The organism is Pectobacterium sp. 1950-15, assembly GCF_037136835.1.
Classification (GTDB): Bacteria; Pseudomonadota; Gammaproteobacteria; order Enterobacterales; family Enterobacteriaceae; genus Pectobacterium.
In genome coordinates, this window is sequence record NZ_JBBBQR010000005.1 from 173,014 (window position 1) to 268,785 (window position 95,772).

Annotated in this window: 76 protein-coding genes, 1 other RNA gene and 1 pseudogene (1 of these 78 only partly in view); 33 read left to right on the forward strand and 45 right to left on the reverse strand. The window is 51.8% G+C overall.

Features of this window, described 5'->3' with window-relative positions; genetic code table 11:
* Together ybbP and ybbA are read right to left on the reverse strand one after the other, a co-directional pair.
* Positions 1 to 1,561, reverse strand: the 5' portion of a protein-coding gene (ybbP, locus tag WCT94_RS08165; RefSeq protein ID WP_336869024.1) for a putative ABC transporter permease subunit YbbP. It extends 869 nt beyond the left edge of the window; the window shows 1,561 of its 2,430 coding nt (coding positions 1–1,561); the start codon lies at positions 1,559 to 1,561; its stop codon lies beyond the left edge, outside the window.
* Positions 1,558 to 2,289: a putative ABC transporter ATP-binding protein YbbA gene (ybbA, locus tag WCT94_RS08170; protein ID WP_336869025.1), complete on the reverse strand. Its 732-nt coding sequence runs from the start codon at positions 2,287 to 2,289 to the stop codon at positions 1,558 to 1,560. Before ybbA ends, ybbP begins: the two co-directional genes overlap by 4 nt.
* Here ybbA and tesA point away from each other — a divergent pair.
* From tesA to WCT94_RS08185, 3 genes are all read left to right on the forward strand, one after another.
* Positions 2,212 to 2,895 carry a multifunctional acyl-CoA thioesterase I/protease I/lysophospholipase L1 gene (gene tesA / locus WCT94_RS08175; protein ID WP_442955484.1) on the forward strand — a complete coding sequence of 228 codons (684 nt, stop codon included), beginning with the start codon at positions 2,212 to 2,214 and terminating at the stop codon, positions 2,893 to 2,895. The genes ybbA and tesA overlap by 78 nt on opposite strands.
* A gap of 28 nt (positions 2,896 to 2,923) precedes the next feature.
* Complete coding sequence (locus WCT94_RS08180; protein WP_336869027.1) at positions 2,924 to 3,694, forward strand: SDR family oxidoreductase; 771 nt, start codon at positions 2,924 to 2,926, stop codon at positions 3,692 to 3,694.
* 109 nt (positions 3,695 to 3,803) lie between these two features.
* Positions 3,804 to 4,664 carry a co-chaperone YbbN gene (locus tag WCT94_RS08185; protein ID WP_180742306.1) on the forward strand — a complete coding sequence of 287 codons (861 nt, stop codon included), beginning with the start codon at positions 3,804 to 3,806 and terminating at the stop codon, positions 4,662 to 4,664.
* 437 nt (positions 4,665 to 5,101) lie between these two features.
* On the opposite strand, the gene WCT94_RS08190 is transcribed toward WCT94_RS08185, so the two are convergent.
* On the reverse strand, positions 5,102 to 6,295 hold the full coding sequence (locus WCT94_RS08190) for a nicotinamide mononucleotide deamidase-related protein YfaY (RefSeq protein WP_336869028.1): 1,194 nt from the start codon (positions 6,293 to 6,295) through the stop codon (positions 5,102 to 5,104).
* Between the two features lie 220 nt (positions 6,296 to 6,515).
* On the opposite strand from WCT94_RS08190, the gene tyrP reads away from it, so the two are divergent.
* On the forward strand, positions 6,516 to 7,724 hold the full coding sequence (tyrP, locus tag WCT94_RS08195; protein ID WP_336869029.1) for a tyrosine transporter TyrP: 1,209 nt from the start codon (positions 6,516 to 6,518) through the stop codon (positions 7,722 to 7,724).
* Between the two features lie 204 nt (positions 7,725 to 7,928).
* On the opposite strand, the gene WCT94_RS08200 is transcribed toward tyrP, so the two are convergent.
* Positions 7,929 to 8,468 carry a YfaZ family outer membrane protein gene (locus WCT94_RS08200; protein WP_319846987.1) on the reverse strand — a complete coding sequence of 180 codons (540 nt, stop codon included), beginning with the start codon at positions 8,466 to 8,468 and terminating at the stop codon, positions 7,929 to 7,931.
* 249 nt (positions 8,469 to 8,717) lie between these two features.
* On the opposite strand from WCT94_RS08200, the gene WCT94_RS08205 reads away from it, so the two are divergent.
* Complete coding sequence (locus WCT94_RS08205) at positions 8,718 to 8,930, forward strand: catalase (protein WP_336869030.1); 213 nt, start codon at positions 8,718 to 8,720, stop codon at positions 8,928 to 8,930.
* A gap of 17 nt (positions 8,931 to 8,947) precedes the next feature.
* Here WCT94_RS08205 and menE read toward each other — a convergent pair whose 3' ends face one another.
* From menE to menF, 6 genes and pseudogenes are all read right to left on the reverse strand, one after another.
* On the reverse strand, positions 8,948 to 10,381 hold the full coding sequence (gene menE, locus WCT94_RS08210) for an o-succinylbenzoate--CoA ligase (RefSeq protein WP_336869031.1): 1,434 nt from the start codon (positions 10,379 to 10,381) through the stop codon (positions 8,948 to 8,950).
* Complete coding sequence (menC, locus tag WCT94_RS08215) at positions 10,369 to 11,340, reverse strand: o-succinylbenzoate synthase (RefSeq protein WP_336869032.1); 972 nt, start codon at positions 11,338 to 11,340, stop codon at positions 10,369 to 10,371. The genes menE and menC overlap by 13 nt, the downstream gene beginning before the upstream one ends.
* Positions 11,340 to 12,197 carry a 1,4-dihydroxy-2-naphthoyl-CoA synthase gene (gene menB, locus WCT94_RS08220; RefSeq protein WP_319846983.1) on the reverse strand — a complete coding sequence of 286 codons (858 nt, stop codon included), beginning with the start codon at positions 12,195 to 12,197 and terminating at the stop codon, positions 11,340 to 11,342. Before menB ends, menC begins: the two co-directional genes overlap by 1 nt.
* A 5-nt stretch (positions 12,198 to 12,202) precedes the next feature.
* Positions 12,203 to 12,965: pseudogene (gene menH / locus WCT94_RS08225) on the reverse strand (2-succinyl-6-hydroxy-2,4-cyclohexadiene-1-carboxylate synthase).
* Positions 12,966 to 13,021: 56 nt separating this feature from the next.
* Complete coding sequence (gene menD / locus WCT94_RS08230) at positions 13,022 to 14,704, reverse strand: 2-succinyl-5-enolpyruvyl-6-hydroxy-3-cyclohexene-1-carboxylic-acid synthase (protein WP_336869033.1); 1,683 nt, start codon at positions 14,702 to 14,704, stop codon at positions 13,022 to 13,024.
* Positions 14,705 to 14,924: 220 nt separating this feature from the next.
* On the reverse strand, positions 14,925 to 16,253 hold the full coding sequence (gene menF / locus WCT94_RS08235; protein ID WP_336869034.1) for an isochorismate synthase MenF: 1,329 nt from the start codon (positions 16,251 to 16,253) through the stop codon (positions 14,925 to 14,927).
* A 335-nt stretch (positions 16,254 to 16,588) separates the two neighbouring features.
* Here menF and WCT94_RS08240 point away from each other — a divergent pair, with 335 nt between their 5' ends.
* Genes WCT94_RS08240 through rcsB form a run of 3 tightly spaced genes read left to right on the forward strand, consistent with a single transcriptional unit; the run spans position 16,589 to position 21,115 of the window.
* Positions 16,589 to 17,758, forward strand: coding sequence for an MFS transporter (locus WCT94_RS08240; RefSeq protein WP_336869035.1), 1,170 nt, complete (start codon positions 16,589 to 16,591; stop codon positions 17,756 to 17,758).
* Positions 17,759 to 17,774: 16 nt separating this feature from the next.
* Complete coding sequence (rcsD, locus tag WCT94_RS08245) at positions 17,775 to 20,456, forward strand: phosphotransferase RcsD (protein ID WP_336869036.1); 2,682 nt, start codon at positions 17,775 to 17,777, stop codon at positions 20,454 to 20,456.
* 8 nt (positions 20,457 to 20,464) lie between these two features.
* Complete coding sequence (rcsB, locus tag WCT94_RS08250; RefSeq protein ID WP_015839395.1) at positions 20,465 to 21,115, forward strand: response regulator transcription factor RcsB; 651 nt, start codon at positions 20,465 to 20,467, stop codon at positions 21,113 to 21,115.
* A gap of 37 nt (positions 21,116 to 21,152) precedes the next feature.
* On the opposite strand, the gene rcsC is transcribed toward rcsB, so the two are convergent.
* Positions 21,153 to 24,008, reverse strand: a complete 2,856-nt coding sequence (rcsC, locus tag WCT94_RS08255; protein WP_336869037.1) for a two-component system sensor histidine kinase RcsC — start codon at positions 24,006 to 24,008, stop codon at positions 21,153 to 21,155.
* Positions 24,009 to 24,122: 114 nt separating this feature from the next.
* Entirely contained in the window at positions 24,123 to 26,762 is a 2,640-nt protein-coding gene (gyrA, locus tag WCT94_RS08260) for a DNA topoisomerase (ATP-hydrolyzing) subunit A (protein ID WP_015839393.1), read from the reverse strand.
* Positions 26,763 to 27,028: 266 nt separating this feature from the next.
* On the opposite strand from gyrA, the gene ubiG reads away from it, so the two are divergent.
* From ubiG to WCT94_RS08290, 6 genes are all read left to right on the forward strand, one after another.
* Positions 27,029 to 27,748 carry a bifunctional 2-polyprenyl-6-hydroxyphenol methylase/3-demethylubiquinol 3-O-methyltransferase UbiG gene (ubiG, locus tag WCT94_RS08265; RefSeq protein ID WP_336869038.1) on the forward strand — a complete coding sequence of 240 codons (720 nt, stop codon included), beginning with the start codon at positions 27,029 to 27,031 and terminating at the stop codon, positions 27,746 to 27,748.
* A 358-nt stretch (positions 27,749 to 28,106) separates the two neighbouring features.
* Positions 28,107 to 30,392 carry a class 1a ribonucleoside-diphosphate reductase subunit alpha gene (nrdA, locus tag WCT94_RS08270; protein ID WP_336869040.1) on the forward strand — a complete coding sequence of 762 codons (2,286 nt, stop codon included), beginning with the start codon at positions 28,107 to 28,109 and terminating at the stop codon, positions 30,390 to 30,392.
* 121 nt (positions 30,393 to 30,513) lie between these two features.
* Entirely contained in the window at positions 30,514 to 31,644 is a 1,131-nt protein-coding gene (gene nrdB, locus WCT94_RS08275) for a class Ia ribonucleoside-diphosphate reductase subunit beta (protein ID WP_336869041.1), read from the forward strand.
* Positions 31,645 to 31,647: 3 nt separating this feature from the next.
* On the forward strand, positions 31,648 to 31,908 hold the full coding sequence (gene yfaE, locus WCT94_RS08280) for a class I ribonucleotide reductase maintenance protein YfaE (protein ID WP_010284079.1): 261 nt from the start codon (positions 31,648 to 31,650) through the stop codon (positions 31,906 to 31,908).
* Positions 31,909 to 32,174: 266 nt separating this feature from the next.
* Positions 32,175 to 33,089, forward strand: coding sequence for an SPFH domain-containing protein (locus WCT94_RS08285; protein WP_015839389.1), 915 nt, complete (start codon positions 32,175 to 32,177; stop codon positions 33,087 to 33,089).
* Positions 33,089 to 33,544: an NfeD family protein gene (locus WCT94_RS08290; protein WP_336869042.1), complete on the forward strand. Its 456-nt coding sequence runs from the start codon at positions 33,089 to 33,091 to the stop codon at positions 33,542 to 33,544. Before WCT94_RS08285 ends, WCT94_RS08290 begins: the two co-directional genes overlap by 1 nt.
* Positions 33,545 to 33,598: 54 nt before the next feature.
* Here the strand turns inward: WCT94_RS08290 and cueR are convergent, their stop codons facing one another.
* Entirely contained in the window at positions 33,599 to 34,003 is a 405-nt protein-coding gene (gene cueR, locus WCT94_RS08295; protein ID WP_336869043.1) for a Cu(I)-responsive transcriptional regulator, read from the reverse strand.
* A gap of 116 nt (positions 34,004 to 34,119) precedes the next feature.
* On the opposite strand from cueR, the gene copA reads away from it, so the two are divergent.
* From copA to ybaK, 5 genes are all read left to right on the forward strand, one after another.
* Entirely contained in the window at positions 34,120 to 36,843 is a 2,724-nt protein-coding gene (gene copA / locus WCT94_RS08300) for a copper-exporting P-type ATPase CopA (RefSeq protein ID WP_336869044.1), read from the forward strand.
* Between the two features lie 331 nt (positions 36,844 to 37,174).
* Positions 37,175 to 37,735 carry a hypothetical protein gene (locus WCT94_RS08305; RefSeq protein WP_336869045.1) on the forward strand — a complete coding sequence of 187 codons (561 nt, stop codon included), beginning with the start codon at positions 37,175 to 37,177 and terminating at the stop codon, positions 37,733 to 37,735.
* Positions 37,736 to 37,757: 22 nt separating this feature from the next.
* Positions 37,758 to 38,213 (forward strand): hypothetical protein, encoded by a 456-nt coding sequence (locus tag WCT94_RS08310; RefSeq protein WP_336869046.1) that lies wholly within the window; start codon positions 37,758 to 37,760, stop codon positions 38,211 to 38,213.
* 384 nt (positions 38,214 to 38,597) lie between these two features.
* Positions 38,598 to 39,416, forward strand: coding sequence for a TraB/GumN family protein (locus WCT94_RS08315; protein WP_336869047.1), 819 nt, complete (start codon positions 38,598 to 38,600; stop codon positions 39,414 to 39,416).
* Positions 39,417 to 39,486: 70 nt separating this feature from the next.
* Positions 39,487 to 39,966, forward strand: coding sequence for a Cys-tRNA(Pro)/Cys-tRNA(Cys) deacylase YbaK (ybaK, locus tag WCT94_RS08320; protein WP_336869048.1), 480 nt, complete (start codon positions 39,487 to 39,489; stop codon positions 39,964 to 39,966).
* A 232-nt stretch (positions 39,967 to 40,198) separates the two neighbouring features.
* Here the strand turns inward: ybaK and WCT94_RS08325 are convergent, their stop codons facing one another.
* The 9 genes from WCT94_RS08325 to ushA all read right to left on the reverse strand — a co-directional run bounded on the left by WCT94_RS08325 (position 40,199) and on the right by ushA (position 56,079).
* Entirely contained in the window at positions 40,199 to 41,581 is a 1,383-nt protein-coding gene (locus tag WCT94_RS08325) for a glycoside hydrolase family 28 protein (RefSeq protein ID WP_336869050.1), read from the reverse strand.
* A 253-nt stretch (positions 41,582 to 41,834) separates the two neighbouring features.
* Positions 41,835 to 42,821 carry a GTPase gene (gene yjiA / locus WCT94_RS08330; protein WP_336869051.1) on the reverse strand — a complete coding sequence of 329 codons (987 nt, stop codon included), beginning with the start codon at positions 42,819 to 42,821 and terminating at the stop codon, positions 41,835 to 41,837.
* A gap of 16 nt (positions 42,822 to 42,837) precedes the next feature.
* A complete protein-coding gene (locus WCT94_RS08335) occupies positions 42,838 to 43,041 on the reverse strand; it encodes a YbdD/YjiX family protein (protein WP_039353071.1) in 204 nt (67 codons plus the stop codon).
* Positions 43,042 to 43,186: 145 nt separating this feature from the next.
* Entirely contained in the window at positions 43,187 to 45,340 is a 2,154-nt protein-coding gene (locus WCT94_RS08340; RefSeq protein ID WP_336869052.1) for a carbon starvation CstA family protein, read from the reverse strand.
* A 290-nt stretch (positions 45,341 to 45,630) separates the two neighbouring features.
* Positions 45,631 to 47,631: a discoidin domain-containing protein gene (locus WCT94_RS08345; RefSeq protein ID WP_336869053.1), complete on the reverse strand. Its 2,001-nt coding sequence runs from the start codon at positions 47,629 to 47,631 to the stop codon at positions 45,631 to 45,633.
* A 163-nt stretch (positions 47,632 to 47,794) separates the two neighbouring features.
* Complete coding sequence (locus WCT94_RS08350) at positions 47,795 to 49,792, reverse strand: discoidin domain-containing protein (RefSeq protein ID WP_336869054.1); 1,998 nt, start codon at positions 49,790 to 49,792, stop codon at positions 47,795 to 47,797.
* Between the two features lie 163 nt (positions 49,793 to 49,955).
* Entirely contained in the window at positions 49,956 to 51,995 is a 2,040-nt protein-coding gene (locus tag WCT94_RS08355) for a discoidin domain-containing protein (protein WP_336869055.1), read from the reverse strand.
* A 177-nt stretch (positions 51,996 to 52,172) separates the two neighbouring features.
* Positions 52,173 to 54,194, reverse strand: coding sequence for a discoidin domain-containing protein (locus tag WCT94_RS08360; RefSeq protein ID WP_336869056.1), 2,022 nt, complete (start codon positions 54,192 to 54,194; stop codon positions 52,173 to 52,175).
* Positions 54,195 to 54,429: 235 nt separating this feature from the next.
* Positions 54,430 to 56,079: a bifunctional UDP-sugar hydrolase/5'-nucleotidase UshA gene (ushA, locus tag WCT94_RS08365; RefSeq protein WP_336869057.1), complete on the reverse strand. Its 1,650-nt coding sequence runs from the start codon at positions 56,077 to 56,079 to the stop codon at positions 54,430 to 54,432.
* A gap of 668 nt (positions 56,080 to 56,747) precedes the next feature.
* On the opposite strand from ushA, the gene ybaL reads away from it, so the two are divergent.
* A complete protein-coding gene (ybaL, locus tag WCT94_RS08370; RefSeq protein WP_336869058.1) occupies positions 56,748 to 58,433 on the forward strand; it encodes a YbaL family putative K(+) efflux transporter in 1,686 nt (561 codons plus the stop codon).
* A 103-nt stretch (positions 58,434 to 58,536) separates the two neighbouring features.
* Here the strand turns inward: ybaL and hemH are convergent, their stop codons facing one another.
* From hemH to WCT94_RS08410, 8 genes are all read right to left on the reverse strand, one after another.
* Complete coding sequence (gene hemH, locus WCT94_RS08375) at positions 58,537 to 59,499, reverse strand: ferrochelatase (protein ID WP_336869059.1); 963 nt, start codon at positions 59,497 to 59,499, stop codon at positions 58,537 to 58,539.
* A 347-nt stretch (positions 59,500 to 59,846) separates the two neighbouring features.
* A complete protein-coding gene (adk, locus tag WCT94_RS08380) occupies positions 59,847 to 60,491 on the reverse strand; it encodes an adenylate kinase (protein WP_336869060.1) in 645 nt (214 codons plus the stop codon).
* 263 nt (positions 60,492 to 60,754) lie between these two features.
* Positions 60,755 to 62,638 (reverse strand): molecular chaperone HtpG, encoded by a 1,884-nt coding sequence (gene htpG, locus WCT94_RS08385; RefSeq protein ID WP_336869080.1) that lies wholly within the window; start codon positions 62,636 to 62,638, stop codon positions 60,755 to 60,757.
* 179 nt (positions 62,639 to 62,817) lie between these two features.
* Entirely contained in the window at positions 62,818 to 63,423 is a 606-nt protein-coding gene (gene recR / locus WCT94_RS08390) for a recombination mediator RecR (RefSeq protein ID WP_319846951.1), read from the reverse strand.
* Positions 63,423 to 63,752, reverse strand: coding sequence for a YbaB/EbfC family nucleoid-associated protein (locus tag WCT94_RS08395; RefSeq protein WP_010286242.1), 330 nt, complete (start codon positions 63,750 to 63,752; stop codon positions 63,423 to 63,425). Before WCT94_RS08395 ends, recR begins: the two co-directional genes overlap by 1 nt.
* Before the next feature lie 40 nt (positions 63,753 to 63,792).
* Complete coding sequence (dnaX, locus tag WCT94_RS08400; protein ID WP_336869061.1) at positions 63,793 to 65,850, reverse strand: DNA polymerase III subunit gamma/tau; 2,058 nt, start codon at positions 65,848 to 65,850, stop codon at positions 63,793 to 63,795.
* Positions 65,851 to 65,924: 74 nt separating this feature from the next.
* Positions 65,925 to 66,479, reverse strand: coding sequence for an adenine phosphoribosyltransferase (apt, locus tag WCT94_RS08405; protein ID WP_336869081.1), 555 nt, complete (start codon positions 66,477 to 66,479; stop codon positions 65,925 to 65,927).
* Between the two features lie 216 nt (positions 66,480 to 66,695).
* Positions 66,696 to 67,091: a DUF454 family protein gene (locus WCT94_RS08410; RefSeq protein ID WP_015839367.1), complete on the reverse strand. Its 396-nt coding sequence runs from the start codon at positions 67,089 to 67,091 to the stop codon at positions 66,696 to 66,698.
* A gap of 209 nt (positions 67,092 to 67,300) precedes the next feature.
* On the opposite strand from WCT94_RS08410, the gene priC reads away from it, so the two are divergent.
* Together priC and rsmS are read left to right on the forward strand one after the other, a co-directional pair.
* Positions 67,301 to 67,837 (forward strand): primosomal replication protein, encoded by a 537-nt coding sequence (gene priC / locus WCT94_RS08415; RefSeq protein ID WP_336869062.1) that lies wholly within the window; start codon positions 67,301 to 67,303, stop codon positions 67,835 to 67,837.
* 36 nt (positions 67,838 to 67,873) lie between these two features.
* Complete coding sequence (gene rsmS / locus WCT94_RS08420; RefSeq protein WP_336869063.1) at positions 67,874 to 68,062, forward strand: pleiotropic regulatory protein RsmS; 189 nt, start codon at positions 67,874 to 67,876, stop codon at positions 68,060 to 68,062.
* Between the two features lie 43 nt (positions 68,063 to 68,105).
* Here the strand turns inward: rsmS and acrR are convergent, their stop codons facing one another.
* Positions 68,106 to 68,747 carry a multidrug efflux transporter transcriptional repressor AcrR gene (gene acrR / locus WCT94_RS08425; RefSeq protein WP_336869064.1) on the reverse strand — a complete coding sequence of 214 codons (642 nt, stop codon included), beginning with the start codon at positions 68,745 to 68,747 and terminating at the stop codon, positions 68,106 to 68,108.
* Between the two features lie 165 nt (positions 68,748 to 68,912).
* Here acrR and WCT94_RS08430 point away from each other — a divergent pair, with 165 nt between their 5' ends.
* The 6 genes from WCT94_RS08430 to WCT94_RS08455 all read left to right on the forward strand — a co-directional run bounded on the left by WCT94_RS08430 (position 68,913) and on the right by WCT94_RS08455 (position 75,127).
* On the forward strand, positions 68,913 to 70,106 hold the full coding sequence (locus WCT94_RS08430) for an efflux RND transporter periplasmic adaptor subunit (protein ID WP_336869065.1): 1,194 nt from the start codon (positions 68,913 to 68,915) through the stop codon (positions 70,104 to 70,106).
* Positions 70,107 to 70,134: 28 nt separating this feature from the next.
* Entirely contained in the window at positions 70,135 to 73,263 is a 3,129-nt protein-coding gene (locus tag WCT94_RS08435) for an efflux RND transporter permease subunit (RefSeq protein ID WP_336869066.1), read from the forward strand.
* 232 nt (positions 73,264 to 73,495) lie between these two features.
* Complete coding sequence (locus WCT94_RS08440) at positions 73,496 to 73,744, forward strand: type B 50S ribosomal protein L31 (RefSeq protein WP_181830023.1); 249 nt, start codon at positions 73,496 to 73,498, stop codon at positions 73,742 to 73,744.
* 17 nt (positions 73,745 to 73,761) lie between these two features.
* Positions 73,762 to 73,905, forward strand: a complete 144-nt coding sequence (gene ykgO, locus WCT94_RS08445) for a type B 50S ribosomal protein L36 (RefSeq protein ID WP_005976091.1) — start codon at positions 73,762 to 73,764, stop codon at positions 73,903 to 73,905.
* Positions 73,906 to 74,501: 596 nt separating this feature from the next.
* Positions 74,502 to 74,870 carry an Hha toxicity modulator TomB gene (gene tomB / locus WCT94_RS08450; protein WP_005976089.1) on the forward strand — a complete coding sequence of 123 codons (369 nt, stop codon included), beginning with the start codon at positions 74,502 to 74,504 and terminating at the stop codon, positions 74,868 to 74,870.
* Positions 74,871 to 74,923: 53 nt separating this feature from the next.
* The gene (locus WCT94_RS08455; protein WP_005976087.1) at positions 74,924 to 75,127 is read left to right on the forward strand and encodes an HHA domain-containing protein; all 204 of its coding nucleotides are present in this window, start codon (positions 74,924 to 74,926) and stop codon (positions 75,125 to 75,127) included.
* 468 nt (positions 75,128 to 75,595) lie between these two features.
* On the opposite strand, the gene ffs is transcribed toward WCT94_RS08455, so the two are convergent.
* Positions 75,596 to 75,692: signal recognition particle sRNA small type (gene ffs, locus WCT94_RS08460), an RNA gene on the reverse strand.
* 182 nt (positions 75,693 to 75,874) lie between these two features.
* Between ffs and WCT94_RS08465 the strand changes: the two genes are divergently transcribed.
* A complete protein-coding gene (locus tag WCT94_RS08465; RefSeq protein WP_336869067.1) occupies positions 75,875 to 76,195 on the forward strand; it encodes an MGMT family protein in 321 nt (106 codons plus the stop codon).
* Positions 76,196 to 76,214: 19 nt separating this feature from the next.
* Here the strand turns inward: WCT94_RS08465 and WCT94_RS08470 are convergent, their stop codons facing one another.
* Positions 76,215 to 76,796, reverse strand: a complete 582-nt coding sequence (locus WCT94_RS08470) for a YbaY family lipoprotein (protein ID WP_336869068.1) — start codon at positions 76,794 to 76,796, stop codon at positions 76,215 to 76,217.
* Between the two features lie 212 nt (positions 76,797 to 77,008).
* Between WCT94_RS08470 and tesB the strand changes: the two genes are divergently transcribed.
* The gene (gene tesB / locus WCT94_RS08475; protein ID WP_336869069.1) at positions 77,009 to 77,869 is read left to right on the forward strand and encodes an acyl-CoA thioesterase II; all 861 of its coding nucleotides are present in this window, start codon (positions 77,009 to 77,011) and stop codon (positions 77,867 to 77,869) included.
* A gap of 139 nt (positions 77,870 to 78,008) precedes the next feature.
* Here the strand turns inward: tesB and amtB are convergent, their stop codons facing one another.
* The 5 genes from amtB to WCT94_RS08500 form a co-directional block, all read right to left on the reverse strand.
* Positions 78,009 to 79,295 carry an ammonium transporter AmtB gene (gene amtB / locus WCT94_RS08480; RefSeq protein ID WP_336869070.1) on the reverse strand — a complete coding sequence of 429 codons (1,287 nt, stop codon included), beginning with the start codon at positions 79,293 to 79,295 and terminating at the stop codon, positions 78,009 to 78,011.
* A gap of 37 nt (positions 79,296 to 79,332) precedes the next feature.
* Positions 79,333 to 79,671, reverse strand: coding sequence for a P-II family nitrogen regulator (gene glnK / locus WCT94_RS08485; protein ID WP_002208627.1), 339 nt, complete (start codon positions 79,669 to 79,671; stop codon positions 79,333 to 79,335).
* A 359-nt stretch (positions 79,672 to 80,030) separates the two neighbouring features.
* Positions 80,031 to 81,806: a SmdB family multidrug efflux ABC transporter permease/ATP-binding protein gene (locus tag WCT94_RS08490; protein ID WP_336869071.1), complete on the reverse strand. Its 1,776-nt coding sequence runs from the start codon at positions 81,804 to 81,806 to the stop codon at positions 80,031 to 80,033.
* Complete coding sequence (locus WCT94_RS08495; protein WP_336869072.1) at positions 81,803 to 83,569, reverse strand: SmdA family multidrug ABC transporter permease/ATP-binding protein; 1,767 nt, start codon at positions 83,567 to 83,569, stop codon at positions 81,803 to 81,805. The genes WCT94_RS08490 and WCT94_RS08495 overlap by 4 nt, the downstream gene beginning before the upstream one ends.
* A 78-nt stretch (positions 83,570 to 83,647) precedes the next feature.
* On the reverse strand, positions 83,648 to 84,109 hold the full coding sequence (locus tag WCT94_RS08500) for an Lrp/AsnC family transcriptional regulator (protein WP_048259143.1): 462 nt from the start codon (positions 84,107 to 84,109) through the stop codon (positions 83,648 to 83,650).
* A 266-nt stretch (positions 84,110 to 84,375) separates the two neighbouring features.
* Between WCT94_RS08500 and WCT94_RS08505 the strand changes: the two genes are divergently transcribed.
* The 3 genes from WCT94_RS08505 (at position 84,376) to queC (ending at position 86,909) form a co-directional block, all read left to right on the forward strand.
* Positions 84,376 to 84,822, forward strand: coding sequence for a hypothetical protein (locus WCT94_RS08505; protein ID WP_336869073.1), 447 nt, complete (start codon positions 84,376 to 84,378; stop codon positions 84,820 to 84,822).
* A gap of 155 nt (positions 84,823 to 84,977) precedes the next feature.
* Entirely contained in the window at positions 84,978 to 86,054 is a 1,077-nt protein-coding gene (locus WCT94_RS08510; protein ID WP_336869074.1) for a PLP-dependent cysteine synthase family protein, read from the forward strand.
* 159 nt (positions 86,055 to 86,213) lie between these two features.
* The gene (gene queC, locus WCT94_RS08515) at positions 86,214 to 86,909 is read left to right on the forward strand and encodes a 7-cyano-7-deazaguanine synthase QueC (protein WP_015839352.1); all 696 of its coding nucleotides are present in this window, start codon (positions 86,214 to 86,216) and stop codon (positions 86,907 to 86,909) included.
* Positions 86,910 to 86,986: 77 nt separating this feature from the next.
* Here the strand turns inward: queC and WCT94_RS08520 are convergent, their stop codons facing one another.
* The 7 genes from WCT94_RS08520 to clpP all read right to left on the reverse strand — a co-directional run bounded on the left by WCT94_RS08520 (position 86,987) and on the right by clpP (position 95,337).
* Entirely contained in the window at positions 86,987 to 87,385 is a 399-nt protein-coding gene (locus WCT94_RS08520; RefSeq protein ID WP_015839351.1) for an acyl-CoA thioesterase, read from the reverse strand.
* 105 nt (positions 87,386 to 87,490) lie between these two features.
* Positions 87,491 to 87,856, reverse strand: coding sequence for a helix-hairpin-helix domain-containing protein (locus WCT94_RS08525; protein ID WP_319846935.1), 366 nt, complete (start codon positions 87,854 to 87,856; stop codon positions 87,491 to 87,493).
* Positions 87,857 to 87,994: 138 nt separating this feature from the next.
* Positions 87,995 to 89,875, reverse strand: coding sequence for a peptidylprolyl isomerase (gene ppiD / locus WCT94_RS08530; RefSeq protein ID WP_336869075.1), 1,881 nt, complete (start codon positions 89,873 to 89,875; stop codon positions 87,995 to 87,997).
* A 356-nt stretch (positions 89,876 to 90,231) separates the two neighbouring features.
* A complete protein-coding gene (gene hupB, locus WCT94_RS08535; protein ID WP_005976031.1) occupies positions 90,232 to 90,504 on the reverse strand; it encodes a nucleoid-associated protein HU-beta in 273 nt (90 codons plus the stop codon).
* Positions 90,505 to 90,701: 197 nt separating this feature from the next.
* Complete coding sequence (gene lon / locus WCT94_RS08540) at positions 90,702 to 93,083, reverse strand: endopeptidase La (protein ID WP_319846933.1); 2,382 nt, start codon at positions 93,081 to 93,083, stop codon at positions 90,702 to 90,704.
* Positions 93,084 to 93,274: 191 nt separating this feature from the next.
* A complete protein-coding gene (clpX, locus tag WCT94_RS08545; protein WP_015839347.1) occupies positions 93,275 to 94,549 on the reverse strand; it encodes an ATP-dependent protease ATP-binding subunit ClpX in 1,275 nt (424 codons plus the stop codon).
* Between the two features lie 164 nt (positions 94,550 to 94,713).
* Entirely contained in the window at positions 94,714 to 95,337 is a 624-nt protein-coding gene (gene clpP / locus WCT94_RS08550; RefSeq protein WP_010282141.1) for an ATP-dependent Clp endopeptidase proteolytic subunit ClpP, read from the reverse strand.
* Between the last annotated feature and the right edge of the window lie 435 nt (positions 95,338 to 95,772).

Consider the following 95,772-nt stretch of genomic DNA (forward strand, 5'->3'; position numbering starts at 1 on the left):
GGAAGAATTGTTCCGGCGTCACGTCATGCTGAGAGAGGAAATCCTCCACCTGTGGCACCTGTTCCTTCGTGATATTCAGCAGGAAATAGTTTGGGCTGCCCGGCGGCAATTGCTGCTGCCAGCGCTCCAGCAAGTCACCGCGCATCACCAGCAGCAGTGCCAAGAGCATAAAGGACAGCGAAAAGGCGGCCAGTTGGCTGAGCGTCGACCACGGCTGGCGCAGCAGACGATTAATGGCCAGACGCAATGCCAGCCGTTTAACCGTCAAACGTCGTAATAACAGCAACCCGCCCCAGCCGATAACGCCCAACAACAGCGACAACACCGCCATACCGCCGAGCAGCGACCATAGCAGCACGCCACCACCGGACAACACGGCCAGCAGGCCGACGACAATAAGCAGGACAATCGGCAGGTAGTAGCGCAGCGGCCATACGTTCGCCACCACATCCTGACGTAACACACGCAGCGGCTGTGTCGCCAGCAGCAGTCGATACGGGCGCAGCCCAACCAGCAGCGAGATCAGAACCAGCGATCCCAGCGCCCATACCCACGGCCACAGTCCAGAGGCTGGCAGTGTGGCGGGCAGTACCGGTGCCAGCATTTTCATCAACAGCGCCTCAAACCCCAGACCGAGCACGCTGCCGCACACCGCCGCCAGCCCGAGCACAGAAAGCCACTGCCCGATGATTAAGCGTCTCAGCGCTTGTTTACCTGCCCCCAGCGTTTTCAGGATAGCGACCAAATCATAGCGGCTGCGGCAGTAGTGCCCCATCGCCACCGCCACCGCGGCAATAGACAACAGCAGCGTCAGCAGCGCCGACAGCAACAGGAACTGCTGCGACCGCTTTAACGACTGGCTCAGCGCGCCTTCAGAATCCTCCATGCCATACCAGCGTTGATCGGGCTTGAGCTGTGGTTTGATGAAGTTACTGAATTCACTAATTTGCTTCTCATTGCCGGAAAACATGTAGCGCCAGGTAATGCGTCCCCCCGGCTGAATCGCACCGGTTTTCTCGACATCGTCCAGATTCATCAGAATACGCGGCGCGGTCTCAAACGGATTGAAGCCGGCATCCGGCTCCTGAATCAGCTCGCCGCTGATGCGCAGCGAAGTATCGCCGACGTCCAGCATATCGCCGACTTTCAGCCCAAGTAGCGCCAGCAGGCGTGGCGCGACCAGCACCGTTCCCGCTTCCGCATGCAGCCCTTCAGGACGCGTCTGCAAATTGCCGTACAGCGGATAGCGCTGGTCAGTGGCTTTAACCTGTGCCAGTTGTGGAGTATCGCCTGCGAACGTCATGGTCATGAAAGAAATCTGTCGACTGAGCGTCAGCCCGCGCTGCTGCGCGTCCTGAAGCCAGGCTTCCGCGACAGGCCGTGAAGCACGCAGCACGCGGTCGCCAGCCAGAAAATCACGGCTCTGCTGACTGAGCCCTTTTTCCATGCGATCGCTGATCGTGCCCAGCGCCAGCACACAGGCGACAGCCAGCGTTAATGCCAGCCAGACAATCAGTAAGGAAGGAGAGCGCCATTCGCGCCAGAACCACCGCCAGATCATGCGTCCTCCCGCAGCTTGCCGTCGACTAAGCGCAGGCGTCGTTCACAGCGCGCCGCCAGTTGTTCGTCGTGCGTGACCAGAATCAACGTGGTGGCATAATCGCGGTTGAGGGAAAACAGCAGATCAACGATGCGTTCCCCGGTTTTACGATCCAGATTCCCGGTAGGCTCATCGGCAAACAAAACATTGGGGCGTCCGCTGAACGCACGCGCCAGCGCCACACGCTGCTGTTCACCGCCGGAAAGCTGAGCAGGAAGGTGATGTAAGCGCTCACCCAACCCGAGCTGTTGTAACAGCTGCTCAGCCTGCCCACGGCTGTGGCTATCGCTTTCACCGCGCAGCAACGCGGGTAATTGCACGTTCTCCAATGCATTCAGCGTCGGCACCAACATGAAAGACTGAAAAACAAAACCGACATACTGAGCGCGCAGCGCTGCACGGCCTTCCTCATCCAGCGCGTTTAGCGATTTGCCCATCAGGCTCACCTCGCCTTCCGTGCCATCATCCAGTCCGGCCAAAATTCCCAGCAAGGTCGATTTCCCCGAACCGGATTCCCCAATCAGGGCAATTGTCTGCGCAGGTTTGACAATAAGCTCAACTCCGGTAAGGATGGAAAGCCGATTTTCTCCCTGACCAACGTGCTTACTAAGATGATGAACTTCAAGAATGTTTTCTACGTGCGCAGTTTTGCTTGGCGTAGCACTCGCTGGGCTGGTCTTCGCAAACATGTTTTCGTCCTTTTGCTTCTGGGATTATGCAGCGTACGCGCTTTCGCCGCTGACACATTATTAATTCTGGGCGATAGCCTCAGTGCGGGCTACCAGATGCCGGCCGCTAACGCGTGGCCAACGCTGTTGAACACACAGTGGCAAACGCAGAAAAAAGGCATCGCTGTGGTTAACGCCAGTATTAGCGGTGACACCACCGCACAAGGGCTGGCGCGTCTTCCTGCCCTATTGAAACGGCATCAGCCGAGTTGGGTGTTGATTGAACTGGGCGGCAATGACGGGTTGCGGGGATTTCCGGCCCCTAATATCGAGCAGGATCTGGCAAAAATCATCACGCTGGTCAAACAGGCTAACGCTCAGCCGCTGATCATGCAGATCCGTTTGCCGGCCAACTATGGCCGTCGTTACACCGAGTCATTCAGCAATATTTACCCCAAATTGGCGGAGCAGTTTGCACTTCCGCTGCTGCCTTTCTTTATGGAGCAGGTGTATCTTAAACCGGAGTGGATGATGGAAGATGGCATCCATCCAACCCGGGATGCCCAACCGTTTATCGCAGAATGGATGGCGAAGCAGCTGGACCCCTTAGTTAACCATGAGTCTTAATAAATAGGCTTTTGAATTAGGTAAAGTTATGCAAAAAACGGTCTTCATTACGGGTTGCTCCAGCGGTATTGGCCTGATTGCCGCTCAAGATCTGCAAAAGCGCGGCTATCGCGTGATTGCAGCCTGCCGTCGCGCAGAGGATGTCGCACGTCTGACCACGCTGGGTCTGGAAGCGATTACGCTCGATCTGGATGACAGCACCAGCGTGGAACAAGCCGCCGCAGAGGTGATCAGACTGACCGATAACCGCCTGTACGGGTTATTTAATAACGCCGGATACGGCCTGTATGGTCCGCTTAATACCATTTCGCGCCAGCAGCTCGAACAGCAGTTTTCCAGCAACCTGTTCGGTACGCATCAGCTCACGCAATTACTGCTGCCCGCCATGCTGCCGCACGGTGAAGGCCGTATTATCCAGACCAGTTCGGTGTTGGGGCTGGTATCAACACCGGGGCGCGGCGCGTATGCCGCTAGCAAATATGCGCTGGAAGCATGGTCAGATGCGTTGCGTATGGAGTTACACGGCAGCGGCCTGCACGTCAGCCTGATCGAGCCCGGCCCGATCAGTACACGCTTTACCAGCAACGTCGCACAGACGCAGACAGACAAGCCGGTGACCAACCCCGGCATCGCTAAGCGCTTCACGCTGCCGCCGGAAGCGATATTGCCGAAGCTCCATCATGCGCTGGAAAGCGCGCGGCCTAAATTACGCTATCCCGTCACGCTGGTGGCTCACGCCTTAACCTGGCTGCGCCGCCTGCTACCGGGATGTCTGCTGGATAAGGTATTACGAGGATAAACCTCAGAAGGTGAGGTATTGCGCACTTGCCTCTGTACGAGGCTTGCAAGTGACACCGACAGGCCCCATCTAAGGGTCAAACGCATTCAGGAAGTAAGAGAGACTACTCATGTTAGAACAACAAGCGACTATCGTTGACGTCAACGAATCCAACCTGCATCAGGTGTTGGAACACTCCATGACCCTGCCAGTCCTGTTTTACTTCTGGTCGGCACGTAGCCAGCACTGTCTGGAACTGGAACCGGTGCTGGACAAGCTGGCGCAGGAATACGCAGGGCAGTTTGTTCTGGCGAAGGTGGATTGTGATGCCGAACAGCGTGTCGCCGCTCAGTTTGGCCTGCGCTCAATCCCAACCGTTTATCTGTTTAAAGATGGCCAGCCGCTGGACGGTTTTCAGGGGCCACAGCCGGAAGAAGCCATTCGTGAATTGCTGAAACGCGCATTGCCGAAAGAAGAAGAGCTCAAAGTCGCGCAGGCACAGCAGCTGATTCAGGAAGACAAACTGCCAGAAGCCATGCAATTGCTGAAAGACGCCTGGCAACTCAGCCAGCAGCGCAGCGATATCGGTCTGATGCTGGCGGAAGTGCAGATTCAGATTAAACGTAGCGAAGAGGCCGAAGCTGTACTGGCCACCATTCCTTTGCAAGATCAAGATACCCGCTATCACAGCCTCGTTGCGCAGATTGAATTGCTAAAACAGGCAGCAGATACGCCGGAAATTCAGCATCTCCAGCAGCAGTTGGATGCCGACCCGCAAAATGCGGAACTGGCGGTACAGCTGGCGCTGCAACTGCATCAGGTCGGTCGTAATGAAGAAGCACTTGAACTGCTGATGGGATTCCTGAAGAAAGATCTGGCTGTTGCTAACGGCAACGCGCGTAAAACGCTGATGGACATCATGGCCGCCCTCGGCACCAGCGACGCCCTCGCCGCCCGCTACCGTCGGCAGCTTTATTCGTTACTGTATTAATTCTCTTGTGAAAAAGGCCAGAACGTTGATTCTGGCCTTTTTATTTGCTGGTAAGCATTAGCTATCGGCTTATAGGCTTATGCTAGATTCATGTGATGGTTTCGGGCAGGTTTACCCGGCGTAAAAATTGCGCTGAGGTGAGCGTTACCGCCGAGTGAGCGGCATGGACGCCGCGAAAGCCAGTGCCGCGTCAGGAACGCGTCACTGGCGGCTCGAAAGCGGGAACGATCTCCGAAGACACCGCACAGCGGCGCAATTCACGCCAAAAAGCCTGGGGTCAAGGGGCGAGCGGCGTTTGAGCCGTCCCTTGTCGGGCGCGTGCTACGAGGTAGCATGAAAATGGCGATATCATCGCGCACGAAACTAACCCCGAAAGCCGAATAGAAATGTGGCTAAGAGGCTGGTTAAGGATAAGATCCTCGGTAATTCCCCGCTGACTACAGCGTCTTCAACACCGTGATCCAGCCGTGCCCGCCGTACACTGACCAGCCGTTTAGCCAGCGGCGCAGCATGTTCATCGCCAGCATAGCAACAACCTCTTGATGCGTTTTCAGGCTGTAGCGCTGTACGTTGAACTGTATCGTTTGGGCGAAAGATCCTTCCGGCGTATGCAGCGCTAATGACAGCTCGGCATCGTTCCGACTTCCCACGACCAGCGCTAATGACGCGCCCTGACGCTCCGCCAGATGGCGAGCATAGTCCGCTAGCCCGGACAGGCTGGTGTCCTCAACGCGTGCCAGCAGTTCCCCGCCCACTAGCGGCGTATTCGCCGACTGAAGCTGCCAGTTGAGCAATCCTGCCGTGAAGTGTTCACTCACTGCCAGCGTCATATTACGCTCAGCCAGACGCCGTGCCAGCTGTGCTGGCAGCCCTTCTGTTCCTTCAAAGAGGGTATTTTCCCCGGCTACGGCGCGCACCGTTTCCCACAGCTTCACCATCTTTTCCTGCTGAGCGGCTGGCCCTGTCAGCTTCAGCTCGATAATCGGCATAGAAGATCGGTAGCCCAGCACCACACCCGACGGTAACGCCATGCCATCAAGCTGGCTTGCCAGATCGCTTTCAGAACGACCAAAGGTGGTCAGGCGCAGGCACAGCGGGGCATCGGCAACAGCAAAACGCTCGCGCAAGCGCGGCATAATTTGCTGATCGACCATGACCTTAAACTCAGACGGGACACCCGGCGTAAAAAACATCAGGCACTTGTTCAAGTGCAGCGCGAAACCACAGGCGGTGCCAACCGGGTTATCTACCATTTCCGCGCTGGCGGGGATTTGTGCCTGTTTACGGTTACTCGGCGCCATCACTCTGCCACGCTCGGCAAAAAACGTCTCCATTCGCGCCAGCCACTCTGCATGCTCAACCAGCCCTTCACCTGCTGCGGTGGCCGCCGCCAGCGCGCTGAGATCGTCGCTGGTCGGCCCTAAACCACCGTTCACAATCAGTATATCGGCGATCTGGCTACGCTGCGTTATTGCCGTCACCAGCGCATCGAGATCGTCCCCCACCGTCATCCGGCTGGTCATTGGTAATCCCTGTTGAAACAAATAATCCGCCAACCAGGCCGCATTGGTATCAATAATTTGACCATGCAGCACTTCATCGCCGGTACATAACATCTCGACCCTAAGCATTTTTTTATTCCTCGTGACGATCCTGAAACCACTTTAAAAAGTCGGATGAACAAACACAATGTTTCTTTCAAGCAGGCTGGGACCACAGGCTGCCGATGAGCCGCAATCCAGTGTAAATATAAAATTACACCCCTCGTAACGGCGTTTTGACAGAAATCACTGAATACTCTACCCTGCTGCCAAAAATATCTGGATAGCCACGCTATATATAGAGGAATAGGTGAAAAATCGTACTCTTGGCAGTATTTTTATCGTTGCTGGTACCACAATTGGAGCAGGAATGTTGGCGATGCCGTTAGCAACGGCTGGCGTCGGATTTGGCACGACATTGATGATATTAATCAGTCTGTGGGCACTGATGTGTTACAGCGCCCTGCTGCTGGTTGAAGTGTATCAACATCAGCCATCGCACACCGGGCTGGGCACGCTGGCAAAAATCTACCTCGGCCGCTGGGGACAGTGGATTACGGGTTTCAGTATGCTATTTCTGATGTACGCACTCACGGCAGCCTATATCAGCGGCGCGGGCGAACTGCTCGCGACCAGCATCAGCCAATGGAGTGGCTACTCACTTCCGCTGTCCGCCGGTATTCTACTCTTCACGCTGGTTGCCGGCGGCGTCGTTTGTATCGGGACATCCTCCGTCGATTTGTTTAACCGCATCCTGTTTAGTGGCAAAGTGCTCATGCTCGTCATTATGCTGGCCGTCATGGTGCCACATATTCAGCGCGTTAATCTCTTAACGCTCCCGCTGCAACAGGGTCTGACGCTCTCGGCATTACCCGTTATCCTGACCTCATTCGGCTTTCACGGCAGTATCCCCAGTATTGTGCACTACATGGGCGGCGACAGCCGTAAACTGCGCCGGATATTTCTTATCGGTAGCGTGATACCGCTGATTGCCTATATTTTCTGGCAACTTGCGATGCTAGGCAGCCTAAGTTCTTCAACATTCAACGCTATTTTGGCCGATCAGGCAGGGTTGAATGGACTGATGCAGGCTATTCGCACGCTGGTGGCTTCACCGCACGTTGAACTGGCCGTCCACCTGTTTGCTGATCTGGCGCTGGCGACCTCTTTCCTCGGCGTGGCGCTTGGGCTGTTCGATTATTTAGCCGATCTGTTTAAGCGTAAAAATAGCGTCACGGGGCGCGCGCAAACGGGTTTGCTGACCTTTATCCCACCGCTGGTGTTTGCCCTCTTTTATCCGCAAGGGTTCGTGATGGCGTTGGGCTATGCGGCGATCGCACTGGCCGTGCTGGCGCTGCTTATTCCCGTCCTGCTGAGCTGGCAGGTGCGCAAACAGCGTCCTGAAATACGCGCAACGCGCGGTGGCGCACCGGTTCTGGCACTGGTCTTCGCTAGCGGCGTAGGCATCATCCTGATCCAACTGGCGATGGTCGCCGGCTGGCTACCGTCGATTAGTTGACCTTCTCAGCGGTTAATCCAAGATATAAAAAACGCTGGAAGCATTTTTCAACGTTGCGTAGCAACGACCCTAAGGGTGACGGACAAGGATGTTGGTCATAAAAAAAGAGCGTGAATTCAACATTCACGCTCTTTTTCTTTCCAGCCGCGATACGTTACATGGCCAAAAGCCAACACACCTGCGGCTTGAAGTATGACGGGTATATTAGAAGTTCAGACCAACGCCGACATAGGCTGAATCAGCCAGTCTGTTATCCGGACCGCTTTCACGCGCCATATTGATGTAGCGGTAGCCGACATCAACGCTCAGCGGTGCAAAGACCTGCCAGCGTACGCCTGCTTTCCCTTCAACATAGTGATCGACATGGCTGGAGAAAGCATCCGGTGAATAGTAACCTTCGCCATACAGCGAGAACTGACGGCTCAGCGGCCACTGCACGCCACCGCCCAGAGCAACACCATAGCCATCATTGCCGTGATCCTGATTCAGGTACAGCGCTTTACCGCCCAGAGTCAGCTTGAGTGGGCCGACAGGGATGGTGTACCCCAGGCCGAAGCCATATACGTCATTGTTGTTGTCGCCGTGGGCATAGCTCACATTGCCCGCAAGCCCAGGAATGCCCAAACCGAAGCCCGCATTGGCGCCAGCATAATCGCGACCTGCTTCCCCGGAAAGGCTAATGGCATGTACAGACGCCGTTGCAAGTAACAGGCTTCCCGCACAGGCAATCACAAACTTTTTCATTTTCAATATCCTTAAAAACCGTCGTTAAACGCGCGTGTAAAGATGTTATCGTTGCCGATTCTACCCGAAACGCCCCCTCACTCCAGCATGAAATTGCCTTGAGCAGTGATTTATTCTTTTAATAATCATGAAAGTTTTCATTCAGCGCTGCTGACAATAGCAACAATAAGCGCCGCCTATTTGCTCAAAAAAGACAAAGTGAACAATAGTACTCATCATGGATGACGACAAAACAGGCAGAAGGAAACGATGATGAGAGAAGGAAAATTAGCCACAGGAAAGCATGCCACGGCGATGGATACCCCGCATACGGTGCATGCCGACAGGAACACCCCGATGCGGTTTCAGGACATGTGGTTTCTGGAAAAGCTGGCGCTGTTTGATCGTGAAACCAGCGCCAATCATCAGACAACGCATAAAAAACCGGCGGCGAACCCCAGCACCAACGCACCGGACAGCTAGCCTACGGCCGAGTCATGCTACCTGTTGGGCTCGTGGTGCGTTGCATTAACCCAGCTTTTTACCTGCTGGCGAGAAAGCTTAATCCCACCATTTTTCAGTTCAACAGGCAGCGCATAATACGCAACCGGACGCTGAAATCCGGCAAGCTGCGGCTGTAGCCAATCACGTACCGCATCAAGCGTCGTAGTTTGTGCCACTTCCAGCACCGCAACAGGACGGTGACCAAACTCTGCGTCTTCAACGGGCACAATACAGGCCTGTTGAACATCGGGATGTGTCAACAGCACGGCTTCGATATTCTCCGGCTGGATCCCTTCTCCGCCGCTGAAAAATTGATTATCCAGACGCCCTAAAATGTGCCACTCGCCCTCGGCAAAGCGCCCGCGATCCCGCGTGTGAAACCAGCCATCCTCATCGACCAGTGGAATCAGTTTCCCGTCACGCCAATAGCCAGCAGCTAGCGTGCTGCCGCGCAGCAGAATTTCATCCTCGACCAGCCGGATCTCCCGTCCAAGCAACGGCATGCCAACCCCCGAACGCCCATCGGCGCGTTTTGCGCAGGCTGTCGAAGCCAGTTCTGTCAGGCCATAGCCGCACCAGCAGCTTACGCCTCGGGCTTCCGCCTGTTGCGTCAGCGTCTGCGGAATCATCGCACCGCCGAGCAATACGGCTTTCAGTGCCGTAGGGAAGCTCTCCTCCGACAGCAATCGCCACAGCTGCGTTGGTACCAGAGAAGCGTGGGTGCAATCGCGCAGCGCACTGTCCAGAGGCTGATGCGCACGAACCACTATTGTGGCCCCCGTGGCGAGCCAGCGCCAAACAATCCCCTGCCCGGACACATGAAAGAGCGGAAGTGACAGCAGCCAGCTGTCGCGGGAGGAAAACGCCATCATCTGCACCACGCCTTCCGCGCTGGAAAGATGAGCCGCGAACGTGTGCGCCACCGCTTTCGGCATCCCGCTGGAGCCGGACGTCAGCGTCAGCGTCGCCAGCCGGTCGGCCTGCCAGCGCAATCGTTCGGTGCAGTGACGTTCTTCAGTATCACCCGATGACAAAGAAAGCGTGCGCACGGCATTCGGCCAGGGCTTATCATTCAGGCACAGGCCATACGCGACATTTAGCGCGGGCAACAGCGCCTCGGTTAACACATCGGGCAGCTGTGGATTCAGCGGCAGCACGCGTGCACCGCACTGTAATAGCGCCAGATAGCTGAACAACATCTGGACGCTATTCTTACCACGCAGCGCGACCGTACTGTCGGCCGTCACGCCCTGCTGTGTGAAATGGTGCGCCAGATGATCCACCCGCTGGGCAAGCGCCTGCCAGCTCCAGCGGGTTTCATCTTCAATCAATGCGACAGGCTCATGCAACGAGACAGACTTATTCAACGAAACAGACTGGGGCGCCTGGCTAGCCCAGTGTCGCCACGGCCAGTCAGTCAGGATTGCCATACCACGTCCAGTTGCTCGGCAGCCAGCAGCGGCAACGTGCTCTCCGGCCAGCGTTGAATCACCTGCGCCTGCATCAGATCCAACGTATCCAGCCCAGGGATCGTGTCCGGCGTCAGCCAGTGTGCCAGACGCGCCAACTGCGTTAAGCCCAAACTCGATTCAATACTGGAACTGATCACCGCCGTTAACCCAGCCTGATGCGTGTCCTGCACCAGTTGCTGGCAGCGTGCGAGGCTGCCGACCAGCGTCGGCTTAATGACAATCGCACTCACGCCCGGCTCGGCTTCCACCCGAAAATCCGCCTCGCGCACGCTCTCATCCCAGGCAATACTGATACCCGTTTCCCGTGCAAATTCGCGAGATTCTTCACGGGTTTTGCAAGGTTCTTCGAGGAAGGCAATGCGTGAACGCAATGACGGCGCGACATAGCGGGCAAAACCGTCCGCTTTGGCGCGCGTCCAACTGCGGTTGGCATCCAGACGGAGTTTCAGATCCGGCAAGGCTTCCAGCAGCACGTTCACGATCATGCCGTCACGCACCGCTTCGTACAGACCGACTTTGATCTTGGCCACTTTCTCGCCCGGCATCGTCTGTAGCATCTCGAACAGCTCATCGGGATCGCCGCTGCACAATGGCGCTTTGCGATAGTCCGCTGCCTGCGGCAGATGCTGATCCAGTTCAGCCTGTGCACAGCTCAAGCCAAAGGCAACAGATGGTGGAAGATCGTCAGAAAATGCCTGCCCTGCCACCCACGATTGCAGTTGTTCAAGCGCGGCTGATTCCGCCTCTGTCAGCGTTTCCACGCTAAATTCCGGCAGCGGTGCAATCTCGCCCCAGCCCAATCGCTCGCCGTCTTGCAGACGAACGATAAGACCATCGCGGGTTTTCAGGCGCTGATTACGCAGTACCACCCCGGCTTCCATCGGCACGCTGTAACGATAGAGAGTGACCCGACGCATTACGGATTCCGTTTGAATTTGCTGAAGTCAGGCTGACGTTTTTCGTTGAACGCGTTACGGCCTTCCTGCCCTTCGTCCGTCATGTAGAACAGCATGGTGGCGTTACCCGCCAGTTCCTGCAAGCCAGCCTGACCGTCGCAGTCCGCGTTCAGTGCCGCTTTCAGGCAACGCAGCGCCATCGGGCTGTTTTGCAGCATTTCACGGCACCAGCGCACGGTCTCTTTTTCCAGCTCGGCCAGCGGAACCACGGTGTTCACCAGTCCCATATCCAGCGCTTGCGCCGCATCGTACTGGCGGCACAGGAACCAGATTTCACGCGCTTTTTTCTGACCCACGATGCGTGCCATGTAAGACGCGCCCCAGCCGCCGTCAAAGGAACCGACGCGCGGGCCGGTTTGACCGAAAATGGCGTTCTCTGCCGCAATGGTCAGGTCGCACATCATGTGCAGAACGTGTCCACCGCCGATGGAATAGCCCGCAACCATCGCGACAACCGGCTTCGGACAGGTACGGATCTGGCGCTGAAAATCCAACACATTCAGGTGATGTACACCGCTGTCGTCCTGATAGCCGCCGTAGTCGCCACGTACTTTCTGATCGCCGCCGGAGCAGAATGCTTTATCACCCGCACCGGTCAGGATGATCGTGCCAATCCCGTCATCGTGACGCGCATTGTCGAGCGCCTGAATCATCTCTTTTACCGTTTGCGGACGAAACGCATTGCGTACCTGAGGACGGTTAATGGTGATTTTGGCAATACCATCGATGGATTTGTGGTAGAGGATATCGGCGAAATCGCCGCTGCAATCGTGCCATTCAATCGGTGCGTAAAGCAGTTCTTCACTCGGATAAAGCATAGTTATCAATCCTTAACGGGATGCAAAAAGAAAATCGCGAACCCGCTCGGCATACGCCGTTGGATTCGCCTGATGAGCATTATGGCCCGCCTGCGCGACGCTCAGTAACGGCAGGCCGTAGTGCGCCGCCAGCGTTTGAAATTTCACATCGCTGGCACCGCATAAATAAACAAAAGGCATCGACAGGTGTTGGAGGCGTTCAGCCAAAAAAGGCTGACGCCCCAGCGAGGTGGCTTCCAGCATTGCCGCAACGGATGCGCCGTGATTCGCGCTGCGGCGCGTAATCAGTTGTTCACGCTGTACTGAATCCACATCAGCAAACACCGCCTGCTGATACCAGTCCTGCAAGACCCCTGGCAGAGGTTCCTGGCGAAAGCGCTGCGCCCAGCGTGCATCATGATGAATACGCTCCGTACGCAACTCAGGCGTCGCCAGACCGGGGTGTCCCCCTTCGACCAATAGCCCGAGCATACCGTCATGCTGCCCGTGGCAGGCGTGATACATCGCGATACGCCCACCGAGCGAATAGCCCAGCAGCCAATAGCGCGTAATGCCCTGCGCCAGCAGCGTGGCGCTTAGCTGGCGACTCACATCGGCAAAATCGGCAGTGGCAATCGTTCGTGACGCGCCGTGCCCGGGTAAATCCACCAGCAGCACGGGCCAGTCACGACAAAATGGCAGGACCGGCAGCCAGTCCTCGCCGCTGCCTAATAAACCATGCAGGCACACCAGCCACGGCTGCCCAGAAGCCACCGCACTATGCGTCACCTTCTGGCAGCTTAGCTCTTGAAAACGCGGTCTCTGAAAAGCCAGCCTCTGAGAATCTAGCGCGCCCATGTCGCCACCTGCGCGACCAGTTCGTTAAGCGTTGCTGCGCCGTCCTTCGGTTCAACCACCACTTCCAGCAGCGTAACGCCCCCCTGTGCCCAGCAATCCGTCACCGTATTCGCCAGCTGTTCCCAGCTCTCGGCACGCACGTAATTGAGGCCAAACATCGCGGCGGCGTGGCCGAATTCCACATTTTGCGGCATGCAGTAAAACGCTTCACGCTGTGCAACTGGCGTCGGCAGCAGGGAAAATATCTGGCCGCCGTTATTGTTCACCACGATCAACACCAGCGGTGCGGGAGCCTGACGCAGCAGCGCCAGCGCATTCAAATCGTATAACGCGGAAAGATCGCCGACGATGCCCAGCGTCGGTTTTGCCGTGGCACGCTGCACGCCTGCCAGCGTGGAGATCAGGCCATCAATACCGCTGGCACCACGATTACCGTACACCGGATACCCCTGTGGGAGTTGCGCCAGCGCGTCGATCAGCCTCACCACAAGGCTGTTGCCGACAAACAGCTGTCCGTCCGGCGGCAACAGCGCCGGGATGCGCTGAGCCAGTTGTGCTTCCCCAAAACGGGAAGCCAAGTGGGTATCAATCTGCCGCTGCGTTTTATCGGCAATATCCACCAACATATCCGCCCACGGCACCTGCTTATGCGCTGGGTGCGCAGAAAGCCATTCGCCCACATCGGCGACCAGTCGGCGTCCGCGATGGTGGGCCGGATCCAGCCGTCCCGGTAGATCGTCAATTAACCAAAATTCTTGCGGCTGGCACTGTTCCTGCCATTGCAGCAGACGTTTACCCGTCAGGCTACCGCCGAACTGCAAGACAATCTCCGCCTGCCGTAAGCGATCCGCCGCGTCAGGATGTGCCAGCCAGATATCCGCGCAGGGTAACGGCTGCCCGCTTTGCGACAGAACATCACCAATCAGCGGCCAGCCCAATTCGTTCGCCCACGCGGCAAGGCGCGCTCCCTGTTCGGGACTCACGCGACCGGCGAGAACGACGCCCCGCTTCTGCCGCCACTGCGGCCAGTCCGGCTGCACCGCCAGCGCACTCTGGCGCATTTCACGCAGCCAGGGCTCACGGCTGCTCCACCAGTCGCCCAGCGTCATCAGCCAATCCTGATACGCCGTGCCGTCATCGGCACCGTACAGCGGTTCAGCAAAGGGGCAGTTAATGTGCAGCGCGCCGTGCGCCAGTCGCGCCATAGCGCTATCCACAGAAGAAACCAGCCAGCTAGCCGGAATGTCGGGCGTGGGACGCGGCAAATCCAGCGCCAGCGTGGGGTGTGAAGCATACAATGCATGTTGACGAATCGCCTGATTCGCCCCGCAGTCAATCAGCTCCGGCGGGCGGTCAGCCGTCAGAACGACCAACCGTTCGCCGGTCAGCCCAGCTTCAATGATGGCCGGATAAAGGTTCGCGGCAGCCGTACCTGACGTCACGATAATCGCAACTGGTTCACGCGAGGCTTTTGCCAACCCCAGAGCCAGATGTCCGAGTCCTCGCTCATCAAAATGCGTGTGGCAAATCAGCGCGTGATTGTCCGCCGCAGACAAGGTCAGCGGCGTGGAGCGAGAACCAGGCGCGATGCAGACATGCCGGACACCGTGGCGGGTCAGCGATTCCAGCAGTAATGTAGCCCAGCGGCGATTAAATACACTTGTTGACATGATGTACTCAACAACTCAGGTTGCAGGTTATTCCCGCCATCTTCCTGTGTACTGGCGGTATGCTCACAGAAAATGATGGATATAGACAAAATACGAATGATCAAACTGTTGGCGGCCTGGTTGCCCTTCAGCAAACATCAAGATCGGCACTATTATATTTTTTTTTATCACGCTGACTTTGATATAAACCATTACCTGACACAACAACCATAAAACAAAACTATGACATATCACCGTCTAACAGGGATCTCAGCCCTGCGGCTTTGTTTTCCAACTCCTGCCATTCTTGTTCTGGATCAGAACCGGCCACAATTCCGGCACCGGCATAGAGCGTCAAAATATGATCCCGCACTTCGGCCGAACGTAGCGCCACGCTGAATTCAGACTGCTGACGAGAAAGGTAACCCGCCGACCCTGCATACCAGCCGCGTTCAAATGGTTCATGTTCGGCAATAAAACGGCGCGCCTCTTGCCTCGGCAAACCCGCGACCGCCGCCGTGGGCTGTAATGCATTCAGGCACGCGCTATCAGACGCGGTTCGCAATGTGGCATGAATGGTACGGCGCAGATGCTGCACTTTACGCAGGCGCACAATTTCCGGCGGCATCACGTCCAGCGACAGCGCCGACTGCTGTAGCCGCTGGCAAATATCATCCACCACCAGCATGTTCTCGCACTGATTTTTGGTGTCATTCATCAGCCAGTCGCCCAGTTCAGCGGCTTTGTGCGCATCACGATCGCTTGCCACCGTTCCCGCCAGCGCTTCCGTTTCCAGTTCGCTCCCCCGACGGCGATAAAGCCGTTCCGGGCTGGAGCCGAGAAACGCATGACGCGCGTCGTGCGCCAGCATGAAATGGAAGCAGTGGTGATTTGCCGCCCGGCTGGCGGCCATAAAGGTGGTTGCCTGTAGCGGCTGCGTCAGCGTTAGCGTCGTTGTCCGCGCCAGAACGACCTTTTCCATCAGTCCCGCGTTAATATCGTGCAGCGCCCGCTGGAGCAAATCAATCCATCCCTGACGCTCCGGCTGATGCCCGACGGACTGTACTTCCGCATGCAAAGGCGGAGACGACGCAGACGGCAGAAGCAGATTAAGAAACGCCGAGGCTTCGGCGGCATCCTGCTGCAATGAAGTGTCGCTGAACAGATTAATGCTCAGGCTGAGCGTATCATCCTGACGCCGCAATTCTGCTCGGGGCAAAAACAGGTAGCCAGGTGAAGACGTGCCGCTTTCTTTTATCTGGTTAAACGCATTCAGCCCCCAGATACGGACGTTGGGATCGCACTGCTGCTGAGCAAGAAATGCTTCTGCATCCTGAAGATGACGAAACCCGCACACGTTGCCGCAAACGGCGGCTTCTTCACGATCCTGACGGTGCTGCCAATAGAACTGCGGGTACACCGGCTGAGTCGCCAGCCACGGCAATAGCTCAGACGCACCGCTGAGGGTTAATGAACGCGTTATTTGTCTGAAACCTGCGCGTTCAGGCTGTGGCTCGCGCAAATCCTGCTGCAAATGCCGCAGCAAGTCGGAAAGTTGTTTCACCGTCACTCCGGAGACCTAACACAAAGTAGGGGATTATACGGGAAAAAAACACGTCGTGGGTGAGAGGTTACGCAAGACCATAACGGCGGTACAGGCTGAAATCGCATCAAACGGCAAAACGGCGCGTGTGCATCACTTTAAAATCCCATTCCATCATCATTATTGCTTCAATTGACCTATTCTTTTGCCGATTATCTAATCGGCATTTTTTTGCCCGCGATACTGCATCAGGAAGCGCTTTCCCCCTCCCCCTCGAACCACGCACCAGGATTCTTTCCATTCAGGCCGCGAGTTATGGTAAAAATAGGCCCTTGTTACATCGACCGGATAGCCTCATCAGGATGAGTACAACGCTGAATTCCAACCCGTTATGCATCAACCAGAATCTGCCAGGCAAAAAGGCACAGGCAGCGACACGCATCGTTTTCTTTGTTGCGGGTTTCGCCATGGCTTCCTGGGCACCGCTGGTTCCCTTTGTCAAAACGCGGCTGGCTATCAGTGATGCCTCTCTGGGGATGTTGCTACTTTCTCTCGGTATTGGCTCGCTGCTGGCGATGCCGCTCACTGGTTTCCTCACCAGCAAGCTAGGCTGCCGTAGCGTGATTTTGCTGGCAAGCGCGCTGCTTTGTCTGGTATTACCCGCGTTGACGCAGGCTGGCACGTTGCCCCTGATGGCGATAACGCTGCTCTTTTTCGGTGCATCTATCGGTATGATCGATGTCTCGATGAATATTCAGGCCGTCATCGTAGAACGCGCCAGCGGTCGGGCGATGATGTCCGGTTTTCATGGTTTCTTTAGCGTCGGGGGGATTGTCGGCGCAGGCGGCGTCAGCGCCCTGCTGTGGCTTGGCCTGTCCCCGCTGATGGCGATCCTGGCGATGGTTGCGTTGATGCTGATATTTATGGCAACAGCGCACAAGCACCTGCTGCGCACCACAAATCAGGATGACGGTGGCCCGCTGTTTGTCATCCCGCGCGGTTGGGTGATGTTCATTGGCTCGCTGTGCTTCATCATGTTCCTGGCCGAAGGTTCCATACTGGACTGGAGCGCCCTCTTTTTAACGGTTGAACGCAACCTGACCGGCGCGCAGGCGGGCATGGGCTATGCCGCATTTTCCGTCGCCATGACGCTGGGTAGACTGAACGGCGATCGCATCGTTAATGCGCTCGGGCGCTACGCGATTCTTACCGGCGGCAGCCTCTGTGCCTCACTCGGTCTGATATTAACGATTAGTATTGATAATGCGATCACCGCTATTCTTGGTTTCGTGATGGTCGGCATCGGCGCATCCAATGTGGTGCCAATTCTTTTCAGCGCAGCGGGAAATCAAAAGATCATGCCGCCTAATCTGGCTATCGCCTCGATTACCACCGTGGGCTATGCAGGCATTCTGATCGGCCCGACCATTCTCGGCTTTATTGCACAGTTCAGCAATTTGGCTACCGCATTTGGGTTTGTCGCCTTGCTGTTGCTGGCCGTCAGCGCCAGTGCGCGTGCCGTCATCCGCTAATCAGGAGCGTTAATTGATGCCAGCTATGATCCTGCGTTATTTTTCTCTCCTTACGGTGTTATCGATCCTGATTACCGGAACCTTCGGCTACAGCTACATCAACGATTTGCTGGCGGACAAAAAACATGCTCTGACAACTATTGCTCAGGGCATACAAAAACGTGTCGATACCTATCGTTTTTTCACCTATCAAATATACGGCAGCCTGAACAGCGAACCACCCACTAACGACGCCAACATCACCGCCATTAGTTTAATGCCGAATGTTTTCTACGTAGAAAAAAACGGTCAGAAAACGGACGCGCTGATTTTCGGACAACACGATAAAGGCACGCTGACGTCGGTTCGTCGGATATCCCGTTACCTTGATATTCTCTGGGGTGCGGAAAACAGCGTCTATTCCATGTATTACCTGAATGGTATCGACAACAGCCTGACGATGATTTCCACGCAGACGCTGAAAGATATCTCTTCGCAGTTCCGTGGCAATTATATTACGGTCATCGCCGAGGCTCGCCGAACGGAAATGCTGCAACAGGCGAATGTGTTAGACGAGCGTGAAAGTTTTTCCCCGCTGCGTAAATTACGCTTCTATAACGATTACTATTTTACGCTGCGCACCACATTCAATCAGCCGGGCCATCTGGCGACAATTCTTGCTTTCGATCTGCCGATTAACGATTTAATCCCGGATACCATTACGCGTGAGCATCTTATGCTGAAGCCGGATACGCCGGCGGCCAGCAATATGGACAGCAACAATAATGGTGAAGGCTCGGCCGACGTGCAGCTTCACGGATCCAATATTGAAATCTCCGCCACGCTCGTTAATGCGCCGCTAAAAATTGTTTTTCAGGTGCCCGTAAAAACCCTGATTATTGATTCATTGCGTAATAACGTCTGGCTTCTACTGCTGAATTTGGTCCTGCTGAGTTTATCCATTGCGGGCTTTTATCTTTTCCGTCGGAAGTATGCACACCCCGTAGAGGATTTATCCCATCAGTTGGAAAAGAAACTGGATATTTACCGTGAAACCACGAGCAGAATCCCGATGGGCGTGCTGGTTTATGACTTCAGCAGCAATAAAATCATCATACAAAATGAGCGTGCGGAGCATTTACTTCCGCACCTGAGCCTGCAAAAAATCACCAATATGGCGGACGAGCATCAGGGCATCATTCAGGTCACGATCAATAATGAAATGTATGAAATCCGCCAAATTCGTAGCCAATATTCACCTGATTATTGCCTCTTCCTGCTGCGTGAACAGGATAAAGAGATTCTGGTACAGCGGAAGCTGCTGCTCGCCCAACGTGAATATGAAAAGAATATTCACGCCAGAAAACGTTTATTCCAAAACTTGCTCAGCGAATTCAAACAGCCGCTGATTTCACTGCAACAGCATATTCATGCGCTGCGCCACGGCGATACGGTACAGACACCAACATTGGAACAGCTCACGGCGGATACCCGTTGCGCTATCGAGCTACTGGAAAATATCGCCCTGCACGAAAAGCTGGAAGCGCAGGAATGGGCCGTGGTCAACGACAGCTTTTCGCCGCTGGCGCTGATGGACAATGTTCTGCTTGAGCTACTACCGCGGTTGAAGCAAAAAGGTCTGGCCCTGTTCCATCACTACAATCTGGATAGTAATCAAACTTACGTGGGTGATGCCGGGTTGCTGAAAAAGACGCTGGCGCTGCTGCTGAATTATTCGGTGACCAATACGGATTACGGCAAAATTACGGTGTCCGTTGACAGAAAAAATAATGAGTCGGATACGCTGATTATTCAGGTCAGCGATACAGGAACCCATGTTTCAGGCAAAGAACAGGAAAATATCCGCCATCCTTTCCTGCACACCGCCACTTCCGATCGTTTCGGGCAAAATTCAGGATTGACCTTATTTTTGTGTAATCAACTCTGTAATAAACTGGGCGGTGCGTTAACCATCAACAGTAAGTCCGGGTTAGGTACACACTATATTCTGACGCTAAAACTGGAGCCAGAAGCGCTTCCCGTTGAGGAAGAAAAACTGCTGGATGGTATTACCATTCTGCTGGATGTGACGTCTGATGAAGTACAGCATATTGTCGGCAATATGCTGACGGGTTGGGGGGCGAATTATCTGGTCAACGATGAACGCCAGATTAATCAGGAAGCCGATATCTGTATTACTGACGACCCGGAAAACAAAGCAGATTATACGCTGCTGTTGAGTCACGACGATGACACATTAACGCCTTTGGGCCCGCGCCGTTTGCGGGTGAATTATAATATCAGCCACCTCCTGCTGGAGGCATTACTTAAGCTGATTGAGCTACAACTGGAAACATCACCCGATGCGCTACAGGAAGGGGAACAGGATGATGTCGAATTTTACGCCGCGCAACTAGCATCAAGCGACTATTATTCGCTGTTCGTGGAGACAGTACCGGATGATTTAAAGAGGCTGTATACTGAAGCGGAAGCAGGCGATTTCCCGTCACTTTCGCAGACGGCACACCGGCTGAAAGGCGTGTTTGCCATGCTAAATCTGCATCCTGGCAAACTGTTGTGTGAACAGCTTGAACAGCATATTACCGCGCATGATAGTGAACAGATCGAGGCTAACCTTCATGAAATTGAGAGGTTTGTCAGTGCATTACTATCCCCAGAAGAACCTAAAGGGCAGCAAGGTAGCCAACAAGATGAGTAACCAAAACGATGAGTAACTTAAACGTAATTATTGCCGACGACCATCCTATTGTCCTTTTTGGCATCAAAAAATCGCTTGAGCAGATTGAATGGGTCAATGTGGTTGGCGAATTTGAAGACTCAACAGCGCTGATCAACAACCTGCCTAAGCTGGACGCTAACGTTTTAATTACCGATTTATCCATGCCTGGCGATAAATACGGCGATGGCATCACCCTCATTAAATACATTAAGCGCCATTTTCCTCATCTCTCTATTATTGTTCTCACCATGAATAATAATCCGGCGATTCTGAGCGCGGTGCTGGATTTGGATATCGAAGGTATCGTTCTGAAACAGGGCGCGCCGACCGATTTACCCAAAGCGCTGGCTGCCCTGCAAAAAGGGAAGAAGTTCACGCCGGACAGCGTATCCAAAGTGTTGGAGAAAATCAGCGCCAGCGGCTACGGTGACAAACGCCTGTCACCGAAAGAAAGTGAAGTGCTGCGCCTGTTTGCCGAAGGTTTTTTGGTCACCGAAATCGCCAAAAAACTCAACCGCAGTATCAAAACGATCAGTAGCCAGAAGAAGTCAGCGATGACTAAGCTGGGCGTCGACAACGATATCGCCCTGCTGAACTATCTGTCTTCCGTTAATGGCGGCGCAACGCAGGTCGACTAAGCCTTTCCTCACCTGCGCCAGCAACCGCTGGTGCAGGTTATTCCCCAGATGTTCTCGCCTGACGCACCACGTTACTGTAATACGCCAGCGCCTGCTGCAAGGTATCCAGCGTAACCGGTTTTGACAAACAGTTATCCATTCCCGCGCCGAGGCAACGTTCCCTTTCCTCCGCCAATGCATTTGCCGTCACGCCGATAACCGGGAAGCGTAATCCCTGCTCGCGCATGCGCTGTGTAAACAGATAACCATCCATATTCGGCATATTGACATCCGTCAGTACGATATCAATGTGGTTTTTGCTCAATACGCCCAGCGCATCGACCCCATCATTCGCCGTTATGGCCTGATAGCCCAGAGAACCCAGTTGATCCGCCAGCAGACGACGGTTGATGGGGTGATCGTCAACCACCAGAATCATAATGTCGCCATTCTCATCCCGTACATAGCTGGCCAGCGGTGGTGAAATCTCGGTGTGCGTTCTGTCCTCGTTTTCTGAACGATAGATTTTCTCCAGCAAATCGGGCAGATGTTGCGGTGTGGATGTCCCTTGAACCCAGTGTCCCGCACTCACTTCCTGCGCTGCCCCATTATGGGCACCGCTCATTACAATATGTGCCCGAACCGTGACGTCCTCTTCTGGCATGTAATCACTAATCATCACATCATCAGGCGACACGGTTTGATTCTGATAGCGCGCCACCTGCAACCCTTGATCCTGCAACAACGTCAGCAAATAAGACTCCAGCCGGGCATTGCGTATCCTCAGCCAGCACATTTTCCCTTGCAGACTGACATTGATCGCCGCAGGGACATAACGCGCTTTATACAGCGGGATTCTGACGCCAAACAGGCTGCCGAGCCCAGGCTCCGACTCAATGGTAATGTCTCCATCCATCAGGTTGACCAGCTTTTCACAAATGGCCAACCCTAGCCCCGTTCCCTGAAAATGACGCTGAACGCCGCTCCCCGCCTGGAAGAACGGGTCAAACAGCTTCACCGCCTCGCGAGGTTGAATCCCTACGCCGGTATCACGTACCACAAATTCCAGATAGCCATCGCGGCAGCCGACTTCAAAAATGATGCAGCCCGTATCCGTAAACTTGATGGCGTTGCTCAGCAGGTTAGACAACACCTGCTGCAAACGTACGGGATCGCCAAACAGGCTGACCGGCACATTGGGATCGATAAAGCAGTACAGCGTCAGGCGCTTTTTCACCACCAGCGGAAGATAGTTGCTGGTGATGTGGCTGATGACCTCATGCGGCGCAAACTCACACGGTTCGATCTTTAGCTGTTCCGACTCGATCTTGGAAAAGTCGAGGATATCGCTGATGATTTTCAGCAGCAGCGAGGAAGAATTGTTCATCGCCACCACCAGACGGTTGGCGTCCTGCGGCAGCGATTTGGTTTGCAGCAAATCGAGGTTACCGATAATCCCGTACAGCGGCGTGCGCAGTTCATGGCTGACGGTGGCCAGGAACATCGATTTAGACTGGCTTGCCTGCTCGGCAGCATTCGCCATTTCCTGTAGCGACTCTTCCATTTTGACGCGCGCGCTGACGTCCAGCAGCACACAAATCGCCACGTTTTCATTACGATAGCGCGAATGGACAAAGCTGATTTGCAGGTGATGATTGCGGCTGGTCATGACATCCACAAACTTGGATTGCTGCTCGCAAATGATTCGGGTAATGCGCAGCCTGTCCTCGTGGGTCAGCAGGTTGAGATAGTTGTGCGCCAGCTCGTTACTGAGGATGTTCGTGCCGTCATTGATACGCAGGATACAAATCCCGACCGGTGCCGAAGCCACAATTTTGCGGTTGAATTGCTCGTTCTCTTCCAGTTGGAACGCATTCACTTCCGCTGGCAACAGCATTTTCCGCTCAAACACCAGCGCCAGCACAAACAGCAAGATAGCCGATAGCATATTCAGCACTAGCATATTGATCATCAAGGCACTGATATGGGAGAGCAGCACCTTTAGCGGCAGCGAATACACGATACTGAATGACGTCGGCGGCAGCGACTTCTTCAAAATGAGTTCATCATAACCATTCACATAGCCGAAATAGTTATGATCGGAGGGATAGCCATCTACCGACGAAGCGTAACGCCCTTTATCATCGGAAAACTGCAAAACCACCTGATTATATTGATCTAGCAACCGCGCCCCGATCGGGAATTTACCTATAGTGACGAAGTCATCCAGACGAATAGTCTGTTCAATCCCCATGATGACTTCCAGCTTGTTATCCACATAAATCGGCGTCAGCGCATATAAATAGCCGACATCGGGGATAGACGCGGGGGTAATCCAATAGAGCGTTTCATCGCGCCCGGTTTGGGTGCGATTCTTCTTCTGATCCTGAAACCGATCCTGCACGTTTTTAAGCAAGTTATCGCGGTCGAGCGACTGGTTACGGATGCCAAAATCAACCATACAGCGCCGATCGCCGCCGACAAAAAAGACCCGGTTAAGATCGTAGACGGCAGAGAAATTATCCTGCCAGCCGTTAAAGAAATGACTTAATGAAAGCAGTGCCGCATTCCCGCCATATTGCGTGGAACAGGTTGCACCGGGCGCAAGCGAATAAACGGAGACACCAGGGCCTCCTTCCATTGGCGATTCTGCTTTTTCTCGCGCCAGCACCAGCCGATTTGCCGCCAGATACTGGAGTTCTCGCACAATATCCGATGCGTGTCGAATATAGCCCTGCGACTGATCAAAACTGAGGTTATACTCCTGCCGCAGTTCGGACTCTTTTCCATTCAATACTTTAGTGACATAAAAAACGGATATCAGCGCGCCCAGCACCCACAGCATGATCGCCAGAACCCGAAACAAATAGCGGGAAACTTTTAACGTGGTATGGAATGAGGCGAGATATTTCAAGTGGATACCGTTGAATAATGGAAGGACCCGTTTGCTGATACACTACCGAGTGTCGATAAAAAAAGCCAGCGCATCGCGCTGGCTTATTCGACTCATTCCGGCTAAGGAAAAGGCTTATTCGTCATCTTCTGCGATATCATCATCGCCATCAATGTCGTCGATAGCATCATCGTCTTCGGCGATCTCGCCTTCAACTTTTACTACGCCATCCAGCTCTTCATCTTCTACCGGCTCGGCTACACGCTGCAGGCCAACAACATTTTCGTCTTCCGCCGTACGAATCAACGTCACGCCCTGCGTGTTACGGCCAACGATGCTGACTTCAGACACGCGCGTACGCACCAGCGTTCCCGCATCGGTGATCATCATGATCTGGTCTGCGGCATCAACCTGAACCGCGCCAACCACTTTACCGTTACGTTCGCTGACCTTGATAGAGATAACCCCTTTCGTCGCACGCGACTTGGTTGGGTACTCGTTCACGGCAGTTCGTTTACCAAAGCCATTTTGCGTAACGGTCAGGATATCGCCTTCGCCACGAGGAATGATCAGCGAAACAACGCGATCTTCACCTTGCAGATTGATACCACGAACACCCGTTGCCGTGCGGCCCATAGAGCGCACCGCCTGTTCGGAGAAGCGAACCACTTTACCTTCCGCAGAGAACAGCATCGCTTCGTCGCTGCCATCGGTCAGGTCAACGCCAATCAGCTCATCGCCTTCGTTCAGGTTAACCGCGATGATCCCCGCGCTGCGCGGACGGCTGAATTCCGTCAGCGACGTTTTCTTCACGGTACCGCTCGCGGTTGCCATGAAGATGTGGCGGCCTTCTTCGTATTCACGTACCGGCAGAATCGCGGTGATACGCTCATCCGCTTCAAGCGGCAGCAGGTTGACGATCGGGCGACCGCGCGCGCCACGGCTGGCTTCCGGCAGTTGGTACACCTTCATCCAGTACAGACGACCACGGCTGGAGAAGCACAGAATCGTGTCGTGGGTGTTTGCCACCAGCAGACGATCGATAAAGTCTTCTTCTTTTATACGCGCGGCAGATTTACCTTTGCCCCCACGGCGCTGTGCTTCGTAATCGCTCAGCGGCTGATACTTCACATAACCCTGATGAGACAGCGTAACGACGACATCTTCCTGATTAATCAGATCTTCGATGTTGATGTCGGCGCTGTTCGCCGTGATTTCCGTACGACGCTCATCGCTGTACTGGGTTTTAATCGCTTCCAGCTCTTCGCGGATAACTTCCATCAGGCGCTCAGGACTGTTGAGGATATAAAGCAGCTCGGCGATTTCCGCCAGCAGTGCTTTATATTCATCCAGCAGTTTTTCGTGCTCCATGCCGGTCAGTTTCTGCAAACGCAGATCCAGAATCGCCTGCGCCTGCTGTTCCGTCAGGTAGTAGCGACCGTCACGGATGCCGAATTCCGGCTCCAGCCACTCTGGACGCGCGGCATCATCGCCCGCACGTTCCAGCATTGCCGCCACGCTGCCCAGTTCCCATGCTTGTGCGATCAGCGAGGCTTTCGCTTCAGCAGGTGATGGAGCACGGCGAATCAGTTCGATAATCGGATCGATGTTCGCCAGCGCAATCGCCAGACCTTCAAGGATATGGGCGCGGTCACGGGCTTTACGCAGTTCAAAAATGGTACGACGCGTCACCACTTCGCGGCGGTGGCGCACAAACGCAACCAGAATGTCCTTCAGCGGCATAATCTTCGGCTGGCCCTGATGCAGAGCGACCATGTTGATGCCGAATGAGGTCTGAAGCTGCGTCTGGGAATACAGATTATTCAGGACCACTTCACCCACGGCGTCACGCTTAATCTCGATGACGATACGCATACCGTCTTTATCGGATTCGTCACGCAGTGCGCTGATACCTTCGATACGCTTGTCTTTAACCAGCTCGGCAATTTTCTCGATCAGGCGCGCTTTGTTCACCTGATACGGAATTTCGTGCACGATGATGGTTTCACGTCCGGTTTTCGCGTCGGCTTCCACTTCGGCGCGCGCACGGATGTATATTTTACCGCGCCCGGTGCGATAGGCTTCTTCAATACCGCGTCGGCCATTGATGATCGCCGCTGTCGGGAAGTCCGGGCCTTTGATGTGTTCCATCAATCCTTCAAGGCTGATGTTTTCATCGTCGATATACGCCAGACAGCCGTTCACGACTTCCGTCAGGTTGTGCGGTGGAATGTTTGTTGCCATCCCGACGGCGATACCGGAAGAACCGTTAACCAGCAGGTTAGGAATACGCGTTGGCATGACGTCAGGAATCTGCTCGGTGCCGTCATAGTTCGGCACAAAATCGACCGTCTCTTTTTCGAGATCGGCCAGCAGTTCATGAGCAATTTTCGACATGCGAATTTCGGTATAACGCATCGCCGCCGCGGAGTCGCCGTCAATCGAACCGAAGTTACCCTGACCATCAACCAGCATGTAGCGCAGTGAGAAAGGCTGCGCCATACGCACGATGGTTTCATAAACGGCAGAGTCGCCGTGCGGGTGGTATTTACCGATGACATCCCCGACGACACGGGCGGATTTTTTATACGGTTTGTTCCAGTCGTTGCCCAGTACGCTCATCGCATACAGTACGCGGCGGTGTACCGGTTTAAGTCCATCACGAACATCTGGTAATGCACGTCCGACAATAACGGACATCGCATAATCCAGATACGAGCTTTTCAGCTCTTCTTCAATGTTGACCGGTGTGATTTCTCTGGCAAGGTCGCTCATGGAGCCGCTATCCCTCTATTTAGGCATCTACCCGTGTTCAGAAAAGTGAACCGTTCAGTAAGGTGAACTGTTCAAAAGGTGAAAAATTATATCACAAAGCGCCGTTTCGGGGGAAACTCCCTTCCACCCTGAACAGACTGTTTTGCCACTGAACCTTTATTTTGCAGAGAAAGGTATCCCGCAGAGAAAAACGACACCGCTGCACGTTGCGACACGAAGGGAGTATACTCGCGGCAGTAAAAGATGACGAAAGGCAGCGATGACAGATGAATGTAGAAAATCAAACTCCGAACGTTGACCATCAGGAGATTGCCAAATTTGAGGCTATCGCTTCACGCTGGTGGGATTTAGACGGTGAATTCAAACCGTTACACCGCATTAATCCGCTACGTCTGGGCTATATTTCGCAGCGTGCGGAAGGCCTGTTCGGCAAGAAAGTGCTGGATGTCGGCTGCGGCGGCGGCATTTTAGCCGAGAGTATGGCGCGCGAAGGCGCAGACGTCACCGGGCTCGATATGGGCGCAGAACCGCTACAGGTCGCACGTCTGCATGCGCTGGAAAGCGGTGTCGCCGTCAATTACGTGCAGGAAACGGTAGAAGCCCATGCACACGCGCATCCGAGCCTCTACGATGTCGTCACCTGTATGGAAATGCTGGAGCACGTTCCTGACCCGCAATCCGTGGTGCAGGCCTGCGCTAAATTGGTCAAACCCGGCGGACACGTCTTTTTCTCCACCATCAACCGCAATGCGAAAGCGTGGATGATGGCCGTTGTCGGCGCCGAGTACGTGCTAAAAATGGTGCCGCGCGGCACGCACGACATTAAGAAATTTATTCGCCCGGCGGAGCTGATGCACTGGGTTGACAGTACACCGCTGCGTGAAAAGCACATTACCGGGCTGCACTACAATCCGCTGACGGACCACTTTAAGCTCGGTCCCAACGTGGACGTGAACTACATGCTGCACACGCGCCACGATAAATAGATCGGATTCAGAGTATTCTTAAATGCCGCGCGGTTTTTTGCCGCGCGCCTTTATCCTTCTGGTGCCAAAACCAGCAAAGTCTTCAGGTTTTCTTTTTCTTATCAAAACCCAGAATGATATTGACATCGCCACAGGCCTTATCAGGCGAGGTTTTTAACAAAAAGTCTTTTCTTAAACCTTCAAATTAACGAAAAATCAACTCTTGTTCTTCAAAGAATCCACACTACAATACTCACCATGTAGTAGCCATTTATCAAAAAATATCTATATCTAGTATTTATCCACAGAGTTAGTCACAGGGTTGTTTCTGTGAATAAACAGGGGATATTTTTTATTTTCACAACAGGTAAATCCCAACATGAATCAGAGCTTGCTCGTTACTAAACGCGATGGCAGTAAAGAAAAAATCAATTTGGATAAAATCCACCGCGTCATTACCTGGGCCGCAGAGGGTTTACACAATGTCTCCGTCTCTCAGGTCGAACTTCGCTCCCACATTCAGTTTTACGATGGCATCAAGACAGCCGACATCCACGAGACCATTATTAAGGCCGCTGCCGATCTGATCTCTCGCGAAAGCCCGGATTACCAATATCTGGCCGCGCGTCTGGCTATCTTCCATCTGCGTAAGAAAGCCTATGGCCAGTTTGAGCCGCCAGCACTGCTGACTCACGTCACCAAGATGGTCGAACTGGGCAAATACGACAAACACCTGCTGGAAGACTATAGCCCGGAAGAATTTGCCCAGATGGACGCTTTCATCGATCACTGGCGCGACATGAATTTCTCCTATGCGGCGGTTAAACAGCTGGAAGGGAAATACCTGGTACAAAACCGCGTTACCGGTGATATCTACGAAAGTGCCCAGTTCCTGTACATTCTGGTCGCGGCCTGCCTGTTCTCCGGCTACCCGCGTGAAACTCGTCTGGATTACATCAAACGTTTTTACGACGCGATTTCCACGTTCAAGATTTCCCTGCCGACGCCAATCATGGCGGGCGTGCGCACACCAACGCGTCAGTTCAGCTCCTGCGTGCTGATCGAATGCGGCGACAGCCTGGACTCCATCAACGCGACGTCCAGCGCCATCGTGAAATACGTTTCCCAGCGTGCCGGTATCGGCATCAACGCAGGTCGCATCCGTGCGCTCGGCAGCCCGATTCGCGGCGGTGAAGCCTTCCATACCGGCTGTATTCCTTTCTATAAACACTTCCAGACGGCGGTGAAATCCTGCTCTCAGGGCGGCGTCCGCGGCGGAGCTGCCACGCTATTCTATCCGCTGTGGCATCTGGAAGTTGAAAGCCTGCTGGTGCTGAAAAACAACCGTGGTGTAGAAGGCAACCGCGTTCGTCACCTCGACTACGGCGTACAGCTGAACAAACTGATGTATCAGCGTCTGGTAAAAGGTGAAGAGATCACGCTGTTCAGCCCATCCGACGTGCCGGGGTTGTACGATGCGTTCTTCGCCGATCAGGATGAGTTCGAGCGTCTGTATGTGCAATATGAGCAGGATGACAGCATTCGCAAACAGCGCATTAAAGCGGTTGAGCTGTTCTCTCTGATGATGCAGGAACGCGCTTCCACCGGCCGTATCTATATTCAGAACGTTGACCACTGCAACACGCACAGCCCGTTCGATCCGCAGATTGCGCCCGTTCGCCAGTCTAACCTGTGTCTGGAAATCGCGCTGCCGACCAAGCCGCTGAACGACGTGAACGATGAAAACGGTGAAATCGCGCTGTGTACCCTGTCTGCTTTCAACCTCGGCGCCATCAACAGCTTAGACGATCTGGAAGAACTGGCGACGCTGGCCGTACGCGCGCTGGATGCCCTGCTGGATTATCAGGATTACCCGATTACCGCGGCAGAACGTGGGGCAATGGGTCGCCGTACGCTGGGTATTGGCGTGATCAACTTCGCTTACTATCTGGCGAAAAACGGCGTGCGCTACTCTGACGGCAGCGCCAACGGCCTGACGCACAGAACGTTTGAAGCGATCCAATACTACCTGCTGAAAGCCTCTAACGTGCTGGCGCGCGAGCAAGGTGCCTGCCCGTGGTTCAATGAAACCACCTATTCGCAGGGTATCCTGCCTATCGATACCTATAAACGCGATCTGGATGCGATTTGTAACGAGCCGCTGCATCTCGACTGGGAAGCGCTGCGTAACGACATCAAAGAGTACGGCCTGCGTAACTCCACGCTGTCGGCATTGATGCCGTCTGAAACCTCGTCTCAGATCTCCAACGCCACCAACGGTATTGAACCACCGCGCGGGCACATCAGCGTCAAGGCCTCCAAAGACGGTATTCTGCGTCAGGTTGTGCCGGAGTACGAAACGCTGAAAGACGCTTACGAACTGCTGTGGGAAATGCCGAGCAATGACGGCTACCTGCAACTGGTGGGTCTGATGCAGAAGTTTGTCGATCAGGCGATTTCGTCTAACACCAACTACGATCCATCGCGTTTCCCATCCGGCAAAGTGCCGATGAAGCAACTGCTGAAAGATCTGGTCACGGCTTACAAATTCGGCGTGAAAACGCTGTATTACCAAAACACCCGTGACGGCGCAGAAGACGTACAGGACGACCTGCTGGCAGAACCGCAGGACGACGGCTGTGAAGGCGGCGCGTGTAAGATTTAAGCCAATAATGAAAGGCTGCAATGCAGCCTTTCATCTTTTATAGCAGGCGTCGCTGCCCGCCCTCTATGGGCCTTCACAAGCGGCGTTAAAAAATGCTCCCGGCATTTTTTTGGAGAAACTCATGGCCTATACCACTTTTTCACAGAATAAAAATGATCAACTGCTAGAACCGATGTTCTTCGGTCAGTCTGTTAACGTTGCCCGTTTCGATCAGCAAAAATATGAAATTTTCGAAAAGCTGATCGAAAAACAGCTGTCCTTCTTCTGGCGTCCGGAAGAAGTCGACGTGTCGCGCGATCGTATCGACTATCAGGCGTTGCCCGATCATGAAAAACACATCTTTATCAGCAACCTGAAATACCAAACGTTGCTGGATTCCATTCAGGGTCGTAGCCCGAACGTGGCCCTGCTGCCGCTGATTTCTATCCCTGAGCTGGAAACCTGGGTAGAAACCTGGGCGTTCTCAGAAACCATTCACTCACGCTCTTACACGCACATCATCCGTAATATCGTGAACGATCCGTCGCTGGTGTTTGACGATATCGTAACAAACGACGAGATCCTAAAGCGCGCCAAGGATATCTCCGGCTATTACGATTCTCTGATCGAGATGACCAGCTACTATCATCTGCTGGGTGAAGGCACACATCAGGTTAACGGCAAGACCGTAACCGTCAATCTGCATGCGCTGAAAAAGCAGCTGTATCTGTGCCTGATGAGCGTAAACGCGCTGGAAGCAATTCGCTTCTACGTCAGCTTTGCCTGCTCGTTTGCTTTTGCAGAACGTGAGTTGATGGAAGGCAACGCCAAAATCATCAAGCTGATCGCTCGTGATGAAGCGCTGCACCTGACCGGCACACAGCACATGCTGAATCTGATGCGCTCCGGCCATGACGATCCCGAAATGGCGCAGATTGCCGAAGAGTGTCAGCAAGAGTGTTATGACCTGTTCGTGCTCGCTGCCCAGCAAGAAAAAGAGTGGGCGGAATACCTGTTCCGCGACGGTTCGATGATTGGTCTGAACAAAGATATTCTGTGTCAGTATGTGGAATACATCACCAACATCCGCATGCAGGCGGTTGGGCTGCCGCTGCCGTTCCAGACGCGCACTAACCCTATTCCGTGGATCAACGCCTGGCTGGTATCCGATAACGTGCAGGTCGCGCCACAGGAAGTTGAAGTCAGCTCCTATCTGGTCGGTCAGATCGATTCAGAAATCAGCGACGACGACCTGAGTGATTTCCAACTGTAATCGATGAGCAACCCAACGATCACGCTGCGCACATCCGGTGCGCAGTTTTCCTGTTCAGACGACGGCCCTTCCCTGTTGGATGTGCTGGAGTCCAACCGCGTCAGCATTGAATACCAGTGCCGCTCCGGCTATTGCGGCTCCTGTCGGTTGCGTCTGGTAAAAGGCAGAGTGGCGTATCGCCAAACCCCGCTGGCCTGCATCCAACAGGATGAAATCCTCCCCTGCTGCTGCATGCCGCAGGGCGACATCGAGCTCGATATTTAGCCCCGACCTTCCCCACGGGCTAATCTCCCTATCACTCGCGCTGCTGGCGCATTTCCTGCCCGCTTTCATGCTCAAGTGGGTTACACTACCCGCTGACATCGTCTTTCGACTGATATATACCCTAAATAATTCGAGTTGCAGGAAGGCGGAGACCGAGCGAATCCCCAGGAATTTACATCAAGTAAGTGACTGGGGTGAGTAAGGGAATCCAACGCACATGCAGCTTGAAGTATGACGGGGATAAAACAACGTGGAGGTTTTAAAACATGCTCACCGTCATTCCTATTTTGATCTTTGTTGCGCTCATCATCGTCTGGTCAGGCATCAAAATCGTACCTCAGGGATATCAATGGACTGTAGAACGGTTTGGTCGCTATACCAAAACGCTGATGCCAGGGCTTAATCTGGTGGTGCCATTTATGGATCGCGTCGGCCGCAAAATTAATATGATGGAACAGGTGCTGGATATTCCCTCACAGGAAATCATTTCGAAAGATAACGCCAATGTGACCATCGACGCCGTATGTTTTATTCAGGTTATCGATCCGGCACGCGCCGCCTATGAAGTCAGCAATCTGGAACAGGCGATCGTCAACCTGACAATGACCAACATCCGTACCGTACTGGGTTCTATGGAGCTGGACGAAATGCTGTCTCAGCGCGACAGTATCAATACCCGCCTGCTGCACATCGTGGACGAAGCAACCAACCCATGGGGCATCAAAATCACCCGTATTGAGATCCGCGACGTCCGTCCGCCAACAGAGCTGATTGCCGCGATGAACGCGCAGATGAAAGCGGAACGTAACAAGCGTGCCGATATTCTGGAAGCCGAAGGGGTACGTCAGGCAGCGATCCTGAAAGCCGAAGGGGAAAAACAATCGCAGATTCTGAAAGCGGAAGGTCTGCGCCAGTCCGCATTCCTGGAGGCTGAAGCGCGTGAGCGTGCGGCGGAAGCGGAAGCACAGGCCACTAAAATGGTGTCCGAAGCCATCGCGGCGGGCGATATTCAGGCAGTGAATTACTTCATCGCTCAGAAATATACCGATGCGCTGCAACAGATTGGTTCTTCTAATAACAGCAAAGTCATCATGATGCCGTTGGAAGCCAGCAATTTAATGGGCGCTATCGGCGGGATTGCAGAACTGGTTAAAGACAGCAAAGAAAGCCGAGGTAAATAATGGGCATTGAACTGGTGATGGAAAATGCGCACTGGTTCTGGCTGTCGCTCGGCGGCCTGCTTTTAGCCGCCGAAATGCTGGGCGCCAGTGGCTATTTACTGTGGAGCGGCTTATCGGCGGTATTGGTTGGGCTGTTAACGTGGGTCATGCCGCTGGGCTGGCCATGGCAGGGAACGATTTTTGCCATCCTGACGATCGTCACCGCGCTGCTCTGGTGGTATTGGCTGCGTAAACGGACGCTGTCACGCCCACAGTCAACGCTTAACCAACGTGGGCAACAGCTGATTGGCCTGCGCGCCACGCTGACCGAACCGGTGACCAACGGTTTCGGCCGGGTAAACATTGGTGACAGCAGTTGGCGTGTGAAATCAGAGCAGGATCTGCCCGCCGGTACACATGTTGAAGTGATTGCCATCGATGGTATCACGCTGCATGTGCGCCCAACGGAGCGCTAACCGCACACACTTTAGGGGAGCCCGTCTCCCCTTTATGACGATTTACTCTTCTGACTACTTATTCTTCTGACAACAGCCCGCCAGATTATTGATTATCGGACAGTCCGCTCCGCCGTCACCCGGACACTGTTCGGCCAGCGCCAGTAGCTGTTCACGCATCGCTTTCAACTCTTCGATATGCATCTCGATTTCCTGCACTTTCTGCAAAGTACGCGCTTTGACATCCGCACTTCGCCGCAGCGGATCGTTAAATAGCGTCACCAGTTCCCGGCATTCATCCAGATTAAAGCCAACCTGGCGTGCCTGGCGCAGCAGCGTAAGCTCTTCGACGTGATGGTCGTCGTAGCTACGGTAACCATTTTCAGAACGCAGCGGCGTAGTCAGAAGTTCTTTTTCTTCATAGAAGCGAATGGTTTTACTGCTAAGACCGGTTTTTTTCGCAACATCACTGATATTCATGATTTCCCCCTTGACCCTCCCCTTGCTAGAAGGTTTACCTTATCCAATAACTAGTAGAAATCAGATAGCCGGTCAACGTCTTTCACCTCCGGCTGTGATCACGGGAGAAAATTATTATGTCACAAACCATCGTGTTGTCATTGCAGGGACTGACCTGCGGACACTGTGTTCAACGTGTTAAAAAAGCACTGGATGCGCTGCCTGCGGTCGCACAAACCCACGTCACACAACAGTACGCGAGCGTCAGCGGCGACGTTGATTCGCAGACGTTGATCGACACCATTGAACAGGCTGGCTACGAAGCACAGCTTGCTACTACGCCGGATGTGTCCCTCCAGCTTTCCGGCCTGAGCTGCAATCACTGCGTCGCCGCGACACGTAAAGTGCTGGAAGCCCTTCCCGGCGTCGTGGCAACGGATGTCACTACAGAGCAGGCCGCCGTGTATGGCAACGTTGAGGCCACTGTACTGATTAGCGCGATTGAAGAAGCCGGCTATCACGCCAGCGTACAGGAGAGCGCTCACCCAAAAACTGAGCCGCTGGCACAGGTAGCGACAACGCCGGAAACGCTGCCAGCGGCCGAGAAAACTCTTCCGGCAACAACCACATCGTCCACCAACGATGACGACAGCGTACAGCTCCTGCTTCAGGGCATGAGCTGCGCCAGCTGCGTAAGCCGCGTACAGACGGCGCTGCAAAACGTCAGCGGCGTTACGCAGGCGCGGGTAAATCTGGCCGAACGCAGTGCGTTGGTCAGCGGTCATGCCGAACCGGAAGCGTTAATTGCCGCCGTAGAGCAAGCAGGTTATGGGGCGGAAATCATTCAGGACGAAGAAGCGCGCCGCGCACGCCAGCAGCAAACCGCTCAACAGGCTATTCGCCGCTTCCAATGGCAGGCCGCGTTAGGCTTAGTGCTTGGTGTTCCGCTGATGCTGTGGGGCGTGCTGGGCGGCAGCATGAGTCTGACGCCAGAAAGCCAAACGCCGTGGCTCATCATCGGTATTTTGACGCTGGCGGTGATGGTGTTCGCTGGCAGCCATTTTTACCGTAACGCCTGGCGTAGCCTGAAAAACGGTGCCGCCACCATGGATACGCTGGTCGCACTGGGAACGGGCGCAGCATGGCTTTATTCCATTACCGTTAACCTGTGGCCAGAGCTTTTCCCAATGGCAGCGCGCCATCTTTACTACGAAGCCAGCGCGATGATCATCGGTTTAATCAATCTGGGCCATGCGCTGGAGCAGCGCGCCCGCCAGCGATCTTCTCGTGCGCTGGAACGGCTGCTGGATTTGACGCCCCCTACCGCACGCGTCGTGACGGCAGAAGGTGAAAAATCCATTCCGTTATCCGACGTACAGTCCGGCATGACGCTGCGCCTGACAACCGGCGATCGTATTCCTGTCGATGGTGAGATTTTGCAAGGCGAAGTGTGGGTGGATGAAGCCATGCTGACCGGGGAACCGATCCCACAATCCAAAACGACTGGCGACAACGTGCACGCCGGTACGCTGGTTTCCGACGGCAGCGTCCTCTTCCGGGCGGACGCGATCGGCAACCAAACGACCCTGTCGCGAATCATCCGGCTGGTCAGACAGGCGCAAAGCAGCAAACCCGCTATCGGTCAGTTGGCGGATCGCATCTCTGCCGTGTTTGTTCCCGTCGTCGTGGCTATCGCGCTTCTCAGCGGCGCGATCTGGTTCTTCGTAGGGCCGCAGCCGCAGGTGGTCTACACGCTCATTATCGTCACGACCGTCCTGATCATTGCCTGCCCTTGTGCGCTTGGGCTGGCAACGCCGATGTCGATTATTTCCGGCGTCGGACGTGCCGCAGAGTTTGGTGTGCTGGTGCGGGATGCCGATGCCTTACAGCAGGCCAGCAAGCTGGATGTGCTGGTGTTTGATAAAACCGGTACGCTGACCGAAGGGCAACCACGCGTTGTGGCAGTTCATCCCTTCGGTGACGTGACGGAAGCACAGGCGCTGGCCTGGGCGGCCTCGCTGGAACAGGGCTCTAATCACCCGCTGGCAAAAGCGATTCTTGAACGCGCAGAGAATCTGACGCTCACGCCAGCCGATCAGTTCCGTACGCTGCGCGGTCTCGGCGTCAGCGGCAAGATTGGTGATGCCAATCTGCTGCTGGGGAATCCGGCACTACTCAAACAGCATCAGGTCGATATCACCGCAGGTGAAACACTGATCAACGAGCAGGCTCAGCGTGGGATCACACCAGTCTTGCTTGCGGCGAATGGTCACATCGTCGCGGTGTTATCTATCCACGATCCGCTGCGAGCAGATAGCGTCAGCGCCTTACAGCGTCTGCACCGGCAGGGCTATCAGCTCGTTATGCTAACGGGAGACAACCCGCTCACGGCGAAGAGCATCGCGACAGAAGCGGGCATCGACCAAGTGATTGCCGGGGTGCTGCCAGACGGAAAAGCAGAAGCCATCAAAAAGCTACAGGCTCAAGGCAAACGCGTGGCGATGATTGGTGACGGCATCAACGATGCGCCAGCGCTGGCGCAGGCCGATGTCGGCATTGCGATGGGAGGCGGCAGCGATATTGCAATTGAAACCGCCGCCATCACGCTGATGCGCCACAGCCTGCACGGCATCGCCGATGCGCTAGCGTTGTCCAATGCCACGCTGCGCAACATGAAGCAGAACCTGCTGGGCGCGTTTATCTATAACTCGCTGGGGATCCCGATTGCCGCGGGCGTGCTTTACCCGCTGACAGGCGCGCTACTCAGCCCGGTGGTCGCCGGTGCCGCCATGGCACTCTCCTCTATCACGGTTGTCAGTAACGCCAACCGCCTGCTGCGCTTTAAACCTAAAAGTGAGTAATGCAAACGCGGCACGTCTCAACAACGTGCCGCGTTTGGCCTTTTCCGTCCTTTCACTATATCGATTCCCCCATATCTTTTACTAAGCGACATAAAACATCCATATTGCGGTCACACGGTAAAGCATGGAAAATAGCCTTGCGCTTCTGGGCATGAGTAAACTACGAGGTAAAACTGGCCGAATGTCCCATTCGTCTATATAACGTCCCCAATAATGGGGAATAAATAGCCAAAGGACCAGATGCACATAATCAGGAATTTTATTCTTGATAATTTGGATGATGGTAGATTTACACATCATATTAAACAGGGATTTATTAAAGAAGGTGGTCATGAAGACTCTGCAATTTTTTCTCATTATTCCTACTGCAATAGTACTGGTAGGATGTTCTACTCTATCATATGAAGAACCAAATTCTGGCCCCAGAGCAAGAGTCAGGTTTGCTACAGAATTTGAAGGTACAACCGTACTAAGAGCATACGATGATAGATCCTGTAGGATAAATGAAACGGAATGGATGAGATTAAAAAATGGTACACTTATTAACACTCAAGAAAAATCTCTTGGTTTACCGTTGAATAAATATCATAAAAACGCAGCCAAAGAGGTATATGTTCGATCAGGAAAAGAGTTCACTGGCATGTTTGAAGGCTTAGAATTAAAAGACGGTGTCATATACCGCTGTGGTGTACCATTTAGCCATACCTTCGATGACAAAAAAGATTATGAAGTGGAATTTATCTGGCATCGCCGCCAATGTAAAGTCAGTATCTATGAAATAAAAAATAGTGCTGGAAGTTGGTCTCGTATACAAAACAAATCATATTCTAATAATGTTACTTCAGATAACGTTGGGTGTTTCTCTCAGTTATTAAAAAACAGATTATATTAAAAAAATAAAAATGGAATTACAAATGAAAAAACTATTCGGACTATTCATTCCCTTTCTACTTGCATCATGCAGTAATAATAAACTATATGACCAATTCCCTGCGACGAATGGCACAATTGGCATGGCATATTGTGTCAGAGCCATGTGGCAGGTAGACGCAATGACTAATAAGGTAGACATTGATGTTATTAATCTTATAGAAAATAGAAGCGGCGCTGGTTCTTTCTATGTCTATGATAATGATGGTAATGAATTTGTCTCAATCATTGGTACATATGGCTTACTGGGGAAAAACGAAGATGATATTGACATTAGATTTTATGTTCCTAAAGACAAAGCTATTTCCCCTCTGACAAAGCGGAGATACGACCTGACTAAAACTTGTGCGAAAATACCAACACAAGAACGTGAAAAACTATTTATTCCCAATGTTATTTGTACGGACCAAACTGGATGCGATTTTAGGAAGAAAGGTTAATATACCCTAACTAATTCGAGTTTCAGGCAGGCGGCAAGTAAGGGAGCCCCGATAAGCTTAGCTCAAGTAAATGATTCGGATGACTAAGCAAAGCCAACGCACATGCAACTTGACACATGATGTGTATATACACCTTACGTCATACTCGTGCAGGTAGGGATAGAATCAGCAAATCCCACCTGCTGCGCTTTAAACCTAAAAGTGAGTAATGCAAACGCGGCACGTCTCAACAACGTGCCGCGTTTGGCCTTTCCGAAAACCATCGTGTTTTTTTATCGCCTATAGCCAGAGCGATTCCACCAGGTCCACACCAGCGTCGGTATACCTTGTATTGTGCCGCATCTAGCGTTTAGCATAGTTATTCCACATCAGGAGACGGAACCCATGGGGCAATTGCTGCGTAGAATCGCGACTTTTCTTGGTTTTATTTCACCGCTGGCTTATGCCTACCCGGCGATAGACGTCCAACTGGCCAATGCGCGACAACTGCATCTGGTCGGCAGTATTCATATGGGTAGTCAGGATATGGCACCGCTACCCGATGCGCTGCTGCAACAACTCCGTCAGGCAACCGCACTGATCGTCGAAGCTGATATCTCTGATGCACACTCCCCCTTCGGCCATAATGATGCCGATCTGCCGCTCGTGCAGCGCCTCAGTCCGGCAAACTACCGCCAGTTGCAAAAAATCTGCGAATCGCTCTCTTTCGATGAGAGCAATATCGATACGCTGCCAGCCTGGCAGGCCGCGCTGATGCTGCAAGCAAGACAGGCACAGTTGCTGGGCTTACGCCCCGACTACGGCATCGATTATCAGTTGATTAACGCGGCGAAATCTCAGGGTATTCAGGTCATCGAACTGGAAGGACAGCAGACGCAGGTTGATTTGTTACAGCAACTGCCGCAGGGCGGCCTGCTGCTGCTGGAAGATACGATTAAACACTGGCACACCAACGCGCGTTTGCTGCAAACGATGGTAGGCTGGTGGCTAGACCGCAGGCCCGGCCAATATAAACCGGATATCCCTGCGACATTCAGCAATGAAATGACCGACCTGCTGATGGGTCAACGTAACCGTCGTTGGCAACAGCAACTTCAGGCGCTGCCGCCTGGAAACTACGTTGTGGCCGTCGGCGCATTGCATCTGTATGGCGATGAGAATTTACCTACTCTGCTCAACAACGGTCATTCGGCAGCGCAGTAAAAGAACACATTAGGGCGCGCAACCGCGTCTGCAAGATAAGGCCCGCTAACGGGTTAAGGATAGTGAAATCATGACACCCGCAGTCAATCTGCTCGAAAAGAATAAGGTCGCTTTTACGTTACACAGCTACCACCACGACAGCGACGAAACCAACTTTGGCGAGGAAGCGGCCAGAAAGCTGGGACTGAATAAAGAGCAGGTTTATAAAACGCTGCTCGTTTCTCTGAATGGTGATGCGAAGAATCTCGCCGTGGCCGTCACGCCGGTTTCAGGAATGCTGGACCTCAAGAAAGTCGCTCGTGCGCTGTCGGCCAAAAAAGCTGATATGGCCGATCCGGTCATCGCTCAGCGTGTAACGGGTTATCTGGTAGGAGGAATCAGCCCGCTTGGGCAAAAGAAACTGCTGCCGACCGTGATTGATGAACCGGCACGCCAGTTCGATACCATTTTCATTTCCGGCGGTAAGCGCGGATTGGATATTGAGCTATCGGCAGACGATCTGGCGCGACTGCTGCGCGCCACCTTTGCCGATATCGCCAAGCATGATTGATGCTCGCAATTAAAAGAATTTAACCTGTCGGGCAATGTGCTTCAAAATGAAGCAGGTAGCAGAGGACTCCACGGCCAGTGTGCCCCCCGCTACCGCTTCATATACTCGTCATACTTCAAGTTGCATGTGCGTTGGCTGCTTTCAGTCACCCGAATCACTTACTTGAGTAAGCTCATCGGGATTCCTTCCCTTGCCGCCTTCCTGAAACTCGAATTATTTAGGGTATAATCGATTACTGATCGACTTTCGCCCCTTTATCCAACTGCATCACCGGACCTTCTTTCACATTCAGGGTCAGGCCTTTGGTTTGCAGTTCCGCATTCCTGACGCGAATACCTTTATCCGCATCAATGCGCACGTTATCAAAATGGAAACCACTGAGCGGGGCTTCCGGCACGCCAATGATATATGCCGCCGCCTTGGTCTTACCGGTCGACTCCAGATTCTCAATGGTCACATTGCTGAAATGCGGCGTTTTGTATTGATCAAACGGCTGCGCTGGATCGGTATCCGGTGGATAAATCTGCTCGCCCATTGTGAAGCCGCCTTCAGCCAGCATCTTATCAACCTCAGCCTGCACTATCGGCGCAGCTTTATAGTAGCCAGCAAAGACCAGCGGGATTTCGACATCCACCATTTTGGTATTACGGTAGGTGATGTTTTTCACTTCGCCGCCTTTACCACGCAGGGTTTTAATGCGGATACCGTACATAGAACCTTCGAACTGGTTATTTTCGACCAGCACGTTATTCACACCACCGGAGGTTTCACTGCCGATAGAAATACCGCGCCCCTGCTTCAGGATGTTATTGGCGATATAAATATTATCGACGACGCCATTCGGGAAGCGGCTATCCGGCTTCTCGGCTTTTATCGCGATATGGTCGTCATTACAGTCGATATAGTTGTTGGTGATACGGATGTTCTGGCTGTCGATCGGGTCGATAGCGTCGGTATTTGGCGCATGCCACGGCGACAGAATACGCGTGCCATTGACATCCACATCATGTGAATAGCGCATCACAACGTGAAAGCTTGGAGAATGCGTGAGCGTGACGCCATCCACCAGCACGTTACTGGAGCTTTTGATATAAATCAGGCGTGGACGATCGGTGCCGCCTTTCTTGCCCGTTGCGCGAATATTCGCACGCCAGCGTTCCCACCAGACGGCACCCTGCCCATCAATGGTCCCCTGACCGGTGATAGCCACGTTCTGCGCATCGGCAATGCTGATAAAAGGAAGCCAACCATTTTCTGCTTCAGCGTACTTGGTTTTTTCCGTCGCGCGATACGCGGCTTCTTCGGTTGACGCAACAATGGTCGCATCTTTCGCTAAATCCAGTCGGATGTTGCTTTTCAGGAACAGCGGGTCGACCAGATAGTTACCGCGAGGAACGTGTACCGTTCCGCCGCCGGCCGCAGCACAGTCATCAATCGCTTTCTGGAAGGCCTGGGTATTCAGTGCGATCTGTAAGCGGTGGCCTTCGGCTCCGTATTGCGTTACGTCACAGATTTTATCGGGGAATTTCACTGCACTGGCCGCTTGTGCGGAGCCCGCTTGAATACCCAGTGTGATGCAGGAAGCCATTAATGACAGGGCAAGACCACTACGCATACTTAACCTCACTAAAAAATGAAATGTAGTTTTAATAAAGTAACACTCTCATTCCATTAAAAAGCGAGAAGCGATCACGTTTTAGATGTATTCGTAATAATTACAATAAGGTATGAATTTTTTTGTGCAATTGTCCTATTCACATTTTGTCGATCGCCATAGTGTGAATACGGTTCTGTCAGGTAATGAGCAACGTACGCGGGATAAGGAATGGTGCTGGCCAGAGCGACCAGCACAGATAAGATGCATAAGGCTATGCCGTCAGGCGAGCGAAAGCGTCACGGATTTCCTGTTCAGGTAAGTCCACACCAATAAACACCAGCACGCTCTTCCTTTCTTCATCAGGCTGCCATTCCCTGTCCCAGTCGGCGCTGTACAAGCGCTGAACACCCTGAAACAGCAAACGGCGATCGTCACCGTTAATGGCCATAATGCCTTTATAACGCAGCAGATTATCGGAGAATTGCAGTAGCAGGTTTTCCATCACATCGGAAACAGACTGAAGCTCAACCGCCTTATCGAGATACACAACAATTGATTGCACGTTATTCTGCGCAGGGGCAACAAAGCGGAATACGGGCGTTTTCACGTCCAGTTTGTCACTGAGCACAAAGCCGTCGATGTTAAACAGCACGCTCAGATCGATATCGCCGTGTACTACGGGATAGATCGGTGCACGCGCATTGATGCGCTGAAGGCGCGGTAGCAGTGTTTCGTCTTCATTTGCCACATCGGTTTTGGTTAACAGTATGCGGTCGGCATAGCCAATCTGCGATTGCGCGATAGTGAACTGATCGAGTTGCTGTTGGGCATGTACCGCGTCCACCAGCGTAATGATTCCGTCCAGCACAAAGCGCTCGCAGATAACCTCATGAGAGAAGAAAGTCTGCGCCACCGGCCCTGGATCGGCCATACCGGTGCATTCAATGATGACGTGATCAAAATCCAGCGAACCGTTATCCACGCCATCGATCAGATCGAGCAGCGCATCGGCCAGCTCATTGGACTGTGTGCAGCAGATGCAACCGTTGCTCAGGGTCGTAATCTGGCTGGCACGTTCACCGATTAACGTATTATCAATCGGCACTTCGCCGAATTCGTTTTCAATCACGGCGATTTTATAGCCGTGGTCTGCATTCAGGATATGGCGTAATAAGGTGGTTTTTCCCGCGCCGAGAAAACCGGTCAGAATAGTGACATACACGGGAACAGCCACATCAGAGGATAAAGGTTGAGTCATAACAGGTTCCAAGTCGTTAACAGCAGCGCATCCCGCCTTTGCCATCTCCGCCGTAACGCGCCTGCTGGCGTTCGCGGAAAAATTCTTCATACGTCATCACAGGTTTATCCGGGTGGTTGGTCTGCATATGCTGTACATAGGTGTCATAGTCTGGCATACCGACCAGCATACGCGCCGCCTGGCCCAAATATTTTCCTGCTTTTCCCAGATTGCCAAACATCATTACCTCCAGACCATCGCCTGCGATAGCGGCTAGATAAAAAATACCCTGTATAACGTTATACATTATACAGGGTATCTGTACCCGTCATCTTTCACATTCAGCCTTGCTAGCTGTCTCGCAAAATCTGACGGGTGCGAGTGACTTAGTGGCCGGAAGAGACTTTCACGCCACCTTCAGGAACCAGCACATACGGCGTTTCCTGATCGGTACGTTCAGCCACTTTACGTGCGGCCAGAGCCTCTTTGATACCATATGCAATAATGCTGTACACCACGATCAGGAACAGAATGCTCAGACCGGCGTTGGTATAGTTGTTGGTCACGATATGGTTCATGTTCGCAATCTGCTGTGCGCTCAGGTCAGCACCGCCTTCCGCAATTTTGCCCTTGAACATGTTCGCCATATAGAAGAAGCCTTCCAACTGCGGGTTGTCGCTGAACAGCTTCAGACCCAGAGCCCAGGTCGTACAGATCAGCAGCCAAATCGCCGGAAGCAGCGTTACCCAGATGTACTGTGTCCGTTTCATCTTAATCAGAATCACCGTACCCAGAATCAGCGCGACGGCAGCCAGCATCTGGTTAGAGATACCGAACAACGGCCACAGGCTCTTCACGCCGCCCAGCGGATCGACCACGCCTTGATACAGCAGGTAGCCCCACAGACCGACGCAGCCCGCCGTACCGATGATGCCGGCGATCAGAGAGTCGGTCTTCTTCAGGAACGGAACGAAGTTACCCAACAAATCCTGCAACATGAAGCGGCCAGCACGTGTGCCTGCATCCAGCGCAGTCAGAATGAACAGCGCTTCAAACAGAATACCGAAGTGATACCAGAAGCCCATGTCGGCACCAGGAATGATCTGGTGGAACACGTGTGCGATACCAACAGCCAGTGTTGGTGCACCACCTGCACGGTTCAGAACGGAAGGCTCACCGATGTCTTTCGCCGTTTGCAGAATCTGCTCAGGTGAAATTACGAAGCCCCAGGAGCTAACAGTCGCCGCCGCGTGGGCAGAGACGTCCTGCAACTGAGCCAGAATCATCGGCGCATCCGCCGTGCCCAGTCGGTGCAGATCCGGCATCGTAATACCCAGCGCCGCTGGCGGGGTGTTCATCGCGAAGTACAGACCGGGTTCGATAATCGATGCCGCAACCAGGGCCATCACCGCAACGAAAGATTCCATCAGCATGGCACCGTAACCGATGAAACGTGCATCGGTTTCATTAGCCAGCAGTTTCGGTGTGGTACCGGACGCAATCAGCGCGTGGAAGCCAGATACAGCGCCACAGGCGATAGTAATAAACAGGAACGGGAACAGCGTACCTTTCCAGACTGGGCCAGTGCCATCCACAAACTGCGTTACCGCTGGCATTTTCAGATCCGGATTCAGGATCACGATACCAATCGCCAGACCGACGATAACGCCAATTTTCAGGAAGGTTGCCAGATAGTCACGCGGAGCCAGAATCAACCATACTGGCAGCAGTGCGGACACGAAAGCATAGCCAATCAGCGTATAGGTAATCGTCGTATCTTTGAAGGTCAGCGCTGGGCCCCAGTACGGGTCATGTGCAACCACGCCGCCGAACCAGATCGCCAAGACTAGCAGCACGATACCCATCACTGAGACTTCACCGACTTTGCCCGGACGGATAAAGCGCATGTAAATGCCCATAAACAGCGCGATCGGCACCGTTGAACAAACGGTAAAGACGCCCCACGGACTTTCTGCCAGAGCTTTCACCACAATCAGCGCCAGTACGGCAAGAATAATGATCATGATCAGGAAGCAGCCGAACAGCGCAATCGTACCCGGTACAGGACCCAGTTCTTTCTTAACGATTTCGCCTAGCGACGCGCCATTACGGCGGGTTGAAATAAACAGAACCATGAAGTCCTGTACTGCCCCTGCCAACACTACCCCAGCCAGCAGCCATAAGGTACCCGGCAAGTAACCGACCTGCGCGGCCAGTACCGGCCCAACCAGCGGGCCTGCACCAGCGATAGCGGCAAAGTGGTGCCCGAACAGGACGTTACGGTTCGTCGGCACATAGTTAAGACCGTCGTTATTGACAACGGCAGGAGTTGCTCTGGTCGGATCCAACTTCATGACTTTCTGTGCGATATACAGGCTGTAGTATCGATAGGCCACGAGGTAAACGGCGACAGAAGCAACAATAATCCATAATGCACTGACATGCTCACCGCGACGTAGTGCGACTACGCCGAGACAGGCAGCCCCGATGATTCCAAGAATCATCCAGGGGATGTGTTTAAGAATGGAACTGCTCTTCATAAGACATCCTTCAATTAAAAATTACAATCGTTTGATTTTGTTAGCTGTGGAAAAAGAAACCCTGGTAAGACGTTGCGCGATAACGCAGGCCATCGCGTATTTCGGATAAAGGAAAATCGTACCGGCACATTACGCCATCGCGTACGCGCGTGGGGCGGGTATTTGGGTAGGCGGCAGAATAGCGAGTTAAGCGGTTAGAATGGCGCGGTAAGTGGCAGGGATAAATGGGTCGGTATAAAAGAAAAGGCCGCGACATTCGCGGCCAGTAAAATGTTGAGCATCGTGAACGATTACGGAACCTGATACGCCAGTTTGTAATTACCTGCCGTTACGGTGCGGAATGTCACACTGTCCGTACGCCAGCGGATTTCCACTTCTGCAGGTGACTGCACTTTCCAACTGGACGCATCGTTGACGTTCAGCACCAGCCGGTCAATCGTCGCAACATCAGCCACCGGATCGGTGATATCAAGCGCGAACGCAAAGGCAAGCGAGTCCGGCACGCCGTTATTGGATGAGAACAGCTGCGTCCACTGTGCCGCCGTAATGGCACCGAGTTCAGTCGGCGTCATACCGTCTGCAATCAACGCCGTTGCCCCCGCCGTATCGGCTGACAGCGCACCCACATCAACCCACACACCGTTCCGCAAGACATGCCAGCTCACCAAATCCCGCGTGACAGCGACACGCACTTTACCGTTGCCTGTCTGCGTCGCCGTTAGCGTTGCGGCATTGATCTGTGACCATGAACCCGCAGAGGCAGATAATAGAGATTTACTGATAACGATTTGTGAATATGGTTTCACTTTTGTCGTGATTTCGATATTTTCACTACTGATAACCTTCACGGCCTCTGGCAACCCTAGGCTAGCAGGATTAATCCCCCGGATCTCCGAAACCCCAACTGATTGGATTAGCTCAGGAGTGATAGCATCTGTTATTTCAATTAACCCACCATTCTTGTCTATCGTGTAATTTTTCCCTGCATTTAATATAAAGCGCCTATCAATCGCAGGTATAAGTTTTAGTTTCCCGACAATAACTGCACCATTAGTAAATGCCTCAGTCACATACAATCTATAAAATTTATAACTAACAGGGTTTGTCAGATCATAACTTCTAACGCTACCACCATTATTATCATTACTATTCGTTACTTTATGTATTTCAACCCATACATTACCATCAGTACTACCTTGCAACGCCCACGATTTAGGATGATTATTATACCCACCCGGTGGTCTATTATCTATTTGATATGAAACAATTTCAGTCACATTAGGTAATTCTATTGATATCCATTGAATAGGGACTGTTCGTGCTGCCCAAACTTGATTCTCTTTATTGCTAAATGCTGAGTATGCTTGGGTACTGCTATCATAAGTACTGCTAGATCTCGCAATATAACCAACTGGAGTTGTGTCCGACATCATAAAAGGAACAACCGATTCTCCATGACTAGATATATATATATCAACACTACTACCATTAATATTAGCATTAGTAGAAAACAATCCACCATCACTCAATAACTCATATTTCCTTCCTGTAAATAACTTCATTGAGTCATCAAAAACAACCTCACTAGTCGTATTATAATTAGGCTCACTCGACGCATTGAAATCATCAGCCACATAAGTCTGATTCGCCGCACCCGCTTCTTCTTTCAGCGCGTACGCCGCGAGATTAAACGTGCTTTGTGGGCTAATGCTGAATGCGTGATTTTGCCCTGCCGCTGCGCCCTGACGATCGGCAACGATATAGCCAGAACCACCGCTACCGGAACCACCACCTGCAGCGCTGATAATGGTTTTCTCATTAACCGGGTTATAGCTCAGCGTCACGCCCGCGCCGGCCTCCAGCGAGGAATGGATAAGCTGTTTTGTTTTTTGTGTATAGTCGGTGATGTCCGCTGTGGTGTGAGTATGCTCCACCGCAGCGACCCCCATTTTCGCTGGCGTCGGTGAAACATCACCGCTGCCCAGCAGCGATTGACCAAAGAGCGTACGAATAGTGGTGCCAGAGATTAATGCATCCTGCTTTGCATTCCAGACCGTTTTTTCATCCGGCGAGGCAAATTTTCTGGTGGCGGTTTCGGTGATCTGATCGGCCGTATAGTCACCAACTTGTGCAGTGACAACGCCACTCCGTCCGAACACGGAGGCTACGCCGGAAACACCAGGCTCTTGCCCGCCACCATTATCTGAATGGCAGCAAGTATGGGGATGAACCGTACAGGTTGATTTTCCCGTACTATCACAAACATTAATTTCAATATTGATATCTTTCATGGTATTGATGACTCCATTAATAAAAGGAATAAGGAGTATCACTTATTTTCCCAGTGTATTATTTCAAAGCAATTTACTAATCCATCGTTTCCTTTTATATAAAAAACAGAAGCAAAAATGGCCGTAAAATAGCGGCCATTGGAATAGATAATCGGAAGAAAAATTACGGAACCTGATACGCCAGTTTGTAATTACCTGCCGTTACGGTGCGGAATGTCACACTGTCCGTACGCCAGCGGATTTCCACTTCTGCAGGTGACTGCACTTTCCAACTGGACGCATCGTTGACGTTCAGCACCAATCGGTCAATCGTCGCAACATCAGCCACCGGATCGGTGATATCAAGCGCGAACGCAAAGGCAAGCGAGTCCGGCACGCTGTTATTGGATGAGAACAGCTGCGTCCACTGTGCCGCCGTAATAGCACCGAGTTCAGTCGGCGTCATACCGTCAGCAATCAACGCCGTTGCCCCCGCCGTATCGGCTGACAGCGCACCAACATCAACCCACGCCCCGTTCCGCAAGACATGCCAGTTCACTAAATCCCGCGTCACGGCGACACGCACTTTACCGTTGCCTGTCTGCGTTGCCGTTAGCGTTGCGGCATTGATCTGTGCCCATGCGGCTGGCGTTAGTGATTTTTGAATAGCAATTTGTGTATAAGGAATATACGACGACCGTAAATCAATTTGAGCATTACCAACAATCTTGATTGGTAACAAACCAGAGATTGATTCATTTGATATCCAACCTGAATTAATAAATCCACTATCAAAATCAGCCGAGGAAATCTCAGTCAATGAGCCATTATTTGCAGAATACCATTTACCCTTGCTGCTAATTAAAACCTTTTCAGACTGAAATAGGTTAAATTTCTTTAATGTCAGGTAGTTGTTATTGTTGCCACCAGCAGTAACAAACAGCCGAAAACTCTTATATTCTCCTGCAGGCGAGAAATTATAGCGACGAACAGCGCCAAGCGTATTATTGACATCATTATTTACAACATGTAAGTCATCCCAGCTTGCCCCTCCATCATTAGAGCCTTGGAAAACCCAGTCTTTCGGACCATTATTATAAATGACCGTTCTGTTAGCAAAGCTATAACCGGAAATTGTCGTCGGTGCTGGCAGGTCAACTCTAATCCAATGAGGATTAGCTGCCGTCGCGGCATTTAACCCTCCCCAAGAATCATATTCATTGCTAGATAAATTATTGTCATTATCAAATGCAAAGTAGGGTAAAAATTGAGGTCTGGACATATCACTGGCACTAATGACATATCCGATTGGATTTGTATTTGATGTCATTTTCGGAACAACAGATTTTGCAACAACGGAAAGATTAATCGACTTTCCATCAACTCGAACTGGTGCAGAATAAATGCCATCATGGTTATTAAGTGTGAATATACCGCCAGTATATTCATGCATTGTGCCATCAAAAATAACCGCATTGGTCGCGTTATAATGTGACTCACTCGACGCATTGAAATCATCAGCCACATAAGTCTGATTCGCCGCGCCTGCAACTTCTTTCAGCGCGTACGCCGCGAGATTAAACGTGCTTTGTGGGCTAATGCTGAACGCATGATTTTGCCCTGCTGTTGCGCCCTGACGAGCGGCAACAATATAGTCAGAGCCACCGCTACCGGAACCACCGCCTGCAGCGCTGATAATGGTTTTCTCATTCACCGGGTTATAGCTCAGCGTGACGCCCGCGCCAGCCTCCAGCGAGGAATGAATAAGCTGTTTTGTTTTTTGTGGGTAGTCGGTGATGTCCGCTGTGGTATGTGTGTGTCCAATCGCAGCAGCCCCCATTTGCGCTGGCGTCGGTGAAACATCACCGCTGCCCAACAGCGATTGACCAAAGAGCGTGCGAATAGTGGTACCGGAAATTAATGCATCCTGCTTTGCACTCCAGACCGCTTTTTCATCCGGCGTAACAAATTTTCTGGTGGCGGTTTCGGTAATCTGATCGGCCGTATAGTCGCCAGATTGTGCGGTGACAACGCCAGTCCGTCCGAATACAGAGGCAACGCCGGTAACGCCAGGCTCTTGCCCGCCGCCATTATCTGAATGGCAGCAAACAGGGGGATGAACGGTACATGTTGCTTTACCTGTACTGTCACAAACATTAATTTCAATATTGATATCTTTCATGGCATTGATGACTCCGTTAATAAAGGGCATAGGGAGTATCACTTATTTAACCGGAGCATTATTTTAAAGCGCTTTACTAATCTGCCATGTCCTTTTCTATAAAAATCAGAGTAAAAAAGGCCACGATATACGCGGCCAGTGGAATCAGTAATCGGAAGAAAAATTACGGAATCTGATACGCCAGTTTGTAATTACCTGCCGTTGCGGTGCGGAATGTCACACTGTCCGTACGCCAGCGGATTTCCACTTCCGCGGGGGACTGCACTTTCCAGTTAGACGCATCGTTAACGTTCAGCACCAGCCGGTCAATCGTCGCGACATCTGTCGCCGGATCGGTGATATCAAGCGCGAACGCAAAGGCAAGCGAGTACGGCACGCCGTTATTGGATGAGAACAGCTGCGCCCACTGTGCCGCCGTAATAGCGCCGAGTTCAGTCGGCGTCATACCGTCTGCAATCAACGCCGTTGCCCCCGCCGTATCGGTTGACAGCGCACCAACATCAACCCACGCCCCGTTCCGCAAGACATGCCAGCTCACTAAATCCCGCGTCACGGCGACACGTACTTTACCGTTGCCTGTCTGCGTTGCCGTTAATGTTGCAGCATTGATTTTTGCCCATGCGGCGGACGTTAGTGATTTTTGAATAGCAATTTGTGTATAAGGTGTATAACGAGTTTTCACTTTAATCGGCTGTTCTGAAACAATTTTTACCGGTTTAGAAAAAAGAGTGATTCCTGTATTAATCTCCCCCGAATTTAATATACCGTACTGATTAATTTTCTCAGCACTCAACTCACCGCTAATCTCAGTAATGTTCCCTTCAGTTACACCATAGTACTTCCCATCCACATAGAAAACAAATTTACTACTAGGTGGAAACAATTTAAATTCAGCAATAGTTAAAAATGGTTTATCTCCATTCTTTTTCGTAATCATAAGTCGATATTTTGAATAACTGGCAACACCATCAATATTAAAATCTCTGACAGCTCCAGCTTCGTTATTCTTGTCATCTATGACTTGATGCAAATCAATCCAGACAGTTCCATCATCACTACCCTGTAATATCCATGAATTGGGTCCTCCTAATTGATTCTGAGAACGGTTTGTAATCTGATATCGACTGACAGCAGTTTTATTAGGCAACTCTATTTGTAACCAATGAGGTTTAGAGGGAACCGGTTGCCATGATTCATCGGTACTCCAGCAATCCGGTAATCTACCCATGTTATTTGAGCCATCAAATGCAACCCATGGTGCATATGTTGCATTTGATATAGCAAAATTGGATGCGCTAGCTATATAACCTAAAGGTGCTATATTTGATGTCATTTTTGGGATAACTGTATCAGAATTAGCAACCTGAGATATATTTATAATTCTTCCATCCGCTTTTATTTCAGCAGCGTAAAATTTTCCATCCGGTACTAATTGATAATTTGAACCGGTATAAAGGCTGGCGATACCGTCAAAAATAACGTCACTGGTCGCAGTATAATTAGGTTCACTCGACGCATTGAAATCATCAACAACGTAAGTCTGATTTGCTGCACCCGCTTCTTCTTTCAGCGCGTACGCCGCGAGATTAAACGTACTTTGTGGGCTAATGCTGAACGCGTGATTTTGCCCTGCCGTTGCGCCCTGGCGATCGGCAACGATATAGCCAGAGCCACCGCTACCGGAACCACCGCCTGCAGCGCTGATAATGGTTTTCTCATCCACCGGGTTATAGCTCAGCGTGACGCCCGCACCGGCTTCCAGCGAGGAATGAATAAGCTGTTTTGTTTTTTGTGGGTAGTCGGTGATGTCCGCTGTGGTATGGGTGTGTCCGACAGCCGCAGCGCCCAGTTGCGCTGGCGTCGGCGAAACATCACCGCTGCCTAATAGCGATTGACCAAAGAGCGTACGGATAGTGGTGCCAGAGACTAATGCACCCTGCTTTGCATTCCAGACCGCTTTTTCATCCGGTGTGGCAAATTTTCTGGTGGCGGTTTCGGTAATCTGATCGGCCGTATAGTCGCCGACTTGTGCAGTGACAACACCAGTCCGTCCGAACACGGAGGCAACACCGGAGACGCCGGGCTCTTGCCCGTTGCCAGAATGACAGCAAGAGTGAGGATTAACCTGAATAGAGGGATGAACGGTACATGTTGATTTGCCTGTACTGTCACAAACATTGACTTCAATATTAATGTCTTTCATGGTGTTGATGACTCCGTTAATAAAAGGCACAGGGAGTATCACTTATTTGGCCGGGGTATTATTTTAAAGCGCTTTACTAATCTACAGTTTCCTTTTCTATAATTTCTTTTTCTATAAAAGCCAGAATAAAAAAGCCGCGATATACGCGGCCAGTAGAATAGAGAATCAAGAGAGAAATTACGGCATCTGGTACGCCAGTTTGTAATTGCCTGCCGTTACGGTGCGGAATGTCACGCTGTCCGTGCGCCAGCGGATTTCCACTTCCGCTGGCGTCTGCACTTTCCAACTGGACGCATCGTTGACGTTCAGCACCAGTCGGTCAATGGCCGCGACATCCGTCGCGGGATCGGTGATATCCAGCGCAAACGCAAAGGCAAGTGAGTCCGGCACACCGTTATTGGATGCAAACAGCTGTGTCCACTGCGCCGCCTTAATAGCACCGAGTTCAGTTGGCGTCATGCCATCTGCAATCAGTTTCGTTGCGCCCGCCGTATCTACTGACAACGCCCCCACATCAACCCACGCTCCGCTCCGCCACACATGCCAGTTCACTAAGTCCCGCGTGACAGCAACACGCACTTTACCGTTGCCAGTTTGCGTAGCGGTCAGCACTGCGGAGTTAATTTGTGGCCATAACGCCGCGCTCGATAGGGCTTTCTGTATTGCAATTTGAGGAGGCGGTGTATATAGCACTTTTGCATCAATATTTTTTGATGAAAAAATTGTTACTGGCTGTATTCCTGACAATGATGATTTAGGTATGACGCCAGATGACAAAAAACCATTATTATAAAAATCTGCCGCCACAGATGGTGCTGGGACCGATGTTAATATCCCATTATTCGCTGAATACCACTTACCATCACTGCCATTAATCAATAGTCGCTCGCTGCGGAATATTTCAAGCTCCCCAATTTGGACATGTGGACCAGCATTATGCTCGGTTATTAAAATACGAAATGATAAATACGGCGTGTTATTGGTGAACGTATATTCTCGAACCGCCCCCTTCCCATCGCGAGTATCATTAGATACCGTATGTAACGTATGCCACGTTGTACCATCATTACTCCCCTGAAACATCCATGATTTCGGGCTGAGTGGCCCAGGATTCAGGTTTTCGTTTGTTATTCTGTATGTATCAATCAATGCGGGAGACACCATAGTAATACGCAACCAATGTGGGTTAGCCACTGTTGGTACGGTTTTGGATGCCCAGTATCGATTTAACGTTCCGTTGAATGCTGTCCACGCTGCATATTGCGCTGAATACTCAGACGATGCGTCAACCGTGTAGCCAACTGAACTACTATTTGCTGTCATCACAGGAATCAGCGTTTTATTAACAGCATCAATTTCAATGCTTTCACCGTCTGATTTGATTGGTGACGAATAAAAATTACCGGATTGCACCAGGTTATATAGCTTTCCGACATAGGGATGTAATGCATTATCAAAAACAGCAGCATGAGTTACGTTGTAGTTCTCTTCGCTAGACACGCCGAAATCGTCAACCACATAAGTCTGATTCGCTGCGCCAGCGACTTCTTTCAGCGCGTACGCCGCAAGATTAAACATGCTTTGTGGGCTGATGCTGAACGCGTGATTTTGCCCCGCCGTTGCCCCCTGACGGTCGGCAACAACATAGCCAGAGCCACCGCTGCCGGAACCACCGCCTGCAGCGCTGATAATGGTTTTCTCATTCACTGGGTTATAGCTCAGCGTGACGCCAGCCCCCGCTTCCAGCGAGGAACGGATGAGCTGCTTCGTTTTTTGTGTGTAGTCGGTGATGTCCGCTGTGGTATGGGTATGCCCGACAGCCGCAGCGCCCAGTTGTGCTGGCGTTAGTGAAAGATCACCACTGCTCAGCAACGACTGACCAAAGAGCGTACGGATAGTGGTACCGGAAATTAATGCATCCTGCTTTGCATTCCAGACCGCTTTTTCATCCGGCGAGGCAAATTTTCTGGTGGCAGTTTCCGTAATCTGATCGGCCGTATAGTCGCCTGGTTGTGCGGTCACGACACCGGTACGCCCGAATACAGAAGAAACCCCAGACACACCAGATTGCGGTTCGTACTGATTATCCGTATCCACATGGCAACAGGTGTGAGGCTTGATCTGCATTGGGGGATTAACAGCGCATGTTGATTTTCCCGTGCTGCCACAGACGTTGATTTCAATATTTACGTTTTTCATAGTACCGACTACTCCGTTAGTGAGGGTGCATCAGGAGTATCGCGTATTTGGCGGGTCTGTTATTTTAAAGCGCTTTACTAAACATAAGATTATTTAATCAATTAAATCAGTAAATTAGATTCAATTCATTTTTGCAATGAAAGGGCTAAATGCCGCACAGCCACTAAGAACTCGTCCCAGAAAAAATGGCGGTTTCAGTCATCAGCAAAGAGACAAAAACCGCCATCACTATCCGTTATTTATAAACGATCTCACCCTTCGGTGCGTAGGCTTCCGCATCCAGCGGAGAATGCTTCTCGATATATTGCTTCAGCACTTCAGCATCGACAAAACCGGTGTTCACATAGCCCGGCAGGTTATCAAGACGCGGGTAGCCATCACCGCCCATCGCATTAAAGTTCAGCGTTGCCATGCGGTAAACTTTGTCTGCCTGCAACGGCTCACCTTTAATTTTCACGTTCTGTACACCCTGTCCGTCCGCCGTCAGGCTGACGTTGAGGAATTGTGCATAGGCGCCGGAATCCACCTTTTTATTCGCTGCAACGGCGAGATATTTCTCGACATCGCTGCCTTTCATATCCACATAAACCAGCGTATTGGCAAACGGCTGAACCTTAAGGACATCTTTATAGGTGATATCGCCTGATTCAATCGAGTCACGTACGCCACCGCCGCTCATAATGGCAAAATCTGCCCCTGCACGCTCAAGCTGTGCCGACAACAGCACGTGTGCCAGATTGGTCTGACGGAAACGCACCTGATTGCGATCGCCTTCCAGTTTGCCTTTCACACTACCGATCTTGATGCCCAGTTGCGCCTGTCCTTTCTCCTGGAACGGCGTTAGCATTTTCATGACGTCAGCATCCTGCGTGATTTCCTGCGTATAGAAAACACGTTCGGTCTTACCGTCCTTTTCTACCTTTTTCTTCAGGTTGATTGGAATCAGCTGGTAATGCTCAAGCTTCAATTCACCATTGCGGAATGTGAAATCAGCACGGCCAACATATTTTCCCCACTCATGTGCTTGCACAATCCAGGTGCCGTTCTGACGATCGGGAGCACAAGGCGTACCCGGCACATAATCCACCTGTTTTTTATTCTCCTGCGCCATACAGACCGGATCCTGCGAGTGTCCCCCGACAATCATGTCCAAATATCCAGCAGGCAGGCTACGCGCCATTTCTACATCGCCCGGAGCATTGGAACCATGATTACCATCGTCATAGTGTCCCATGTGCGTCGCAGCAATAATCACATCTGGCTTTTCGCTCTTACGCAATTGCTCAACAACCTGCTTCGCTTCCGTAGAAGGATTACGGAATTCGATATCGGTAAAATACTCAGGATTGCCTAATTTGGCCGTATCGTCCGTTGTCAGGCCGATAACCGCGATTTTCACACCTTGCTTGTCGAACAGAGCATAAGGCTTAAATAAGCGTTCATTGGTGCTTTTTTGGTAGATATTGGCCGATAACAGCGGGAATTTTGCCCATTTTTCCTGCTGACGCAGGACAGACAGCGGATTATCAAATTCGTGGTTGCCAAGCGCCATCGCATCATAGCCAACCATGTTCATACCACGAAAATCGGGCTCCGCATCCTGTAAATCGGACTCAGGCACGCCAGTATTAATATCACCGCCGGAAAGCAGCAGTACGCTGCCACCTTTACTCGCCACTTCCTGACGAATCTGATCGACCAGCGTTTTTTGCGCCGCCAGCCCATATTCGCCGTGGTCGTTATGCCAGAAGTGCCCGTGGTGATCATTCGTATGCAAAATGGTGATGGTGTATGTTTTATCTTTCTCCCAAGCCATTGACATAACAGGCGTTAGCGCCAGCGATACCGCCATCGCACATCCCAGAGCTTTTATTGAAAAGCGCATGATAAATCTCCGTTTATTTTAAAGACCCAGTGGAACCACTGAGAAATTCACTACACAAATTAGCACAGCAAGATGAACAATGCGCGAAGCACATTCGCCCCGTCCGTTAGCAATGTGCGATAGTCGACAAAATCAGATGAGGTATAGCCGCTCTAGTGATAGCTCGCTGACCCGATGCTGTCGTCGTGCCGTCACGAACTCTTGCTAATATGGATACTTCACCGGAATAACCTGGCAACACACCGTTTATCCTCTATTTTCCGGCGTTTTACCCCGGTGGATAAAATTATTCCGCTGAATACACAGAAAAGCAGTAAGGCATTAGCGCCAATAACATCACGCTATCAGAATAATTACGCATGTTTATCAATGCTTATCGCGAGAAACCATACCGAAATCTGTGTTACACTACCTTTAGCTGGAGAAACTGATATTTTTCATAAAATACCACTTTTACCCAAGCAACATTTCGCTATATGCAATAGAATTTGTGTATACCCAGAATAATTGGCGTTGCAGCCAGACAGCAAACGAACGGATCCAATACGCTTTTCGATACATATATAAGAGTGATAAGGGTACGTAAGCGCCGCTAACCACGCTGTAGCGTCAAGGCAAGAAGGGTAAATCCGCTCAATTATGTTTCACCTATGGCACAAGGAGTTGGGATGCATGCTGCAACACCGCTAATTTCTACTATCGCTGGAGGGCTGGTTCTTGCCTTCCTCCTTGGCATTCTGGCAAACCGCCTGCGAATCTCTCCCCTTGTTGGTTACCTTGCCGCAGGCGTACTTGTCGGTCCTTTTACCCCTGGTTTTGTCGCCGATACGTCACTGGCCTCAGAGCTGGCCGAACTTGGCGTCATCCTGCTGATGTTTGGCGTCGGCCTGCACTTCTCGCTGAAAGACCTTATGGCGGTAAAGTCCATCGCCATTCCTGGCGCAATAGCCCAGATTGCCGTGGCGACGCTGCTTGGAATGGGATTATCCTCCATGCTGGGCTGGAGCCTGGCGAGCGGCCTGGTTTTTGGCCTCTGTCTGTCTACCGCCAGTACCGTGGTTCTGCTACGCGCGCTGGAGGAACGACAGCTTATTGATAGCCAACGCGGTCAAATCGCCATCGGCTGGCTGATTGTGGAAGATCTGGCGATGGTGCTGACGCTGGTTCTGCTGCCAGCCTTCGGTGACATGATCGGCGCTGAGCATGCCGACACCAGCAAACTGCTGACCGATTTAGCCTGGACCATCGGTAAAGTGATTGCGTTTATTACCCTGATGATTGTCGTCGGTCGCCGTCTGGTACCGTGGGTATTAGCAAAAAGCGCCAGCACCGGTTCACGCGAGCTTTTCACGCTGGCGGTGTTAGCCATGGCGCTGGGTATCGCCTTCGGTGCAGTGAAACTGTTTGATGTCTCCTTTGCTCTGGGCGCATTCTTCGCTGGCGTGGTACTGAACGAATCAGAACTTAGCCAGCGTGCGGCACACGATACGCTGCCGCTGCGCGATGCTTTCGCCGTCCTGTTCTTCGTTTCCGTCGGTATGCTGTTTGATCCGATGATCCTGCTGAACGACCCCATTTCCGTGCTGATCACGCTGGCTATTATCGTGTTCGGTAAGTCAGCCGCCGCTTTCGTGCTGGTTCGACTCTTTGGTCACTCCAAGCGAACGGCACTAACGATTTCCGCCAGCCTGGCGCAGATCGGAGAGTTTGCCTTTATTCTGGCCGGGCTCGGCATTGTGTTGGGGCTGCTGTCCGAAGAGGGACGGAATCTGGTGCTGGCTGGTGCCATCCTCTCCATCATGATAAACCCGCTGCTGTTTACGCTGCTTGAGCGCTATCTGGCGAAGCATGAAACCATTGAAGAGCAGATCGTGGAAGAAGCGATTGAGGAAGAGAAACAGATTCCTGTCGATATGTGCAACCATGCGCTGCTGGTCGGCTATGGTCGCGTGGGTAGCCTGATTGGTGCCAAGCTCCATCAGGCTGGTATTCCCATCGTGGTCATTGAGAATTCCCGTACCCGCGTTGATGCCTTGCGTGAACAGGGCATTAAAGCGGTATTGGGTAACGCGACCAAACCTGAAATCATGGACATTGCGCGTCTGGACTGTGCCCGCTGGTTATTGCTGACGATTCCGAACGGCTATGAAGCCGGGGAAATCGTCGCGGCAGCCCGTGAGAAACGTGCCGATCTGGAGATTATCGCCCGCGCGCACTATGACGATGAAGTCAGCTATATTACCGAGCACGGTGCCAACGAGGTGGTCATGGGCGAGCGGGAAATCGCCAATAGCATGATCACGTTGCTGAAGTTGGATGACCTCCCTCCTGCACCTCAGGCGTGCCCTATCTAAATAGCGACACGTTAGAGACAAAAATGGCGGGCTTAATTTGCCCGCCATTTTTTTACGCTGTGCGCCATGCCTTTAAACATCACCAGACAAGGCAACCTCGTCCCTACTCTACTTTACTCACTAACTGTTCCAGCAGGTCGATGTGCAGCGGATCGTCATTGAGCGCAGGAATATAGTGGAAAGCCTCTCCGCCTGCATGCAGGAAAATTTCACGGTTCTGTTCCTGAATCTCTTCCAACGTCTCCAGACAGTCAGCCGCAAAACCCGGGCACATAATCTGAATATGTTTAACGCCCTGCGCGGGCAGCCCCTGCATAGTTTCATCCGTGTACGGCGTCAGCCAGGGTTCACGGCCAAAACGCGACTGGAAGGTCATCATCACTTTCCCTTCCGGCAGCCCCAGCGCAGCAATCAGCGCCTCCGTGGTCGCCCGACAGCGTTGCGGATAGTCGTCTCCTTCATTGGCATACCGCACGGGGATACCGTGATAAGAGATCACTAACCTGTCCGGTTCACCATGTTCGGCAAAAGACTGCTCGACACGGTGCTTCAGCGCCGCAATATAAGCAGGATGCTCGGCGTAATCGCGGATAAAGCGAATCGCAGGCAGTTGACGATTATCACGCAGCTGTGCCGCGAGCCCATCCCACACCGCTGCGGTTGTTGAGCAGGAATATTGCGGATACATCGGCAAGACCACCAGCTGCGTTACGCCCTGCGCCAACAATTTATCCAGCGCTGAACGCAGGCTGGGCGAACCATAGCTCATGCCCAGCTCAACAGGCGTTTCCGGCATTCGTGCGGCCAGCGCCTGCTGCTGTCGACGGCTAATCACCAACAGCGGCGATCCGCCCTCCATCCACACCGATTGATAGAGCTTCGCCACCCGCGGCGAGCGGGTTGGCAGGATGATACCGCGCAGTAACGGCCACCATAGCAGACGCGGCGTATCCACCACGCGTCGATCGCTTAGAAACTCAGCCAGATAGCGCCTTACCGCCTGCGGCGTCGGCGCATCGGGTGTCCCTAAGTTCACCATCAGCACACCGTATTTCTCTTGTTTCATCGCCGTCTTCCTTTTATGGAGAAGCAGGCCTTCTCTCAGCCCGCCCGTGCGTAACATCAAGTGTCTATCCCCTAAATAATTCGAGTTGCAGGCAGGCGGCAACCGCACGAATCCCCAGGAGCTTACACAAGTAAGTGACTGGGGTGAGCAAGGGAAGCCAACGAACATGCAGCTTGAAGTATGACGGGTATATTGTAGCGAAAAAAAGCTAAACAAATACGGGTAGATACTAGGGATAACACCGATGCTATCAATAGAGGAAACCAGGTCAGTGAGGATTTCAGAACGAAAAAATGCCAGACGGTAGTCTGGCATTTCTGTGACAAGGTGGGACTCGCAGCGAAAAATTAGCCCAGAATCGTTTCCAGTTCTGCGCGCACTTCTTCCACTTTACGCGTGCCTTCCACTTTGAAATAACGCGTGTTACCCGCATCCGCTTCTTTCTGATAGTAAGAAACCAGTGGCGCGGTCTGCTGATGGTACTCAACCAGACGTTTACGCACGGTATCTTCCTGATCGTCCTTACGAATGCTCAGATCTTCACCTGTCACGTCGTCTTTGCCTTCAACTTTAGGCGGATTGAATTTTACGTGATAGACACGACCGGACGCCGCATGCACGCGACGACCAACGATACGATCGATGATCAGTTCGTCAGGAACGGCGAATTCGATAACGTAATCCACATTGATACCTGCTTCTTTCATGGCATCAGCTTGTGGAATGGTGCGTGGGAAGCCATCCAGAAGAAAACCGTTACGGCAATCGTCCTGGGCGATGCGTTCTTTAACCAGAGCAATGACCAGTTCATCAGTGACGAGTTTACCTGCATCCATGATTTCTTTAGCCTGTTTGCCCAATTCAGTACCCGCTTTTACCGCAGCACGCAGCATGTCCCCCGTGGAAATCTGCGGAATACCGTATTTTTCCATGATGAATTGAGCCTGAGTACCTTTGCCTGCGCCCGGAGCGCCCAGCAGAATAATACGCATCGCGTAAATCCCCTTGCTATGTAATATTTATAAAATAAATTTGAAAAACGCTAAACCATACCATTCCAGACGCTTATGCTCAAGGAACGGGCTCGCTTCAGCAACGCGTAGGCAGATGAAAAAAAGCCAGATACCTAAAAATTCGGTTTGTCCTCTACCCAATGTTGCCATTCAGTGTAGACGAGGAAACGTTCAATAACGCAAGGAAGCGTAAAAATCGGGGGAAAGACCCCGGTAACACCGGGGTCTGGAAGGTATCACTATCAGGCGCTTAACAGCTGATTCATACGACGAATGAACAGGTTCGGATCGTCCAGCGTCCCACGTTCGGCCAGCAGAGCCTGATCCAGCAGCAGCTCAACCCACTCGCCAAACTCCGCTTCATCAGAAACGTCAGCGGCACGTTTAATTAACGCGTGTTCCGGGTTCAGTTCAAAAATGTACTTCACTTCCGGTGCCTGTTGGCCCGCTGCGGCGAACAGTTTTGCCATCTGCGTGCTCATCTCATCCGCATCCGTCACGACAATCGCAGGCGTATCGGTCAAACGGTAGGTGAAACGCACGTCTTTAACACGCTCACCCAGCAGGGTTTTCACACGCTCAACGAACGGCTCCAGCGCTTTCTGTGCTTCCTTCTGTTCCTCGTTTTCTTCGTCAGCCAGCTTGTCCAACGCCTCATCGGCCTTGCTGACAGACTGGAAGGATTTACCGTCAAACTCGGTCAGGTAGCTCATCATCCACTCGTCAATGCGCTCGGACAACAGCAATACCTCGATACCTTTCTTACGGAACAGCTCCAGATGTGGGCTGCTCTTCGCTGCCGCATAGCTGTCTGCGGTGATGTAGTAGATCTTGTCCTGACCTTCCACCATCCGACTAACGTAATCTTCCAGCGACACCGTCTGCGCAGAGCTGTCGGATTGCGTGGTAGCAAAACGCAGCAGTTTCGCAATCGCTTCACGGTTGCTGCCGTCTTCCGCCGGGCCTTCTTTCAGCACCAGACCAAACTGCTGCCAGAACGTCTGGTATTTTTCCGCGTCGTCTTTCGCCAGCTTATCCAGCATTTGCAGCACACGCTTAGTCAGCGCATTACGCAGATTTTGCGTCACACGGCTGTCCTGCAGAATCTCACGGGAAACGTTCAGCGGCAGATCGTTGGAATCAATCAGGCCGCGAACAAAACGCAGGTAGTTCGGCATGAACTGTTCGGCGTCATCCATAATGAAAACGCGCTGAACGTACAATTTCAGGCCGTGTTTATGATCGCGGTTCCACATGTCCCACGGTGCACGAGCAGGGATATAAAGCAGGCTGGTGTATTCCTGCTTACCTTCCACACGGTTGTGGCTCCAGCTCAGCGGATCGGTAAAGTCATGGGAGATATGCTTATAGAATTCGTTGTACTCATCATCGCTGACTTCAGATTTACTGCGCGTCCACAGGGCCTGCGCCTTGTTAATTTTCTCCCAGCTAACCGTGGACTCGCCGCCTTCTTCTTCACTTTCTGTCTGAGATTCGATTTCTACCGGCAGCGCGATATGGTCAGAATATTTGCTGATGACGGAACGCACACGCCAGTCATCCAAGAACTCGTCTTCACCTTCACGCAGATGCAGAGTAATTTCCGTACCGCGATCGTCTTTGGTGATGTCGGCGATGGTGTAATCGCCTTCCCCGGCAGACTCCCAGTACACGCCTTGATCGGCATTCGCGCCCGCAGCACGGGTACGCACAGTCACTTTATCCGCCACGATAAAGGCAGAGTAGAAGCCCACACCGAACTGGCCAATCAGTTGGCTATCTTTAACCTGATCGGAACCCATGGATTCCAGAAACGCCTTGGTGCCAGATTTCGCAATCGTACCGAGATTATCAATCACTTCATCACGGCTCATGCCGATGCCGTTATCAGAAATCGTCAGCGTGCGTTTTTCTTTATCCGTAGACACCCGCACACGCAGGTCGCCATCGCCCGCATACAGTTCCGGTGCGGACAGCGCACGGAAACGTAATTTGTCTGCCGCATCGGAGGCATTGGAAATCAATTCACGCAGAAAAATTTCTTTATTGGAATAGAGCGAATGGATCATCAAATGCAGGAGTTGCTTAACTTCGGACTGGAACCCGCGAGTTTCTTGGCCTTTCATACTCATTGTTGCTTACCTCAATCCTAATATTATTCAGGCTGATTAAACTGACGATAAGTAGCAAATGGGGATAAACCAGGATGATTTCAAGGGGTAAATTTCAGCGGAAAAAGAAAACGGTGCGATGAGAGGGAAAGCAAGACTGCGGCTACCAGATAATGACGCTGGCAGCCGACAGATTAAAACCGGAAAGGCTGGCGTCCTGCGAGTGAATGGGACAGCGTTGTGCCGTCAACCATTTCCAGCTCGCCGCCAACGGGAACACCGTGGGCAATACGGCTGGCCATCACACCGTGTTGCGCACACAGTTCAGCGATATAGTTCGCCGTAGCATCGCCTTCTACCGTCGGGTTGGTTGCCAGAATCACTTCGTTGATCGATTCCACCTGCAGGCGCTCTTCCAGCCGCCCCAAACCGATATCGTCCGGGCCAATGCCATCAAGTGGCGATAAATGCCCCATCAGCACAAAGTAACGACCGGCAAACTGCCCCGTCTGTTCGATAGCCTGAATATCCGCCGGACTTTCCACCACGCAAATCTGCCCGTTTTGCTGGCGGCGCGGATTCGAACAAATCGCACAAACGTCCTGCTCGGTGAATGTCCGGCAATCGCTACAGTGGCCGATTTCGGACATCGCCCGCGTCAACGCCTGCGCCAAACGCATACCGCCACTGCGGTTACGCTGCAGCAATTGAAACGCCATGCGCTGTGCCGATTTGGGCCCAACGCCCGGCAGACAGCGCAGCGCTTCCATCAGTGATTCAAGAAGCGGACTGGTTTGCATCAGAACGGCATCTTGAAGCCCGGCGGCAGTTGCATGCCGCTGGAAACCGCTGCCATTTTCTCTTTCTGCGTTTCTGCGATACGACGAGCAGCATCGTTGAACGCCGCGGCGATCAGGTCTTCCAGCATCTCTTTGTCGTCTTCCATCAGGCTTGGGTCGATCTCAACACGGCGGCAGTTATGCGCACCATTGATCGTGATTTTCACCAGACCTGCACCCGATTCGCCCGTGACTTCCAGATTTGCCACTTCTTCCTGCATCTGCTGCATTTTTTCCTGCATCTGCTGGGCTTGCTTCATCAGGTTGCCAATTCCACCTTTACCAAACATAGTTTTCTCTCTATCACGTCGGGCTGCGCACTCGCAGCGGTTAAACAGGGCGGATACTTTCTTCGTCCAGTTCCGCATCAAAGAAACGCCGCAGCGTTTGAATCGTTGTGTCGGCCAGAATCGACTGACGCGCCTGCGCCAGTTTTTCTTCATAAATAGCCTGACGCCACTCCAGCGGCGTTCGCACCGCCGGATTGTCGTCTTCAGTAATCAATAATTCTACAGGATGCCCGTAGTGAGCCGTCAATGCGTCCGCCAGCGTCTTTTGCGCCGCTGGAGAATTCAAGTGCCGCTGGGATGAACGCAGATGCAGATGGACTTTGCCCGCCTCTTCGCTCTCTTTAAACGCATTAAGTGCCAGCTGTTGTACCAGCTTTGGCAGCGTCAGGCGATGGATTTCCGCTGCCCAGGCATCCCGCTCCAGTGACTCTTCCGCCAGCCGTGCTGCCAGTTCCGGCGTTTTTTCGTGTTCTAACGCCGAACGCAGTGCTTTTGGCGTCGCCACATCGACCTTTTCTTCATCGACTTTGTTTTGCGCCCGCCAACGATACGCTTCCGGTTTTTTAGGCTCAGAAGGAGACGTTTTCGCGTTTTGCCGTTGAATGCTGCGCTCAGTCACAGAAGCTAATCGCTCCAGCGCTGAGGTTGCCGGCCGCGTGTTGTCAGACGCTGCCGGTTCAGCCTTTTTTGGTGGCGTACTCCCCTGTTTTCGCAGTAGCTGACTGCGCGCCTGTAGCAGTTGGGACGTCGCATCAGGCAGTTCACTCTCACCATACTGCTCAGGAGAACCGCTTGAAGCAGGCGGTTCTCCTAACGGCGGCGCATACGCGGATGCATCCAGCGGTGGTTCGGGCGAATACGATGGCGTCAGCACGTCAGCCGGAGGTTCACTGTTCTGCGGTGCTGGTGTACGGGCCCTCGTCGAGGCCGTGGCAACGGCCTGCGGCACAGCGGGTTGAATAGCTGGCGCTTGTGCAACCTGAACGGGCGCTACCGGTTCAGCGATAATCTGACTGGGATGAAACGCCAGCGCTCTCAGTAGCGTCATTTCAACGCCCATCCGCCGATCTGGCGCGAAAGGCAGCTCTTTGCGGCCAATTAACATCGTCTGGTAATAAAGCTGCACATCCGCTGGCGGCAGCGCACGCGCTAAATCTCGCATACGGGCTTCAACGGCCGCGTAATCATCACCCAACGCCGCAGGCAGCAGTTGAACCATAGCAATGCGGTGTAACAGCGTCTGGGTTTCTACCAGCAGCGATTCCCAGTCCACACCCCGTGCCGCGACCTGATCTAACAGCGACATGACCTGCGCACCATCGCCTTTCGCCAGCGCCTCAATGAGTGCCAGCGGTTGTTCATCGTCCAGCGTGCCCAGCATTTGGCTGACGGAAGCGGTCGTGACCTGCCCCTGCCCCATAGCAATGGCCTGATCGGTCAGGCTCAGCGCATCACGCAAACTTCCATCGGCAGCACGTGCCAGAAGCTGCAGCGCTCGGGGTTCGCTGACGAGATTTTCTGCCTGTAATACCTGTTCCAGATGCGCGCGAATCTGTTCAACATCCAGCGCTTTGAGGTGAAATTGCAGGCAGCGTGACAGAATGGTCACTGGCAGTTTCTGCGGATCGGTGGTCGCCAGCAGAAATTTAACGTGCGGAGGCGGTTCTTCCAGCGTTTTCAGCAGCGCATTAAAGCTGTGGCGCGATAGCATGTGTACTTCGTCAATCAGGTACACCTTAAATCGTCCACGCGCGGGGGCGTACTGCACGTTATCCAGCAGATCGCGCGTATCTTCTACTTTAGTACGAGACGCGGCATCGATTTCGATCAAATCGACAAAACGGCCCTGTTCGATTTCGCGGCAGTTATCGCACTGACCACACGGCGTTGCCGTCACGCCCTGTTCACAGTTCAGCCCTTTTGCCAGCAAACGGGCAATCGACGTCTTCCCGACGCCACGGGTGCCAGAAAACAAATAAGCGTGATGGATTCTGCCTAGGGAAAGGCCGTTAGCCAGCGCGGTCAGGACATGTTCCTGACCGACAACGTGGGTAAAGGTTTGGGGACGCCACTTACGGGCAAGAACCTGATAGCTCATCAATACCGCAACAGTCGAGTTATTGAGGCGATCATGCTAACACAGCCACGCCGCTATCGGCGAGACTGTTATGATTAATGTCCGGGGAAGTCAACCAGACTATAGCAGGTGACACCCATCTCGGTCAGGCGTTGCTCGCCGCCCAGATCGAACAAATTAATGATAAAAGCGGCATCGTTGACCGTACCACCCAGACGACGAATCAATTTCACCGTCGCTTCAAGCGTACCGCCCGTTGCCAGCAGATCGTCGATCACCAGCACATTATCGCCAGCAGAGATCGCATCTGAATGGATTTCCAGCGTATCGGAACCATACTCGAGTTCATAGCTTTCGCTGATCGTCGGACGTGGCAGCTTGCCCGGTTTACGCACGGGAACAAAACCCACGCCCAGCGCTAAAGCAACCGGTGCGCCAAACAGAAAACCACGCGCTTCCGTACCGACAACCTTCGTCACGCCGCTGTTGCGGTAACGGTTCGCCAGCATCTCAATACTGGCCGCATAGGCCACAGGATCTTCCAGCAGGCTGGTGACATCACGGAACAGTATGCCCGGCTTCGGATAATCGGGGATGCTTTTGATACTGTTTTTAATTAATTCTGCCTGCTGCTGCGCTGTTACGGTCATCATAGTTGTGCCTGATAAAACGTTCTGAACATACAAATGCCGGTCACCACAAGGCTTTCATCATCATATGGCATGATGAAGAGGCATTATGACAAAGAGGAAAATGGCGACCCGTGCACGAAAACGGTCAAATCTAGTCAAAGTGACGGACAAATGCAACTATCCACACTCTGGGTGCGTATTTTTTGTATTTCCGTCACAGGATCGCCGCTTATGCTATCTTTTCGGATTCGCGCCCTGCGTTTGTTGTTCTGGATCAAGCACGGGTAAACGAAGCATGAAGGTCAACAAAATAGCCAAAATGACCAATAGCAAGATCCTGACCCAAACCAGTTTGACCAGCCAGAGCGAAAGTGCGAACGTTAACAGAATCATGGTAACCGCCTTCCATTTTGCTCCCGGCGGCAGTGCCCGATGTTGCTGCCAATGGCGCAAATAGCTGCCAAACCAAGAACGGTATAATAGCCAGTCGTGGAAACGCGGAGACGAACGGGCAAAACACCAGGCGGCCAGTAACAAGAAAGGCGTGGTCGGTAATAAAGGCAACACGACACCCAATGTTGCCAGCACAACGGAAACCCACCCTAATATAATCAGCAACACGCGATACATATTCACCTTTATACTTTGTTCGCTACCAATATGTCTTGTCTACTCAATATGTCTTGTCTACGACAATGTCCATCACACTTTATCACCACCTTGCCTGATGGATTAGTTAAGATATCCTCATGCAGTGTATTAAGGCGATGTTGGCTGACGATTATCGATACACCACGCACCGACTCGCTGAATCATCAGCCTTACCGTAAGGGAAACCCGTGAATACGCACCGATTGCTGCAGGCGCTTGAACAACAAATTACTACGCTGGCGAAAGAACTCGAACCGCTGGCGGATAAAGCCGTGCCGCAATCGCGCTTCGATCGCCAGCTTTTTAGCAGCTACGGCACCCGACTACGGGATTATCGCGCCGAAGTTGAGCAAAATTTGCATGCAATAAAACAGCTGGTCGCCGAGCAACGCACCGAACGCGTAGCATTTCTGGCAGAAAAACTGGTCAGCCAGATAGCCGCACTACAGCGCGAACTGGCAACGCAATCATTACGCAGGCAAGAGCAACATGCCGCCCCGCCACCGGAAGATGTGTACCACAAACTGGCAGAACATCAGGATTATGAACGCCGTTTGCTCTCCATGATTCAAGATAGAGAAAGCCTGCTCATCACGCAGACGCTTTTCAGCGAGCAACAGCGGTTACAAAAAGAGCTGGCGGCACTGGAAAGCCGACTATCGCGCTGCCGTCAGGCGTTGTCGCGACTGGAGCGTCAGATCGAACGCCGGGAACAAGGGCTATAGCGCAGCGGCTCGCCGAGGAAAAAGAGGAATGACGTTATGTCACTTGAAAATGCCCCACCCGAAATCAAGCTAGCGGTCGATTTGATTATGTTGCTGGAAGAAAACCAGATCGAACCACGTATCGCGCTGGCTGCGCTGGAGATTGTACGTACCGATTTTGAGAAAAAGCGCTCAAAAGAGGAGAGTGACGTTGAACTCTCTATCAAGGAGAAGTCACTTAAGTGATAAGAGGCATTAGCGCCGTGCAGCGACGGCTTACACAGCGGGTTTACGCAGCGGGTTTACGCAGCGCCGTGCTAAAATGCAGCATATCGATAAAGGCATCCACCAGTGCCGGAGCCTCCTGATCGAGATCGAAACTTTCCGGCATGAATAGCCAGTTCTCCATCACGCCGGAAAAATAGGCACGCAGCGCAATCGCTGCTCGGCGTGGATGAATGTCCGTCGGCAACATGCCCATATGAATGCACTTAATCAGATTTTCTTCAATATCGACATAGCAGGAAAGATAAAGCTCTTTGCGCGCATTATACGATTGCAACATTTCACCGACAAACTCACATTTGTGAAAAGCGATCTCCATAATGGATCGCCAGTGAGTATCACTAACCGTTAAACGCAGCATATAAATCAATAATTCACGCATTACGCGGAGTGGATTATCAGGGAATTTTGTCTGATACTCTATTTCAAACTCACTGATTTTTGACTCTGCCAGCGCCCAGATCTCATCGAAAATTTCGGCCTTGTTCTTAAAGTGCCAATAAATAGCACCGCGGGTCACACCAGCAGCAGTCGCAATGTCGGACAATGAAGTCGCAGACACACCATGCTCAGAGAACACTCTTAACGCGGTATCCAGTATCTGTTGTCGGGTTTCCTGAGCCTGTTCTTTGGTTTTTCGTGCCATGATAATTTGGTTTTTCGTGCCATAACGCTGTATTTGAAGGAAAGTGAGATTTACATACATTCAAGTATGTATGTAACATAGCACGAACATAAGACTATAGCAGCAATGGGTTTTTGGGCTTGTGATCCATTGGTCAATTTCAAATCGGACACTTGAGGTTTATCTATGAACAAAAACAGAAGGCTAACGCCTCTGGCGGCAGTTCTGATGCTTTCTGGCGGCTTAATGCTCGCAGGATGTGATGGCGGCAATAATCAGCAAGGCGGCGCACAGCAGCAGATGCCTGAAGTGGGTATTGTCACGTTAAAAACGGAAGCACTGAATGTCATGACCGAGCTGCCGGGCCGTACAAGTGCTTACCGCATTGCCGAGGTTCGCCCGCAGGTTGGCGGTATTGTCCTCAAGCGCAACTTCGTTGAAGGATCTGACGTTAAAGCCGGTGCATCGCTGTATCAAATCGATCCTGCGACCTATCAGGCAAGCTACAACAGCGCTAAAGGGTCACTCGCTCAGGCCCAGGCCCAGGCTGAAATTGCCCGTCTGACCGTTAACCGCTATAAACCGCTGTTGGGCACCAACTACGTCAGCAAGCAGGATTACGATCAGGCCGTTGCCACTTCTCGTCAGGCTGATGCGGCCGTTCAGGCTGCCAAAGCAGCGGTAGACACCGCACAAATCAATCTGGCTTACACCAAAGTCAGTTCACCTATCGAAGGCCGCGTAGGTAAATCCACGGTAACGGAAGGCGCCTTGGTGGCAACCGGGCAAGCGACGGCATTAACGACCGTGCAACAGCTTGATCCGATCTATGTTGACGTCACACAGTCCAGCAACGATTTCCTGCAACTAAAAAGAGAGCTGGAAAACGGCACGCTGAAACAAAGTGCAGGCAAAGCCAATGTCCGCCTGCTGCTGGAAAACGGTACTGAATATACCGAGGCAGGTACATTGGAATTCTCTGATGTCACGGTAGATGAAACCACCGGCTCCATCACGCTGCGCGCCATTTTCCCTAACCCACAGCACAACCTGCTTCCTGGTATGTTTGTACGCGCACGTCTCGATTCCGGCGTTAACCCGACGGCCTTATTAGTGCCGCAGCAGGGTGTTACTCGCGACCCGCGTGGCCAGGCTACCGCGATGGTAGTTGGGGAAGGCGATAAAGTGGAACCCCGTACGCTTACAACCAGTAAAGCAATTGGTGACAAATGGTTGGTTACCGAAGGCTTGAAAGCGGGCGATCGCGTTATTGTTACGGGTCTGCAAAAAATCAGACCTGGTGCACAGGTGAAAACTAAAGAAGTCGCTCAAGAAAATCAGCAGGCACAGCAAGCGCCAGCAGAACCCGCGAAGTCTTAAGACGTCCTAACAGGAGCCGGTATAATTCATGGCTAAGTTTTTTATAGATCGACCCATTTTTGCATGGGTACTCGCCATCATGGTGATGCTGACGGGGTTGCTGGCAATTGTTAAATTACCGATTGCCCAGTATCCAACGATCGCACCACCCGCGATTGACGTAACAGCAACTTATCCAGGGGCCGATGCATCAACGCTGCAAGATTCCGTGACGCAGGTTATCGAACAGAATATGAACGGTATCGATAACCTGATGTATATGTCATCAAGCAGTGACTCTTCCGGTACGGTTCAAATTACGCTGACGTTTGAGGCTGGTACGGATCCGGACATCGCGCAGGTTCAGGTGCAGAATAAACTGCAACTGGCCATGCCACTGCTGCCGCAGGAAGTACAGCAGCAAGGGGTTAACGTCCAGAAATCCAGTAGCAGCTTCCTCATGGTAGCCGCCTTCATCAGTGAAGACGGTAAAATGTCACAGGAAGATATCGCTGACTATGTGGCCGCTAACGTTAAAGACCCTATCAGCCGTACATCTGGTGTCGGTGACGCTCAGCTGTTTGGTTCTCAGTACGCCATGCGTATCTGGCTGGATCCGAACAAACTGAACAACTATCAGTTAACCGCAACTGATGTCACCGCGGCAATTCGGGTTCAAAACAACCAGATCGCCGCAGGACAATTGGGGGGGGCACCACCGGTTCCCGGCCAACAATTGAATGCCTCGATCATTGCGCAGACTCGCCTGAATTCAGCAGAAGAATTTTCTAAAATACTGCTGAAAGTCAACGCTGATGGTTCACAGGTTCGCCTTAAAGATGTCGCACGCGTTGAGCTGGGCGCAGAAGGCTATGACGTTATAGCCCGTTTCAATGGTAAACCTGCTGCCGGTATCGGTATCAAATTGGCAACAGGCGCGAACGCGCTGGATACCGCAACCGCAGTAAAAGAGGCACTGACAAAAGCAGAAGAGTTCTTCCCTGCTGGCCTGAAAGTCGTTTACCCGTACGATACAACACCTTTCGTTAAGATCTCGATCAACGAAGTAGTGAAAACGCTGGTGGAAGCTATCGTCCTGGTATTCCTTGTGATGTATCTGTTCTTGCAGAACTTCCGTGCCACGCTGATCCCAACCATCGCGGTGCCGGTCGTCTTGCTGGGGACATTTGCCATCCTCTCCGCGTTTGGTTATTCCATTAACACCTTGACAATGTTCGCAATGGTGCTCGCCATCGGGCTTCTGGTGGATGACGCCATCGTTGTTGTGGAAAACGTGGAACGTGTCATGGCGGAAGAAGGTCTGCCGCCTAAAGAAGCGACCAAACGCTCTATGGAGCAGATCCAGGGCGCGTTGGTTGGTATTGCACTGGTACTGTCTGCCGTATTCGTCCCGATGGCGTTTACCGGTGGTTCCACAGGGGCAATCTACCGCCAGTTCTCCATCACCATCGTTTCTGCGATGGTACTGTCGGTGCTGGTCGCGTTGATTTTGACGCCAGCGCTTTGTGCAACACTGTTAAAACCAATTGCTAAAGGCGACCACGGCGAGAAAACAGGCTTCTTCGGCTGGTTCAACAGACTGTTTGAGAAAAGCACGCATCACTACACCGATAGCGTAGCCAATATCCTGCGCAGCACAGGCCGTTATCTGGTCATTTATCTGCTGATTGTTGTCGGTCTGGCCTTTCTGTTCTTACGTTTGCCGACATCCTTCCTTCCAGACGAAGATCAGGGTGTTCTCCTGAACATCGTTCAGTTGCCTTCAGGGGCAACGCAGGAAAATACGCAGAAAATCATGGACAGAATGACGAACTACTATCTCGAGAATGAGAAAAGTAACGTTAAATCTGTATTTACGGTGTCGGGCTTCGGATTCTCTGGCCGTGGGCAGAATGTCGGTCTGGCCTTCGCCAGCCTGAGTGACTGGAGTGAACGAAGCGGCGCAGAAAATAAAGTTATGGCCATTGCAGGCCGAGCAAACGCAGCCTTTAGCCAATATAAAGAAGCTATGGTTTTCGCAGTCAACCTTCCTGCGATTATCGAACTGGGTACCGCAACAGGTTTCGACTTCCAGTTGATTGACCAGGCTAACCTTGGGCACGCAAAACTGACGGAAGCACGTAACCAACTGCTAGGCATGGCGGCACAACGCCCTGATACGCTGATACAAGTTCGTCCTAACGGGATGGAAGATACACCGCAGTTCCGTCTCGATATCGATCAGGAAAAAGCACAGGCGCTCGGCGTGTCGCTGTCGGATATCAGCTCAACATTGGCAACCACGCTAGGTGGTTCTTATGTAAATGACTTTATCGATCGCGGTCGTGTGAAGAAAGTGTACGTTCAGGCCGATGCGCCTTTCCGTATGCTACCGGATGACATCAAAAACTGGTACATCCGTGGTAGCAACGGACAAATGGTGCCATTCTCTGCATTCACGCAGAGCCACTGGGAATATGGTTCACCGCGTCTGGAACGTTATAACGGCCAACCATCCATGCAGATCCAAGGTCAAGCCGCGCCAGGTAAGAGTACCGGTGAAGCCATGGCATTGATGGAAAATTTCGTGACCCAATTACCGCAAGGTATCGGCTACGAATGGACGGGTATGTCCTATCAAGAGCGGTTATCTGGCAACCAGGCACCTGCAATCTATGCGATTTCACTGATTGTTGTGTTCCTATGTCTGGCAGCGCTTTATGAGAGCTGGTCAATACCGTTCTCCGTCATGCTGGTTGTTCCATTGGGGATCATCGGTGCATTGATTGCGGCAAATATGACAGGTCTTGAAAACGACGTTTACTTTAAGGTGGGCCTGCTGACAACCATAGGGCTATCCGCGAAGAACGCCATATTGATCGTCGAATTTGCTAAAGATCTGATGGAAAAAGAAGGGAAAGGACTGATAGAAGCAACGCTGGATGCCGTTCGTATGCGTTTGCGCCCAATCCTGATGACATCACTGGCCTTTATCCTCGGCGTAATGCCGCTGGTAATCAGTAGTGGTGCAGGTTCCGGTGCACAGAACGCCGTTGGTACTGGCGTAATGGGCGGGATGATTACCGCAACTGTGCTGGCTATCTTCTTCGTTCCGGTGTTCTTTGTGGTTGTCCGCCGTCGCTTCGGCAAGAAAGTAGACGACACAACAGCGCACTAAGACTGAACATACGCACATATCTACTCTAAAAGGCCGCCTAGCGGCCTTTTTTATTTCCCCACCCTTCTCCCTTCCAAATGATTAACCCGCATCAGACAACGCTGTTCACAGCGTTATCCGTGTCTATAGTGACTTAGGGGATACCGCTGCCCCAAGACAACATAATGGTTGATCATGATGCCAAAAAAGCGCAACATAATGCATATGTTATAACATAACAAAAGAGGCAAATATGAAAGCAGGTATTCATCCTGACTATCGCACGGTGGTATTTCATGATACCAGCGCAGATGTTTATTACAGGACAGGATCAACGATTAAAACCGATCGAACCATTGAGTTGGAGGGTACCAACTACCCTTACGTCACCATTGACGTATCTTCGGCATCGCATCCCTATTACACCGGGAAGCAAAAAGAATATTCCAAAGAAGGCAGCACGGCGCGCTTCCAGCAGCGCTTTGGCAACTTCTTCAAGTAATCAGAGAGGGTTATTAAATGCAGGTGCTTAGTTCGCTGCGTTCAGCAAAAAATCGTCACAAGGATTGTATTGTAGTCCGTCGTCGCGGGCGAGTTTACGTTATATGCAAATCCAATCCGCGCTTTAAGGCCGTGCAAGGCGGAAAAAAGAAAAAAGGTTAATCTTTCTCGACCCCATCCCGATACAGTCTGTGTTATGGCGTTAACAAGACTGTACGGGATGCACGCATGAAAAAACTTCTGAAACAATAAGATAACCAGTACCAACCTCGCTTATCCACTACACAATCCCTTCGCATTCCTTCTGTCATTTCTCATATTTTCAGATAGAAATAATTAAATAATCAGCAGCCGAGTTTATTCTATGCTCATTGTTACAACAAAAAATATGAGGATTAATCAAAATAGATAGCGGTAAAAACCTTACCTATTATCAGCGAACTTTACGAACGCTTTTGCTATAGTCATATATAGAATGACGTAACCGTAACCAAGACGGTACAGCTATACTTAAGGTTAAGTCATGATAGATTGGTATTTACGCCAACCCTATTTCGCGACATAGTAGAGAGTAGGAGGTATAAACATCTCTGTTGTCTCATTCATTGCGGAACAAATCACAATCGCTCAACGCTCTGTCTGTCACAACATGAATACGAAACAGCGTTAACGTTTTATCTTGCAAGTTTCATCAGTCTACCTGTTTACCAGGTGTTAACCGCAGTAACACTGAATAACGGCTTAACGGAGGGATTGATATGGATGAGTACACACCAAAACATTATGATATTGCCCAACTCAGATTCTTATGTGAGAATCTGTGTGACGAAAGCATAGCAACGTTAGGCGATAGCAGCCACGGCTGGGTCAATGATCCAACATCTGCGATCAATCTCCAATTAAATGAACTTATTGAGCATATCGCTACGTTTATTCTCACATTTAAAATAAAATACCCTAACGAAAGTGAGCTTTCAGAGCAGGTTGAAAAGTATTTGGATGATACTTACGTCTTGTTTAGCAACTATGGTATTAATGATGCTGAACTGCGGCGCTGGCAGAAGTCCAAAGCAAAATTATTCGGAATGTTCTCAGGGGAGAACGTCTGTACGCCTGCTAAAACTTAAGCAATAATTTATTTATATTTTTTAACCACCAGGTACTGTTTGCATAGGCCATTATGAAAAAAATCGACTATTTGATGCGTTTGCGTAAATGCACAACCATTGACACCCTCGAACGCGTTATTGAAAAAAACAAGTATGAACTCTCCAATGACGAACTGGAGATGTTCTTTTCCGCAGCCGATCATCGTCTGGCAGAACTGACGATGAACAAACTTTATGACAAAGTGCCTACTGCGGTATGGCGATACGTCCGTTAATTCCCAACGAAACGTATACAAAAACTGACATTAATTACACTGCGCCGATAATATTATCGGCCTTTGTTTTTATTATCTTTTTGGCGTATTAATTGAGTAATAGTTGTAACAAATTGTATTTTTAATATTAAGTGAAAATGAATTTCCCCTCATACCTCTACGTTTATTCCCTCCCCATTTATCATTTACAACAAGCGCATCGATAACATCACTAATAGTATATCCAGTGATGAAAACAGAAGAGGTAATAATTGGCGCAATTATTACCCACCAGCTAAAGATGCACGGTATCCTTCCGAAGAAACGAAGAATGGTAAAACTGAAAGTAGCAGTTCAGATCTTATGTATGCCAGAGAGCAGATTTATGGCAGAAAATTGGCGTATGGCAAAAAGCGTTGGGTTTACGCACAGAAAGAAAAAGATGAAGGCGACGATGAAGCGGCTCTAGAAGAGCAGAAATGGTGGAGGCCCTGCCAGCTACATCCCGGCACACACGTCTCCTGCTGCGGCTGCTTCCTTCCGGACCTGACCGAATCCACAGGTTAGTGTTGCGGGAGAACCGACAGGGCCTCCATTGACGACTTTATAACAGCTCGCTGATAACGACAGCGCGTCACAAAGCGGTGGGCATTATCGGCGATGGGATAAGCAATTGCAAGCTAACACAGACTAACCGTTGTTTTCTTACCCACCCCACTGTGCCACTATGATACCCAATCGGTTTAGGAACAGCAGGAACATCCGCTGATGTCAGAAGAAAACGATAATTTCCGCCAGCGCGTTTTTCAAATCGTCGCGGCCATTCCTTACGGAAAAATAGCGACCTATGGCGACATCGCTCAGCTTGCCGACTCCCCCAGGGCATCAAGGCAAGTAGGAGGAGTATTGAAACGCCTGCCGAAGGACAGCAAACTCCCCTGGCATCGGGTAATCAATCGTAAAGGCGAAATATCGCTGGTCGGTGGAGACTATGTGCGCCAGAAATCAGCGCTGCAAGCAGAGGGAGTTATTTTCAATCGTCAGGGAAAGATTGACCTTGCGAAATATCGCTGGCAATACGCGCCATAACGGCGCGTATCCAGATGAATTACCAGGTTGTCTGTGGTGCCATAGATGACGCAGCAGGCTGCCTCTGAAGCAGATGAGGGGGCTCACTCGCCGGATTGGATATCATTGATCCCTGATTCTTAGCAGGTAAAGGAACAGAAGTGACAGGAATCAGCACCAAATCAGCGTTATTTACCCCGTTGCTGATGACCGGTAAGACGTTCTCCGTCACCATCACGATGCGATTATCGATTGCAATTGCTGCACTGAGTAAGATACGTGCGTTGGGCTGAATATCAGCCGGGTTATACGGTAACTCGAATTGGAAAGGTGCCTGCTTTCCTTCTGTTCGTGTCACACGCTGAGTAATGACTTTTGAAGGCGCATCTGCCAGCGATGCATCAGACACCGTAACGGTTAACACTGCGTGGTGAGGGAGTGCAATGCGCTGACGAATATTCACCGTACCGGTTACCGCTGGCATCGCAACAGCCGGACGCTGTGAAGAAACACTGGTGACAGGAGCACCAGTTTGAGGAGAAACGCCATAATCACTCCTCTGTGCACATGCAGCCAGAGCCATCGATAACGTGATACCGCCTAAGATATGCCATAATTTCATTCGGTCAGTCTCCTTTATTATTGTCAGACTACCGGTATCGAAAACCGGCACTCCTAAATAGTATGATTCACCCAACACAATAATGATGGTGCAAAATTCCGATATTTTTCCAAAAGCCGCATATTTATTGCAGTAAAAAGCCATAAAAAGATATTTTACACATTAGAAAACAAACAGATAACTCGCCATTCTCATCCATTGGGGCCGATACCATGAGTCAACCACTACAACACCTTCTCGACCTCCTGCATTTAGAGAAGCTCGAAGAAGGGCTATTTCGCGGACAAAGCGATGATTTGGGGCTGCGCCAGGTCTTTGGCGGGCAAGTCGTAGGTCAGGCCATGTCGGCCGCCAAACAGACCGTTCCCGTCGAACGTAACATTCACTCTTTCCACAGCTACTTTTTGCTGCCTGGTGACAGCCAGAAACCGATTATTTATGACGTTGAAAACCTGCGCGATGGCAACAGTTTCAGCGCCAGACGCGTCAGTGCCATCCAGAATGGCCGCCCTATTTTTTATATGACGGCGTCATTCCAAAGCCATGAAGAAGGGTTTGAACACCAGAATGTGATGCCAGATGTTGCACCGCCAGAAGCGCTAAAATCCGAGCAGGAAATCGCACAAGACATGCAGCATCTCCTGCCGCCCCGCTTTCGCGATAAGTTTATTCAGGCCAGCCCGATTGAGATGCGCCCGGTTAAATTCCATAACCCACTGAAAGGCGAAGTCGACGAACCAGTGCGGCACGTCTGGTGCCGTGCCAGCGGCCCGCTGCCGGACGACAAGCGTATTCACCAATACCTGCTTGGCTATACGTCTGACTGCAATTTCCTACTCACGGCTTTGCAGCCTCATGGCGTTGGCTTTTTAGAACCGGGTATGCAGGTCGCCACAATCGATCACTCAATGTGGTTCCACCGTGATTTCCGGTTGGATGACTGGCTGTTATACACCGTGGAAAGTACGTCCGCATCCGGTGCTCGTGGCTTCGTTCGTGGGCAATTCTATACTCGGGAAGGTGTGTTGGTTGCATCCAGCGTGCAGGAAGGCGTCATGCGCCGCCGCCAGTAATAAACCTTACGGCAGCCGCGTAAAGTAAAAGAACCACCTCCAAAGGAGAGGGTTTAAGACGGGTAATAAAACAGGCGTGGAGTTTCCCCCACGCCTGTTTACTGTATTTGAGCATTCTTACTAATTGATGTAGGCGCTCTTATTGGTTGTAAGCGCTCTCGCCATGGCTGTTGACGTCCAGACCTTCGCGCTCTTGATCTTCAGGCACACGCAGGCCGACAATCATATCTGCTACTTTGAAGGCAACGAATGCCACCACGCCGGACCACACCAGACAAACAATGACGCTGAACAACTGAACCCAAACCTGATGTGCCATCGTCACGCCTTCTGCATAGCCAGTACCGCCCAGTGAAGCCGAAGAGAATACGCCAGTCAGGATACAGCCAACGATACCGCACACGCCGTGAACACCGAACACATCACACGGGTCATCCACACGCAGCCATCTTTTCAGTACGGTTACGCCCCACAGGCCTGCAACGCCGCCAGCCAGACCGATGATCAGTGCGCCACCCACGCCAACTGTACCCGCCGCTGGCGTGATTGCCACCAGACCGGCGATACAACCAGAGCACGCGCCCAGCAGAGATGGCTTACCACGAACCATCCACTCACCGCCAACCCATGCCAGAATCGCAGCGGCAGTAGCAACAACCGTGTTCAGGAAGGCCAGAGCAGCAATACCGTTCGCGGCACCGGCGGAACCCGCGTTAAAGCCAAACCAGCCGATATACAGAATCGCTGTACCGATAAATACCATCGGCAGGTTATGCGGTTTGAAGGCTTCTTTGCCAAAACCAGCACGTTTGCCCAGCAGGTAAGCACCAACCAACCCAGCCACTGCGGCGTTGATGTGAACCACCGTACCACCAGCGAAGTCCAGCGCGCCATCCGCAGCCAGATAACCGCCGCCCCACACCATGTGCGTCATCGGCAGGTAGGAGAACGTCAGCCACAGCGCAACGAAAATCAGCACAGCAGAGAAGCGGATACGCTCAGCAATCGCACCAACAATCAGCGCAACGGTGATACAAGCAAAGGAAGCCTGATACGCCACGTGCACGAACTGATAGAAGGTACCGCTAATGGATTCAATTCCGATGCCTTTCAGCATAAACGTGCTGAAACCACCGAAGAAAGCGTTACCTTCGCTGAAGGCCAGGCTATACCCGTAAACCACCCACAGGATACAGACCATCGCGAACGTTACGCTCACCTGCGTCATCATGGACAGAACGTTCTTAGAACGGATCAGACCGCCATAAAACAGTGCAATGCCCGGTATAGTCATAAAGAGTACCAGTGCGGTACAAATCATAATAAAAGCGTTATCCGCTTTATCAATCGTCGGTGTCGCAGCCATTGCCCAGGACGGGAGTAATGCCGCCACACCGAGACCTAATGAAGAGAGTAATTTTTTCATTTTTCCATCCCTATTTACGTATCTACGTTAGGTGTTGTTAAAGTGCAGCTTCGTCAGTTTCACCCGTACGAATACGGATAACCCTTTGCAGCTCGGCGACAAAAATTTTGCCGTCACCAATTTTTCCGGTGTACGCGGCTTTACTGATAACATCGATCACTTCGTCCAGTTGGTCATCAGCAATCGCGATATCAATTTTTACCTTGGGTAAAAAGTTAACGCTGTATTCTGCGCCACGGTAGAGTTCCGCGTGCCCTTTCTGACGACCAAATCCTTTCACCTCAGTGACGGTGAGCCCCTGGATGCCGACAGAAGATAACGCTTCACGTACATCTTCCAGCTTGAATGGTTTTATAACCACAGTAACCAGTTTCATTTGTCTTCCCCCTAGCCATTACGTTCAGGCTTTCGCCCGTCACTTGTTCGATTATGCGCTCTATGAAGTAGGTCTACGTCATAACTAAAGCAAAGGGTGTGCCATAAATGATTTATCTGGCATAAATCAGGAAAGAGAACGCGTTTCACGATGAGAAAGGACAAAAAGCAAACACAACGGGAAAGAAATGCAGGAAGAACTGGGCAAGAATTGCACTATTTTAGTGCGCAAGGGGTGTTTTCAGTGCAGTGCGGGTAAAAACCGGAATCACGATGCTTACTGATGGTGCGAAGCCATGAGCAGACTGTCAGTCTGCACCACTCCAGGCGGTGCAGACCACAGAATAACAGCTCATCGCGTCAGACAACGCAAGGTTCGGTGCTGGTGGCCGCAAGATCCTCTCCGGCCAGCTGCAATTGATACATCTGATAATAGCGCCCCTGCTGTTGCAGCAGTTGCTCATGCGTTCCCCTTTCGACGGTTTGCCCATGATGGAGCACCATGATCGTGTCAGCCTCCACAATGGTGGAAAGCCGGTGCGCGATGATAATCAAGGTTGTCTGTTCCCTGATGATACGCAACGCCTTTTGCACTGCTTGCTCCGTACCCGAGTCAATATTTGCCGTCGCTTCATCGAGAATCAGGATTTTAGGCGTTTGCACCAGTACTCGCGCAATCGCTAGCAGCTGTTTTTGTCCGGTAGACAGATTGTTCCCTTGCTCACCAATACGCGTATGCAATCCTTCCGGGAAATCCCGAACCAGCTCAGCAAGTTGTACCACTTCCAGCACGCGCCAGACGGCCTCTTCGCTGATATCGCGCCCCAGCGTCACGTTCACAAACATGGACTCCGCCAGCACAACCGGATCCTGCTGCACCATTGCCACATTTTGGCGCAATACCGCATGAGAGAGCGTAGAGAGTGGCCGACCATCAAGCCGAATTTCTCCTTCATCCGGCGTGTAATACCCCATAAGCAAACTGGCCAGGGTACTTTTTCCGCTGCCCGTATGCCCGACCAGCGCGACGAACCCGCGCTCTGGTATCGTCAGAGAAATATGCTGTAGTACACGCTTTTCTGTGCCATACGAGAAAGAGACATCATCAATATCGACGCGCCCGGTAGCCAGAGGACGCTCGTCATCGCCGTAGCCCTGCTTTGTACCATCCATCAGTTCAAAGATACGCTCGCCGGCAACGACCGCCTGCTGCAACATGGACTGCTGGGTTGTCAGTTCAATCAACGGTTCATTCAGACGGCCCAAATAGTTGATAAACGCATACAAGACCCCGACGCCAACCGACCCTATCGAGCTGAAACCAAATTGGATCAACAAACCACAGAGCACCATCGCGGCAAACAGGCTCAGCAGCGGCCGTAGCAGGAAGCCTTCCAGACGCAACGCCTTCATTCTCGCTGCATAATGCGCGTGACTGGAAGCCCCCAGTTTCTTGCCAAAACGGGCCTGCTGGCGAAACTGCTGAATGACGCCCATGCCATTAATCACTTCGTTGAAACCATCATTAATGTCGGCCAGATAGCTTCGCACCTTGCGCACAATCGGCGTACTGAAACGATGGTACAGCGCCATGACCACCGCGACCGCAGGGAAAATCATCAGCGCAATCAGCGCCATCTGCCAGCTCAGGCTGAACATCGCCACCAGCATTGCACCAACCAGCGCCGCACTGCGTAATACCGTTGATACCACCATAACGTACAGATCTTTAACGACCTCGGTGTCATTGGTGACGCGTGAAATCAGTTGCCCAACAGGTTGCGTATCGAATGTGCTCAACGGCTGGCGCAAAGCCGCATCCATCACATCAATGCGCAGTTGCTGGACGACACCGACCGCAACGCGGTTAAACAACAGCGTCTGAAAATAGTGCAGCAGTGCCGCCAGAACTTGCAGCAGGATATAAGCCATCGCCAGGCCCGCTGCAATCGCCAGCGGGAATTCGCCTTTGGCCACCAGATCATCAATAAAATAACTCACCAATATAGGCCCAGAAACTTCTGCGGCAGCAGCAACCCACAACATCAGCACACCTAACATCAGCGGTTTCCGCCAGGGTGAACCATAGGCCAACAGGCGTTTTAGGGTTGGCCAAAACTGTTGAGGGCTATTCATTTTTTCGTTCCTTCCACCAGCGGTACATCATCCAGCGCCGCCTCCAGCTGTTGATAGCGGTGCATATCCCGATACCAACCGGATTCTGCCGCCAGCGTCCGGTGTGCGCCACGCTGCACCGTTTGTCCTTGCTGCAACACCACAATTTCATTCGCTTCAGTGAGGGCTGACAGGCGATGTGCGCTGATGATCAGCGTCCGTTTTTCGCCCCATGTTTTAAGATTCTGCAAAATCTGATGTTCCGTTCGCCCATCCACCGCAGACAGCGCATCGTCCAGCACCAGAATTTCAGCATCAAGCAGCAGCGCACGGGCAATCGCGATCCGCTGTTTTTGACCGCCAGATAACATCACTCCGCGCTCGCCAACTTCAGTCTGGTAGCCCTGGGGCAAACGCAGAATATCGTCATGAACGCTGGCAAGCCTTGCCGCCTGTTCAATTTCTTGTTGCGTGGCATCAGGTCGACCCAGTGCGATGTTCTGCGCCACCGTGTCCGAAAACAAGAAAGGCATTTGTCCGACAACGGCAAAACGGCTTCGTAGTTCATCCAGCCGAATAGCATTCAATGGGCGATCGTGATAACGAATCTCTCCCGATTGGGTATCGAAATGACGCAGAATCAACGCCAGCAGCGTACTTTTCCCCGACCCCGTCGGCCCACATAATCCCAACATATTGCCCGGAGCCAGCGTAAACTGAATGTGTTGTAAGGCATCGCGGGTATTATCCGGGTAGCGAAACGCGGTGATATTCACCGCCAATACGCCCCGCTCGGCAGGCAATGATTCTTCGCCGTCTTTCACCACGAGCTCTTCTGCAAGCAGTTGACGAATACGGCTATATGCCGCGCTACCACGCTCAACGATATTAAACATCCAGGCCAGCGCCAGCATCGGCCATATCATCAATCCCAGATACATGACAAAGCTGGTCAACAAACCTAACGTCAGCGAACCGTTAATCACCATCCAACTGCCACCGCCAATCGCCAGCAAATTCGACAGTCCGACGGCAATATAAATGGTGGGGTCGAAACGGGCATCAACTCGAGCGACGTGCATGTTTTTGGCCCCGGCATCCGCCGCAACCTGCGCAAAACGCGCAGATTGATAGTTTTCCAACCCAAAAGCTTTAATCATGCGAATGCTGGTCAAGCTTTCCTGCGCCTGATCGTTAAGCGAAGAAAACGCGGCCTGTGCGGATTTAAAACGGTTATGCAACTGGGTACCGTAGCGTTTGATAAAAATCGCCATGACCGGCATCGGAAGCAGCGCCAGCAGGGTCAGTTCCCAGCTAATCTGAGTACACATGACAACCAGCACAGCACAGCCCATCACCATCGAATCGACCAGCGTTAGCACACCTTCCCCTGCGGCAAAGACCACGCGATCGACATCGTTAGTGGCTCGCGCCATCAGATCGCCGGTACGGTGACGTTGGTAAAACGCCGGATGCTGGCGACTCAGTTGACGGTAAAAATCCTCCCGTAATTCAACCGCCAACTGGTATGAGGCACCAAACAGGAACACTCGCCACACATAGCGCAGCAGATAGACCATGACGGCAGTCAGCATCATCACGCCAATCCACTTCATCATTTCGGCCATCGACATGCCGTGTTGCGTCACGCCATCGACGATCACGCCAACCAGTTTAGGAGGGAGCAATTGCAGAATGGCAATCACAATCAATAGCGCAATAGCACCCAGATAGCGCCGCCATTCACGGCGAAAATACCAACTCAGTTGAGCAAACAGTCTCACGCGGTTTTCATTCCAATAGCCAGACGGGTCATGACAGACTCAGACAAGTGATTATACAAAAGACGGATGAACGATAGATCACAGGGATAAAGGCAGAGCCGTGGTGTGTTTGATTCGTTCCATAGCAAAGCTAGATGTTACATCGACCAACCCGGGAATACCATTCACCAGCCGCTTATAGAAATCATCATAGCTTTTCATATCAGCAACCTGAACCTGCATCAGGTAATCGTATTCGCCAGCCATACGATAAAAAGCCAGCACCTCCGGCATGTCGGACACTACGCGGGTGAAGGTCTGATACCAGTCGCGGTTGTGCTGCTGCGTCTTCAATAAGACAAACGCCGTCAGCCCTAATCCCAAGCGCTCATTATCCAGCAGCGCCACCCGAGCCCGGATAATGCCTTCTTCTTCCAGACGCTTTAGGCGTTTCCAGCACGGCGTGGATGTCAGATTAACCGCATCGGCCAGCGTCTGCAGCGAAAGCGTGCAATCCTGTTGCAACATACTCAGCAGGGTGCGATCAATTTTATCCAACATAGGGCCACTCCATAGAAAACTTTTCTCTACTTTCCGCCATTGGCAGAGAAAAGCAATGTTCTTTCCGCCCCAAATTGGCTTCAACGCTCGCTGACAACATCAGAAAACCACATCACCATTCGATAATGAAAAAGCATAACGAACTGTATAATATGGTAATTCATTACCTTTTACAGAGAGTGATACGATAAACAGGCTGGTTGAGCTCTACGATTTGTGGCGATATCGACCAACAGCGTATTTTATGCCAATCAGGAGTGGCGAAAATGATGACAACAGATAAAAAGAGTAAATTCAGCACAATTGGGATGGTGCTTGGTGCATTGGCACTGCTTATTGCCGTTTCCTACTTTTGGGCAGGGCCATCAACGCCCGAAGTCACCATTGAAGAACAAATCGCAGAGAAAATTGTTTCTATCCGAGACACGACCCTAAACAGGCTGATGGGGAAAGCCCCCTCGACACAACAACCCGAGTCCCCCTTTAATGAACGACGACTCGTTATTAGCGCAACATCAGCATTAGGCTGTCTCGCGATTATTTTCGCCGTTTTCGGCTTCGCTCGCCGTGAATCTGCCAGACCGTGCATAAGCGCGGCAATGCTCGGCATCGCAGTAATCGCATTCCCTTTCATTATTAGTGCCATCAATATGGCATTTACTTTAATGGCTCTCGTAGTAATAGCCGCTGCGATTGCTATGATTTTTGGGTAACGATGCCATCATATTTCAATAGAAATAAAAACCCTAAAAATAAATTAAAGGAGTAAAAAATTCCACAAAATCACCCATAAAGAGATAAAAAGGTAATTTTTTTATCCTGAAAACTCGTTACTCTATTCGCATCACTGTCTAACCGAGTTTTCATCATGACCAATGCCTGGGTTAAAAATGCCATCAGCGCTATCGAAGCAGATTTTCAGCGTTCGGCTGATACGCATCTTATCCGTTTAACCCTGCCGGATTACCCCGGTATCTATTTTTACCTCAAAGATGAAAGCACACACCCCAGCGGCAGCCTGAAGCATCGTCTGGCGCGTTCCTTGTTTCTCTATGGGCTCTGCAACGGTTGGATTAAAGAAGGCACACCGATTATCGAAGCGTCATCCGGCAGCACTGCCGTGTCCGAAGCGTATTTTGCCCGCTTGCTTGGCCTGCCGTTTATCGCCGTCATGCCTTCCTGCACTGCAAAAAGAAAAGTTGAGCAAATCGCGTTCTATGGCGGGCGCTGCCATTTTGTCGAACAGGCAGGGCAAATCTATGCGGCATCTGAACAGCTCGCACAAGAGATGAACGGCCATTACATGGATCAGTTCACCTACGCAGAACGCGCCACCGACTGGCGCGGCAACAACAATATTGCCGACAGCATTTACCGTCAAATGGCACGTGAACCATACCCTGTCCCAGACTATATCGTGATGAGCGCAGGAACGGGCGGCACGTCAGCCACGCTCGGGCGCTACATTCGCTATCAGGGTCTGGATACGCAACTGGTCGTCGTCGATCCTGAAAACTCGGTCTTCTACGACTGCTACCAGCAGCGGGATCGCTCCATCACGGGCCCGTGCGGTAGCCGGATAGAAGGTATTGGCCGTCCGCGTGCCGAACCCTCTTTTATTCCCGACGTCATTGATAGCATGATCAAAGTGCCGGACACCGCCAGCATCGCAACGCTGTACTGGCTGGAAAGCGTATTAGGCCGCAAGGCGGGGGCCTCTACCGGCACCAATGTCTGGGGTATGCTGCAACTGGCCAAAGAAATGATGAGCCGCGGTCAAAAGGGAGCGATTGTGACCCTGCTGTGCGACAGCGGTGAACGCTATCTGGATACCTACTACAACAGCAGTTGGGTAGAAAAAAATATCGGCGACATCAGCCCTTACCTCAATGCGCTGAGCACCCCTGAGATCTCCGCTCTCATACCTGAACCCAGTCTGGCGTAAGACCACCATATTCAGCACGCAGCCACAGCGCTGAATATGGGCTATTTTTCAGGTAACATGTTTTTTCAGATAAGATTGCTTCCCAGATAACATAGCGACGTTACACCGCAGTGCGTTGCAGACGTATTGCGGCTAGCGTCACGTTAAGGTGAATGAAGAATGAAGCGTGCTGTTGTCGTTTTTAGCGGTGGACAAGATTCCACAACCTGCCTGATTCAGGCTCTGCAACATTATGATGACGTCCACTGTATCACCTTCGATTATGGGCAACGTCACCGTGCGGAAATTGATATCGCCCGGGAACTCAGCCTGAAGTTGGGTGCAACGGCGCATAAGGTTCTGGACGTGGGCTTACTGAATGAACTCGCCACCAGCAGCCTGACGCGCGACAGCATCCCAGTCCCTGATTACGACGCCAATGCGCAAGGCATCCCCAATACCTTCGTTCCAGGAAGAAATATTCTTTTCCTGACGCTCGCCTCAATCTACGCCTATCAGGTTGGTGCCGAAGCCGTCATTACTGGCGTGTGTGAGACCGATTTTTCCGGCTACCCTGATTGTCGCGACGAATTCGTTAAGGCGCTAAATCAGGCTATTGTATTAGGCATTGCACGCGACATTCGTTTTGAAACCCCGCTGATGTGGCTTAATAAGGCGGAAACCTGGGCGCTGGCGGATTACTACCAGCAACTCGATACGGTGCGCTATCACACGTTAACCTGCTATAACGGCATCAAGGGTGATGGATGTGGCCAATGTGCCGCCTGCCATTTACGCGCGAATGGTCTCGCACAATATCAAAACGATTCCGCGGCAGTCATGGCATCATTGAAGCAGAAAGCAGGATTACGCTAATACGTCACAACGCAGAGACATCACGCAATGCCAAAAACAGCAGGCCACGTCGTACGGAAGTGGCCTGCCGTGTCATATTAACGGCGAATCTCGTTTAGGTGTTCCAGCAGTTCTCCCTCCAGCGGCAGTGCTTTTTGCGTCAATAAATCGATGCAGACAAACGTCAGCGTGGCATCAGCCACGTCGCTTTCATCAGACACTCGGGTTATTTTCTGGCTGATCACACCGCTTTTTGTATTCATCTGCAGTAATTCACTATCGATACGCAGCACGTCACCGAGAACGGCAGGTCTGCGGTAGTTGATATTGATGTTCACCACAACGAAAGCAATATTGTTGCTATGCATCCAGCCAAAAGCAGGCAACGTCTCCAGCCATTGCCAACGCGCCTCTTCCAGAAACTCCAGATAGCGCGCGTTATTAACGTGCTGATAAACATCAATGTGATAACCACGAACGGTAATGAAAGTCTGCATAGCCGTAATACTCCTGTGACAAAACCAACAACTGGTATGACCTGATAACTAGCCTAGCAGAGGTTCGCAGCCCAGAGGAAATGCTCGACTGAGCTGCGACTGATATCACAGTTTTAAACGAGAGAGATTACGCTCAACCAACGCAGCTCCAATTCCTGGCACCTCAGTTAATTGATCTATCTGGGTAAAAGGGCCATTTTGCTCACGGTAGTTAACTATCGCTTCCGCTTTTTTCAGACCGACGCCGTTCATGATGTCGGCCAGCTCAGCAGCGCTTGCCGCATTGATGCTCACCTTATCCTCGTCGGCATCAGGAAGCGTTGCTTTTTCTGCTTTCTGATCTGCTGGCGCAGACTTTACTGCCGTCGACGTACCGTCGGTGGCTTTAGGTGCTGCCTGAACCAGTAATGGCAACCCAGATAAACTCATTCCAATGATTAAACACAGTGCTTTTATTCCCGATTTTTTCATGCTGTTTCCTCCTTGTGTGTGACAGCACGGCTACCTTGCCGTAGACCCATCAACACCGCAAACAGCAGAATTTAAATGTGGAAAAGGCCGCGAGAGCGGCCTTTAGTTGTTGCAACGATTTGCAAATTTTTGCGGGGCTTATTGCTGTTCCTGCGCCGCATTGCCCATCTTGATTTTCGCCTCACTACGCAAGCTGGACAGCAGAGAATCAAACAGAGCGCCCAGAGAACCTTGCTGAACCTGGCTGGCAAACTGTGTTTTCTGCTCATCGTTTAGCTGATGTGGCGTCACGCTATCCAACGCGACCAGCACAACATTACCGGCCTGATCCTGAGTAATCGCATAAGATGGCTTATCCTTCTCTGGATGTGGCATAGCAAAAATAGCTTCAGCCGTTGCATCTCCCTGAGAGATAGAAGACATCGTTTTTGCTTCGCTAAAGCTTAACCCTGCTGCTTTCAGCGCGTCGTCTTTACCTTGCTTCAGCTCAGCCAGAATTTTTTCAGCGTCTATACGAGCCTGCTGTTCAGCCTTCTGACGTTTCAATGTCTCTACAATCTCGGTACGAACTTGATCCAGAGGGCGAGTGCTTTCAGGCTTGTGCTCAGTGATACGCAGAACGAAAGCACGGTCACCGTCAACGTTAATCACATCGGAGTTGTTGCCCGCTGCACCGTTTTCCCCCAGCAGCGCACCGCTAAAGATAGCCTGCGTGACCGGTTGGAAGTTCAGCGCGGCAGGAACCTTCTCACGCGTAAACCAGTCGGTCTGTGTGGCTTTCACACCGGCAACTTCTTCTGCTGAAGCCAGAGATTCGTTGTCATTGCTGGCCGCTTCGCTGACTTTTTGCTGCAGCGCATAGTAGCCATCCTGCGCTTTCTCATGCTTCACTTTCTCAGCAATTTCAGCACGGACTTCGCTCAGCGGTTTGACCTGCTGCGGCTGAACATCATCCAGACGCACAATCAGATAGCCAACAGACGATTTGATCGCTCCGGAAACCTGACCCTTCTCCGTCAGTTTTGCCTGCTTCAGCTCATCAATCATGCTGTTTTCGTCCATCCATCCCAGATCGCCACCGTTGCGGCGCGAGATGATGTCCGTTGATTTTTCTTTCGCCAGCGTAGCGAAATCACCACCTTGCTTCAGCGCATCCAGAACAGACGTTGCATCGGCCTCATTCTTCACCTGAATGACGCTGAATTTTTTGCGCTCAGGTTGGGAGTAGTCGTTCTTGTTCTGCTCGTAGAAATCGTTGATGGCAGCATCGTCTACTTTCACGCCGTCCATGATGCTTGCCGCATCCAGTGCGATATAGCTGACTTTGAATTCTTCCGGCGCGATGAAATTGCCTTTGTTCTGATCGTAATAGCTCTGAACTTCATCGTCAGCAACCGTCTGGGCTTTCGCCTTCGCAACAATATCAATGGTTGCCAAACGGACAACACGATCTTGTGCAGCCAGTTTCACCAGATTATCGATCTCCTGCGGCAGCAGGAATGATGTATTGCCAAAACCGCGAATCAGCTGTTGCGACGTCAGTTGCTTACGCAGCATCTGAGCATACATATCCGGCGTTACGCCAAGGCGACGAACCTGATCCAGATACTTTTCATTATCAAAACGGTTGTTTGTCTGAAACGCGGGAACGTCAAAGATCGCCTGTTTGATTTGCTCATCACTGATGTTTAACCCCAGCTTGTTGGCATACTGATCCAGCAAGGTTTCATCAATGAGTTGGGAGAGTGCCTGCCTACGCAATTGCTGCATGTAACCGTCATTGCTCGCCAGAAGAGAGAAATTCTCACCCAAGGCTTCCTGCTGACGACTGCGTTCGTTCTGTACCGCCTGCTCAAGCTGTGCGCGGGTAATTTCCTGCCCGTTCACCTTTGCAGCGTAATCTCCTGAACCACCAATAAGATAATCACCAACGCCAGTTAGAACGAATGATGCGATGATCAAAGCAAGAATAATTTTGAGCACGACGTTATTTGCGGCCGTACGTAAATTGTCCATCATAATGTGACAACACTCCGCTGTAGAATGGATAAAACTCCCTGCGCTGGCCGAAGCCATGCATCCTTGCGATTGCTATAGCCCAATACAAGGCTAGGGCGCACTTAAGCTTATAACCCGCCACCAGAACGACCAGCAGCGATGTTTAGAAAGCAATATCGATGTTTGGTTTAAAAACAAAGTTTGCTGTTTTCACGTCGCCTTCGCCACGTTCTGCCGTGTGTCGGGTAGGTATAGTCCTATATAAATAAAAGGCACATCATAAAATGATGCGCCTCGTATCTTACCCTACCAATATCATTGCGTCAGGTATTGTTTGGCACCCAAAGTGGTTATCAGCCAAACCTGTGACGTAATAATCAGTTAACGGCGTCTTTCAGCGTCTTACCAGCACGGAATCCTGGTACTTTTGCTGCAGGGATACTGATTTCCTTACCAGTTTGCGGGTTACGGCCGGTACGAGCAGCACGTTCACGCACTGAGAAAGTACCAAAACCAACCAAAGCAACATCATCCCCTTCTTTCAGGGATTCGGTAACGGAACCAATAATTGCATCTAACACACGCCCTGCTGCCGCTTTGGAAATATCAGCATCTGCGGCAATTTTGTCGATCAATTGTGACTTGTTCACTCTGTCATCCCCTCTGGAATTCTCTTATCGCGTTTCAATGTCCCAAGACGCGACACGTAACTTATTATCAATACTGTCATGCTTAGCCGGTTACGGCTAAAACTAACAGTGCTCTAACTTAGCGGTACAAAAAAAAGCTGGCAAGCACGATTTCACTCACCAGCCCTGATTTTCTCAAGGGTTTTTGCGACAGGTCACTATTTTGCCTTGGCTTTGGTCTTTGCTTTAGGGGCCGAGACCACCTGCATGCCAGAAGGCGAATTCTGCAACGCTAACGCCAACACTTCCTCGATACGTTTCACCGGATGGATTTCCAGATCCGCAATCACGTTCTGTGGGATATCCTCCAGATCGCGTTTGTTGTCATCGGGAATCAATACCGTCTTGATTCCACCACGGTGTGCAGCCAGCAGTTTCTCTTTCAGACCACCGATCGGCAGTACCAGGCCACGCAGGGTAATCTCACCCGTCATCGCCACGTCGGCACGCACCGGATTCCCGGTCAAACAAGACACCAGCGCGGTACACATCGCAATACCCGCACTTGGCCCATCTTTCGGCGTCGCACCTTCAGGAACGTGAACATGAATATCACGCTTCTCGTAAAAATCAGCATTGATGCCCAATTTTTCCGCACGGGCGCGAACCACAGTGAGCGCAGCCTGAATCGACTCTTGCATCACCTCGCCTAACGAACCGGTATAGGTCAGTTTACCCTTGCCCGGCACACAGGCGGTTTCGATTGTCAGCAGATCGCCACCGACTTCCGTCCAGGCCAGACCAGTCACCTGCCCTACGCGATTTTCATCGTCCGCACGGCCATAGTCAAAGCGCTGTACCCCGAGGAAATCCTTAAGGTTATCGCCCGAAATCTGAATATGCTTAGTGGATTTATCCATCAACAGCGTTTTTACTGCTTTACGGCACAGTTTAGAGATTTCACGCTCCAGACTACGCACGCCAGCTTCACGCGTGTAATAACGGATGATGCCAACAATCGCGCTGTCTTCTACCGACAGTTCACCATTTTTCAGCGCGTTACGTTCGATCTGTTTCGGCAACAGGTGCTGTTTGGCGATGTTCAGTTTTTCATCTTCGGTATAGCCGGAAAGGCGAATGACTTCCATACGGTCAAGCAACGGCGCCGGGATGTTCATGGAGTTAGACGTCGCCACAAACATCACATCAGACAGATCGTAGTCGACTTCCAAATAGTGATCGTTAAACGCCACGTTCTGCTCAGGATCGAGCACTTCCAGCAACGCAGAAGCCGGATCGCCACGCATGTCAGAAGACATCTTGTCGATCTCATCCAGCAGGAACAGTGGGTTTTTCACGCCGACTTTCGCCATTTTCTGGATCAGTTTGCCCGGCATTGAACCAATATAGGTACGGCGGTGCCCGCGGATTTCCGCTTCGTCACGCACGCCACCCAGCGCCATACGCACATACTGACGCCCAGTCGCTTTGGCAATGGACTGACCGAGTGAGGTTTTCCCAACGCCAGGAGGCCCAACCAGACACAGAATCGGCCCTCTGATCTTGCTGACGCGGCTCTGTACCGCGAGGTATTCAAGGATACGTTCTTTCACGCGATCCAGACCATAATGGTCGGTATCCAGCATTTCCTGCGCCTTCAGCAAGTCTTTCTTCACTTTGCTGCGCGCATTCCACGGTACCTGCACCATCCAGTCGATATAACTGCGTACCACCGTCGCTTCCGCCGACATCGGCGACATCATTTTCAGCTTTTGTAGCTCTGCTTCGGCTTTCTCACGCGCGTCTTTCGGCATTTTTGCCGCTTCAATTTTACGCTTTAACGCTTCGTGTTCATCCGGCGCATCGTCCATCTCACCCAGCTCTTTCTGAATAGCTTTCATTTGCTCATTCAGATAGTACTCACGCTGGCTTTTTTCCATTTGCTTCTTAACGCGGCCGCGGATCCGCTTTTCTACCTGCAGCAGGTCGATTTCGGATTCCATCATCGCCATCAGGTACTCCAAACGCTCGGTGATGTCGAACATTTCAAGTACGGACTGTTTATCAGCCAATTTCAGCGGCATGTGTGCAGCAATGGTGTCGGCTAAGCGCGCGGCATCATCAATACTGTTCAGTGATGTCAGCACTTCCGGCGGGATCTTCTTATTCAGCTTGATGTAACCCTCAAACTGATTGATTGCCGTGCGCATGAGCACTTCCTGCTCGCGTTCATCAATCGCCGGAGAGTCAAGATATTCGGCTTTTGCAGCGAAATGCTCGCCACCGTCAGAAAGCGTCGTAATACGGGCACGCTGCAACCCCTCGACCAGCACTTTTACCGTACCGTCAGGCAGTTTCAGCATTTGAAGAATTGAGGCTACCGTCCCTACCGAGAAAAGATCGTTAATACTTGGCTCATCCGTTGAAGCTTCTTTCTGTGCCACCAGCATGATCTTCTTGTCATGATCCATTGCGGCTTCAAGGCACCGAATCGATTTCTCCCGACCAACAAACAACGGAATGACCATGTGCGGATAAACCACCACATCGCGCAATGGCAATACGGGGATTTCTATGCGTTCGGAACGCTCAGGGTTCATAGAGCTCTCTCTTAGTTTCGTTTCCGCCAGGTTATGGGAATATCGTGAAACGCGGTTTTCGCGGGTTTCATCAAATAGGTATTTGAGTATATGGGGATAAATATCTCACATTCAACGACCAGCATGCGTGTAAAAAACAAATGGGGGATAAAATCCCCCATTTTTATTTTTTGATACGCTTAATTGATTACTTATTCGCCAGAAGCTTGCTGGGTTTCATGCTTGCCATAGATCAGCAATGGCTCGGATTGACCTGCAATAACGGATTCGTCAATAACGACTTTGTCCACGCTTTCCAGCGATGGCAGGTCATACATGGTATCCAGCAGAGCGGCTTCAACGATAGAACGCAGGCCACGTGCACCAGTTTTGCGCGCCATCGCTTTCTTGGCAATCGCCGTCAGCGCTTCATCGCGGAATTCCAGCTCAACACCTTCCAGGTTGAACAGCGCCTGATACTGTTTGGTCAGAGCATTCTTCGGCTCACGCAGAATCTGAATCAAGGCTTCTTCGCTCAGCTCTCTCAGCGTAGCGACGACTGGCAGACGGCCGATAAACTCAGGAATCAAACCGAATTTAATCAAATCACCCGGTTCAACATTGCTTAACAGTTCACCTTCTGTTGCTTTGTCCGCCGAGCCTTTAACCGTTGCGTTAAAGCCGATGCCGCGACCGGTATCGGTACGCTGCTCGATCACTTTGTCCAGCCCTGCAAATGCCCCGCCGCAGATAAAGAGGATCTTAGAGGTATCAACCTGCAAGAATTCCTGCTGCGGATGCTTACGACCGCCCTGTGGCGGAACCGCAGCAATCGTGCCTTCGATAAGCTTCAGCAGCGCCTGCTGTACACCTTCACCTGAAACATCGCGAGTGATCGACGGGTTGTCTGACTTACGAGAAATCTTGTCGATTTCATCAATGTAGACAATGCCACGCTGCGCTTTCTGCACATCGTAATCACACTTCTGCAACAGCTTCTGAATGATGTTTTCCACGTCTTCACCGACGTAGCCCGCTTCAGTCAACGTGGTGGCATCCGCCATGGTAAATGGCACATCCAGGAAGCGCGCCAGCGTTTCAGCCAGCAGCGTTTTACCGCTCCCGGTAGGGCCGATCAGCAGGATGTTACTTTTACCCAGTTCGATCCCGTTGCTGCTGTCACCATTACGCAAGCGTTTGTAGTGGTTGTATACCGCAACGGCCAACACCTTCTTGGCCTGCTCTTGACCAATAACATAATCGTCAAGGTGGCGGCGAATTTCGTGTGGCGTCGGCAACGCGCTGCGCTCACGGTGGGGCGCCACTTCCTTAATTTCTTCGCGAATAATGTCGTTACACAAATCAACACATTCATCGCAGATATACACCGACGGCCCGGCAATCAGCTTACGCACTTCATGCTGGCTCTTGCCGCAAAAAGAGCAGTACAGTAACTTTCCTGAACCGTCTTTGCGCTTATCTGTCATGAGTTAAACCTCTTTTTCGTCTTTTGCCCGCAGGCCAACCACAGCGATACCGCTACAACGAACGCCGATACTTATAGCCAATACGCGTAAAATAACCTCGCACAACAGACTATCGGTCGAACACTGATTTTTAGCTACACCAGACCGCTACCAGCGGTGAATGACTACCCGCGGTTAGTGAATACGGAATCTACCAACCCGTAGTCTACTGCCTCACTGGCAGAGAGGAAACGATCGCGCTCGGTGTCTCTCTCTATCGCTTCAAGAGGCTGACCCGTATGTTTCGCCATCAGCTCATTCATCTTGGCTTTTACTTTCAGTATTTCTTTGGCATGGATTTCAATATCCGTAGCCTGCCCCTGGAAACCACCCAACGGCTGGTGAATCATAACGCGCGAGTTAGGCAGGCAAATACGTTTGCCTTTGGCACCCGCCGTCAACAGGAACGCACCCATTGAGCAAGCCTGTCCCATACAGATCGTGCTGACATCTGGCTTGATAAACTGCATGGTGTCGTAAATGGACATACCGGCAGTGATGACGCCACCTGGAGAGTTAATGTACAGATAAATGTCTTTTTCTGGGTTTTCGGCTTCCAGAAACAGCATCTGTGCCACAACCAGATTCGCCATGTGATCTTCAACCTGACCTGTCAGGAAGATTATCCGTTCTTTTAGCAGACGGGAATAGATATCGTAAGAACGTTCCCCACGCGAGGTCTGTTCAACCACCATCGGCACTAACGCCATATGAGGTGCTTGTCTTTCTTGTTCGCCACTGTATGACATTCACGTCTCCTAGATAAAATGCGTCCGGCACTCTTGTTACGTTGTTCAAGCATTGCATTCAATTCTACTAGAGATAGGGGGGGATGACTATGGAACCCTATCCCTTCACTGCTGAACAACCTATACGGCCGAGAATCCTTACCTGCTGTGCCTACTTTTCCTCTTCAGTGAGTGGGGGCACACGCATTGTATTTCAAGCTTACACTATCAATCGTTCTCTATTAAAGAACCAATTATTTTATTATTAACACGTTATCGGCATGGCAAACCTGGGGTTTAACCCCTTGCCTGACCTCATAAATTCTTTGCCTGATTTAATAATAGTGCAATTTCAGGCAGCCATTCCTCGTCTATGCGCTGATGGGGACTGGGAGGGGAAACACCAGAGATCAAGTAGGATCGAAACGATAACCATAGACATCGCACAACGCTATA

Coding starts and splice junctions, on each gene's coding strand:
- yfaE (WP_010284079.1), top strand. CDS start 31,648: ATGAGCAACCCAACGATCACGCTGCGCACATCCGGTGCGCAGTTTTCC.
- rsmS (WP_336869063.1), top strand. CDS start 67,874: ATGTCACTTGAAAATGCCCCACCCGAAATCAAGCTAGCGGTCGATTTG.
- WCT94_RS08505 (WP_336869073.1), top strand. CDS start 84,376: ATGATGACAACAGATAAAAAGAGTAAATTCAGCACAATTGGGATGGTG.
- htpG (WP_336869080.1), bottom strand. CDS start 62,638: ATGAAAGGCCAAGAAACTCGCGGGTTCCAGTCCGAAGTTAAGCAACTC.
- WCT94_RS08440 (WP_181830023.1), top strand. CDS start 73,496: ATGAAAGCAGGTATTCATCCTGACTATCGCACGGTGGTATTTCATGAT.
- WCT94_RS08520 (WP_015839351.1), bottom strand. CDS start 87,385: ATGCAGACTTTCATTACCGTTCGTGGTTATCACATTGATGTTTATCAG.
- WCT94_RS08335 (WP_039353071.1), bottom strand. CDS start 43,041: ATGTTTGGCAATCTGGGAAAAGCAGGAAAATATTTGGGCCAGGCGGCG.
- WCT94_RS08290 (WP_336869042.1), top strand. CDS start 33,089: ATGGGCATTGAACTGGTGATGGAAAATGCGCACTGGTTCTGGCTGTCG.
- WCT94_RS08325 (WP_336869050.1), bottom strand. CDS start 41,581: ATGCGTAGTGGTCTTGCCCTGTCATTAATGGCTTCCTGCATCACACTG.
- adk (WP_336869060.1), bottom strand. CDS start 60,491: ATGCGTATTATTCTGCTGGGCGCTCCGGGCGCAGGCAAAGGTACTCAG.
- amtB (WP_336869070.1), bottom strand. CDS start 79,295: ATGAAAAAATTACTCTCTTCATTAGGTCTCGGTGTGGCGGCATTACTC.
- lon (WP_319846933.1), bottom strand. CDS start 93,083: ATGAACCCTGAGCGTTCCGAACGCATAGAAATCCCCGTATTGCCATTG.
- WCT94_RS08525 (WP_319846935.1), bottom strand. CDS start 87,856: ATGAAAAAATCGGGAATAAAAGCACTGTGTTTAATCATTGGAATGAGT.
- WCT94_RS08360 (WP_336869056.1), bottom strand. CDS start 54,194: ATGAAAAACGTAAATATTGAAATCAACGTCTGTGGCAGCACGGGAAAA.
- dnaX (WP_336869061.1), bottom strand. CDS start 65,850: ATGAGCTATCAGGTTCTTGCCCGTAAGTGGCGTCCCCAAACCTTTACC.
- WCT94_RS08310 (WP_336869046.1), top strand. CDS start 37,758: ATGAAAAAACTATTCGGACTATTCATTCCCTTTCTACTTGCATCATGC.
- tomB (WP_005976089.1), top strand. CDS start 74,502: ATGGATGAGTACACACCAAAACATTATGATATTGCCCAACTCAGATTC.
- clpP (WP_010282141.1), bottom strand. CDS start 95,337: ATGTCATACAGTGGCGAACAAGAAAGACAAGCACCTCATATGGCGTTA.
- WCT94_RS08240 (WP_336869035.1), top strand. CDS start 16,589: ATGAGTACAACGCTGAATTCCAACCCGTTATGCATCAACCAGAATCTG.
- ushA (WP_336869057.1), bottom strand. CDS start 56,079: ATGCGCTTTTCAATAAAAGCTCTGGGATGTGCGATGGCGGTATCGCTG.
- WCT94_RS08190 (WP_336869028.1), bottom strand. CDS start 6,295: ATGCTTAGGGTCGAGATGTTATGTACCGGCGATGAAGTGCTGCATGGT.
- apt (WP_336869081.1), bottom strand. CDS start 66,479: ATGACCGTAACAGCGCAGCAGCAGGCAGAATTAATTAAAAACAGTATC.
- WCT94_RS08315 (WP_336869047.1), top strand. CDS start 38,598: ATGGGGCAATTGCTGCGTAGAATCGCGACTTTTCTTGGTTTTATTTCA.
- ybaL (WP_336869058.1), top strand. CDS start 56,748: ATGCATGCTGCAACACCGCTAATTTCTACTATCGCTGGAGGGCTGGTT.
- ybbA (WP_336869025.1), bottom strand. CDS start 2,289: ATGTTTGCGAAGACCAGCCCAGCGAGTGCTACGCCAAGCAAAACTGCG.
- nrdA (WP_336869040.1), top strand. CDS start 28,107: ATGAATCAGAGCTTGCTCGTTACTAAACGCGATGGCAGTAAAGAAAAA.
- ppiD (WP_336869075.1), bottom strand. CDS start 89,875: ATGATGGACAATTTACGTACGGCCGCAAATAACGTCGTGCTCAAAATT.
- yjiA (WP_336869051.1), bottom strand. CDS start 42,821: ATGACTCAACCTTTATCCTCTGATGTGGCTGTTCCCGTGTATGTCACT.
- WCT94_RS08465 (WP_336869067.1), top strand. CDS start 75,875: ATGTCAGAAGAAAACGATAATTTCCGCCAGCGCGTTTTTCAAATCGTC.
- WCT94_RS08470 (WP_336869068.1), bottom strand. CDS start 76,796: ATGAAATTATGGCATATCTTAGGCGGTATCACGTTATCGATGGCTCTG.
- WCT94_RS08395 (WP_010286242.1), bottom strand. CDS start 63,752: ATGTTTGGTAAAGGTGGAATTGGCAACCTGATGAAGCAAGCCCAGCAG.
- WCT94_RS08180 (WP_336869027.1), top strand. CDS start 2,924: ATGCAAAAAACGGTCTTCATTACGGGTTGCTCCAGCGGTATTGGCCTG.
- ybaK (WP_336869048.1), top strand. CDS start 39,487: ATGACACCCGCAGTCAATCTGCTCGAAAAGAATAAGGTCGCTTTTACG.
- WCT94_RS08205 (WP_336869030.1), top strand. CDS start 8,718: ATGATGAGAGAAGGAAAATTAGCCACAGGAAAGCATGCCACGGCGATG.
- WCT94_RS08490 (WP_336869071.1), bottom strand. CDS start 81,806: ATGAATAGCCCTCAACAGTTTTGGCCAACCCTAAAACGCCTGTTGGCC.
- tesB (WP_336869069.1), top strand. CDS start 77,009: ATGAGTCAACCACTACAACACCTTCTCGACCTCCTGCATTTAGAGAAG.
- hemH (WP_336869059.1), bottom strand. CDS start 59,499: ATGAAACAAGAGAAATACGGTGTGCTGATGGTGAACTTAGGGACACCC.
- menE (WP_336869031.1), bottom strand. CDS start 10,381: ATGGCAATCCTGACTGACTGGCCGTGGCGACACTGGGCTAGCCAGGCG.
- WCT94_RS08200 (WP_319846987.1), bottom strand. CDS start 8,468: ATGAAAAAGTTTGTGATTGCCTGTGCGGGAAGCCTGTTACTTGCAACG.
- WCT94_RS08340 (WP_336869052.1), bottom strand. CDS start 45,340: ATGAAGAGCAGTTCCATTCTTAAACACATCCCCTGGATGATTCTTGGA.
- WCT94_RS08455 (WP_005976087.1), top strand. CDS start 74,924: ATGAAAAAAATCGACTATTTGATGCGTTTGCGTAAATGCACAACCATT.
- acrR (WP_336869064.1), bottom strand. CDS start 68,747: ATGGCACGAAAAACCAAAGAACAGGCTCAGGAAACCCGACAACAGATA.
- WCT94_RS08350 (WP_336869054.1), bottom strand. CDS start 49,792: ATGAAAGATATCAATATTGAAATTAATGTTTGTGACAGTACAGGTAAA.
- menB (WP_319846983.1), bottom strand. CDS start 12,197: ATGCTTTATCCGAGTGAAGAACTGCTTTACGCACCGATTGAATGGCAC.
- glnK (WP_002208627.1), bottom strand. CDS start 79,671: ATGAAACTGGTTACTGTGGTTATAAAACCATTCAAGCTGGAAGATGTA.
- cueR (WP_336869043.1), bottom strand. CDS start 34,003: ATGAATATCAGTGATGTTGCGAAAAAAACCGGTCTTAGCAGTAAAACC.
- copA (WP_336869044.1), top strand. CDS start 34,120: ATGTCACAAACCATCGTGTTGTCATTGCAGGGACTGACCTGCGGACAC.
- WCT94_RS08345 (WP_336869053.1), bottom strand. CDS start 47,631: ATGAAAGATATCAATATTGAAATTAATGTTTGTGATAGTACGGGAAAA.
- WCT94_RS08435 (WP_336869066.1), top strand. CDS start 70,135: ATGGCTAAGTTTTTTATAGATCGACCCATTTTTGCATGGGTACTCGCC.
- WCT94_RS08430 (WP_336869065.1), top strand. CDS start 68,913: ATGAACAAAAACAGAAGGCTAACGCCTCTGGCGGCAGTTCTGATGCTT.
- ubiG (WP_336869038.1), top strand. CDS start 27,029: ATGAATGTAGAAAATCAAACTCCGAACGTTGACCATCAGGAGATTGCC.
- ykgO (WP_005976091.1), top strand. CDS start 73,762: ATGCAGGTGCTTAGTTCGCTGCGTTCAGCAAAAAATCGTCACAAGGAT.
- rcsB (WP_015839395.1), top strand. CDS start 20,465: ATGAGTAACTTAAACGTAATTATTGCCGACGACCATCCTATTGTCCTT.
- rcsD (WP_336869036.1), top strand. CDS start 17,775: ATGCCAGCTATGATCCTGCGTTATTTTTCTCTCCTTACGGTGTTATCG.
- gyrA (WP_015839393.1), bottom strand. CDS start 26,762: ATGAGCGACCTTGCCAGAGAAATCACACCGGTCAACATTGAAGAAGAG.
- nrdB (WP_336869041.1), top strand. CDS start 30,514: ATGGCCTATACCACTTTTTCACAGAATAAAAATGATCAACTGCTAGAA.
- clpX (WP_015839347.1), bottom strand. CDS start 94,549: ATGACAGATAAGCGCAAAGACGGTTCAGGAAAGTTACTGTACTGCTCT.
- tesA (WP_442955484.1), top strand. CDS start 2,212: ATGATGAACTTCAAGAATGTTTTCTACGTGCGCAGTTTTGCTTGGCGT.
- menD (WP_336869033.1), bottom strand. CDS start 14,704: ATGTCAACAAGTGTATTTAATCGCCGCTGGGCTACATTACTGCTGGAA.
- WCT94_RS08285 (WP_015839389.1), top strand. CDS start 32,175: ATGCTCACCGTCATTCCTATTTTGATCTTTGTTGCGCTCATCATCGTC.
- WCT94_RS08185 (WP_180742306.1), top strand. CDS start 3,804: ATGTTAGAACAACAAGCGACTATCGTTGACGTCAACGAATCCAACCTG.
- queC (WP_015839352.1), top strand. CDS start 86,214: ATGAAGCGTGCTGTTGTCGTTTTTAGCGGTGGACAAGATTCCACAACC.
- menC (WP_336869032.1), bottom strand. CDS start 11,340: ATGCGTCGGGTCACTCTCTATCGTTACAGCGTGCCGATGGAAGCCGGG.
- WCT94_RS08510 (WP_336869074.1), top strand. CDS start 84,978: ATGACCAATGCCTGGGTTAAAAATGCCATCAGCGCTATCGAAGCAGAT.
- WCT94_RS08355 (WP_336869055.1), bottom strand. CDS start 51,995: ATGAAAGACATTAATATTGAAGTCAATGTTTGTGACAGTACAGGCAAA.
- recR (WP_319846951.1), bottom strand. CDS start 63,423: ATGCAAACCAGTCCGCTTCTTGAATCACTGATGGAAGCGCTGCGCTGT.
- WCT94_RS08305 (WP_336869045.1), top strand. CDS start 37,175: ATGAAGACTCTGCAATTTTTTCTCATTATTCCTACTGCAATAGTACTG.
- WCT94_RS08500 (WP_048259143.1), bottom strand. CDS start 84,109: ATGTTGGATAAAATTGATCGCACCCTGCTGAGTATGTTGCAACAGGAT.
- WCT94_RS08410 (WP_015839367.1), bottom strand. CDS start 67,091: ATGTATCGCGTGTTGCTGATTATATTAGGGTGGGTTTCCGTTGTGCTG.